The sequence below is a fragment of the Psychrobacillus sp. FSL K6-2365 genome (assembly GCF_038003165.1).
GTDB classification, from domain to species: domain Bacteria; phylum Bacillota; class Bacilli; order Bacillales_A; family Planococcaceae; genus Psychrobacillus; species Psychrobacillus psychrodurans.
Genome location: NZ_JBBOOO010000001.1, coordinates 115344 through 230686, shown reverse-complemented (window position 1 = coordinate 230686; position 115343 = coordinate 115344). Strand labels below are relative to the sequence as shown.

The following is a 115343-nucleotide window of genomic DNA, read 5'->3' as shown; positions in this document are numbered from 1 at the left end:
TCGCTGATATGAAGTCTCAACATCCCCAAGATTACTTATCGGAACAACCCGTTCATCAAACATAAATTGTAATTGTTCATTGGATTTCCCTAAATTCTTCACTCCGTATGACCCTACAGCACCAATAATGATGCCCATGAATACAAATGCAGCTATCAACTTTACTGATGTTTTTAAATTAAAAAACAATTTCACGACGAATCCCTCAATTCTCTTATTTCCCATTTCAAATTTCCATTTAAATTAGGTATTTTATGATACTGGATTTACAATTATTTAAAATTTAGAAATTAACAATTATTTACCTTCATTATCTATTCAAATTAGAATATTATTATCTTCCTATAACATATAGTACTTAATAATTATTCTATCCAGAAAAGGATTATACCATAAGACCCAATTAATTTGTTTGGTTAGCTTGATGAAGTGTGTCTTTTTCGTGAATTTTTAGCGGTATTTTATTTAATAACTACTAAAATTTTATACTTGAAAACTAAACAAAAAAATATCAATTAATGTGCATAGAACATTCACTGATACCCAACTTCCATATTTATAATTGTAAAAAGCACGCAAAAAAACAGTGACGGCGATCTAACTCCTTCACTGTTTTTTATGTTCGTTATTCCTCATTCAAGCCGATACAACGTTCGCACTCGTAAAGGGATGATTCTACTTGCTCATTAATAACACATCCGCATTCACGACAAACCTTTGTGTTTAGTTCTTGAGTAGTTGTTTTCACGCAAATCACCTCCTACAATAGTTTCGTTATTTAACTAATTTTTTCATAGCCTGGTAATGTTAGAAATTCGATAAATTCATCTTCTCTTATTAACAATAGGAATAGCTCCACTGCCTCTGTGTACCTACCGTTTCCGAATACTTCATTACCAAATGCGGCTTTTAGTTTTCCTAACTCCTCTGTTAACACTTGCTCTACTAAAGGTATGGTAATTTTTCGACCATCCTCCAATTCTCCTTCCGGATGTCTAATCCATTGCCATACTTGTGTGCGAGAAATTTCTGCTGTTGCAGCATCTTCCATTAAGTTATTAATCGGAGCTGCTCCGTTCCCACGTAGCCAAGATGCTATATATTGAACCCCTACGCTACAATTCATGCGAAGACCCTCTTCGGTAATGATCCCAATAGGTACCTCTAATAAATCGGCTGCCGTTATATGAACATCCTCTCTTTTACGATGTATCTGGTTTGGTGTAGGCATATGCTCTTGGAATTGCTCCAAAGCGACCGGTACAAGACCCGGATGTGCTACCCATGTTCCATCATGCCCCTCCATCGCTTCTCTTCGTTTGTCTTCACTTACTTTCGCAAAAGCTGCTGTGTTTGCTGCATCGTCCCCTTTAATCGGAATTTGTGCAGCCATTCCACCGATAGCAGATGCATTTCGTCGATGACAGGTTTGGATACATAATTGCGAATAAGCACGCATAAATGGGGATGTCATGGTCACTTGACTTCGGTCTGGCAAAATCACCTGAGACTGGTTGCGGAGTCGTTTAATATAACTAAAGATATAGTCCCAACGCCCACAGTTTAGACCTGCAGAATGATCACGAAGCTCATATAAAATTTCGTCCATTTCGAATGCAGCCATAATCGTTTCGATTAATACAGTTGCCTTAATCGTCCCGTTAGGAACTCCCAATTGTTGTTGAGAATATATGAAAATATCATTCCATAACCGTGCTTCTAAATGACTTTCTAACTTCGGCAAGTAAAAATAAGGGCCAGTTCCTTGAGAAATTGCTTCCTTTGCATTATGGAAGAAATAAATTCCAAAGTCGAAGAAGCTACCCGCGATTGCCTCACCATCAATTTGGATATTTTTCTCCAAAAGGTGGAGCCCCCTAGGTCTTACTATAAGTACAGCCGGCTGTTCTTGCAGACTATATACTTTACCGGTGTCAGGCTGTGTATAGGAGATTGTCTTGCGAACAGCATCACGCATATTTAGCTGACCTTCAATCATATTTTCCCAAGTTGGTGAAGTAGCGTCTTCAAAACAAGCCATAAATGTCTTTGCACCTGAATTTAATGCATTGATGACCATTTTACGATTAACCGGACCGGTAATTTCGACCCGACGATCCTTTAAATCCTCTGGGAGTGGAGCTATTGTCCAATCCCCTTCTCGAATCACTTTTGTTTCTGGTAAAAAGTCTAATGTTCCACCGTTATCTAGCTTTCCCTGACGAACTTGCCTTTCTTCTAGCAATTTTTTTCTTCTATTATCAAAGAGATAATGAAGGGAAGCTACAAAATCTAATGCTTCTGGCGTTAAGATTCCGTGAATCCCTTCAACCTCTTTCCCTAAAATTTCAATTCTTCTAGTCGTTATTTGTTCCATTTTTCGCTAACCTCCCATCCCCATATTTGGTTTAAGCAAATTGTGCTACTTCAGTAGATCCTTTCATCGCTGTTGTAGAAGAAGTTCCCCCTGAAACGATTTGTGAAATTTCATCAAAGTATCCAGTTCCTACTTCACGCTGATGTTTAGTAGCGGTATACCCTTTTGCCTCGTTTGCGAATTCTGCTTGTTGAAGCTTAGAGTACGCAGCCATGCCATTTGTTTTATAGTCATGCGCTAGTTCGAACATACTATGATTTAATGCGTGGAAACCGGCAAGCGTTACGAACTGGAATTTGTACCCCATTTTGCCCAGCTCTACTTGATATTTTGCAATTGTTTCTTGGTCCAGGTTTGCTTTCCAGTTGAACGATGGTGAACAGTTGTACGCTAGTAATTTGTCTGGGAATTCTGCATGAATAGCATCAGCGAATTGTTTTGCTTCCTCTAAACTTGGGTGTGACGTTTCACACCAAATCAGATCTGCATATGGTGCATACGCTAAACCACGCGCAATTGCTTGTTCTATTCCTGATTTTGTTTTGAAGAATCCCTCAGGTGTTCGGGCACCGGTTAAGAAATTTGCATCACGCGGATCAATATCACTTGTAATCATATCTGCAGCGTCTGCATCTGTACGTGCAATGAGTACAGTTGGTACACCCATTACATCTGCTGCTAGTCTAGCTGAAACTAAATTACGAATAGCATTTTGAGTAGGTAGAAGAACCTTTCCACCAAGGTGACCACATTTCTTTTCTGATGCAAGCTGATCTTCTAAATGTACACCCGCTGCTCCAGCTTCAATCATACCTTTCATTAATTCAAAAACATTTAATGGCCCTCCAAATCCGGCTTCTGCATCTGCAATAATTGGTGCGAACCAGTCAAAATCATCTTCTCTACCTTCTGCCAGATCAATCTGATCTGCACGTTGTAATGCTTGGTTAATACGCTTAACTACCGCCGGGACACTGTTAGCAGGGTATAAGCTTTGGTCTGGATACATATGACCCGAAAGGTTTGCATCTGCTGCAACTTGCCAACCACTTAAATAGATTGCTTGGAGTCCGGCTTTTACTTGCTGAACTGCCTGGTTTCCAGTTAAAGCTCCAAGTGCATTGATGAAATCTTCTTGATGAAGCGATCTCCATAAACGCTCTGAGCCTTTGCGAGCTAATGTTTGTTCAATCATTACAGATCCCCGTAATTTCACTACATCCTCTGCGGAATATGGACGTTCAATCCCTATCCAACGACTTTCTTCTTTCCATTGTTTCTGAAGTTCTTCTACCTGTTGTTTTCTTTTGGACATTTCCAAACACCCCTTAATAGTTTGTCGAGGAACATTATTTAAAAATACGACTTTTTCACTGTATCATAACAGTTCCTTTTCTTGTAATCTAATATATAACACGATGACTATTATTGTATTGGTTTTTGGATGAAATATCCTTTAATAAGGATGAATGAAGAATTGGAAAGACGAATGTTAAATATATGATTTCGGGGGTGTACTAGTGAATTTTAGAAAGGAACAATTAAAACAGTACAGTTTAATAATGGAGGAATGGATACCGAAAGGGGCATCTATTGCTATAGCAGCATGGGATCGGTATATATACTATCTTGCAGGGGGACATGATCTTCATTTGAAAGAGGGACAAAAAATCCAGACTAATAGTTTAGCGGATTTGGTACTAAAAAAAGGATGTAGAACAGAAGCTGTACTAGAGGATGCATTATTCCAGGTTCCTTATTACGGAATCGGTTATCCAATTGAGATTAATGGAGAGAAGGCTGCATTAGTTGTTTTCCTCCCCCTTCATCATGCTGTACCCATTACTTCTCCGTATAAGTATTTAACTGGGAAGCAAGAGGATGAGTGGAAGCCTATACCAATTGAGAAAGTGTCCCATATAGAAAGTCTTCAAAAAAAGACATGGTTCTATGCCAATAAAGAACCATATAAAACAAGTATCACTTTGAAAGACTTGCAGCCACGTCTACCAGATAGCTTTTTACGAATTCACCGCTCTTATATAGTAAATATTTTATTTATTGACCGAATTGTACGCGATTTTTCTTCCAATTTATTAATACAGTTGCAGGATGGGACCGAATTGCCTGTAAGTCAGTCTCATATGACGGAAGTTCGAGGAACGTTGGGATTTTAAACACGGAGATAGATGTATGCCCTTTTAATACAAAAACACTTAATCACTTACCTGAATCAATTTCATAAAGAATATTATATAGTTAAATCCGAACAACGCTGATTTCCGCTCTAGGCGGATGCTTTCCGCGGGCACGGCTTCAATCTCCTCGTCACTACGAAAACATATGCTCCTGCGGGGCTTTCAGCTCGCGCTGTTCCCGCTGGAGTCGCAGCCTGCCACTCCAATCAACGGAATCGCTTTTCAAAAAAAAAATAAAAACGAATAATATATTACGATATTAAGTAAACACTCATATTTTAATATGAAACAAGTAATTATGAAATTGACTTACCTAAATTTATTTAACAGTATTTTCTAGTTATGCTATAGTTTTATAAAAGGAGGAGAGCATTTTATGAATACTTTTATTGCACTGATACCCTTACTTATTTTCTTGGCTTTTTGGATTTTTATTATTTGGTTTGTTATTACACTTGTTAAATCTAGCAATGAACGCACTATGCTTTTAAAAGAGATTTCTAGAAAGTTAGACGGTTTACAGAATAACAACAAGATTGGTTAAGCAAGATATATTGTAAGGAGGGCATGACTCACGTCACACCCTCCTTTTTGCATTATACAGATTTTAGTTATATCGATAATGAATTTTAATCTAGTAATGTTTTATTTTTATATTTGATAGGATTTTATAACATTAAACGTATTAGTAAGCAGGTACCGAATATAGAAAAAAGGAGGAACTGAATTGAGGGTTACGGAACAAAACGTTGTACAACAAATAAAATATAAAAATGAAGATAGTATCTCTTACGTACTTCAATCATATGGTGGGCTGCTTAACACGATTATCCGTAAATATCTGCAAGGAAATCAACAAGATATAGAGGAATGTTTAGCAGATGTATTAGTTTCGATTTGGTTCCATATTAATTCATTTGATTCTACAAAAAATGAATTTAAACAGTGGATTGCAGCTATAGCAAAATATCGCGCAATTGACTATGTACGTAGATCCGAAAAATCAAAGCAATATATAAGTAAATTTGAATTGGAAGAAGCATCTAGTCAATCTATTTCAAAACAATCTGAGTTTGATATTACGTACTTGTTCAATAAATTAAATAGTACCGAACGTTCTATTTTTGAAAAGTATTATGTTGAAGGCGTGTCATCTAAAGAAATTGCTAACGAGTTTCAAGCAAAGGAATCCTGGGTGCACAATAAACTCTCCCGGGGAAGAAAAAAATTAAAAACAATTTTACAGAAGGGCGAGGTGTAAGGTGAATGTCTATTTATAAAGATTTGAATGACATTAAGTTAGATATAAGTGAATTTCAAGAAACTCAGTTGTCTCATCTGGAGCAAAAACGTATCTTAAAGGGTTTTAAAAATAAAATAGTGCCAATTAGACAAAAGAGACGCTGGTTATTAGCAAGTGTATCGGTTGTAGCATTAGCTTTACTCAGCTTGTCACTGGCAATAGATAAAGGAACAATTGCTAGTATGCCATTTGTTGGTGGAGTAGTTGAAAAATATAACTATCCAAACATTGAAAACCTAGATTTTTCATCGTATAAAACAGCAATTGGGGAAACAGCAGAAAATGAACTTGGAAAACTCACCTTAAATGAAGTTATGTTAGATGACCAACAAGTAGTTTTAAGTTCAACATTTGAACCAGCTGATGATGTAAAGTTTGATTACCAAACACATATTAGACCTGTAGTAAAAGTGAATGGACAAGATTACACGATAACAACAGGTAGTCAATCCATCGAATTAAACGATTCAATGTTTACTATTTATAACGATATTGATTTAAACCAAGCAATTGAAACAGAAGATATTCATATACAACTTAGTTACGAAACTCTGGGTCGAAGTATGGAAGATTCTATAAGAATAGAACAACCATGGACGTTCAATGTACAAGTATCACAAGCAAATTTGCTTGCAGAGAAAAAAGTGTTTGAAATGAAAAAGCCAATCACATTAAATAATGGAGAACAGGTTACAATAGAAAGGGTTGTTTCCACTCCTATTTCCACAACTATTTATTATGATTTATCGCTGGCTTCTAGTGAAAATATTTATTTTACCATTCAATCTGAGGATGGCGTAGAACAAAGGTTTTCAACAGGTTTTACTAGCTTAGATCAGCAATCCTTTGGACGATTTAATGGCCTCACATTGACAGAAAATAGTTATTATCTAATTGCTCATGACTCCAATCATAATCCGCTAAGTGAACGAATCCCTATAAATTAATAATAAGAATAAACGAGCAAAATTAATGCCCATACCTTTAAGTTCAAAACCTCATTTCCGGAAGGGCTCTGGACAGACTTTCCGTTATACTATTACCGAGTTAATTTTTAGTGATATTGGTTGTGACATCCGTGACAACCAATATCACTTTTCTTAGGTAATCTTATGGCATTTGTCTGTCTCCCACCTATCACTCTTAGAAACAGGTTAATTCTTTTTTGGATAACTAGGGAAAAGATGCTTTCTTATTCATTAGGGGATGACAGTCACGAACATTTTACCTTCTTATAGCGCTTACGTGACTACCTTACCAGATTTACTCCCTAACGTTAAAATAACGATACTCCCGAGTAATAAACCAATCCCTACCCAAGACGTTGTACTAAGAACTTCACCCACCACAACAACCCCCAGTAAAGCGGCAGTTGTCGGTTCCGCCAGGGACAAAGTTAACGCTGAGGAAGCTGGGATTTTGCGAAGCCCCCAACCGTATAATACATAAGCAATACTAGTGGTAGCTATTCCTAAATAAAAAATGATTCCTACGTTTCCAGCATCCCGCAACCAACTTACGTCAAGTATAAAATAGAAAGGTGTTAACAATAGGGCACTAAGCGAGAAGGTCATCGCAACAACCGATATGGCATCTTCTTTTTGCAGCAAAGATTTGCTATTCATTGTATACAATGCAAAAATAAGACCAGCGACCAATGAATACAAAACCCCTATTGGATTAATGCTCACTTCACCTTTTGTAATAAATAAAAACAAACATCCAGTAATCGCTAAACCAGTTGATATTCCCCAAACTTTTGTAGGACGCATCTTTAAAAATATCCACTCAATCAATCCTGAAAATACCGGAGCACTTCCGATAGCAACCACACTCGCTATAGCTACTCCTGTTAAACGAACTGATGAAAAGAATAAGAGCTGAAACAATGAAATACAAATAGCGGCGTATAATGTTTGTTTCCAAGGCCATGAACGGAATTTAATTTTTTTTAATAGAATCATAATGATTAGAAGGAATAATCCTCCCGTTGCGGAACGTCCAGCACTAATTATAAATGGGTGTGCATTGTCTGGTAAAAATGTTTGTGCAGTTCCTGTTGTCCCCCATAGAATAGCACCTAATAGTACGAATATGTATGGTAATACGGTCAAGTTTTCCCCCACCTTCCCACATTTTCTAACTTCCAATATAGCACATATTGAGTTACTGCCAATCGTATCTTATACTAATACGATAGGAGGCATTTTACATGTATATGACAGTAGAAGAAACTGCGAATTATTTATCAATGCCTATTGATCAAGTAAAACGATATATTTCAGAAAAGAAGATTCGTGCTATTTTTGATGGTGAAGAGTATTACGTAAATAGCGCCCAATTTGAAACCCACTTACAGCAGATTGAGGATTTGAAGCGACAAATCGACGAATGGCGAAATACTCCTATTCCAGATGATATTGATGTAAAGGACGAAGATTAATACAAAGGAAAAGGACGTTCTCCGAATGAGGAGAATGTCCTTTTGTATTAATTGGGCATCCATACTTCTGTTGATTTCCGCTCCAGGCGGACGCTTTCCGTGGGCACAGCTTCAATCTCCTCGTCACTGCGAAAACATATGCTCCTGCGGTTACTCGTCGCAAAGACGTTGGCCAAACAAAGTTTGACCAATGTCTTTCCTGCGGGGCTTTCAGCTCGTGCACCTGTCGCTTCGCTATCGGTGCAGAAAACATTTGCTATTCCCACTGGAGTCACCTCCTTGCGCTCCAATTAACAAAGTCCACTTTAAATAAACCGATAATATCACATAAATATTCGTATTTTCTATGGTAATAAATAATTATGAAATTGACTCTGGTACCACTAAAATTAAACTTAGATCGTAATGAAAAAACCTGCTCTTTTACCGATTATCTCCGCGTAATCCTCTACCATTACACTTGCCGTTGGATACATTCCTGCTCCTGGACCGACTAATGTTAATGTTCCAATATAGTTTGTATCTAAAGCCACCGCGTTGTTTACTCCTTCAATCGAGTACAAAGGATGATCTGGTCCTACGAGCTGAGGTCCTACGGAAGCGTATAGTTCTCCATTTTCGTCTTGCTCTATTTCTGCCACGTGACGGTATCGTAGTCCCTGTTCTTTCGCTTTACGGACGTCCTCTAATGAGATTTCGTCTATACCTACTACTCGAACATCATTCCAATTGGGCTGTTTTTTAAATGCAAGTGCACTTAGAATCATCAGTTTACGGAATGCATCTTGCCCGGACACATCGTTAAATGGATCTGCTTCTGCATAGCCAAGGTCCTGCGCTTCTTTTAATGAATCATCAAATTGACATTCATCTTGTCTCATTTGTGTCAGGATGTAATTTGAAGTGCCGTTTAAGATACCTTGAATTCTTTTTACTGAGTTAACTTGTAGTAAATTTTTCAATGTCTTAATAACTGGAACTCCGCCTGCTGTTGTTGCCTCATATCCGATAAATACTCCACGAGACTTTGCACGCTCATGCAATGGGATACTATACTTGGAAAACATCACTTTATTAGCTGTTACAACGTGACACCCTTTATCAATTGCTCTACATAGATAGTTATATGCAGGTTCCTCATTTACGATTGCCTCGAAGACTACTTGAAGACCAGGAATATTGATAATATCCTCAAAGTTATCAGTAACTAGGACACCGGGTGTAGCTATTCTCTCTTTTCCAACATTGTTTACGAGAACCGCACTAATTTCTAAATCTAAGCCTAAAGACTTTTTAAGATCTTCTCTTTTTTCATTTACAATGTGGTAAATCCCTTGCCCCACTGTTCCGAAACCTAGGATTGCTGCTTTTATCGTCGCCATGCTATCTCCTCCAAATGAATCCGCACAATTGAGTTCCAATTTGCTTTTATTAGTAAAATTTATTCGCAGTTATATTAGAAGAACTATTTTACACATTGTAGCCTATTTTCACTCAATTATCAATAAAATTCTACCTAGAGAGGACATTTGTTTTTTCTAGGAGTACCTTTTCGAGTGCAGTCTGTAAATCTTCGACTGCCTCTAGCCCTACAGACAAGCGGATTAAGTCTTCTGAAACTCCCGATTTCACTAAGTCCTCTGGAGTTAACTGCTGATGTGTTGTAGATGCTGGGTGGATTATTAGTGATTTGGCATCGCCAACGTTAGCTACATGCGACCAAATTTCTATATTATCGATAATATTGCGTCCTGCTTCTTTACCACCTTTAACCCCAAAAGTTAGGATAGAGCCAAAACCATTCTGTAAGTATTTTTTAGCAAGCTCATGTGAAGGATGACTTTCTAAGCCTAAGTAATTAACCCAAGTCACTTCTTCGTTGTTTTCTAAGTACTCCGCAATTTTCTGCGCATTTTCATTGTGCTTTGGTACACGTAAATGAAGTGTTTCTAATCCTTGTAGAAAGGAGAAAGCGGCTTCAGGACTTAGTGTTGGACCAAAATCACGAAGCAATTGAACACGTAATTTCACTGCAAACGCTACACTCGGAACATCTATTCCGTATCTTAAACCATGGTAGGTTACATCCGGCTGTGTGAATCCAGGGAATTTATCAGAGTTCCAATTGAAATTTCCTCCATCTATGACAACCCCACCGATAGTTGTTCCATGACCGCCAATCCATTTAGTTGCCGAGTGAATCACTACATGTGCACCATGCTTAATCGGATTCGATCCATAGGGAGTAGCAAAAGTACTATCTACCAACAATGGAACTCCTACTTCGTTAGCAATAGCTGCAACGTTTTCAACATCTAATACATTTAAGCTAGGGTTTCCAATGATTTCTGCAAAAAACGCTTTTGTCTTATCCGTAACTGCTGCTCGGAAATTTTCTGGATTAGTTGAATCTACAAACTTCACTGTAATTCCATATCTCGGCAATGTATGAGCGAATAAATTAAATGTACCACCATACAAATTTTCGGCAGCAATAATTTCATCTCCCGCTCCTGCAATATTTAAAATAGAAAATGCAATAGCTGCCATTCCAGAAGAAAGTGCAACTGCTGCTGTCCCTCCTTCTAATAATGCAATTCGTTGTTCAAAAACATCCACCGTTGGATTCGTAATACGAGAATAGATATTACCAGTTTCCGCAAGAGCAAATAGGTTTTGCGCATGTTCTGTATTTTTGAAAACGAATGATGTAGTCTTGTGAATAGGTACTGCTCGTGAGCCTGTCACTGGATCTGGTTGTTGGCCACCATGTAAAAGTAGTGTTTCTTTTTGAAGATTTGTCATTTGAATTCCTCCTAAAATGTAGTTTAGATGGACGCTTATGGAGGCGAAGGAGGATTAGAACAAACAAAAAACCCTCTTCAATTAAGAAGAGGGTGCAAATTCGCATGTTCCTCCTCTTATCTTCCAAATTCGTATTAGAATTTGTAGGATTTAGCACCTTTCCAAGTTAAGAACTTGTTGGTTGCCGGGCATCGTAGGGCCTATTCCCTCCGCCACTCTTGATAAGAGTATTTAGATTTAGTTTTCCATCTTGTTACACAGTATAGATTTCTATCAAACTATTTGTCAACACTTTTTCGAAAAGTTAAAAAATATTTTGTTTACCCCCTTTAAAAGCTCCTCTTTGCATAAATATTACAAATATTCTAAAGTATTCTTTATTTTCTATTTGTGACGAAATTTCTAGTCTTTTATAGTCTAATAAGTATATACTATACGGGAGTATAACGAACTATAAACTATATCTATCGATAGTAAATATTGACCAAGAAGGGTGAAAAAATGAAGAATATACAACAGCTTTTCCAAAGTGAAGATGGTAATGGAAAACAGAGAGAACAGCTATTAGGCTACGTAGAAACAATATTAACATCCATGGATGCTTTGAAAGATCCAAATAAAACGATGCTTGGACCGATACAAGAACGTTCCGCAAACTTTTATAAAGAGTTAATGGAAGATTACGAAGTACCGCTAAATAGCAAAGGAATGGACGAAGTAGTTGGAGAATTGACTGATTTAATGAAAGGTCATCCATATCATACACGAAACTTCGTAACAAATGTACTGCCAATGGCAAGTATTCCCGGCGTCCTTGGACTATTAACTAACTCATTATTAAATGGTAATAACTTATGGGATGTTTACGGACCAGCTGCAGCTGAATGTGAAGTAAAAGTGGTCTCCATGATGTCGAAGCTAGTTGGATATGATTTTACTGAAAGCTTTGGTTACACAACTTGGGGCGGACAAGGCGCTGTGTTCAGTGGCTTGCGTATGGCAATAGCAAAACAGTTCCCTAACGCAAAAGAAGAAGGCGTTCCAAATAATTTATACTGTTTTGCATCTGAAAATGCACATTATAGTTTATTGAAGTCTGTAGAGGCTGTTGGTATTGGAAGCAATCATCTAGTTCGTGTCAAAGCTGGGGCGGATCATTCTATGGATATGGAAGATCTGGAAATGCGATTAACGGAAGTTATTGAAAAAGGCGGCATTCCTGTGTATATAGTTGCAACTACTGGTGCAACAGATAACTTTGCTATTGACGATGTAAAAGCGATTAAAGAAATGGCCACAGCTTTCGAAGGTAAATATAATTTGAAACCTATCCATATTCATGCCGATTCTGCACTTGGTGGATTTTATGCATTCTTTAATGATTATGATTTTGAAAATAACCCTCTACATTTTGAACAAGAAGTGCTAGTAAGTCTTCAACATATTCGTGAACGAATGCAGTATATATCATTGGCTGATAGTTTATGTTTTGATTTCCAAAAGCTTGGACAAACCCCTTACTTAACGAGTCTGTTTTTAGTGAAGGAAGGTAAATATCTAGGTTTATTGGACTTAGAAGATTTTGATACGCCGTATGTTGGAAATAGAGGGTATGGATCGTATCACACTGGTTATACGTTAGAATGCTCACGTATGGGTAGTTCGATTGCCATTTATGCTGCATTGTTGGCGTTTGGTAAGACGGGATACCAACAGCTCCTAGCAAATTATGTTCGTGTGAATTTAGCATTCCAGGAGCAATTAGCTATAAAGATTCCTTCATTATATGTGGTAAATGAATCGAATATCGGACCTATTACTGCTTATCGCTATTATGAAAAAGGATTGAATTGGAGAGATGAACAAGCAGGCCGTTATTCACTGGCACAAGTAAAAGAAATCAACGCTTTAAATTCATCGCTATTTGAAGTGTTAGGGAAACATCGTGATGATGTCTTTTTCGGTGATACAACTCGTGTATGCACTGTAGCAGTTTGTGATTCAGATGAACTGGTTCCTGTTGCAGCAGCGAAATTCTTTTCTATTTCACCGTATACCGAAGCGGAGCACATCTCAGCAATGGTAGATTCCCTTCATCATTCCATCACTACATTGGAGGCTGTAAAAGATGAAGTTATTTACTAAACTAAAGAGTTCTATGTTATATAAATATATTCTAAGTTTTATAGTACCGATCGCGCTATTCTCTATCATTTTTAGTTTAATATTGTTCATCTTCTCTAAAGCAATTATAGACGATTACGTTATCGACCAATTCGAAACTACACTACAATTAGTATCTGATGATGTTTTTGACGATCTAGATTCTGATCTAGTTGTAAGTGCTGATAGTGATAATGACGAACAATACAGTACATTACTAGACAAATTAAATGAAGCAAAAGCGAACCACGATGTGGAAAATGTGTATGTTCTTTCACGTTCAAATGGAACTGAACATATTGTTGCATTGAGTGATACGGATGACCGTAATGCCTCTTATACATTTGATGAAAAAATGAATGAAGCTATTGACAAAGGGGAAGTCAAAATTAGTGACATCTATACAGATGAGTATGGGACCCACAAATCTATTTTCATTCCCTTCAAGAATACAGATATAATTCTAGGATTAGATATGGATGCATCATTCATTACTTTACTAGAAAGCCAAATTATTAGGTTATCCATATCGATTACATTGATCTTTATTGTATTAGGTACGATAATTGCTTATTTCGTAAGTAAACGCATTATAAATCCTATTAAAGCTGTTACCGACTTTGTAGAAGAAGTAGCGAAAGGGAATCTAACAGTAGAGCATTTGCATATTAAAGGCAATGATGAGATTGCTCAGCTCTCTCATGGTATTAATAATATGACTGGGGATTTACGTTCCTTAATTACTCATATTGGCGAAAATGCTGAGCAAGTAGCAGCAACGTCGGAGGAGTTATCAGCGAGTTCTGAAGAAACAAGCGCGTCAATTCAGCAAATCACTTCCTCCATGCAAGAAGTTTCCGTTGGTTCAGAAAAACAAACAGCGGCTATAGAAGAAGTGGAGAAAAATGTTTCTACTATTTCTGAAGCTATGAGTAAAGTGGCATTAGAAGTTAATAGCGTGTCTGGCAAGGCTTTAAACGCATCTGAAATTGCCTCAAAAGGTAATGATACCATCCACATTGCCGTTCAAAAAATGGACACCACATCCGATGCTATTAATGCTACTTCAGATGTTGTAAAACGTTTAAGCGATTATACGCAAGAAATTGGGGATATTGTTTCATTAATTACAGAAATAACTGATCAAACAAACTTACTTGCATTAAATGCTTCAATTGAAGCAGCACGTGCAGGAGAGCATGGTAAAGGATTCGCAGTTGTTGCAGAAGAAGTACGAAAATTGGCAGATCAATCGCGTGAAGCTGCCAATAGTATTAGTACTCGTATTGATACGATTAAATCAGAATCTTCTCATGCGGTTAAATCGATGGCAATAAGCTATGATAATTTAAGAGATAGCGTTACTACATTTGATGAGGCGGGCAATGCCTTTAAAGATATCTATACAGCTGTGAGCGAGTTAACCAAACAAATGAATGATGTTAACAGCGTCGTTGAAGGTATGAACAAGGGTGTACTTAACATTGCTGGTTCCATGGAACAAGTAAGTGCTATATCTATTCAAGCATCTGGGAATATCCAGAATGTAGCGGCAGCATCTGAAGAACAAGCAGCGAGTATGGAAGAGATTACAAATTCCTCTAATAACTTGGCTGGTATGTCGGAACAATTACGTAACGCTGTTCATAGATTTGATATTTAATGTTAAGAGAGTCTCAATTCCATGTAAATGGTATTGAGGCTTTTTTATTTTCCGATTTAATTTGTTTTAAAACCCAGCACTATAAAATACGTGTATAGTCCCCTTTAAGAATGCCGTATATTTCTAAATCTATTATTCCTTTACCAGACCATATAAAAGCTTGTCTTAATAATCCTTCTTTCATAAAACCGTTTTTTAAGAGGACTTTCTTTGATACCTCGTTTGCAGGCATAACCTCAGCTTGAATTCTGTTTACATTAACTTCTTCAAATAAAAACTTTACTACCATCCCAACCGATTCAGTTGCAATTCCCTTCCCCCAATTATCCTCTGCCAAAAAGTATCCAATAGAGACCGTGTTCACTTTTTGGTTAAAATCCATAGCTTCTATAATTCCCACCAATTTATCACTTTGATGTTCCTGAAAGATTCCCCACTTCACTCTACTTTTTTTGTGATAATCTCTATCAAAATGCCCAATCATCTTCCTTACCGTTTGTACATTATGCTTTGGAATGATTCCACAATACTCAAATACATTTTCGTTATCGTAAATTTTATATACTTCCTCTAAGTGCACATCATCTATTTTTTTTAATACTAGATTAGCAGATTCCAATACTGGGAAATCTCCAAAAACTATTTCTACATTCATATTTTTCTCTCCTTAAGTTACGCCAAATAGACAGTCATTTTCTTTTCATTTGTTTTTTTATAATTTTGGAAGCCCATATTAATTAGACCATAATGTTATTCACTTGGCTGAATTCCCATTAAGTCTTTTTTCTTATAAAAAAATAGCTGATAGGACTTCCTTAGTATCCATACCGACGAAAGCTAAAAATTAGATACGGTAATTTTAATACGTTTTTCATAATCGATAGTTTCAATTTTAAAAGACTCTATTAAAGGACAAGATTGATTAATCATTCAATACGGAGAATGCGGTACTCATATAACTCTAGGTATTTATGTTAAAATAAATGTGAGATTTTAGGAGCATTCACTTAAACTAATGGTCCAGTTTAGTTGAATAAGAAGGTATTTTTGCGATTGTGTTGAATAAGTAAATTATTATATGGGAATTCAAGTAAATCAACATCTCTGATATTAGCGACATACTATACGAAAAACCCCTTTATAAGGAGAAAGCATATGACAACACTTGCAATTTTGGAGCTATTCATAATCCAATTGATATTACCGACAGTGTTTATTATTTCATTATGGAAAGGAAACTTTCCTAGTAAATTGAACTGGTTGACACTGGTAGTGTTTACAGTTCTATTTACAACCTGGCAATTTTTTTATCGTCATGGGATTGGTTCAGTTATTATCTAAGATTCATAATGATGTTCTTTTTGTTACTGTCGACTTATAGTTCATGGAAAAAAGTACGTTCACTTCCATTTCGCATCAAATTCAACCGTAGCCAAAAGATGTCACTGAGTTTCAACGTGCTTCTTTTACTTGTTTTCGGTGCTTATAATATTTTGACATTCAGTGGTTTTACAACTAAAGATGATGCCGTTGAACTCGACTTTCCGCTGAAAAACGGGACTTATTATGTTGGTCAGGGTGGAAATCATGTGCTAATTAACTATCATAATGCTTATGCCAGTCAGCAATATGCCATAGACGTTGTTAAGTTGAATAAATTCGGGATACGAGCAGCCGGTATTTACCCAGAAGAACTTGATAATTTTTTCATATATGGAGAACAATTATATAGTCCGTGTACCGGTATAGTTCTCGAAGTCCGAAATGATTTACCAGATTTGACACCTCCCGATGCTGATTCTGAAAATGCAGAAGGAAATTTCCTCAACTTACTCTGTGAGGATGAAGATGTAAATGTCTATATCGCACATATGCAAAAAGGAACTGTTGTTGCAAAAGAAGGAGTAAGAATACAGAAAGGACAGCCAATTGGGTTAGTCGGCAATTCAGGAAATACATCCGAACCACATTTACACATCCATGTTGAAAAAAACGGGGTAGGTGTGCCAATCCATTTCAATGGAAGATTTCTAATAAGAAACAGCTTGGTGTGGTAAGCGGAGGTATTTAAGTTTTAGTCTTATACAACGACCGGGTTCTTTACTTCAAAAAGGAGTAAAGATATTATTTTAATTCAGCCTCTACCTTTAACATAGCCTGAACAAAATACATAGAACACTTCCACTTTAAAATTCTGAAACTTCTTATCTTTTCATTCGTTTAATATATTGAAGTTAGTGGGAGGTGAAAAATGGTTGTTTCAATGATTAGTATCCTCGTTATTAGTTATCTGATTGGATCCATTCATGGTTCTAAATTAGCACAATATCTAAGTGGTGTGAATATTAAAAAAGAAGGTTTAAAGAACTCGGGCGCATCAAATGCAGCTATTGTTTTGGGTGCAAAATATGGTGTTTTAGTTGCAATTATTGATATTTTAAAAGGAGTTATAGTCGTAATCGGGACGCGTTTCTTGGTGTTAAAGTACACAGATTTTACCTTAGTTGAGCAGGACATACTGCTATATAGTGTAGGTGCCGCGGTAATACTCGGGCATAACTTTCCTATTTACACTAAATTTAAAGGTGGAAAAGGCACTGCCACCCTTATCGGAGTGCTCTTAGCTCTTAGCTGGCCACTTGGCTTAATCGGACTTATATTATTGATAGGAACTACATTTTTAACGGATTACTTATTAATAGGTGTTTTTGTTTTTTACTTTGTCTTTATCGGTGCATCTATTTGGTTTGCAGAGGGAATTGGACCAATGGCTATTGCCGGATTTCTATTTTTGATGGCAGTTGTTTTACATATCGAGAATTTTCGTCGCTTAATGCGAAAGGAAGAGATGAAAATTTCCACCTTTTTAAGTAAGAAGAAACCGTCTGTATGAAATGAGGATAATTATGAAGAAAAAAATGAGGTGGATAGTGCTTGTCCCATTAGTCGTTGTTGCTTCTAGTGGAATTGGTATCTGGTTACTGACAAGTAAATGGTTAGAGGATGGTCTAGAACCAAAAGCAGACGGTACAAATGATTATGCTATTGTTCTTGGTGCCAAAGTGAAAAAAGGTAATATCCCTTCTCTCGCCTTACAGTATAGATTGGATGCCGCTCTTATCTATGCCAAAGAGTATCCACATGTAAAATTAGTTCTTTCAGGAGGGCGAGGTCCCGATGAAGATATTGAAGAGGCTGTTGTTATGAAAGATTTTCTATTGGAAAATGGAATTGATGAAGACAGGCTCCTCTTAGAAGATAAAGCGACTTCTACGTATGAAAATCTTTTGCTTTCTCAAGAAATGTTACCAAGTGATATTAATTCCGTTACACTTATTACAAGCGACTACCATTTGCACCGTGCCAAAATACTAGCAAATAAGCTAGGTTGGGATTCGGATGTAGTAGCTGCTAAAACTCCAAAAGTTGTCGAACTCAAGGTTCGTACACGAGAACGTGCAGCATTGTTAAAGGCATATATATTCGGAAAATAATCATATTAATAAGACGGGTGTAGGAAAGTAACGCCTCTACTTTCCTTTCACCCATCTTATAAGTTATTTCATAGAATTACGTATTCGATTGGGAATCATTACTACCTCTGCTTGTAATTCTACTGCTGGATAAGACTTATCTATGCATTCTTCCCAATAGGCAAGGTGTTTTATATGAATCCAATGCTTTGACTCTTCAACAGCTTGTCCACCTTTTCCTTGTACAGAATACCAATAAAGATATTCATGCTCGTTTATAAACTCTCTAAAAATTGTTTCTATATACATTTTTTCACCTTCAAGAGTAACTAATACTTCCTCCATGTGTTCATTCAAAAAAGCTAACCATTCATTTACTTTGTCTGTTTTACCTTCATTCACTCTAAACCTTGTGCATTCAATATTCATGGTTAAACCATCCAGTCTTCGTTAGCTTGTTAACACGAATGGTACCCCTCTTCCCCATAGGGCTGCAGCTTTTGCAACCATTTCTCCAGTAACTTTTGTAATTCTTTCTTTTCATCCGTGTATTGATTTTCTGATTTCTTTAAAACTTCCACTTGCTCAATGGTGAAATTATCTTTGCCATATTCAAACCATTCTTTTTGTAGCTCTTTATTTGTATGTGTCCCGCTTTCTAGCGTAAATCTAGTTCCGTTCAATGTCTTAAAATTAGGTGTTGATGACACAAATTTTTTACCGTTTTGTTTATTTGTGATGACGTAAATCCCTCCTTCTATCTTTATTTCTTTATATTCTTGTTTTAGCTCTTTCTTACGATCCATTTGTATTCCATCCTTCTTAGTTTATTTTTTTACCCAATATTCGCTACCATCATCTTTCCTATCTAAAAACCCATATTCTATTAAGTAACGTCTTAATGTTACGTAGTCTTCGTATGCTTTCTTTAAGACATGATTTATTTCTTTTTCTGTGTATGTTTTTTCTTTTTCAAATCTTTGTATAAGAACCCTCAAAGTTGCTAGTTTTTGCTTTTCTTTCTTCGGGAATTTCATAAGAGGGCCATCAATTCCATTAGGAAAAAATTTCGCTTCTACATCTTCCTGTTCTTCTTGGGTAATGTTATAGCGATCGTCCACCATCGTTGCTGTTTTATGAAGAGGCAAAAATGCGGGAGCGTGATCGTCTTTTTCCTTTAACAATTCCATCATTGCAAGAAATACTTTTGCTTGTCGCTCTTTTTCTTTTAGCACAAAACGATGATTACGAATCGTCGATGAGCTTCCAATATCCAATTCTTTCTGTACTTCTGCATCACTTCTGCCCTCATAAAATAGACGTAATAAGCTATTTTGATGATCAGTTAACCCAGTCAGCTTTTTGTTTAATCCTATTAAATAATGAAAAACAGATTCATGCTCCGCTTCAATATGGAATTTCATGAATTTTTCTGCTTCATATAACATATTATTCTTTGGATAAATAAATCCTTTTTCTACTTTATTTCCACATAAAAGACACACATACATGTCTTCCTTTTCGATATAACCCTTCTTTAACTGTTCTGAAGATGCATTCCATAATAATTCCGATAACTCCATATACAAACACAACCATTCTTTGTTTACTAATTTACAAACATTATATAATAACGTTTATTTTTTATCAACCTGTAAAAATGTGGTTGCAATTTATCTGAAAATAATAAACAATATGAATAAGGCGTTTCGTAAAGCGAAACGATAGAGAGGGGAATTTAAATGGTCACATTCAAGGACTACGAATACAAACGTCCAAATTTAGAACAAGATAAGGCTACATTTCAAGAGTTATTAACAAAGTTTAAGGAAGCCACAACAGTTGAAGAACAAAATACTGCGATAGAGAATATCAATTCATTTCGCAATGATTACTCTACACATGCAAATTTAGTTTATATTCGTGCATCTATCGATACTAATGATGAATTCTATCAAAAAGAGCGTGATTATTTTGATGAGACCAACCCAGAAATAGAAGAGATGGTTACGGAATATTACAAGGAGTTAGTTGCATCACCGTTCCGAAATGAACTGGAAGCGAAATGGGGCAATCAGCTTTTTGACTTGGCGGATTATCAAATCAAGGCATTTTCTCCGGAAATCATTTCTCTTATGCAAAAAGAAAATAAGCTTTCTTCCGACTACTCAAAGCTCGTTGCTTCTGCACAGGTAGAATTTAATGGTGAGACATTAACACTTGCACAGCTAGGACCGTATGCAGAATCAACGGATCGTGATACTCGTAAGAAGGCTAAGGAAACTAGTAGTGGATTTTTCCATGAAAATGAAGCGAAATTTGATGACCTTTATGATCAACTGGTAAAAGTACGTCATGAAATAGCTACGACACTTGGATACAAGAACTTTGTAGAGCTCGGTTATATTCGTATGAACCGAATCGATTACAATGCGGAAATGGTTAAAAAGTTCCGTGACCAGGTGCGTGATTTTATTGTACCTGTTGCGACTAAGCTTTATGAACGCCAGGCAAAACGTATTGGGGTAGACAGTCTGAAATATTACGATGAACCTTTTAACTTCCTCAGTGGGAACGCTACGCCACAAGGTTCTCCTGAATGGATTGTGGAAAATGGAAAGAAAATGTATGAGGAGTTATCTCCTGAAACCGCTGAATTCTTCCAATTTATGATTGACCGCGATCTTATGGATTTAGTTGCGAAAAAAGGGAAAGAGGCTGGTGGTTATTGTACATTTATCGATAATTACGAATCTCCTTATATATTCTCTAATTTCAATGGAACTTCCGGAGATATTGATGTACTAACACATGAAGCGGGTCATGCTTTCCAAGTGTACACAAGTCGCAACATAGGGATCCCAGAATATGTATGGCCAACATTTGAGTCCTGTGAGATTCATTCGATGAGTATGGAATTCTTTACATGGCCTTGGATGGAGTTATTCTTTAAGGATCAAACCGACAAATATAAGTTTGCCCATTTAAGTAGCGGACTTCTCTTCCTCCCATATGGAGTTGCAGTTGACGAATACCAGCATGTTGTATATGAAAATCCGGAGATGACTCCTACTGAACGCAAGGCTGCTTGGAAGAAAATTGAGGAGATTTATTTACCTCACCTCGATTATGACGGAAATAGTTATTATGAGTCTGGCGGGTTCTGGCAACGTCAAGGACATATTTATGCTAGTCCGTTCTATTATATCGACTACACACTTGCTCAAATTTGTGCATTTCAATTTTGGAAACGCTCAAGAGAGGATCACGAAGCTGCTTGGAAAGATTATTTACATCTTTGTCAGCTTGGTGGCTCGAAATCTTTCACTAAACTAGTAGGTGAAGCTAATTTGATCTCACCATTTGAGGATGGTTGTGTAGAATCAGTTATTGGTTCGATTGAGGAATATTTAAATAGTGTGGATGACTCTGTACTATAGTTAGTTGAAAGGAGTTGAAGCATTGAATCCAGCTGGATTTTGGATTAGGCTTGGTGCCAATCTTTTGGATGGCATTATTATGAGCCTGCCGCTTGCCATTATTAGTTACCTTATTCTTGGAGAAAGTGATACGTGGTTTACTACTTTAGGAACGTATTTATATTTCATATTACTCCCTGTATTTTGGGTAGGATATACTGTAGGAAAGAAAATTCTTGGTATCCGCATCGTGAATTTAGATGAGACCGATGTCAGTTTTTGGACAATGATTAAACGACAGTTAATTGCTAATATTTTTTACATTTTAACCTTAGGAATTGGTGTTATTGTAAGTGCATTTATGGTGGGGATTCGCGAGGATAAACGAGCAATTCATGATTTTATAGCGGGTACTTATGTAACTTTCCATCCTCCATGGCAAAAATGAATTTTAAAACAAGCATTCAGCAGATGCTGTTCTTTTTCACATTGAGTTGCAGAATTTATTATTAGTAAAAACATATCCGCTTCTTACTCCAAAATGGAATAAGAAGCGGATATGTTATTTTGTTTATTAATATTTAAATTGCGAGATTACATCTTTTAGTTCCTGAGCCATGGAAGAAAGCGATTGAGCAGATGCTGAAATCTCTTCCATTGAAGCTAGTTGTTCCTCTGCAGAGGCTGCTACTTCTTCTGAAGTTGCTGCATTTCCTTGTGCAAGGATAGCTATATCATTGGCGATATGAGAAGTTTCCTGGACAGATGCAGATACCTGTTGTGCTGTTGCAGAAACGTCTTCCATTTGTGGTGTAATTTCTTTCATACTTTGCATAATTAGAGTGAACTTTTTAATAGCATCATTGGATACTTCAACACCTGCTTGAACATCTTCTGTCACACGTGCCATGATTTGGACAGAACTCTCCGTATCTTCCTGAATACCTAAAATAATTTCATGGATATCTTTAGCTGATTGTTGAGATTGTTCGGCAAGCTTTCTAACCTCATCTGCCACAACAGCAAATCCTTTTCCATATTCGCCAGCTCTTGCAGCTTCGATTGCTGCATTTAGAGCTAGAAGGTTCGTTTGGTCAGCAATTTCGGTAATAACATTTAATATAGAACGTACTTCTTGTGAACGGACGGATAATGAGTTGATCTTTGTATTAGATTCAATTACGGATGTATGGATAGAACTCATTTGATTGACCGTATTTGTAATTGCCTGACCACCCATCTCCGCCTGTGTTATTGCTTCATAAGAGAGTTCAGAAACTTTTGAAGCATGATTTGCAATTCTATCGATACCTATGGTGATTTCAGCTAGGGACTGAGCGTTTGAGTCAACACTATTCGTTTGTTTTTCTGCATTTTGAGAAACTTCTTGGATGGAAGTTGATACCATCTCTGTGGTGTCACTAGTTTGTTGCGCATTTGCCGACAATTCCTCAGAAGAAGAAGCCACTATTTCAGCGGTTTGTTCAACTTTATCAATGAGTGACCGAAGACTTTCCAGCATTGTGTTGAAAGCATCGCCTAAATGTCCAATTTCATCCTTGGAATTTACGATAATATTTTCAGTTAAGTCACCTTGACTAATCGTTAAAGCTTTTTCTCTTAACTTAACAATTGGTTTTATCACAGATTTTATTATAAAGTAAACAGCTATTATCCCAATAATAATAGACAGAAGTATTACTAAACCAGTTTTATGCAATATTGGTGCAGTAGCTTCATTGATCTCCGAATAAATTACATTACCACCAATTTTCCATCCGGTCATCTCATTAGTTACGTAGCTCATTACTTTATTGTCGTCGTTTAATACATATTCAAAATTTCCTTTTTCATGTTTATACATATTATTATAAAAACTTCCTGCCTCACTTCCTATTTCAGCTGTAGGATGTGAGATGAACTTTTTCTTGGCATCTAATAGAAGTGCGTATCCTTTATCGCCAATCTGTACCTGATTCGTAAGTTCTTGTATATAAGTTAGTTTTATATCAATGGCTACTACTCCCGACCCATCTTGAGTAGTTTTTGAAACAGTTACTACCATGTTATTTGTAGTTGCCGAAATATAAGGATCTGATATTACAACTTTTCCTTCTTGGGTCATTGCGTTTTTATACCAATCTCTATTTTTAGGATCATAATCTGATGACATTTTGGTATTCGGCTCTTGGATAAATAGTCCTGTCTCAGTACCTAAATAAATAAGTTCAACTTCTGGATGTAACTGCATATATTGACCAAATTGTGTGCTTAACTCTGGGTTGCTATCGAAATTATATTGAGTGCTAGATACTTTTTGGGAAAAAGTATCTACATCATGTAATTTTGATTGAATCATATTGTTAATAGAGATATTTAATAAATTTAAGTTTTCCTCTATTCCATCTAATATTTCATTTACAACTGATTCTTTTGCGGTGGAATAAGAAAGATATCCTATAAAAATTCCTGGAATCATTAAAACTAACAAAAAAGAAACAAACAGTTTTACTTTTAAATTTCTGAACGCTTGGAAGATTTTTTTCATATAGCTTGCCTCTCAATTCACTTTAATAAGCACAATATCCTATTATTAAATAAGAAAATGTACACTAGGTATTACTTTACTACTTATTAAGGCAAGATAGTTTGACAACTTTGTGTACAATACTTGAAATAATAATAATGTTATTATTATTTTTCATTAAAAGCTGTAGTAAATAAAACTTTAACCATTAGCAATAGTATTATTGGTGAAAATAGACCTAATGATGATTCTTCAAAATTTTGATTGTTCATGTGAGGGAATGAAAGGAATTGCATTAGCAGGAGCTAATCAAGTGCTCGAGGAAACGGGTATTAATTAGAACACGTTTGCAAGAACTAGTAGAGGTATTAAGAACAAGAACGCCTAGATTTCTTGTTCTTTTTTCTAAATATTATCTTCATCTTCCCGTAGTAACATTTAAAGTTTCAACTAGATGTAGATTCATAACATCTACCGATTCTTCAAAGTCATTTCTATACCATTCAATAATTAATCCTATGATTGCATTTGTCATAAAGGAATATACGAATTTTTTAGATTCATCATATTTCCCTATTTTACTATCCTCCATGAAGTTTGAACGAATCGCATCAAAAAACATATAATAGTATGTTGTCGATACATTATCTGATAAAATGATTCGATAAAAATCTTCATACTTTTTGACATGATGAAAAATACGAACTGTTTTTGGATCTAAATTTTTAAAAGCTGAAGTTTTTAATTGGAGTGCAGAAATATATTTGTATGGTTCTTTATAGGATTCTTCTAAATCCACGATTACCTCTTCAAAAAATTCCTTAAAAACATCGCCAACTTCTTCATAGTGAAAGTAAAAAGTCCCTCTATTTATACTAGCTTCTCTACACAACTCTGACACTTTGATATCCGTAAGACGTTTATCTTTCAGTAAATGAGTTAAAGCCTGATAGATAGCTTTCTTTGTCTTCACGACTCTTAAATCTTTTGCTCTCAATAATATCTCCCCTTATCGAACACATACATCAAAACATGTTTAATATTGTACAACTATTGTGAAAACTGTTGATTGAATGCGTTTCCATTTTAAATTATACTGTTATTGTACAACTGTATAATAACATATGAGGAGGAAATAATAATGAGATTACAAGACAAAGTAGCTATCGTTACAGGCGCAGCTTCTGGGATGGGAAAAGCAATCGCTGAAGCTTATGCAAAACAAGGTGCAAAGGTCGTTGTTTCCGACTACAATTTGGAAGGTGCAGAAACTGTAGTAGCAGCTATTAAAGCATCAGGTGGCGAGGCAATTGCTAACCGCACAAACGTAGCAGAACTTGCTGACTTAGAAAACTTATTCGCTGAAACAAAAACAGCATTCGGTAAATTAGATATTTTAGTAAACAATGCAGGTATTATGGATGGAATGGAGCCTGTTGGTGAAATTTCAGATGAAAAATGGGATCGTTTATTCGCAGTAAATACTACTGGTGTTATGCGTGCAATGCGTATCGCAACTAATATCTTCTTAGAACAAGGCCACGGAGTTTTCGTTAATAACATCTCTGCAGGTGGTTTACGTGGAGCTCGTGCTGGTGCAGCGTACACCGCTTCTAAACATGCAGTTACAGGTTTAACTAAAAATACAGCTTATATGTATGCAAACTCAGGAATTCGTTGTAACGGAATTGCTCCAGGTGGCGTAATGACAAATATTCAAGCTTCTATGACTAGCCTTTCTGAATTTGGTATGGGTCGCCAGCAAACTGGTAGCGGGACAATGCCACGTGTTGGTCAACCTGAAGAAATTGCACAACTTGCAGTATTCTTAGGTTCCGACGAGTCAAGTTTTGTTAATGGACAAATTATTGCTGCTGATGCTGGTTGGACTGCTTACTAATACTTCTTAAAAAGCAAGACAGAATTATATAAATATGAACTTAAATAAACCAGTTACCGATATTCAATCGGTGACTGATTTTTCTTAACAGATAAGAAAGTATATAAAAATGCGGCATGATTACTAGGTTTACAGAACTTTCGAATAACACTACTGATTTCCGGTTCAGGTGGGGTACAAAGGCTAAAAGCGCCACCTCGTGTGGCAACGCCTTCGTCACCAACATCCTGTTGGCCTCCGCGGGGTGAGAGATGAACCATCACCGCCCCTACGGGTACGTTGAGTTACAATTTAATTGTTTTTTCGCTTCTTTTATGATGTTTGTAATTAGAGATTCCCTTGTAATTTCCTCTACATTATCACCATATCGATAGTCGTCAATCATTTCGCTAATCTCATACCATACATTTAATTCTTCGCTAACAAATTCTTCACGAACTACCTGATAAATTTCATATGCATAGTTAATTGCATTAGATTCATTATCTATTATTTGTTTTAGCAAATACCAGAAGTAATACTTAGAACACTCAACCTGTGAAGGTTCTTCCATACCTAATTCTCTTACTGCCCTATGAAAATAATCTTCTACCTCAAAAATATTTAGAGTTTCACTTAGGGAAGAAAGTATATTTAGGGATGTAGATGTATTACTATTTTCTAACATTTTGATAGCCCAATTAACATAATCAACAGGTTCTACTTTTTTTTCGAATATTTTATAATACAACATTTTAGTTTCCATCACTTACTCCTCTTATTTCTCTCTTCTTATTGAACTAACCTTCGGAGTTAGTACAATAAGAAAAAGCTTTACTCCTTCTTGAAGTAAAGCACACCGTTAGCTTAATAAGAAAGTGTATCACTACTTATTCATTAAGATAAGTATCCCAATCATAATCATCTATTTTGTAAAACAAATAATTGTCATTTCTCTCATATGCACACAAAGGTGGTTCTTCAATAAAAGTTAAAATAGAATCATCTATATTTAAAATTACTCCTATGGAAATATATTGTAGGTTATCAGGATTATTTAGAAATTCATCATCTTCATAACCACTTAATACAGACCACCCAGAGTCTTGTTCATCTTTTGGATTCTCTCTTAGCATAAAGTTAAATTCTTTTCTTTTAAGAACATCATTGCTAACTATTATCTTGGCGTCAAAATAGTAATCCCATTCAGAAGAAGTAGGGTCATCATATTCGGTGTCACAGATATGTTCTGTTTGAAACGTGATTTCTTGACCATATTTTAAATTTTTTATATTTAATGGTTCATTCGTAAGTGTCCCCTTGAGATTATTCCCTTCGATACAGGTAATTTCAACCCACATTCTCTCGCCTGCATCTCCATCGTTCTCTTTTTCTACAAATCTTAACTTAACAATATCCCCTATATTTAACATATCTATTACTTGTTTGCTTGGAACATAAAAAGTATAAGGAAATTCTTTATTTCTTTCAAAAACATTATCTAAATACCAAGACATTTTTATTCCTCCTTGAACTTTTGCACGCTAACTTGTTCAACTAGTCGAGTAGAAGAGAACCTCTCTACCTCACGGTAGATTGTGTTCCTCCCCCCTCACAGAACCGTGCTTGCGCTATTTACGCACACGGCTCTTCCTAGTCACCATTCACAAAATGTAGCTAATCTCTTTTCTTAAGTTGTATATATTCACCTTAATTCTTGGTGAAAGTAACGGATATTTATGAAGAAAGAGATTGAATTTATCCCAGGTAAAGGATTTTCTTTGACTTCTTCTGTTGAGCCATCTAAACAGTAAATATTGGATTTTGTCTTTAAAGCGGTGAACACTTGGAGTGTTATCCGTGATGCAATAGTAGTTGTAATAACCTATAAGAGAGCGTTTAAATCTATCCATAATCATATGAATATCAGTATTTCGGTTATTCTTTATCCATTCCTTCGATTCCTTTAGTTTACCTTGTAGCTTTTTCCTGCTTGATTTCCGTTTCACACGAAAGTATCCAGATTTACTCTTTCCACAATAGTGTGTAAAACCTAGGAAATCAAAGGTGTCAGGTTTTCCATTTCCCTTTAGTTTTGCATCTTTCTCCGCAAATCTCCCGAAGGGAATTATTTTGGTTTTATCCTCCGCTATTTCTAAATTAAACTTCTGTAATCTCAGCTTCAATGATTGAAAGAACTCCTGAGCTTCGCTCTTATATTGGAAGCAACAAACAAAATCATCTGCATAACGAACTATGTATGCTTCTCCTTTACACTGTTTTCTAACTTCCTTATCAAACCACAGGTCCAGGACATAATGGAGGTACAGATTGGCAAGGACCGGAGATATGACTCCACCTTGCGGTGTGCCTTTATCTGTCTTGTATTTCTTTCCTTCCTCCATGTATCCACCTTTAAGAAACCTACCAATTATTCTTAGTAAGTTAGGGTCAGCAATTCGCAGTTTTAAGAACTTCATCATCCATATGTGGTCAACGTTGTCAAAGAACCCTTTAATATCTACATCTACTATATAATTTACTGATTTCTTTTCAATATAATGATTTAATATTTTCAAAGCATCGTGGCAGTTACGATTTGGGCGAAACCCAAAAGAGCAGTCTAGAAAATCATTTTCATAGATGGCATTTAGTATTTTGGTAATGCCTTTCTGTACAATCTTATCTTCGTGTTCCGGTATCACCAATGGTCTTTTCTTGTTGGAGTTTAGCTTAGGGATATACATTCTCCTTACGGGAACAGGATGATAACTTTTACTTTTAAGCCTACTTACTAAATCCTCTATATTTTCCTCTAGTGTTTCACTGTATTGCTCTTTAGTTGTGCCATTAATCCCCGTTGCCTTCTTATTAGGTAATTCAAGATGACATTGAACTAGAGATTCCTTATTTAGTAAATGTACAATAGATGTAAATTTCATTTTCGGATCAGATTTTGCTAATTCTGCTATCCTTAATAGTTTTGTTTCCATTTAGTATTCCTACCTCCGCGTGTAGTAAATGTGTCCCTAGTAAGGGTGATAACTTGGTAGCAGCCTTTCCTCCATCAGCATTACCCAACTTCATTGGTACTACGCTGCTATCCGACTCCCTAAACGGCATTTGGTTTCCTTGCTTATTATCACTTGTACACCATACTCTTCAATTAAGAAGAGACCGGTAGGGTCTCCCGAGTTGCCGTATCATATCCATGTGTGACGTGCCAAGGTCTCTGACCCCAGAGAGGTTTTATCCTTCTTGCCTTTACCGAAGAATAAAATGTAGTTTTCTGCCGCAGGTAAGGCATCAACCCTCTCGATTTACTAACATTATGGGGCTCAATCCCTTCAACCATTTGGCTTTCGGCCCGCCACCTAACTGTCTACGCTTAAAGGCTACTGTTACCATTAGCCCTCCAAGACTCGCTACGAGTGAATGGCTAGTTCTTTCTCGACGGGAATCCCACCCGCTATATGATACGACCTAGGCTCGGCCGCACACCTGCTGCGTTAGTTCAATAAGAAAAAAGGCTTTACCCCTTCTTGAAGTAAAGCACCCGTTAGCCATCCATGAAGCGCAAAATCAGCGCTTCACCACAGAGAATGAAAATGTGAAAATCGGGTATAGGATACTACGGCTGGCGAAGAAGGTCGATGAACTATGGTGCCATAGAGCCCATCCGTTAGTCTGACTCCAACGACCACGGTGCATCACAGACTGTCGCACTCTATACGAGTAGCACTCATGGGAGATTAATCCTACTCTGGTTATTGCACCAGCCTCCAATACTATTTGCCGTGCCGTAGAAAGGATGATTACAATGGAAGTAATCATTGAACGTGCTTGTGGAATGGATGTCCATAAGGATTCCATTACTGCTTGTATTATTACCCCAAAAGGAAAGGAGATTCAAACGTTTTCCACTAAAACTGTATTTCTATTACAGTTAATTGACTGGATTAAGGAGCATGATTGTACTCACGTAGCAATGGAAAGTACAGGTGTATTTTGGAAGCCTATTGTTAACTTGCTAGAAGCCGAGAGCATTGAGTTTTTAGTAGTGAACGCTCAACATATGAAAGCAGTACCAGGTCGTAAGACCGATGTAAAAGATGCAGAATGGATTGCCAAACTTCTTCGTCACGGTCTACTTAAAGCAAGTTTTATTCCAGACCGAAATCAGCGGGAATTAAGAGAGTTAGTTCGATACCGTCGAAGTATTATTGAAGAGCGTGCGAGACAACATAATCGGATTCAAAAGGTTTTAGAAGGAGCGAATATCAAACTCGGTTCCGTTGTCTCCGACATCATGGGTGTTTCGTCTCTTGATATGCTCCGTGCTATCGCCGATGGCGAAAATGATCCTGAGAAATTAGCTAGCTTTGCCCGCCGATCAATGAAGAAGAAAAAGAGTGAACTGGAGCTAGCTCTTCGAGGGTATATCAATCCACATCAACGTCTCATGTTAAAAACCATTCTGGTCCATATAGAATTTCTAACTGAGCAGATTGAGCTATTAAACGAAGAGGTTGCTACTAGGTTATCCTCCCATCAAGAAGATATAGAACGATTGGATTCCATTCCTGGCATCGCCACTCGAATGGCCGAACAAATCTTAGCCGAAGTCGGTACAGATGTGGAGAAGCAATTTCCCAGTTCGGCGCACTTATGTTCCTGGGCAGGATTAGTACCTGGGCATAATGAAAGTGCGGGCAAGAGGAAATCAACCAACATGAAAAAAGGAAACAAGTACTTGAAATCGGCATTAATTGAAGCAGCTCATTCTGTTAGAGGATCCAAAACCTACTTGGGAGCCCTGTATAGGCGTACTGCATCAAGAAAGGGTAAAAAGCGTGCAGGGATATCAGTCGCTCATGCCATTTTAAGAATCAGCTATTATCTCCTAACACGCAAAGAAATGTACCTAGACTTAGGGGAAGATTACTTTGACAAACAAAAAGAACAATCGATTGTACGATATTCTGTTCGAAGACTTGAAAACTTAGGTTACAACGTTACAATCACTGAACCAAATGCCTCCTAGTCCAACCCATAATTTAATTCTCATTTAGGCGCTGCACTTTTTTAAAAAATTATTGAGCTGCGTCCGATTTCGTATTGCCTTTTTCTATAAATCGAAGATTTTAATTTTCATGGGAGTTGAACAAGGGGTGCCAATATTGTTTAGCCAATATATTGACTAATTTACTAATTTCCTTTTGGCATTCAATACTTTAATTTCATAAGAGTCAATATTAGATACAGAATTTAGTTCCTTAGAATGTAGGATTTCATTCACTGTCTCTTCAATTTCCATTGCTAACTATGTGCATCTTTATCTGAACCTTATATTGAAGTTTGAATGGTAATGGATTTTTGATACTCAGTATTTATATTTCCGAATACGTGTTTATATCTATGTCAACAATGGATTTAATTACATTTTTTGCAATGGAATCAATATCCTTTTTTACTGAATTAAAATATTCTTTATTCTCTTTAACTTTTACCTTCATTCTATTTCCGAGTTCGAACTTACTGTAAATTCCAAATTCCCATATTTATCATAATTTTTTTCAGTTACCGTATTCAATGTAGAAAATTGTAATTCTCGTTCTTTAGTAGATAAAGGTTCTGGTTCATCCTTATTCAACAGGCTAAATGATGCTATTCCCACTATAAGTATCCCATTAATAATCAATATCCTTTTTAACATATAATCCCTCCTGTTAAGAAGGTAAGGGTGTGCCTCTGCATCTTATTAATTTAGTTTCGTATATTTTAAACTTAAAAAGCTAACAATGGAATTAATATGGAATTTTACCGTTCTTCCAAAAATGCTTTTTTACATATAGAAGTGAGGAATGTACATGTTTTGGAAAAAACAATCAAATGAAAATAAGCCTGTTTCTCAATCAAACGCAGAATCAGAAATATCAATAGAGACTCTAAAAAAAGCCCTCGTTCAAATGGATGATGCGGAATTTGTGGAAATCAACATTTCTGAAAATCAAAATGTTGATCTTATCTACGTAAGAACTCTGATTGACCAAGAAAGATTAAATGAAAGCATTCTAAAACCTTTATCTAACTGTTCCAAACAATCCATTCAGGAATGCATTGTTCACTCAACAATAAATTCCATTTCCACTTTTAATGAGGCAAAAAAGCAGCTGTTTAAAGGATCTGTCTTGTTATTTGACTCTTCGTCAAACCTTTGGTTCGCTATCCCTTTAGAAAATCCACTTGGACGTGCAATTGAACCATCCGATACTGAAACCATCCTTTTAGGAGCAAAAGACAGCTTTAGTGAACAGCTAGAACAAAATATTACGCTCATTCGTAGACGTCTTCCAACACATGAACTGAAAACAGAGAAGTTCACCGTTGGTTCTTTAAGTGAGACAAATGTGGTCTTATTGTACATAGAAGGGCTGACCAATCCAGAATTTGTTTCAACCGCCAAAAAGAAGATTTCGGAAATTAATTATGATCTCTTCTTTGAATCTTCTCAAGTAGCTGCATTCATGGAGGAAAATCCAGACAGTATTTTTCCTCAGTTTCAGCAAACTGACCGACCTGATGTTGTTGCTTATTCTCTGGGGTTAGGAAAAATTACGATTTTGGTAGATAATACACCTTTTGCTCTAGTTGCCCCAATTACTATTTTTCATTTGTTCCAATCACCAGAGGATTATATTAATCGATGGGTAGTTGCCAGTTTTTTGCGCACCATGCGATATGTAAGTTTTATTCTATCTATCACATTGATCCCATTCTATGTGGCACTAACAACTCATCACTATCAAATGATTCCTTTACAAACACTTTTCGTCTTGGTGGAGTCAAGGAGCAAGCTTCCGTTCACACCTTTTTGGGAAGCGTTTATCATGTTGATTTTTATTGAAATTATAAAAGAAGCAAGTTTAAGGATGCCAACAAAGACTGGTCAAACGCTTGGGGTTATTGGGGGCATTGTAATTGGTCAAGCAGCAGTTGAGGCTGGTTTGGCAAGTAAGGTGTTAATTGTTATGGTAGGGATTTCAACTATCGGATCCTTTCTTGTTCCTAATTACCTTGTGACAAAGGCGAATTCAATGATTCAACTCATTCTTCTTGTATTTTCTTCGTTTCTTGGGATAGTAGGGATTGTTCTGGCAATGATTATCATTTTAGCACACCTTAATGGCTTGTCTTCACTCAAGCAGCCATATTTATCCCCTGTTACCCCTTTCTATGGAAAAGATTGGCTAGACCTATTCATTCGAGGTCCTTTAGTCAAAATGAAAGAGCGTCCAGCACATCTTAAACCACTGAAGAAGAAGAGATATCAAACTAGGAGATGAACTGATGGAAGCTCTTCAATTATTTAATAAGAATGAAACCTATAACGGGTTCTATGTCATGTTGATGGTAAATCGCCTCCAAATGCTTTACTTTTTTTTGATTATGCCAAGATTTTTAATCCATCCATATATGATTTGGGTGATTATAGTGGTCGGCATATTGTCTCAACTAAACATTCTTCTTTTATCCAAATGGTTTTTAACCCGGTTTTCTAGCGAGGGTTACAACGGATTTGTCCAATTATTCGGGAAAAAACTTGTACGTCTCCTCTCATTCATCGGTTTATTCTTTATCCTGCTAAAACTTTTCGTGATTATGTTAGGATTCTCGGAAATGATACAAATATTTATGTTTCCAGCTACAGATTCAAATTGGCTTATCTTTTTTATACTGTTGTCTTGTTTGTATGTAGCATGGAAGGGTGTTGAAAAAACTATACGTTTTGTTGTAATTTCATTTTTGTGTACATTTTGGATGTTCTTATTCTTTGCCTATTTCTTCTTTCCTCCAATAGCTCAACTCAGTGATTTGTATCCGATTATTCCAATGGAATTAAGTGAGGATTCCTGGAAAGGAATATTATTAATATTATCTTCATTTTCAGGGCCTGAATTTCTGGTATTTTTGGGCCCGTGGTTTAAAACAAATAATAAAACATTTCGTTATTTGTCTTATGGGAATGCTCTAACCGTTACAGAGTATGTATCCTTATATATGGCGTCCTTATTCTATTTCGGTTCCAATTATTTAAGCAAAAGTCCATTTCCAATTGTCACTATGGCCCGTTATTTTCAAAACCCAGTAATTGAACGTATTGATATGGTCATGCTTTCTTTGGAATTATTTAACATCGTTTTTGCAGGTTCAATTTTTCTTCTGTTGTTTTATGGAGCATCTAAAATAGCTAATGGGAAAGTGGATAAACCATCAAGTCGAGTAGGCTTTTTATTCAGTGTATTCATTATTTTAATTGGAATGATTCTTGTGAATGAATGGATTTGGAAGGCTGATGAAAAGCAGGTTATTTTACTTAATCTTCAGATTTTAGCAGGAAGCTTAAGTTATTTAATGGTTCCAATTATTATTATCGTAGCGATGAAGATAAAGGGGGTTAATAAACATGCGACTACGAAAGAAAATGGCTAAAAGTTTTTCAATTATATTTATTGCATTATGGTTAACTGGATGTGCCCCTTTTGCTGAAAACAACATTATTGAAGAGCTTGCTCCAGTCACATTTTTATCACTTAGTAAAGGGGAAGAAGGTAAAATAAAAATCAGTACGATATTGCCTCCTCTAAGCAAAGAAAAAAAGAGTGTAATGACGCAAGAAGTAAGCTTAATGAAGGAGGGATTAATGGATTTTAATTTAAACTTCTACCAGGAAATGAAATCTGGGCAAATGCGAATGCTGATAATTAATGAAGACCTCGGAAAAGAGGGGATTATGTCCGTTATTAATGTGTTATTAAATGATCCGGATATTTCTTTGAGAATTTATTTAGTTATTGTAAAAGGAAATTTTGAAAAATACTTGGAAAATCAATTGGAGAAACAAGAAAATCTTGATTACTCCTTTTACCGAATGCTGAAGCATTATGAGGAAAAAAATCAGGGCGATATTAGTATTGTTAATCTACATGAATTTAAAAATTTGTTATATACTCCTTATTCAGATCCTTTCTTACCTGTATTCAAAATAGAAAGTGACGCAATCAGCTATGAAGGTACAGCCCTGTTTCAAAATGATAAGCTAGTTGAAATAATAACAAATTTTGATGATCGCATCTTCCAGCTGTTAAACAACGGTCACTACTTATCTGTTTTGCCGATCCCAGAATTAAAAGTTGTTCTAGGTCATGTTAGATCTAAAACGAAAGTGGATATTAATAAAAGCTTGTCTACAATGACCTATACCGTGAATATAGACTCAAGAATTGAAGAATACCGGGGAGAAAAGCAAATATTTGAACCAAAGGATTTAGAAGACTTGAAAAAAGAAATCCAATCCAATCTTGAAAAACAAACACAAGAACTAGTAAAAAAGATGCAAGAATTGACTGTAGATCCATTACAGCTAGGCATTCATACATTAAAACCATTTTCAAAATCAATGGATGAAAAAAAATGGATTGAACTATTCATGAAGATGGATATTAAGATTGATTATCAGCTTAATATTGAGCCTTTGACGGATTCAAACGCAAAAAGTTAATTATAATAAAAGAAAAAAGCGCACTCACTTGAGTGGTTCAGTCTTTTTAAAAAACTACAGATTGCTTATTAGAGAATAAAAAAGCGATTTAAATCCCACCTTAAAACCAAATAGAAAATACTATAAATGAAAAATCATTCTCGGTAAAGATTTGAGAAGGACCTTCAACAATAAGATTCCCTTTTACTGCACGTATTTTAAATTCGGCAGAGTTACAAGAAATGACGATCAAATAAGTCACGTCAAATACCTATGTATACATCATAGCTGCTAGATGTCCTGTCGAGCAAGCGAAGCGCAGTAGGAAAGAAGAACAATTTATAATCTAGGAAAAGAGCAATATGTGACAACTATCTTGACAAACACCAAGTTATTGTTTCACTATCTCGATTATTTCCGTATAAGTTACAGTGGCATAATTACTTAGTCGCTCACTTAATTCCTCGCCAAGATTTCTATATTCACTATTGCTTTTTCAGAAAGATTGCAAAATTTCTCTTCCAAACTTTCATAATGAGGTTCTTCACTTTTACTATTTTCTACCGCTAAAAATAATCTCCATATTTACTCGATATAATTTTTTTCTATTTCTGCGTATTCATGAGCTTCAACTTTTTCAAGCATTATCGTCAATCTATTTAAGTAGGTTTGAATATCACAAAAATAATTAAACAAAATTAAGAAATCGTTCCTTTTCTCGTCGTCCGTCGGAAAAATGTATTCTCCATAGGCTGATAAAACAGCATTCCCAATGTCATCGTTAGTTTACAATTCACTACGATTTACTTTAATTTTAATAACTAATTATTCTCCCCTAATTCTGATTTTTAAATTGAAGAAGCAATATCAAAAACTACATACATTTCAGGAATTTCTTAACGTACCACAACAACAACTTCCCGTAGCATAGTGATTTTTCAATAGTTGAGTCGTTGGTTTCTCGAAGAATTAGCTAATCCCTTATTCAACTAAACTGCTTCGTTAGTTTAAGTGTAACATTTCACATTGTATATAAAAATAGACCATCATTTTTGATGGTCTATGGTCATGTTTAACTAAAGCACCCGTTACTTTAAGATTAACATTTCACAAACTTTGATATTTTTAATAATTGTAGATAAAAAACCTACAACATTCCCCAGAATAAATTGGTTTGTGCCGTAAGGAAGAAAATAATTAACCCTATGGAAAGCACTTTGATTATTTGTTTTCGAGACTGATATAGAACAAAAATTGTGGCAATCCAGAGTAGAAACTCCAATATATTTCGGATATCAAAATACCAAAACCCAAATGCGAAAGCCTGTCTTGAAATAATCACAAATATTATAGATGAAATAGAAATAGAAATTATACCTTTCCCTTTTGCATACCAACATATAAGAGCAAAAAGAGGAGAAATACAAGTCATTATAATCCAAATCATCATATAAGATTTAGGAAAAAAACCAGCTACCAGAACTGTGTATAGATAATAGCTACCTACCATACCTATGAAAAACAATAAAACATTTAAAGCAGATTGAACAGGCGATTTACTACACACAGATATCATTACCGCAAGGAAAATCCAAATCCCTATACGAGAAAAAAAGTTACTTAAATCAAACATTTCGAGAAGATAGGGTAAATAATTACTTGGGGTTGTGTCAAGTGCCTTCGAAACAACGCCTAAAATAACCCCTGCGATAAATATTAAAACCGAATATAAAAACTTCTTGGATAGCGATATTCTCGTTGGTCTACGAATCTCATTTAAAAAGTCTACCATATATTCCCTCCCGAAACATTGTTTCTCGGATTTTTACATTAGGTGAATACAATACATATTGTAACTTCTTGTTGAACTAAACTGCCCCGTTAGCCATCCATGAAGCGCAAAATCAGCGCTTCACCACAGAGAATGAAAATGTGAAAATCGGGTATAGGATACTACGGCTGGCGAAGAAGGTCGATCAACTATGGTGCCATTGAGCCCATCCGTTAGTCTGACTCCGACGACCACGGTGCATCACAGACTGTCGCACTCTATACGAGTAGCACTCATGGGAGATTAATCCTACTCTGGTTATTGCACCAGCCTGCCTTTATTCTTACAAGAATGGAGTTGATTCTTGATTTACCTTGCAACTTAATATAACTCCACTCTAAAGGCTCAGCCTTTTTTTAAAAAAGCTATTTCTGAGTCTCTTTTGTTATGCAATTTTGTTGATTTTGAACATTTTTTAATTTTCATGGGAGTTGAATAAGTATCTTTTTTTCTATTGCACATTTTGTTAGAAATGTGACGCTTTAAACCTCTCTTAGTCCTTCATCATCACCAATGATTTCGAGTACAGGTTGCTTCAAAGCCTCCTGTATCCCAATTAAAGCATCTTCTAAATCTACTAGTGATTCTTGTCTTAGAATGTTTTCATCCCATACCCAACCACTAGGTTTATTATCTTTGTAGTAAACCTCGCAAATATCAAATATAACTTCTTCTTCACTTACTTTCTTTTTTACAACTCTGTAATTCCAAAGCATTAATAACCACCCTTTCTGTTACACATTTTGTGTCGAATGCGACATAAAAAGAATGGAGTTTCATATCCCTTCTTCAACTAAACTGCCGTTAGTTTAAGTGTAACATTTCACAATGGATTTCTGAGATCTACTTCATGTTTTGGATAAAAAAACAGACCATCGAAATGATGGTTTTGTTTAACTTAAGCACCCGTTAGCCATCCATGAAGCGCAAAATCAGCGCTTCACCACAGAGAATGAAAATGTGAAAATCGGGTATAGGATACTACGGCTGGCGAAGAAGGTCGATCAACTATGGTGCCATTGAGCCCATCCGTTAGTCTGACTCCGACGACCACGGTGCATCACAGACTGTCGCACTCTATACGAGTAGCACTCATGGGAGATTAATCCTACTCTGGTTATTGCACCAGCCTGCCTTTATTCTTACAAGAATGGAGTTGATTCTTGATTTACCTTGCAACTTAATATAACTCCACTCTAAAGGCTCAGCCTTTTTTTAAAAAAGCTATTTCTGAGTCTCTTTTGTTATGCAATTTTGTTGATTTTGAACATTTTTTAATTTTCATGGGAGTTGACGAGTTTTATTATAATTCCGCATAAAACAGCTACTCCTACAAATGTGAATAGGTAAAGAAAAGGAGAATGAGAATTAACCTTACTAAAAACCACTTCACTTTGAAGTGTCTCTACATTATCCCAAGCACTTTCAAAATCTGGTTTATAATTTCTTGTTTTTATATAACCGACTAACATCATACCGAAAAAATAGACTACATGAATTACAATTGAACTAATAAATGCTTGAAGGAACAACATCATTTAGACACCACCTTTACAACCCCTTATCACCATAATAACCTATATGTCTTGTTCAACTAAACTGCCGCGTTAGTTTAAGTGTAAACCTTCACAAACTTTTTCTCATTTTAACATAAATATCCAGTTAAAGTGAATTTACTATTAACAGATATAGGGTAGGTGTCACCATACCATTTCACTATAAATCAACCTTTACCTTTAACATTGTCTAAAACATAAAACACGTATTTCGGTGGTTTTATACCCAATTATCCGATTATATAAAGTGGATCTAGTTGATTGGAGCGTAGAGCGGCGACTCCAGTGGGAACAGCACGAGCTGAAGACCCTGGACTGAGCAGCGCGAGGGAAGCGGCTGAAGCCGTGCCCACGGAAAGCATCCGCTCGCAGCGGAAATCAACGGCATATCTACATTATTAATTTTAAGGAACGGGCGTCTTTTACCCGGTTTTTCTTTAATTTGAAATTTGACCTGTATTTTAATCATATAAATTTGTAGAATGTGGAGGAAGTTTCACCTCCAGTAACGAATCATAAGAAAAGGGGAGTGTTTGTTTTTATGTGGAGTAAAATTATTGGGTTATTAATAGGAGTTATGGGAATCATTTATATTTTCTTCATACCAGGTGACCCTGTTTCAACGAAGATTCTTTTTAAGCTTATTCCGATGCTGCTTATTATTTTGTTTGCGTTTCTTCAACCCGTCGGAGAATCTAGAAAATATAAGACCCTTATTTTAATCGGTCTTACGGTATGTATGCTTGCTGACGGATTAATATATTGGTTTATAGTCGGACTTATCACATTTTTAATCGGTCATATTTGGTATATCTTTGCATTTAAACAAATTAAACAAACGTCTATTCCGAAATGGGCTATTGTATTACTCCTAGCATATGGGTTCGTAATGGTTATTTGGCTTGCAGGAACTCTTTTGTCACAAGGAGATACAATATTGGCATTTGCAGTCATTATTTATATTGCTGTTATTTTGATGATGGGATGGAATGCTTTTCAAACTGCCAATAAGTTCGCAATTATCGGTGCTATTTTATTTATATTTTCGGATTCTACACTCGCTATCAATAAATTCATAGTAGATGTCCCTTTCTCTGATGCTCTTATTATGATCTCCTATTACGGAGCGCAATTCATGTTTGCTCTTAGTATTCATTATTCCGTATCTCGAAAGAATCTGTTAAAATAAGAAGTAGCTTTTCAAATCGAAAGGAGATTTAATCTCATGAAAGAAACTTTAATCGAGCGTTTAGTACGCTACGCAAAAATAGATACACAATCAGATGCTTCAAGTAAAAACTGCCCATCTACTGAAGGTCAATGGGATTTACTTCATGAGCTTCAAAAAGAATTAGCAAATGTAGGATTAGAGGAAATTACATTAGACGAGAATGGGTATCTTTTCGCAACCTTACCTGCTAATACAGACAAAGATATACCAACTATTGGTTTCTTAGCTCATGTTGATACAGCTACAGATTACACAGGAAAAAATGTTAAGCCCCAGAGAATCGACAGTTATGACGGACAAGATATCACCCTAAATGAACAGACAATCATGACAGTTCAAGACTTCCCTGAATTAAAAAATTATGCTGGTCACACACTTTTAACTACAGACGGAACTACGCTTCTTGGTGCAGACGATAAAGCCGGAATTGCTATCATCATGACCGCAATGGAATATTTCATCCAACATCCAGAAGTAAAACACGGGAAAATTCGTGTTGCGTTCACACCTGACGAAGAAATCGGACGTGGTCCACATAAATTTGATGTGGAAAAATTTGGAGCAAAATTCGCTTATACAATGGATGGTGGCCCTTTAGGAGAATTACAATTTGAAAGCTTTAACGCAGCTGGTGCCAAGGTTATAACGAATGGTAAAAGTGTTCACCCAGGTTCTGCAAAGGACAAAATGGTGAACTCCATTACTATGGCTACAAAATTCCAATCTCATATGCCAATAGATGCTGTTCCTGAAAAAACGGACGGTTATGAAGGTTTTATACATTTGATGAATTTTACTGGAGACACGGAAAAAACAGAGCTTAGTTATATCATTCGGGATCATAATCGTGAAAAGTTCGAAGCAAAAAAACAATTGTTCATAGACACAGCAGAGAAGATTAAAGCAGAGTATGGCGAAAATGCTATAACTGTGGAACTAAACGATCAATATTACAATATGGGTGAAAAAATCACACCTGTAATGGAAATTGTAAATGTAGCAAAAGATGTGATGATTGCACTAGATATCGAACCACTTATTATTCCAGTCCGTGGTGGAACAGATGGCTCTCAGCTTTCCTATATGGGAATGCCTACACCTAACGTATTTACAGGTGGAGAAAACTATCATGGAAAATACGAGTTCATCTCTGTAGATGTCATGGAAAAATCAACCGAGGTAGTAAAAGGGATTATTCAATCGTTTGAAAAACAAGCTTAAGTTGGTGTGAATATGCGTGAAATATTACTAGGAGTTTTAGCTTCTTTGTTTTTTGCTGTTACCTTTATACTTAATCGTTCTATGGAAATATCGGGAGGGAGCTGGATTTGGAGCTCCTCCCTTCGATACTTTTTCATGTTGCCCTTTTTATTCTTCATTGTTTATTATCGAAAAGGTTTATCTACTACTTTCAAAGAAATAAAATCTGCTCCAGCCGCTTGGTTACTATGGAGCTTTGTAGGTTTTGTATTATTTTACGCACCACTCACTTTTGCAGCAGCATATGGACCTGGTTGGTTAATATCTGGTATGTGGCAATTCACGATTGTCGCAGGGGTTCTACTTGCACCATTATTTTTGATGAAAGTAGAAAACAGAGTCATTAAACAAAAAATCCCAGTCGTCTCACTATTTATTTCTCTCCTCATTTTAATAGGTATCATCCTTATACAAATTCCAAATACCGAATCAGTAAATTTGCAAATGTTTATTTTAGGGATTTTACCTGTACTGATTGCAGCATTCGCCTACCCTTTGGGTAATCGTAAAATGATGGGACATTTAAATGGACGTTTAGATACATTTCAGCGCGTTTTAGGAATGACTTTAGCGTCTATGCCAGCTTGGATTTTACTGGCGATTTACGCTGTATTCACTGTAGGCTTACCATCTTCAGGTCAAGTATTTCAATCCTTTATTGTAGCTATTAGCTCGGGAGTTATAGCTACTATATTGTTCTTCATGGCAACCGATCGGGTTCGAGATCATCAAGGTAAATTAGCAGCCGTAGAAGCAACACAGTCAACTGAAATCATTTTCGTTATTATTGGTGAAATGTTCTTATTGCATGTGCCTCTACCAACACCAATTGCTCTTATAGGACTCGGAATTATTATTTTAGGTATGTTCTTGCATAGTTACTACACGAAAATATTAAATGCAAAAGCTCTAACTGTACAAACAAAAACAGGGCAATAGAAAAGATAAAGTGGAGTGCCGTGAAAATTAGCGACACTCCATTTTAAATTAACCCTTTAACACCGGCTGATAAAGTAGAGACACTCCCGAAGAAATTGCTGCTTCACTTACTGCTGCAGCCACTACTTGAACCACTCTCTCATCTAAAGCTCTTGGAATGATGTAGTCATCTCTAAGTTCGTTTTCATCAACTAGCGATGCAATTGCCTCGACAGCAGCTAACTTCATACGCTCATTAATATCCGTTGCTCTTACATCTAGTGCTCCTCTGAATATCCCTGGAAAAGCCAACACATTATTTACTTGGTTTGGATAATCAGAGCGCCCAGTAGCTATCACTCTAACTCCCCATTCTTTTGCAAGTTCATATGAAACTTCCGGAGTAGGATTGGCAAGAGCGAAAATAATGGAGTCGTTATTCATTGATTGAACTAGATCTTTTGTAAGTAGATTAGCTACGGATACACCGATAAATATATCCGATTTATCCATCGCATCTTTTAGCGAACCAGTTAAACCAAGTGGATTTGTTAAATTTGCAATCGATTGTTTAACAGGATTCATGCCTCGTTCTCGACCTTCATAAATAATTCCTGTTGAATCACACATAATAATATTAGTATATCCTAACTGAAGAAGCACTTTTAGAATTGCCATTCCCGCAGCACCAGCTCCATTAATCACAACTTTAACATTATTATTTGTTTTATTTACTAGTTTCATCGCATTTTTAAGCCCAGCACCTACGACAATCGCTGTCCCGTGTTGATCATCATGAAATACAGGTATATCTAGCTCCATGCGAAGTCGATCTTCTATTTCAAAACAACGTGGAGCCGAGATGTCTTCTAAGTTTATAGCACCAAAAGTTGGACTAAGTGCTTTTACGATCTGGACTATTTCATCTACATTTTTTGTGTCCAAACAAATCGGAAACGCATCAACCCCAGCAAACCTTTTTAATAATATTGCTTTTCCTTCCATGACAGGTAAAGCAGCTCCTGGCCCAATATCACCGAGTCCTAATACGGCAGTACCATCAGTTACTACAGCAACTAAATTCCCTTTTGCAGTATAATCGTAAATAGTGGATGGATTGTTATGAATTTCAATACACGGTTCTGCAACACCTGGTGAGTAGGCCAAACTTAAATCCTCCATGCTATCCATTGGAACTTTAAAGACAACCTCCATCTTTCCCTTACTTTCACGATGCAATCGTAGCGCTCTTGATTTCAAATCCATCTTCACACCATCCCTTTCATATTTTCCCCTTTGATAAGGATTATTAAAGTTTCCACTCAACAATCTTTATATTCTGAAAATTATAGATATTCTTAAACTGGATGTCAATGGTTAATACTTAGTGAATATCTTCACAAATAAATTCCTATGATTATATTTTATTGGAAAATAAAGTTTAATTTTTAGATGAGAATCAATAATCAAATTCATAAAAAATATTATATTGTTAAATCCAAACAACGCTAATTTTTGCTATCGGCGGGCACGGCTTCAATCTCCTCGTAACTACGAAAACATATGCTCCTGCGGTTACTCGTCGCAAAGACATTGGTCAAACAAATCTTTCCTGCGAGCTTTCAGCAAGGGCTGTTCCCGCTGGAGTCGCCGCCTGCCACTCCAATCCACGGGATCATTGCGATATTAAGTAAACATTGCATTTTTAAATGAAACAAGTAATTATGAAATTTACTCATGTAAATTTTAAGTAAAAATTTGCACAAAAAAATCGGCAACCACTTTTTGGCTACCGACATAGTAATGCACTATCTCAACTTTGAGGGGGTTAAGGTGTGCCTTGCATCAGCTACAATTTGGAGAAAAGTCGCTGTTTAGAATTTCTCAATTAGGAGAAACTTTCTATATGGTAATGATAATCATTTTCAATTAAAAAGTCAACTATTTGTATAAAAAAATGTATACTACATGTATGACAATTTTATCGAATGACCAAATCCAACAACTAAATAACTACAGTGTTTATACTCAGGCTAATGGAACAACGCTTTTTCACGGTAATAACGTTGCTAACGCGCTCCCTACTATTAAGCTAATTTCTTCTGCACCTAATGAAACGGTTGCAGCTTCTTACTTTATGAGAAGAGTTGGCATGTTCATCTCCATGCAGTTTTACATGATGACTATGTATGATGAAATTTGGGATGGCCCGTTAGAACAGCTTCAGTTTTTTGGTACGACTGAATATGGAAATAAAACAATTAGTACATTTATTCCTCTAGAATACTTCCGAGATGTACAAGAAAATCGTGGAGTGGATATTCAGCTTATTTGGGAACTACAATGTTCTCCTATTATTGAACAGCTTCGTTCAGCATGCAGTATTTCTCCTCTTACTCTTTGGGAAAATGTTTTTGGATACTTGCTATGGCATTACTATATGTTTTTTGAAAATCCAGTGTTAGAAGAAAAAGCGAGACATGACTGGTATCTGTTAAAGGATTCATCAATTTGGAAGGCGTTTTCTTCAAAAGAATATTTACAATTTTATTTAAAAGACCAAAATCCTTCAGAGCTCATAAATACAACAGTCAGAACCACTTGTTGCTTTTCAAAGGATATACCTGGATTACAAAAATGTGGTTTTTGCCCACAAATTAAATAATTATATTAAACAAATTATGCATGTTTGCTCACTCTTTGGACATACCTAAGAAGAGTTCAATAAAAAGGAGTGAGGAAGATTGGGAAACAATATAGATGAACGTGTCGAAGCTAAACTTGAAAGTATTGGTCAAGAAGAAAAAGAAGAAATTCTAAAAAACTTTTCTAGCTTTAAATCGTACTTATCTGGAAAAGTTGCAGCTGGCGAAAAAATGGGACTTAGTGATGAAACCTTAGCTAAAGCTACTGAAAAAGTAGCTGGTTATTTAGCTAACCATGAAGAACCGCGTAATCGAGAAGAACATGTTCTTCAACAATTATGGAAAAGTGGAGACAAAGAACAGCAACAAGCTCTTAGCCATATGCTTTTAAACATGGTTAAAAATGGATAATATTCGCAAGGATGCAACTGGAAGGTTCCTCGACAATCCCGATGGTGTTCGCACCACCAAGGAAAGTTTGTTTGATATGCATGAGGACATGCAAACGGTAGATGCCCTACCTGTGGAGGATATAAATATTGAGTTTCTAGATGAAAAAGACCACAACCACACAAAAAATCGTTCTCTCAGTTCAGAACGATACCCCAAATAAAAAAACGCTTGCTCCATCCACGCAGGAGCAAGTTTTTTTATGCGACGAGCTTTGCGCAGGAGCAAGTCTTTTATGCGACGAGCTTCTGTGTTCTAACCTTATATAAGTTTTGCTGCTACCAGTCTTGTGCGAATTATAATGCCTATTAGTGCAGCAACAATTGCTTTTGCTAGGTCAGGAAGGACAAATGGTAGCATTCCACCTTTGAAAGCGGCACCCCAAGGAAGTTCAGCAGCTACCTTTAGCCAAATTGAGCCAAGTACTAATATGATAAATACAGCTAATATATTTGCAATAATTGCTTGTATCTTTGAATACTGAAATGTATCTAAATACCAACCGACAAATAGAGCAGCTGGAATTATAGCTACAAGGTATCCTCCTGTTGGTCCAAGTATAATACCAAATCCACCCTTCATTCCAGCAAATACCGGAATTCCAATTCCCCCCATTAATACATACACAGTTACAGCCAGTGTGCCATACTTCGCTCCTAATATGGTTGCCGTTAGCATCACCGCTATCGTCATTAATGTAAATGGTACTGGTGGTATATTAATCATAATTTGTGCAGCAACCGCTATGATTGCAGCAAATAATGCGGCTACAATCATCATTTTTAAACGTTTATTTCTCATAAGTATTCCACCTCATTAATATAAGTTAACTTATTAATATTTAAAGTTAACTCATTTATATTTTAATTAGTAATGTAACGCTCGTCAATATAAATATTGGAGATCCTATAACTGGCATTAAAAATGCATCACACTTCCCATGGGAGTGTGATGCATTCATTATTACCATCTACTACTAGCATTATCTATTGTTTCTAATCTCACTGTTCCTTTCTGCAAAGGTGGTGGACAAGCTTTATTGTACTCCATTATTTTCTCATTCACTTTTGTCACTCTAAATTGTAAACCTTCTTTTTCACCAACTGTAAATTTTCGGGCAATCTCAGCCAATTCATCTTTTATCTCATGCTGCAGTTTTAACCAGTGTGGTTTAAAGCCTGCATCCTTAGCAATCTTTTGAAAGTGCTGAAAAATATCACCAGAGAAGTACTCTTCTGATATCGGCTTACCTGCTCCCTTTAAATTATCCATACCACCTGTTTTGGTATACTCCTTTAAAATATCTCCTATCAAATCACTACTTGGCTTATTGAAGCTGTCATTATCCATAGTGCACCTCTTTCATGAATGATTGGTTCCATTTGGGAATGCGCTTGTAAATTATCCTATACGAAAGTGACTGTTGTATATTTGAGCCATCATGCTTTTCCATGATTAATATGTGCTGCTTTTTCTATTAATACTTTTACAAACTGTTCTTGATTGTCGGGAGAAATTATTACACTCCCCATTAACGAGTGTTTATAATGGATTTCCAGTGCATCCTTGGAAGACAGTATACGATATCCAACTAATATATTGGATGATTTATTTACCTTTGTCATATCCATATACTTTATCTTACTCCGAAAAGGACCACCTTTGACATACAAATAATCATCGTAAAATGTGTAATGGATATCTACGAAAATCCAAAGAAGCATACCAGCAATTACTACAAATAAAGCAATCATTATCCAAATTGCAGGGTATTCAGGGTGCTTTGTAAAAAACAGCTCATATACTACTGGCCATAACGTTGCAACCGCAATAATTATGAGAGTAATTACTAGCAAAATAATAAATGTCCAGTCCCTTTTTGAACGGAACGTCATAACTGTTCCCCCTTATACCGATTTCGTAGCTGCACTCTTTATGACTTCCCGATGCGCATAAATATTTTTTAAAATTACTTTAATCACTGCATAAGTAGGAATAGCTAGTATAATTCCCCATAATCCAGCGATATTCCCTGCTGCCAAAATAACTGTAATAACCGTTAGCGGATGAATATCTAATGATTTCCCCATAACGTTTGGCGTGATAAAATTACTTTCAATTTGCTGTGCTACTAACATTATTATTGCTACATAAATTGCCAGCTTTGGCTCTTGGAAAAGTGCAATTATGATTGCTGGAACAACCGAAATATACGGACCTAAAAAAGGGATGACATTCATCACCATTCCAAATATAGCTAGTAATAAAGCATATTCTAAACCAATAACAAAATACCCAATCAACAACATTAGTCCAACTAAGAAACTAACAAATAATTGACCCTGAATATACGAACGGAGCGTATCATCGATATCCCCTAATGTCTTCCGTATCCAAGTCTTTTTCTCCCCTTTAACAAAGCTAGAAACAAACGGCGCAAACTTTTCATGGTCTTTTAACATATACACCAGGAAAAACGGTACTAATACAAGCAGGAAAATGCCTTGGAATACATTTTGAATAAATTTAAAAAGTAAAGAACCAGCTGAAACAGCTATATCATTAATCTTGCCTGTAGCATCATTTACTGTGTCTTGTAACGTTTCTGGTAAAAGATTCTTTTGAGAAAGTAAATCTTTTGTAAAATGCTCGACGTCTTTTACAATTACCGGAGTGTTTTTAACTAATTTATTCACTTGCTCCGTTAGCGGAGGACCGATTAACGCATAAAATAGCCACCCAATTAGACCAATCACAACAAACACGGAAATAATGCTTGCCCACCTTGGAAATTTGACTGACTCCAGCAAATTTAGGAGCGGACGTGATAGATAAAAAAGTACACCACCTATAAGTAAAGGTAAAAAAATCGTTTGTCCAATTATCAAAAGTGGTGAAAAAATACCTTTGACTTCCATGAACATACGAATAATAACTAATGTCAGTAGTATAGCTACTCCTGTTTGAAACCATAGTTTCTTTGTCATGTGATGCTCACATCCTCTATTATTAATAACTACTACATGGTACGGTTTTAGCGGCTTAAAGTTTCATTTATTACATATCGTACCATTATTAAGGTACACTTTTAAATAAATTGTTATCGGAAGGATGATTTAATATGGAGTACTATAAGCAAATCAGAAAATACGTTGGCCATCAGCCCCTTATATTACCAGGCTCGAATGTACTTATATTGAATGCGGAAGGGAAAGTACTACTGCAAGAACGGGAACCAGGCATTTATGGTCTACCTGGCGGATTAATGGAACTAGGCGAAAGTTTCGAGGATACAGCTATACGTGAAGTACTTGAGGAAACTGGACTACATATAGGAGCACTTCAGCTTTGCAATGTATATTCTGGTCCAGACTATTATATTGAAAATCCAAACGGAGATAAGTTCTACTCAGTTTCTGCAGTTTACAAAACATCTGAATACAGCGGGGATATTTTAGCAGATGAAATTGAATCTCTTAGCCTTCAATTCTTCCCTCCTACTCAATTGCCTGATGGTATTATGGTTAGTTATCGCACGTTTATTGAGGATGCTTTGCTTTAATCTTTACTGTTCCTTAAATTTATCCTTTTAGAAAGCGGATATCCCTTTTTGAATTTTACTTGCTCTCATTTATCGTTTATTTGTGTTCAACAGAAGATTACTTGCGGTAGTAAAGAAGTTACTTGCTCTATGTCTCTATTTACTTGCGGTCGATTACATTTTACTTGCTAAATGGAGAATTTTACCGTTTTTTCAGTTTACACCTCAGATTGTAACCTCGAATATTTATTAGGTATCATATCAAACAAGTAAACGGAGAGAGGCTATCCTATGTAGGATAGCCTCTTTTCTATTTATTGGCGATATGAACTTTCAGCAGTTTACCTTTGACTGTTGTATTTCTCATCTTTTTCAATACAAGTGGACCTTTGCCATTTAATATCTCAACATAAGATACGGTGTCTTGAATAGTGATAATTCCTATATCGTCTGCGGAGACTCCTTCGATTTTAGCAATAGTTCCAACAAAATCTACCGCCCGGATTTTCTTTTTCTTTCCACCATTGAAATACAGTTTTGTTATATTCATATTTAGTTGCTCACCCTTAGATTTTTTAACCTCGGGTTGCTCCTGCATTTTCTCATCGAATGAAGCACGGCTTTTTACAACATCTTCTTTAGTAGGCTCTGATTCTGCAGTAATTTCAAAACCAATAAATGTCTCAATTTCTCTTACAAACTTATCCTCAAATGGAGTTGCCAGCATAATCGATTTACCACTTCGCCCAGCTCGCCCTGTTCTACCTGTACGATGTACATAGCTTTCTTGCTCCAATGGTACATCATAATGAATAACATGTGTAATATCATCAATATCAATCCCACGAGCTGCAACATCAGTCGCAATTAAGTAACGAAACTCTCCTTTACGGAAATCATCCATCACCTCGAAGCGATCTTCCTGCATCATGCCACCATGTATTTTGTCCGCAGTATAACCTTTTTCATCTAATACATCCACAAGCTGCTCTACGCGCTCCTTGGTACGACAGAAGATAATACAACTGTCCGGGTTCTCGACAATTGTTAGCTTTTCAAGTAACGAAAGCTTTAGCTCCTCTACTACAACATACTTCACATGCTCTATATTTGGAGCATTTTCTTCAGATGCATCAATTTCAATGGATACTGCTTGTTTCATATACTTACTGCTTAATTTTTTTATTTGTTCGGAAAGAGTTGCCGAAAATAACATGGTCGTACGCGTTTTCGGAAGTAATTTAATAATAGACTCCACTTGTTCTAAAAAGCCCATATTTAGCATCTCATCTGCTTCATCAATAACAAGATACTCTATTTTAGATACATCTAGTGTCCCTTTTTCTATATGGTCTAATACTCTACCGGGCGTTCCTACAATGATATGCGTCTTTTGCTTTAGAGCTAACTTTTGTCTAGCGAAAGGTGATTTCCCGTATAAGGCAAGTCCTTTTATACGTTTGTAGCGTCCGATATTTGTAATATCCTCTTGAACTTGAACTGCCAATTCTCGTGTAGGCGTTAATACTAGCGCCTGTGGTTTGTTTTCTTCCCAATCTACAAGCTCACATAATGGTGTAGCAAAAGAAGCTGTTTTCCCACTGCCTGTTTTAGATTTTACTAAAACATCCTGTTTTTTTAAAACAACAGGTATTACTTTTTGTTGCACTTCTGTCGGCTCTGTATAACCTAATTGTTCTATGGCACGCAAAATCTTCTCTTCTAACTTAAACTCTTTAAAATGCACTATGCATAATCTCCTCTTACAAACTAATTTTAGTCACAACTATATCCGAATCTTCAAATGCTTTTAAGGCATGTTTTTCTAATGGTTTCATATGCAAAATGTTCCCGGTCGTAACAGTATGCTCCGCACCATCCACTGTAAACTGTACTTTCCCTTTTCTTACAACAATCAAAACATTTGCGTTGGCATGATGTTCTTTCACTTTTTCCCCAGCTCGTAATTGAATATTCATCAAGTCAAAATCTTCTGTTTTAAGAACGCTTGTTATTTGCTTCTCTGTATCGTCCAATACATAAGGTGTTTCGACTAAATTCATCTTATATTACTCCCCTTCATACTAGGTCAAAAATTCTCTTTATACCTTATCATATACGTAGTTTCTCCATTATATCGAAAATATTCGACAAGATGCCCTTGTATTCGAGTATTTAAAATCTATTTTTCAGAATTTCAACCTAATCTATGGTATAATTAAACTATCGCTAATCGCGTAATAAAACTAGAAAAGAGGCAGACACATGAGTTTCCAACGACAACCTAAGGAAGTTTCACCCTTTGTGGCAGCTAGGAAAATTGATGAGAAGATCTCTTTCACTCGTAATGATCACGAAGTACAAGGTACTATTTTTAAAATTTTAGAGCAATCGGTAATTGTTGAAATTTCTACCGAAGATGCTAAAAAGATTAATGTTCCTTCGAATCTTACAGTAGTGTCTCATAAAAACTACACGGTAATATAATTGTGAATTTCCTCGAGAAAAGCTTGTCCATATTTTTCTCGTTTATTTTCGCCTATTCCGTGAATTTCTAACAATTGTTCTTCGGTTTGCGGACGCTCTGCACACATATGCTGTAGAGTCTTATCTGAAAAAATAACAAATGGTGGTACACCTGCTTCGTCCGCAATTTTTTTCCGAAGTATCCTTAGTTTTTCAAACAATGGATCATTATTAGCAATTTGCTTTGTTACAGCTACGCCTTTGCGCTCCACTAATCTATTCCCCAGTAGTACTTCTTTTCCTGCATCTGATACATAAATGGTTGGTAAGCTTCCATGATCCACCGAAAGTAATCCTTCCGCAATCATAAACTCCATTAACCCTGACACTTCTTTTAATGATTTACCCTTTAATATGCCATATGTTGATAATTTCGTAAAACCAAAATCGACCACTTTTTTGTTTTGAGAACCAGTCAATACTTGCGCAGTAATTGTCTTGCCAAATCTTTGTCCCATTCGAACAACACATGAAAGAACCATTTGTACTTCCTTTGTTACGTTTTGGACTTCTCTTGAATCTGTACAGTTTCCACAACGACCACATTTTGTAGCATTTTGCTCTCCAAAATAAGTAACAACAAACTGCTGCAGGCAATTTTCGGTATGGCAATAATCTACCATGCCCTGTAGTTTTTCTAATTCCTGAGGAATCCGTTCACGATCCAATGCTTGGTCTATTAAAAATCGCTGCGTTTGAACGTCTTGTGATGCATACAAAACGATACATTCACTTGGTAGTCCATCTCGACCTGCTCTTCCAGCTTCCTGATAGTAGCTTTCCATATTTTTCGGCAATTGATAGTGAATCACATAACGGACATTGGATTTATCGATCCCCATACCAAATGCATTGGTTGCAACCATTACTTGTGCTTCATCTGTTAGAAAACGTTCTTGTTCTTTGTTTCGAAATGCTTCTGGAAGACCTGCATGATATTTAGCAGTCTGGATACCCGCCTTATTTAGCAAATCATATAAAAGGTCTACAGCTTTTCTTGTTGCTGCGTAAATAATTCCAACTTCGTTCGTATTTTTTTTAATAAATTCTTTTAAAAACTTATTTTTATCCTGTCCTAATACGACTGAAAATGCCAGGTTTGATCTTGCAAACCCAGTAATAACTGTATTATCCTCTTGGATTTGTAGTAATCGACATATATCATCACGCACAGCTGGAGTTGCGGTTGCAGTTAGGGCAAGTACCGTTGGTTGCTCTTTAAATACTTCCTTTAATCGATGAATAGCACGATAACTTGGCCGAAAATCATGGCCCCATTGTGAAATACAATGTGCCTCGTCCACTGCTATTAATGGGACCTTAACTTTTTTTAATTGATTTAAAAAAGTAGGCGATTCTAAACGCTCTGGGGCTATATAAAGTAAACGATATTGACCATTTTGTACTTCTTCCATCGTTTCTCTTACTTCTTCTGCAGTTAGCGTACTGTTTATGAAGGTTGCAGGAATACCAGCTTGAATTAGAGTATCTACCTGGTCTTTCATAAGGGAAATCAATGGAGAGATAACAATCGTAGTGCCTTCTAACATCAACGCCGGGATTTGGTAACAAAGAGACTTCCCTCCCCCAGTCGGCATAACACATAAACTAGAGTTCTCATCTAATACATAGTTTATAACAGTTTCTTGACCCTCTCGAAAAGAATCATATCCAAAATAAGTTTGTAATAATTGACGTGCTTTATCTAACACTTAGGTCACTCCTTTAATTAGAAACCCTCTACTTTCTTCTACTGTTTTTCTTCAGTGTCTTATTTACTGTGTTATTAGTTGGTTTAGGGTCGACTTTATCCACATCCGCTCCTAGTAGAAAATAACCGATCACAGAAGATACGATAGCCGCTCCTGCAGTAATAAGTAATTTATTTATAAATGTTACTTCTGAATATTCCTCTTGGTTTAGAATAATGGTTGCCAATACTGCCACAACTACCATAATCGGCAGGATTATTTTTGACTTTTTCATAGCAAACTTCCTTCCTCTGCACATGTATAGTATATTGTACCATAAGACTATCAAGGGTTTTTACCCATACGTATGAGATACTATATAAAAAAAACATATAAGGATGAATACATGATGCGAAATGAATTAGATATCAAAGTAACTGAAACACTTGCTCAAGATTTACAAAAAGGCGTTCCAATTTTAATGAAAGATGGCTTCCACGAAAAAGATTCTCTTGAGGAAGGAAGTATTTTAAAGCTGCAAAACCCGTCTGGTAAATTTATCGGAAAAGGGTATGTCGGTAAACAAAATAAAGGCATCGGTTGGCTGTTAACGAAAAATGAAAACGAAAAAATTGATAAATCATTTTTCCAAAAGAAAATTGAGACGGCAATTCAACATCGTAACGATTTCTACACTAGTACCGATACAACAGCCTTTCGCGTATTTAACGGTGAAGGAGACGGTATCGGTGGTTTAATCATTGACTATTTTGATGGATTCTATTTAATCAGCTGGTATAGTGAAGGAATTTTTTCCTTTAAAGATATAATTTTAGAGGCATTAGAAACTTCAGTTTCTTATAGAGGGGTTTATGAAAAGAAACGATTTGATACAAAAGGACAATACGTAGAAGACGATGATTTTGTTAAAGGCGAACGCGGAGAATTCCCACTCATCGTTAAAGAAAATGGGCAAAAATTTGCAATTTACTTAAATGACGGGGCGATGGTCGGGGTGTTTTTAGACCAACGTGATGTTCGTAAAACAATTCGAGATAACTATTCAAAAGGAAAAACAGTATTGAATACATTTTCATATACTGGTGCTTTTTCTGTATTTGCTGCAGCTGGTGGTGCTACGAAAACAACCAGTGTGGATTTAGCCAAACGAAGCTTAAGTAAAACAGCCGAGCAATTTGAAGTAAATGGAATCGATATCGAAGAGCAAGACATAATCGTGATGGATGTATTTGATTACTTTAAATATGCGAAACGTAAGGAACTATCCTTCGATATGGTCATTCTCGACCCACCTAGCTTTGCCCGTTCTAAAAAATATACTTTTAGTTCTGCCAAAGACTACACAAAATTACTTTTGGATGCCATTAATATTACAGAAAAAAACGGTGTTATTGTAGCATCTACTAATAATGCAACCTTTGGGATGAAAAAGTTCAAAACGTTTGTGGAAAAAGCTTTCAAGGAAAGCAATCGAAATTACACAATCGAGGAAGAGTTTTCACTTCCAAACGATTTTAAAACTTCTCCTCTCTTTAAAGAAGGTAATTATTTGAAGGTTTTATTTATACGTGCAAAATAAATGAGTAATAATATTTAAAAAACAAAGGAGGACGCACTTGCGCCCTTCTTTGTTTATATCATACTTTTCACTACTTTAGACATCATTGATCCATCTGCTTTACCAACAAGTAATGGTTTAGCAATTTTCATTGCCTCTCCCATGTTCATGCCTTTTGTAACTCCAGCTTCTGTTAAGACTGACACAATTTCATCTTCATTTAATTGTGTTGGTAAGAAGCTAGCAAGTAGTTTTAGTTTTGCATTTTCTTTTTCTATTAAATCCTCACGATTGGCTTCTTTTGCACCTTCTAAAGCTTGATTTGTTTGTTTTACTTCCCTATTTACGATGGCAATTTCTTCTTCTGGTGTAAGGGCAGACCCTTTTTCTTTTTCCGCATTATCAAGTGCAGATTTTAGTATGGTTAATACTCCTTTAGCTAGCACGTCTTTCTCTTTCATGGCGCTTTTTATTTGGTCAAAAACTATCGTTTTCAACATAATTTATACTTCCTCTCTTTTATATTTACTTATTTATTAATGGTATAGATAATAAAACGTTTAGTCTAGAATCTTTTCTCGGTCTTGCTTCTCGGATACCCTAGTCCACCAAAAATAAGCAGACGACTACAATAATTGAAGAAAAGCTCAAGTGGACGAAGAAAACTTCAGAACACAAGAGCTTTTTAGAAAAGTTATATTAACTTATCTCGCATTAACGGGCAGATTGGATCAAAATTATGTATTATGCTTCATCCGGCGTGAAAGTTCTGGATGCTAACTCAGAATCTAGCATAAACATAGCATTGGAATCACTTTCAATACGTTTAATTTTGTTAATCAGCGTATCAAATGATGCCTCTTCCTCTACTTGCTCATCAATGAACCATTTTAAGAATGCCATCGTTGCATGTTCACGTTCATCTAATGCAATATCAGAGAGATGATAAATACGACGTGTCACTTCTTTTTCATGTTTTAAGGAAGTTTCAAAAACATCTAAAGTCGAAGTAAATTCATTGCGCGGCTCGGCAAATCCATCAATTGTAGCTCGGTAGCCTAAATCACTTAAAAAGTTATAAAACTTCATAGCATGGAAACGTTCTTCTTCTGCCTGAACTAAAAAGAAATTAGCAAATCCATCGTATGCTTCAGCGGTACAATAAGCGGCAGCAGCAAGGTACGTATGTGCAGAATAAAATTCAAAGTTCATTTGATCGTTTAATGCTTCATGTAAATTTTTAGACAACATTGTAAAACTCCTCTCATATTAGCAAGATTGAATTGCACTTTAAGTATACAACTTTATCCATTTTAAAAACAAACAATAAGTGATAATGATTATCAATTAAACAAAGCATTAAGAGGAGTTTCTTCTTTCACTTGGAGTTTTAAGTATACTTTTAAACTTCTGCTTGTACTTCCTCGACAGTTTGCTCTACTTCTGATCGGGTCATTTTTTCCTTCCCGTTCTTTAGTGCTTTCAATGTTTTGTGAGCAAGTGCAAGAGGTAATTTACAGAATAACAATATACTCTTCCGATTAATACTTTTGATGTATTCATCGGCTTGCGCTAAATTGCCTGCTGCGTACTCGAACATATCCGACCTTGTCCATCCTTCTGGGAAGAATTGTACACCTCGCTGACTATCTTCGTCTTTATTTCGCAATATATTTACTGCTTGAAGTCCACGGCCGTATGCAATTGCCAATTCACGGTCCGTTTCAATATCTGCATTCCATTTCCACAAATCCGAAAGCATCACTCCAACAAGACCAGCTACGTAATAGGTATACTCATCGAGATCTTCTTTTGTCTTCACTTGCCAATTTTTACCTACCCATTTAGCCATTCCTTCTGCCATTTCACTAGTATAGGTTTTTACAGTTTCTAATAAGTCAGTAGGACAAATTTCCAGCCAATCTCCTAACCTAAGGGACACAGGAGGAAGTATGTCTTGATAGTCCTCTACCAGTTTCGCATACGCCTGCTTATCAAAATCTGCTAACAAGAGCTTACTTGTGGATAGCAGTATTTCTTGTTTATCTTTTGGATCTAATGATTCATGATCTTCAATCTCGTCTATTGCTCGCATGCATAAATAAGCAGAGGCAACCGCTTTTTTTAGTTTGGGTTCTAAAAAGGTGATTGGGATATAAAAAGTTCTACTTGTTTTCTTTAGCATGTCCATCGCTTCTTTTTGTAACGTTGCTACATCATGCACGATTAGTCCCCCGTTTCAATCAATTACGCCTCGGCGTAATTGCGTCCAGAAATTGAATTGAGCTTTGGCCTGCTTGGTGCAGGTTAGGTAGCCGTTGTCGCATGGAAGCGACCCACATGGGCTAACACCCTTCAAAATCTATGACATCCGCCGGAGGCTTAACTTGAATTCTGCTGATTCAAGTTAAATCTTATACACTCTATTGTATAGGATTTTAACAAAAAGATAAAATGACTACCGTTTATGCGTAAGACAACTATAAAAGGTACAGCTATGTTGTTATTTTGCTGTTTCCTTAAATACTGTTTTTTGCTCCTTCCAAAATAACGAAATTACAAAACTAATTGCGAGTATAAACATTGCCAATACATATGGATAATCAATATGAACGTCAAATAAAATCCCTGCAATACTTGGCCCGATGATATTTCCTATACTCGTAAACGTAGAATTTAGTCCTCCAACAAAGCCCTGCTCATTTCCAGCTATTTTAGATAAATACGTGGTCAGCGCAGGTCTCATTAAGTCGAACAACAAGAAAATCACAAAGGTCACGAGTAATATAGACCAGTAAGCTGAGACCTTAATCATCGCAAAAATGAAGATCGTTGATACACCTATACAAATTTGTATCAACCTAATTTCCCCAATTTTTCCTACAAGGCGATCAAAGGTAAGGACTTGGAATATTATTCCTAGAATACCACTTACAGTAATGATTAACGCAATATCCTTTGGCGTAAATCCATATTTATGATCTACAAATAGTGAATAAACTGTTTCAAAAGCAGCTAATCCAAAGCTAGATACTAAAATGATAATCATTGGAATCAAATAAATTGGTTCCAATACTTTCCGAAAACGTGGTTTAGCTACTCCTTCTTTTTCTTCCCGCGCTCTTTCAGGCTCCTTCAAAATAACAAGCGAAAATACTCCTCCTATTAATCCTAGAACCGCAGCAACAAAGAAAGGAAGTCTAGTTCCATATTCGGCTAAAAAGCCCCCAATTCCTGGTCCGATTATAAACCCAGCACTTATTGCTGCTGCAACATAGCCCATCGCTTTTGGTCGATCTCTTAAAGAGGTAACATCTGCAACAAAAGCCGTCACAGCTGGCATAATGAATGCCGCACTAATACCTCCCAATATTCTAGAAATATATAATACCTTCACATCTTGGCCAAGACCGAAGAGCATTTCCGACACTCCAAATATGAACATACCAATTACAATAATTTTTTTTCGACCAATTGAATCTACCCATTTACCTGCAATTGGAGAAATTAACAATTGTGCGAATGCGAATGCCGCTACTAAATAACCCATTGTAGAACCTTCTAAGCTCATTTCTCGCATTAATGTAGGCATTACAGGAATAATTAGTCCCATTCCTAAAAATACAATAAATAAATTTACTAATACAAAATAAATCACCTTATTTAAACCACTTCTTTGTGCAACCATCTTCAAACTCCTTATAATTCTGATTCAGCTTATTAAGTCAATTACATAATGTCCACTTTAAGTAAACGGATAATTAAATATGATTTCATATAAATATTCGAATTTTATTTTAAAATAAGTAATTATGAATTTGTCTCTAATAATAAAAATAAACCCTATAGTAACTATAGGGTCAAGTAGTTTGAATTGGTATTTTAAGTTCCACTAAGAATTCATCCTCTTTGGAAGCTGTATAATTTATGGGCATCCATATATCATATACAATCGGGTTTACGACTATTTGGTGTTTTTCTATATAGTCGATTAACTTCTGATAGCATACTTCATATTCATCGTTCTCTAAAACAAAAGAAATGCTAAGATACTCTCCAGCTGGTAACGTGCTAATTTCTACATCTTCGTATTTTTCTTTAAAATCCTTGTCTGTCACAATATATGCAAATAGATAATCATAGTTGATATCATATAAGAATTCATACCTCTGCAAAGGAAATGCTCCACCATATAACGTATCAAATATACTACCTTCATCCTCTAACACCTTACTTATACGCCCAAATTCTCTATTTGGGATATCATCCACTTTCATATTATCGGTTTTTATCTTCACTATTTTTTGAGCTGGTTCTTTCTTAATTGATACGGTCATCATATTCGGATCCAATGCAAAAGCTTGTATTTGCTCTTTTTTCCTTTGCAGTACCTGCTTCGTCTTCTTAAGCCGTTGAAATTGTTCTTCAATTCTTTTCTCTTGGTTCTCAAGATATACAACTAGCTCTTCTGGCTTTAATGTTAAGGCAGATTGAACTTCCTCTAATGATAACCCAAGATACTTTAATGATTTTATAATATCCAAATAGTATAATTGTGTATTTCGGTAGTATCTATATTGATTACTTGGATTTATCTCAATAGGTTTGAACAAATTTATCCGGTCATAGTATCGTAAAGTTTGAACGGATATATTACTTAGCTTTGCAACTTCACCTATCGTCAAATAATGAATTTTCAAGTAATCTCCCCGTTTCTTCTCAAGAAATTTTGTGTCTTTTATATTTTCATTATATAGGTCACCCAATACAACCTCTAGTATCAACGGCGTAATCCAATAATATTTGAGTAAAGTGAATTGATTACTAAATAGATAGAAGGATACATATCTTTAGTAGATTGATCAAATGAAGGGTTCGAGATGTATAGATAAAATAACCGAGAGAAAAATGCTGTTTTTTTGCTGTACACAAAATTGATTTCCATTCCAGGGAGCTTTCCACGGGCGTGGCCTGAGCCTGTACTCTCAGGCGTCACGCTATTCCCGTAGGAGTCGCCCCTCCATTCCAATCAATTTTATTAAATATCCATTATTTGGTAAAGGTTTCTCCTTATTCAATAAAATTTCTACTTCTGTCCCAGCCTCTTAACGATACTATACAAAATAGTAGTATTCTTAATTCAACTTGGATTACAAATAATTGAATCACTCTTTAAAACCCGACCAATTTCATCTAAGTAATACCTATTGTTCACCGGAAATTTATTTTTTTCCTCAAAAAATCTACCCCTAAATTACGGGATAGATTTTTTAAATTGTACTCTATTCAATTCCTTGAATTATTACCTCTTTTACCGGCAAGAAAAGTTCTCCTGTATTTAAGAAAGTCACTTGTACTTTATCTCCTTCTTGCATATAAACTGCAAGAGGAGCAACTTCTGAAGATACGATATAGCTTTGTTTGTTATCCAACAGGAACGACACTTGTGTAAAGTCACCTACACGTTCCTTAAAGACACGTACAACTGTACCGGCTATCGATTTCTCTTCAGCATTGGAGCTACCGTCTACGGAGCTTCCTCCACGTTGAATCGCTGTTTTATATAGTTTTAACGCTTCGTTTGGCGTATTGCCATAGACAGAGATCTCTGGATTTGCAGCTGATACTATAAAGTAATTTTGCAGGAATCCATTAGAGTCTAATACTGGCGTTAACCAGCTTGCTTCCCCGTAAAAATTGTACAACACCGGCATTTCGCCAGACCATTTTTTCTCGATAAATTTCTTTTCAATAATTTGCAGTGCTCCTTGAGAGTCCATATAAGAATCCTCTAGGTTTCCTGTGTAGAAAGTAGCTTCACCAGTTCGACCGTCTGTTAAAGAGTAACCTAGCATCGAATCTACTCCCTCTTTCGGACTCGTAAAGTCAGTAAAGTAATACATTTGTCCATCTTCACCAAATATTGGACTTACATTCGCTTCGGTTCCTTCATCTGACGGTAATCTCACATCTTTTTTACCAAATAGACTGTTGATGAATCCATGAACGTACTTACCAAAATAGCTATTTTGCAAGCTAACTGTTTCAGGAGATACTGCCCCATCTATAAACGTTGGTACGTCTGCTATTTCATAGGAATCTGTCTGACCTGTAGCTGGATCGACTGCCACGATTCCTTTTACTTCAAATCCATTACGTGCAGAGATGAAGCTACCGTAAGATCTGATGTAATATGGTTTTCCATCCTCGTCAATTTCTAACTGTGGATCTCCATAGAAAATTTTAGTTGGATGCTTCATACGCATATGTCTTTCTAAGTTTTTATGGAAATAAGAGGATGGTGTATAACTCATTTCAGCCTCTACAAATTTTGGATTATCCGAGGAGTCGGTTGCACTCATTGTAAAATACCCCGGTGTAACGTCTCCATTCCACCACTTGAAAAGTCCTGAAAATTCTACTGGAGCAATGTATACATACTCATCTTTTACTTTTTGAATTTGTAAGCTTCCTAATTCATAATAACTCGTATTTGGAACTTGCCCAAAAGCTTTTTTCATTTTATTGCGTGCAAACTTTGGCGGTACACTAGCTGGTGTCTTCGTTTCGTCAAATGCTTCAATTTCTACCTCTTGTTGCATTTCCGCCACTTTGTATTTTTCGTCTGCATTCCAAAAAGACGCTGTTAACATGAAGATAGTCAATACCAAACTTCCTAAAAACAGAATACCTTTTGCTTTTTGTTCTTTACCTTTTGCAAGCACCATCCCTGCTAATGTTGCAATAACTAGTAATGGCCATAACGCTGTCCAATTACGATCTAAGTTCGTTACATAATATATAATCGCAAGTACGATAAAAGTTAAAACCGATAGACCAATGATGGAAGTTACCATGTCTTTTCTTTTAGCTGTCAACGGGACTACTAACAATGCGGTAAGTATCGCTGCAACTGCCGAAATAATAAATACGCTGGTCATTTTCTCAAACCCTCTCTTTTTTTCTGTCTAGTTATACTACGGATGAGAAGGAAAATGGTTTCATAAATACAACATGAAAACGATAGCATTTTATACTTCAAGCAAAAATAACTAACTAAGCATTTGCTATGACCTTACAATCTTTTTCTTTTACTTTAAAACCTTTTTTCCATGATACAACTACGAAGAACAAAGAAAGTAATAAAATTGCACTTAATACAATGAAACAATAAATGATGAGCTCTGAAGATACCATTTCAGTAAAGAGAGCAAGTAAAAGGATCCTGATTAAAAGACCTAATGTACGAAACAAACTATCGACCCTCCCTATTATATTATTAGGAATAGAGTCCATTAAGAAAGAGTTTCTAGCAACTCTAGTACTGCTGTTACCTATTGCCAAAAATAACATAAGTGATAGATATACAGGTAAATCTACGAACACGATTAATGATATAGCAATCGTATAAACGAATACTCCCAAGATAATCGTTTTCTCATTTCCTAATTTACTTGATAATGTTGGTACGAAGATCCCTGCAATTATTGCTCCTATTGCATAAATCATCCCTTCAAGCCCATACACACTCGCATCTGCTTCAAGTACATCCACTAGATAGACTGGGAATAAGTAATTCGTTAACATAACCCCGATAAAAGGCATGAAAGAAAACAATAAAAAAAGAAATACGGAAGGGCGTGCTAACATGTACCTAAGCCCTTCACTTGCTTGTGATTTAACTACTTTTCCTGTCTTTTCAATGGTTAATCTCACATACGGTAACTTCATGTAAAAATAGATGGCAGCGCCGTAAGATAACGTATCTAATAATAAAATGTAGTGTAAATCCCATTTTAATAATAAGATACTAGCTAATGCGCCCGCAATCATACTAGAAAGCTGTCCCTGTACTTCCATCGTTCCATTTAGTGATTTATATTGATTCTTCGTAAATAATTCTTGATTTAATGCAAACATAGTCGGATAAAAAATGGTGTAGTATAAACTACCAATCATATAGATAATCATATAATGCCAAATTTCATATGATAGGCCAAGAAATCCTATGAGGGAAAATATAAACAATAGTGTAAAGCATATGATTTCACTTGTTATTAATAATTTTTTTCGAGATACTCTATCAACCAAATTCCCTACGAATGGGGTAAGGATAAAACTCAAAATGGTCATACCAATTGTTATATATCCAAATACTTTATTGCCATTATCACTTGATACAAGCATCCATGGAATCGCAATCATCGTTATCCCCGAACCAATAGAGGAAGCAATATTAGCGAAAATAATGAGGCGGAATCGGGAGTCTTTGTATAGATTTTTCATTTGTAACACTCCTTAACTTTATCTTATTATTTCACTATAATTGAAAATTCAGCAATTTAGTTCAGTCATTGGTCTTAAGTCTTTCTCATACATTTGACGGAAGAAAAGAACAAAAGCGCAAGCGTCTAAGTAAGCCCTGACAACGTTCTTCTGCGACGAGCTTTGCGCAGGAGTCTGGACGGATAATCACTTGTAAGTAGTTATCCACCTGTAATAGATTTATAATTCCTAAACACTAAAAAACACTCAGTGAATTTAATCACCAAGTGTTTTCATTTAGATGTATGTTCCTTTTCCTTCATAGGTTACATACCAGTTATTATCTTTTTGTAAAATTGCTGTCCCAATCCAACCATCTGCAATTAGTTGCTGTTGTTTTTCAATCGCATCCATAGGAACTTCTATAAACGTTTCTTCGTTATTACGATCTACATGAATTTTTTTATAAAATACATATCGTAGCATGTCTCCGTATTTTTTCTTTAATGCACCTATTACCATTCCTTGGCTTAGTTTGTCCTTTAAGCTTGCAATGTTAAATGGTGCAACTGTTGCACATACATGTGTATACGGTGAAGCGTCTAGTAGTTCCATGACAATAACCCCGAGTTTCTTTTGCAATCCAAATCCACGGTAATTAGGATGAACATTTGTTATTTCTTGATAAACGACCTTCTCGAGTTGATCTTTTGAAAGACCAATATCATATCCTAAATGTTGATCATCAATTGGTGGTAATGCCAATGCACGGAAGGCGATTAGTTCATTGTCTATAAATGCTCCAATCATTAAGTTACAAGCTATCGAATCCTCATATTCTCCTATTGTTAATGGAGATAAGAAATTATCATTTTCCATTGCTCCAAGGACCACATGCTGCAAGCGTAAAATGCTATCCAGATGTTCTTGCGTCAATTGACGAACAATATATTCTTTCACACCAAGTTTACCTTTCCATTCTTTCACGTAAACACTTCCTCTTATTTTGTTACTTTTGTAGAGAACTCAGTTAACTCTTGTAGAGTTTCTTCATCAATATCAATCCCTAGTCCAGGACGTTCATTTAATTGTATAAATGGAACGTCATAATGTAAATTTCCAACGTCTTTAGAGAATTTTAGAGGACCTGTTAACTCTACACTCGTAAACACTTTTTTAGAAAATGCTACTTGAAATCCTGCTGAAGACCCAATAGAGGACTCCACCATGGAACCGATTTGACACTCGATGCCTGCCATCTCTGCCATATGAGCTAGCTTCATCGCTGGATATATCCCACCACACTTCATCAGTTTAATATTTACTTTATGTGCTGCTTGTTTCTCGATCAACTCGCGCATATCACGTAAGTTTCGCAAGCCTTCGTCCATCATAAGAGGGGTACTTGTCTTAGCTTTTACTTCTACCATACCATTAAAGTCATCCGCGATTACCGGTTGCTCTAGCCAGTCTAATCCCTCTTTTTCCAACTGCCGCATAGCCACAATAGTAGTAGCGCTATTTTTCCATCCTTGATTTACATCTACACGAATAGCGATTTCTTCTCCGACTTTTGCGCGCACTGCTTGAATACGTTTTACATCAACTTGCACGTCTGTCCCGACCTTCATTTTAAAGGAGGAATACCCTTCTTTCATCCTTCTTTCTGCTTCTTCTGCCATGTCAGCTGGCTTTCCTATACTTAATACATGAGTGACAGGGAACTTTTCATGATAGCGTCCACCTAATAATTGGTACACAGGAACACCAAGTTTTTTCCCTGCCAAATCATAACAAGCAATATCTATCGCTGCTTTTGCTGCAGGTGCCTGGTAAACCGCTTTATTCATTTTCTCATGTAAACTCTCAAACTCCATAGGATTTTCTCCAATAATAGCTGGAGCTAGCGTTTCTTTCAATAATGCATATGTACTTTCCCAAGTCTCACCTGTCACATGCTCATCTGCAACAGCTTCCCCATAACCTACTAAACCCTCATCCGTTGTTATTTTTACAATAATAGATGGCATATCATCATAAGTGTGATAACTTATGATAAAAGGATCTACTAATGGTAAACGGATTGCATAAATATCAATTTCTTTAATTTTCATTTGAATTTCCTACTTTCTTTACATATTAGATTAAGTTCGTTATAGTTGTCGTTAAATAGTCGTTAAAAATTAAAAAAAGAGGTGACCAAATGTTAACACGCATTGCAGTTCTAGGATCGGCCACTTTCATCGAACGCTTAAGAAGTATTGAACATGAACTTCCATCCACTCGATTGGATTATTATACATACAATATACCTTCTGATGCAAAGGATATAGTACCAACGATAAAACCTTGTGATGCAGTATTTTTTTCCGGTTCATTTCCATTTACCTATGCAAAAGACTCAATCGCAAAATTACCTATTCCAACTTTTTATCTGAAACAAGATGAAAACGCTATCATGACTACTCTACTTTCACTTAGTTTTACTAACCCTACCGCCGTAAATAAGCTATCCATTGATCTAGTCCATCCAGAGGGTGTAAAAAATGTTTTGGAGGATATCGGGTTAACCGATCAAACACCATTTTTAATGAAAATTGATACCTCTTTCGATCTGGAAGAAATAGTTGCATTCCATACAGGTTTACAAAAGAACGGCACCACTTTGCTAGCGATTACTAGTATTCATGCAGTGTATCAAAGATTGCGAGACAATGGTCTATCTGTCATTCGAATGATTGATCCGAAAAGTTCCATTATTAAAGCAATAGAGGATACAAAATCCCTTGCCCTTCTATTTAAAAGTCAGTCTGCTAAAATTGCAGTTGGTTATATCCAAACAAATAAAGAGCTTTCCATATCAGAAGAAAAAGTTAAACAAATTGCAGCCTCTATTCAAGCAAATACCGTAAAAGAAGCCGACAATTTATATACCTTATTTTCAACTCAAGGTGATGTGCAGGAAGCTTTAAACAATAACTCGATTACTTCTTGGATGAACTCCTCTCCCACAGTTAAAATTGCATTTGGCTATGGAAAAACAGTTTTGGAAGCTACTCAAAATGCAAGGGATGCCTTATCTTATGCAACTGATAATACAGCATACCTATTAACCGATTCTAAGGAATTGCTTGGGCCATATCCATATAGTAATAAGCAAGTGCGTTTAAAAAATGTTGAACCACAGTTTGTGCAAATTGCGAAAGAGACTACATTAAGTCCAGCGAACTTATCTAAGGTCATACAGTTTAGTCGTTCTAGAAAGTCCACAGAGTTTACTGCATATGACTTAGAAGTCTATTTACAAGTTAGTAGACGTACAACTGAACGAATACTAAAAAAACTAGCAGATCATGGATATGCACAAATCATAGGGGAAGAAATGACCTATCAGCAAGGTCGTCCACGCGCTATTTATGAGCTGAACTTTCCAACTTATAATTAGAAGATTCATCTCAATATAGTAACAACATCACTTTTTTTAATAGGACTTATAACAAAAGGGAGTTCCATATGAACTCCCTTTTGTTTTCCAGGCTTGCACATTTCCTTTTTATGCTTCTACAGTTTCTTTATTTAATATCGCTAGTTTTTCAGCCTCAGAGATTTTTTGAATCGTGAAGCCTGTCATTGCATAGATAATTGATATAATTGGTACTATAAAGTTTAATACGGCAAATAATGCATACTCTGCTACTCCTACACCTAATGTCGCTAATATAAATACTCCACACGTATTCCAAGGAATAAAGACCGAAGTAAGTGTACCTCCATCTTCTAAAGCACGAGAGAGATTTTTAGAATGTAGTCCCATTTTTGTATATGTTTTTGAGAACATTCGAGCTGGCACAACGATAGAAATGTATTGCTCTGAGCAAGAGGCATTTGTTGCAATACACGCAACAATTGTTGAAGCAATAAGTGATCCTGCTGTTTTAGCAAACTTTAAAATTTGATCCATAATGGATTGCAGCATTCCAGAGTATTCCAATATACCACCAAATGTCATGGCAACAATCGTCATGGAGACCGTATACATCATCGAATCTAATCCACCACGATTAAATAATTCATCAACCATTGCATTTCCAGTATCGATAACATATCCACTTTGCAAAGCTCCAACTGCCTCTGCAACGCTTCCACCTTGGATGAGTATTTGAGATAAGAAGCCAAATAAAATTCCAACAATCAATGCTGGTATAGCTGGAACTTTAAGTGCTACTAAGACAATTACTGCTAGAGGTATTAACAATAACCATGGAGAAATGACAAAGCTTTGATCTAACATTGATATTGTTTGGTTGATACCCTCTTGGTCAATATTACTTGATTTATATCTGTTTCCTAGGAAACCATATACACCAAGAGCTATTAGAATTCCTGGTATCGTCGTAAATAACATATGTTTAATATGTACAAAAAGATCTGTTCCTGTTAGTCCGGCTGCAAGGTTTGTTGTATCGGATAATGGGGACATCTTATCTCCAAAGTATGCTCCTGAAATTACGGCTCCAGCGATCATTCCAGCTGGAATTCCCATGCTAAGTCCAATACCCATTCCCGCAACACCGATTGTCCCCATAGTTGACCAAGAACTACCGATTGCAAGTGCAACAATTGCACAAATAATACAAATAGCCACTAAGAAGAAAGCAGGAGTAATAATTTTTAGGCCATAATAGATCATCGTTGCGACAACTCCGCCACCTATCCATGCACCAATGATTAGTCCTACTAAAATAATTATGACTACTGCTGGTAATGCTAGTTTTATACCTTTATACATCATTTCTTCAATTTCAGACCATTTAAATCCATGTTTCCATGCAACAATCGCTGCAACTGTTGTTCCAACAATCAATGGAATATGCGGCCCCTGTTCTAAATATATAATTGTAATAACCATAGTAATAACCATGAGTAGTAGCGGCATAATCGCCCATATTAAAGACATCTCTTTTTTAGTAACCGCTTTCTTTTCCTGCAAAATATTTCCTCCTTACAACTATAGAGACAATTCTAAATTGACGTTTAATAGTCGTTAATAAAGTAATATTAAATGGAAATCAGATGCTAGTCAATACTATTTTGAAACATTTGTAAGCGTTTTCGATATAACTTTAGCCCCCAAAATTAATGCATCTCTGTTAAAAGTCATATTTGGATGATGCAATCCCGGTGACAAGTCAGCTCCGATACCAATCATTGCTGCCTTCACTTCAGGATGTCTAATTGTATAAAAATGAAAATCATCGCTTCCCGAAGTAATTACTTCATCTGCAAGGTTTTCCATACCTACGGTTTCAATTATTGCTGCTTTAGAAATTGCCGCCGCTTCCTTCGATACTTCAGCACCTGGTGTAATATCTTGAAATTCCCACTCGATTTCTATATCAAATAATTGTTGAATGATATTTAAATCTTTGTCAATGCGATCTTTCAACTGTGATAATATGCTATTCTTTGCTGCTCTTACATCAATTGAAAATGTTGCAATACCAGGAATAATATTAGCATTCTCTCCACCTGCTTGAATTTTTGTTAGCTTTGCAGAGTATGATTCGGATGGAGAAAAATACATATTTTTCAGTGCTTGTTGAATGGCCATTACTACGTCAATCGCATTGTTTCCTTGATGTGGTCTAGCTCCATGAGCATCGATACCTTTTATTTTGCCCTCTACAAATAAAGCCGCTCCATGATGTATAGCTGGTGCTACTTTGCCGAAAGGAAGTTCCTCAATCGGTCGTAAATGCACGCCAAAAAGATGTGTCACGTCATCGAGTGCCCCACGGTCTATCATGGAATTCGCTCCGTTACCTTTTTCTTCTGCTGGCTGAAAGATAAAGCGAATTCGTTTGTTTAATTTTTCATCCTTTAATAGCAATAACGCTCCTAGCACCATAGAGATATTGGCATCATGTCCACAGGAATGATTGGCACGGAACTCTCCATCTACTTCTTGCCAAAGAGCATCAATATCTGCACGTACAGCTATTACTTCTGATCCTTCTCCGATTTCTGCTAGTAATCCAGTTACATCATCAAATCTTCGATAGGAAATACTTAAACCATCCAATATTTCCGCAAGCTTATTTGTAGTTTCATATTCCTTCCAGCTAACTTCAGGATACTGATGAAAGTGGTTAAACCACTGTAAAATTTGATTTTCTACTTGCACTTCACTTACACTCCCTTTTTACGCGGTAATTTATCCTATGATTTCACAAACTCGTCCTATTTGTCCATCTGTTAATCGTACTTTTATGCCATGTGGATGAAATGACGAATTCGTTAATAAGTCCTTCACAATTCCTTTTGTTTTCTCCCCTGATCGTTGATCTTTTTTTAATATTATATATACTTCTAATCCAGGTTTTACATCTTTTCTATTTTGACCATTCATTTAGCTTCACCTCTTTTTGTATCGTACCACTTTCATGGTTTGGTTTCAGTATTTTGCTTCATAAATTATAACTGTAGAATATGTTTGGTCCAACAAAGGAACAGGAATAATAATAGGAAGGATATTCGTGGAGAAAGAGGCGATAAGATTGGAAATATACACAATTGGACATTCTAGCCACACACAAAAATTTTTCGGAAGCATGCTAAAAAAGAATAACATCGAGCTTTTGGCGGATGTAAGGGCATTTCCAGGTAGTAGAAAATGGCCGCAATTTTCAAAGGATGATTTTCCAAAATGGCTTATAAGAGAAGACATTTCATATGAACACCTCTCCAAACTAGGAGGTAGACGTAGAAAGTCTAAAAAAATTAGTGAAGAAGTGAACGCAGGGTGGAACAACCAATCATTTCATAATTATGCGGATTATACTTTGACGGAAGAGTTTCAAATAGGTATAAATGAACTTTTGGAAAAAGCAGCAAATAAAAGAACTGCCTATTGTTGTTCGGAGCGTCATCCTTCCCGTTGTCATCGTTTGCTTATCAGCAACTTTCTCGTAGCAAACGGGCATGTCGTGAAACATATTATTGACGTAAATGAAAATGAAATTGAAATTGTAAATCACGAAGTTGGGATGTGGGGAGCTCCTGCACAAGTTAATGAAGATGGAATTGTAACATACCCTTTTTGTTAATCTACCAAATTAATAGACAAGAGATATGAATAAAAAGCAACAAAAATAGGGCTATCCTAGAAGTGATTTAATACCACTTATGAGATAGCCCCATGATTAACTTTTCACTTCTTTTTCAATGTCAGCAAGTGCCGTTGCGCTTACGTCCACACGTTTTAAGAAGAATGATAATACTAATGCAACACATGTTACAACAGCGGCAACGATGAATGATAGTTGAACACCATGTAATAAGCTTTGTGCCTGTATTTGTTTCATTACTTCTTCTGTCATGGATGCAGGGTCCATTGATGCAGCTAACTCCTTACCACGAGTAGCCGCAGCACTAGTCATAATCGTAACAAAAATAGCTGTACCGATTGAACCGATCACTTGTTGCGCTGTATTGTTAACAGCTGTACCATGTGGGTTTAAACGTGTAGGTAATTGGTTTAAACCATTTGTCATAATCGGCATCATAACCATCGACATACCAAACATGCGTATTGTGTAAATACCAATAATGTAAGCATAGGATGATTCAAGATCTAAACCTGCAAGCATGAATGTTGAAATAGCGGTAATACCTAAACCAATAACCGCTAAAATTCGGGGTCCAAATTTATCGAATAATTTCCCTGTGATTGGCGACATAACTCCCATAATAATAGCACCAGGTAACATCATTAATCCAGATTCTAAAGGGTCAATACCTCGCACGTCTTGTACATAGGCAGGCGTTAAAATCATCCCAGAGAATAATGCCGCGGCATTTACCATTGAAATAACAGAACCAAGTGCGAACATTGGATATTTATAAACTCGCAAGTCCAATAATGGTTCCTCTAATTTGAATTGGCGTGTAATGAATAAAAACAATGCAACAGCACCAACAATAATTGTTGTCAAAACAACTGTGTCTCCCCAACCATTTGAACTAGCCATTGAACATCCATATAAAATACCACCAAAACCAATTACAGATAACACAATTGAGAAGTAATCAAGAGATACTTTACGTGTATCCATCACATTTTCAAGTTTCCAAAACGCTAGAATTATGGAAAGAATCGCAAAGGGTAAAATCATCTCAAACAGTACGCGCCAATCGTAGTATTGTACGATATATCCTGACAATGTAGGCCCAATTGCTGGAGCTGTAATCATAACTAAACCGAAAACACCCATAGCTGCACCACGTTTTTCACGTGGGAAGCTAACTAACATAACATTCATTAACAATGGTCCCATAACTGCCGAACCGGCTGCTTGTACCATACGCCCCGCTAAGAGGAATCCAAAGTTTGGTGCTAGAGCAGCCATTGCTGTACCAATTGTAAATAAAATCATTGATACAATAAATAATGTTCGGTTTTTAAAGCGTGTAATTAAAAATGCTGAAACAGGTATTAACACACCACTTACTAGCATGTAACCTGTGGCTAACCATTGTACCGTTGAATAGTCTTTACCAAAATCATCACGGATTGATGGTAATGCTACGTTTAATAATGAGTTATTTAAGAAAGAAACAAAGGCACCAAAAAATAAAATTGCCAGCATTAAATACGGTGGTTTCTTCTCTATCGTTGAAGTATTCATTTGTAATTTCTCCTTATTTTATATACTCCTTTTTTTATTCACTTGAAAGATTTTATACCAGCGGTCCAATTTTGTCTATAAAAAAGTCTCTCCAGTACAAATAGAGGGTTTTGAACAAAAATATGTTGTATAATGACCGTAACAAGTTAAAGAAGGAGTCATTATGAATAAACGTAAAAAAGCAGTGGTCGACCATGCAATCTCTTTATTTGTAGAGCAAGGAATCGCTAATACATCGATACAAGATATTTTAGAAAGGGCAAGTATCTCTAAGGGAACCTTTTATAATTATTTTTCATCTAAAAATGATTGTGTAGAAGCAATTTTAGAACAGGCACGCTACGATGCTACATTAATGCGGAGCGGGCAAATGTTAGGTAAGGATGCAAAGGATCTGGATGTATTAGTAGAACAAATTACAGTTTTATTACTAATTAACCAGTCTAGAGGATTAGATATGATTTATGAAGAAATCTTACATTCAGGCGACAAAGAGTTAAAGAAATTAGTACTAAAATCAAGAGTACTTGAGCTACAGTGGTTAGGCCAGCGTTTTATCGAAGTATTTGGGGAAGAACTACGAAGTCATTCATTTGAAGCAGCAGTCATTTATTACGGGATTTTACAGCACTTAACATTCACAGGTCGATTAATGAATCAGCAGGATTTTAAGTTTGAAATTGTTATAAAAAACGCATTACGTTATATAGAAAAAATTGTGGAGATGCTCATGCATGAACAGACGAGCGTTTTAAATACAGATGACTTACATAAATTCATAAGTTCATTTGTAGCTATTGAATTGACTCGTAAGGAAGTCGTTGAACAATTAGAACAGTTTAAAAAAAGTAACGATTTCACCAAAAATCAGCAGGAGATTATGGAAGCCGTTACACAGGAGCTTGAGCATCAGCCAATACGAAATATTGTACTAGAATCATTATTACGAACAATGACCAATGAATTTAGCGATAGCGAAATGATACAAATAGTAAAAGAACTTACTAGTGGGCTTTGGTATTTAATGAAGCAACAGAAATTATAAAGTAATGTTCTTAAATATGTTTTCATTATTTATGCCCATGTTCTGAAAAAATTAGAAGTAAATACAGGTGATTTATTTCTGGTAAATTTAGCACATTGGGCCATTACTAGAGCTATTTCTTTTTTATGAAGAGACCACAAACTCCTGGACAGCTTATCTATGTACGCTCTAAGTATTGTTAAGGATGTTTATCAATAGTTAGAAACTTCAAATTTGTATCAATGATGACCGATATAAAAAATTAAAACTCGAAACATAGCAATTAACCATCCCTTAATTAAATGGTAAGTATACCGGATGATTTTGCGGAAAAACTATTATATTGATTCTAGTGAAGGGTGGCGGTGATGGTTCATTCCCCCCCGTGCAGAATGCGGACACCTATTCAACTAACTAAAGCTCATTATCATAAAAAGAACTTTTTTACACTTTTCCTTCTTTTAACCATGTCCCAATTTAGTTGATTAAAGAAAGTAGCTGTTTCCAATTTAGTTTACTTTTCCCATTAAAATAGAGGGTTGTGACTGTTGTCATAACCCTCTTGTTATATTGTCGATTATTTACTTGGTTGAGATTTAGTAATCATATCTGAAATCTCTTCCCTTATTGGCGATTTCATATGCTAGGCGGATAGAGGACACTGCTAAATCCGCATAGGTTACTTCTTTTGTTGGATTAAACTGGTTTTTTTCTGCCTTTACTAATCCAAGTGAGTGCGCCAAAACCACGTATCCTGTGTTTTCCACTTTCACTTTTTTGCTGTCTGTAAATTCATTTTTAAAAATATTGTTTTGTTTTGCTGCTTGCTCAAGACCTAGTGCCCGAATATACCATACTGCTAGTTCTTCTTTCGTAATAGGACTATTTAAATCAAAGATCTTCTGGTCAGTTTTCAAAATCCCCGCTTCCACTGCACGCTCAATTGCTTGATAGGAGGCATGTTTAGGGTCAACGTTTGTATAGGATTGCTTTATACTCTCTGAATCTCTATGAATGCTTGTCTCATAAATATACGTTAAGGAATTCATCATAATCTTAATTGCTTCCCCTCTAGACACTGTTGCATCCCCGTTAAAGGTTTTTGGATCATTAACAGTTAATACCTTTGCCTTAATCAAATAGTTCAGCTCTTCAGCTGCAGTTGGATGAGAAACCTCAGGGGTCACTTCCATATTGTACTGGTTAATCCAATTGCCCGAATCGGCTTCTAACACATTAAAGGCAGTTTCATTAAATGTTGGAGAGTATATTAAATTATAATGTTTATTTTCTTTCTTTTGATTTTCTTTCCAATAGCTCATTTTTATATTTAACGCTTTATTCAAAATATCCTCAGCTTCTTTTGAAGAGATTACCCCCTCTAAAGACGGCCACTCCTCAATCTGTGGTCTAACTACATTTAAATTGTCTAAAGAACCTTCTTTATGAATATTTACACTAATTTGATCTCCCATAACCATAACTCCATTAACTATTCGAGGGAAGGTTATATAGTAATTGCCCATTGTTTCATCGTAATAACCTTCCTCTAAAGGCATAGCGTATTCATGAAGGTATGAAGGTACCAATTCCTTTAAATACTTAACTGCTTGAGCAATCGCCTCTTCTTTAGAAATTGTGACCTCCTCTTTAGTCTCATCCATTTCGACCAATAAACCATTTTGGGTATTATGATACTGGAGCAGCTCACCTGTTTTCTTATCAAATTCTAATGTAGACCCACTTCCACTATTACCGTAATTATACATATAGTGAACACTAAATATATCTTGGCCATTACTGTTTTTTACTTCTTCAACGGATTGAATGCTTAACTTAACTTTGTTTGATTTTACTTGTAATAACTTTTCTGCAGATTTCTTTGCCTCTTCCTTTGTTATCCCATTATGTTTGGCTGGCAATGCAGTTTCTGTAACCTTTACATATTTCTTTTTATTTGGTTGTTCTACTACAAATTCTTTACCGTTAAACCACTCACCTGTAATAGCATTTATGCTTAGAACATCAGGCACATAAACCAGCTTCACATCATTTTCACCAGTTTCATAGTTAGTGTTAACTTGATATTGAAGTTTCGCAGTTAGATTTCCTTTAACTTTTTCTAATGCTTCTTTTCGGTCATTTACTTTTTTTACATCTTCAAAAGTAGGAGATTTAGTTATATGTGAACCAGAGAAGCCTACAATTTCCCCGTTTCCGAGAACGGTTACGCTTACATTTTGGTCAGCGATTTCAACATCATCCTTCATACGATTAAAAGAAAAGGAATAACTTATGGGCCTAGTTAAAATTTGCTTTGAATAATTATAGTAATCATTATAATCCTCACCTAGTTTATAATTGCCATCTTTGAGGAATTTCTTAACAAAATCGGTTGCAACTTTTTTTGCTTCCTCTTTAGAGAACTTAGCTGGAAACAACGCGTCTGGAGTGCTAACAGGGTCGTAGTTAAAGGATTCTATCTCGAAATCTTCTCCATAAAATCCTATGCTTCCATGAATATCCTTCCCATTTTGCAGCTTATTAAAAAATAAATGATACCTTGTTGTCTCATCCTCAGGATACGTATTAGAACTCATATGAAAATCACTAGCATTCACAAAGTCGAAAATCCCAGGAAAAGTAGAACGAAACTTTTTAAGCAAGTCCTCCTTAGTAACAATCTCTCCTGTAGAAGCCACCTGCGCTACAAGTTGCTCTTCTACTGTACTTACTGCACTAGTAGCCGATGAAAACATACTAATTGATAAAACTGATGCTGTTAATATAATTCCTATCTTCTTCAAATCAAATTGCCCCCTTTTACGGTAATAATTATATTGTAAAGCAAATTCTGGAAATTTGGAAATGATATTTTTTAATTATTATAACTATTCTTTGAATTTAGAGACCATACTTAATGAAGTATGGTCTGCATATATTAGTGGTGTTTAACTATTTCATCTTGTTCAACTTGCCTTTACTTTTATTAGATAAGCATTTGAGAACGCTAGGCTCGTTCTTCAACAACATTACATAAAATTATTGTACAGTCTCTGTTTTTGGAAAATGCTCCGGGTACATGCTATACTAATGAAGGATTTATACGAAAAAGGAGTGTTTTTAAATGACAAAAAAAGGTTATTTCTTAATGGATTCTGGAGAAAAAATTGAATTTGATTTATTCCCTAATGAGGCACCAAACACAGTAGCAAACTTCGAAGAGTTAGCAAACAGTGGATTTTATAACGGAGTAGTTTTCCATCGCGTAATTCCTGGTTTCGTAAGCCAAGGTGGAGACCCAACTGGTACAGGTATGGGTGGAAGCGGAAAAACAATTAAATGTGAAACTGAAGGAAACCCACACAAACACCAAGCAGGAAGTCTTTCTATGGCGCATGCTGGTAAAGATACAGGTTCTAGCCAATTTTTCATCGTTCACGAGCCACAGCCACATTTAAACGGTGTTCATACTGTTTTTGGACAAGTTACAAGTGGTCTTGAAGTAGCAAAAGCTATGAAAAATGGCGCTAAAATGGAAAAAGTAGAAGTTTTCGACGCTGAATAGAAAAGCGGCAGACTCCGCATTGTAGCGAAAAGAGCTGGAAGACTTGGAGTAAAAGGCACTTTTTGCCTTTTTCCAAGTCTGAAGCGGACGAGCTACTGGTGTCTAGAGCTAGACAGTATTAAAAAAAATATCTTTTTTTAAAAAGCAGCTACCCAATAACTTGAGTAGCTGCTTAAGCTTGACGACAAAAATATTTTTATAAACTGCTATGAGTAATAATAAATATCTTTAAAGAGGTTGCTTTATCTAAATAAAAGTATATATAGTAGAAACCTTTAAGGAGTTGTTTATAAGGCAAGGACCACCACGAAGACTCCTGTGGGAACAGCTTGAGCAGAAGACCCCGCAGGAACGCAGTGACGAGGAGGCTGAAGCCAAGCCCACGGAAAGCGAAGTGGTGGTCCTTGCCGATTTTAGTATACAACTCTATGCACCAAAAATTGAGTTTGTCTACAGTCTGAAGCAGCTACCCAATAACTTGGGTAGCTGCTTTTCTTATAATACAATCGATATTCCAACTATAAGAATTAGAGGTACTAGTAAGACAATCCAACTGATAGGATGAGCAAAATTTAACGTCCAACCTACACCAAATCTCTTTTCTACCATAATACTTGGATCATTTTTGTTCATGTAAAATAATCCACCCTTCCAGTATTGGTCGTCGTCAATAGCAATTTTGTTTTCTATGGTTACACTATTTCTTTCAGCTTTTAGTCGTGATCCGCTTTGCCCTACTTTTAGAGCATAAATACCAACAACCGCAAATGTTAATACTAAAAAGCTCAGAGGTAGGGTCCACATGATTATCGGTGATGATATTTCTGGATGAATTGTTTGTAAGTGAAAGTAACCCATCATAAGCGTTATACCAATTGTGATAAAGAGCGCTAATAAACTTGTATATTTTCGAAACGCGAGTTGCTGTGCAAGGGAAGATTTTTTATTGGTCGGATTAATTCGAGCACCTGAAAATTTCATACCTTCACTCACTGAAAGGAACAAAACCTGCATAACTAGTAAAATTAGTGGCAGTGCAATTACACTAAAATATGTTTTTTTGCTAAATGCATCTGCTTCCCCAGTAGGTCCCCAATGAGTAGGAATCATCTCTGGCATTTGATCATATTTCATAAATGTATAAATGATTAACCCTACGGTAACTATCATAGGAATGATAAAGATTACACGAGGTATTAGTTTGAGCTTTTCTTGAAACTTTACATCGACTACTCTCACTTCGCTTTTACCACTTAACCACCTTTGCGTTTCTTTCCTTTTTTTAACCCCAAGGTGCATCATAAAATAATAACCAATGCTCACGAATAACGTTGTAAACTGAACACTTACGCCTGCTAGAGCCAGTGTTTCCTCTGTTGGTTTTTGTGTCGTTCCCCACCACAGATAGCTTATCAATACGATCAAACCAAATGTTAACACAAACGTAGTGTATTTACTTTTCAGCTTCATCACTACCGGATCTTTTACGTGGCTATCCGGTACATACACTCCAAATGCTTCTGTTGGCTTTAAAAACTTTGGTGTAAATGCTTGTAAAACTGTGATAAAAAATAGGATGAATCCAAACAAAACAATAGTCATTCGTTCCCCTCCTCAATATTTTGCACAAGCTTACGTACCATAACCACTAGTTCTTCTTCCGAGAGCTTTAGGACTAACCCCTCTGTTACAAATGGTCGTAGTTGTGCTTCTAATTTATGCTTTTCTTCCTCTGAAGCCTTCGGAATACCATTCGGCTGAATTATTACTCCCGATTTTGCCACTATTTGTATAAACTCTTTTTCCTCTAGATAGTGATAAGCCTTATTTACTGTATGCATATTCATTCCTAAATCGCTCGCAAATGCTCTTACAGATGGTAGCGAGTCACCTGGTTTTAATTCACCTCGTACCATACCCTCCATAAGTTGGTGGGCTAGCTGCAAATAGATGGGGACATCAGAATCAGATTTTATTTCAATAAACATGAAGTCACCCTCCTTAGTTTTTGTTCTATATATAGCATAACACATTTGTTCTATGTATAGTAGAGCAAAATTAAAAAATCCTACTTTTAAATATAAGTAGGATCAGAATATACTTCGTCCCGCATTAACTAGCAGGATTATTAAAATCGCCTCGACTTGTATGTCGTGAGACTCTAACTACAAGGCTTGTAGTTTTATTTCCCAAGAAATTGCTTTCCTTTTTCATAATAAACCTTCATTTCCTGAGAAGGAACCATTCCTCCTCCTGTTGCCCACACAATATGTGTTGCATTTTGTATGGAAACTCCTAGTTTCTTAAGTTGAATTGGTCCTGTCATACCTGCCAATGCAGATGGCTCTAATAGAATATTCTCTGTGTCTGCCAATAAGGCAAGTAGCTCATACATGGTTTGATCACTTATAGTAATACTTCCGCTAATTAGCTGCTCAAGATTTTTACCTACAAATCCAGATGGTCGCCCTACCGCTAATCCGTCCGCATCCGTTTTGTTATCTAGCCCAATATCAGCCACTGATATTTTTTCATGTAGCCCCGTCATTAACCCAAGTAGCATGCAAGGCGAGTTCGTAGGCTCCGCAAAAAAACAATGCACATGATCTCCGAATAAAAGCTTTAGTCCAAATGCAACTCCACCTGGTCCACCACCAACTCCGCAAGGTAAGTATACAAACAATGGGTGTTCGGCGTCGACAATGGTTTGCATTTGTTCCAGTTGAGTTTTCAATCTACTTGCTGCAACGGCATACCCGACAAATAAGTCAACAGAATTTTCGTCGTCGATAAAAAAGCAAGACGAATCCTTGTCCGCTTGTTTTCTGCCTTCCTTTACCGCAATACTATAATCAAAATCGTACTCTACGACTGTTACGCCTTTTGCACGGAGCATATCTTTTTTCCATTGCTTCGCATCACTAGACATATGCACAGTCACTTGAAACCCAAACTTAGCACTGATTATCCCGATGCTAAGTCCTAAATTTCCAGTCGACCCTACTGCAATTGAATAGTTAGAAAAAAATTGTGTGAATTTTTCTGTTGCGAGTAGTGCATAATCATCTGTTATTTTCAATAAATCCTCTTGTATAGCAATTTGCTCTGCAATTTTAAGTACCTCATAGATACCACCACGAGCCTTTATAGATCCTGATATCGGTAAGGCATTATCACATTTTAATAATAATTCTCCATCAAAATCTGTGTGAAAGAATTCCTTTAAGCTGGATTCCATAGTTGGAATTTTTACAAGCGGTGACTCAATAATCCCTTTTGCTTTTGCAGTCTCTGGAAAAGCAATACGCAAATAAGATGCAAAACGATCTAAACGATCGCTTGCATCTTGTACCATTTCAGCAGTAATAAATACGTTTTTCAACGCATCCTCTGAATTTATTTTGTTTGGATTGAACCATATTATTTCTTCCTTGTTTTGCATATTGGAGATTAAGGGAAATCTCCCTTCTAATTGCTGTTTATCCATTAATATAACCCTTTCTACTCTAAGCTCATCACATGAGTGACATCTGGCGAACGCTCGTCAAACAAAAATCCATTTGCACGATAAAATGAATCTGCTTTTGCGGATTCTGTTTTAGTCGTTATTTCTTTAAAGTGTCCTTTGGCATTTTCAGAAACAACCTTTAAGAGTTCACTTCCTACACCTTTCCTACGGTATTCCGGTAAAGTATAAAATCGGTATAGTCGAGCAGAGTTGTCAGCTTCACTAGCGTTATTTCGAAACAAACCGCCAATCGCCACTAGCTCATCTTCATCCCATGCTCCATAGATTGCCTCTCCCTGTTCACTGAAGCGATGCGTTCCGTCCTCATATTCTGATGCTAACCTTGATACGAAACGATACCCTTCTTTTTCACTTTCTTGAATTAGTTTGGATACGTTGACTGCATTCAAATCTGAAATATTTTTCACTTCGATTGACATATACGTTCCTCCATTCTATTTTTGAAAAATGAACTCTTTGTTACTTTCTATACAGGGTGGCGAATCCCCTCTATACGTTTAATATATTTCAATCACCCATTTATTATACTGTGACGTCTTTGTTACAAATAATTAATAGAATAACTAAACTAACTAAGTTTAACCACTTATTGTTTTAACGAGACTACACTTCATTATAAAGAGTTAACCCCGTTGAAATTCAGCCAAAAAATAAGCCCATGCTAAAAATTAGCATGGGCGGAACTTATTTTATAGCAGCTAGTCTAGCTTCTACTTCTTCTTCTGATAATTTATGTTCTACGATGTAGCGGTTGCGTGGATGTTCACGGCATTCATCGGAACAGCTTCGTAAATACTTATGTTCGTTTTCTTCTGAGCAAAGAATTTTATCATTACAATCAGGGTTTGCGCAGTTAACATAACGCTCACATGGCTCTCCTGTGAAATGGTCCTTTCCAACAACGACATGCTCTACTTGGTTGATTGGCACAGCTATACGCTCATCAAATACGTACATTTGACCATCCCAAAGCTGGCCGCGCACTTCTGGATCTTTGGCGTAAGTTGCGATTCCGCCGTGTAGTTGACCCACACCTTCAAAACCTTCTCTAACTAACCAACCCGAGAATTTTTCACAACGTATCCCACCAGTACAATAGGTAAGTACTTTTTTACCTTCGAACATTTCTTTGTTCTCTAGCATCCAGTCTGGCAGGTCACGGAAGTTGCGAATTTCTGGACGGATTGCTCCGCGGAAGTGACCTAGGTCAAATTCATAATCATTACGAGCATCAATAACAACCGTATCTTCTGCTTGCATTTGTTCAAAGAACTCTTTTGGAGAAAGGTATTGTCCTGTTATTTCATTTGGATTAATATCATCAGCTAATCCTAAATGCACAATCTCTTTCTTAGGACGAACATGCATTTTCTTGAAGGCATGTCCTTCTGTTTCATCTATTTTATACACCATGTCGGCAAAGCGTTCATCTGCCTTCATCATGTTCATGTATGCGTCAGTTTGTTCTATCGTTCCTGAGCAAGTTCCGTTTATTCCTTCGTCTGATACTAAAATACGCCCTTTTAACCCAAGTTCCTTACATGCAGCAAGATGTTCTTGTGCAAATGTTACTGGATCTTCAATCGGGACATATTTATAGTAAAGTAATACTCTGTATGCATTTGTTTCCATTTTTTACTCCACCTTTTCTAATTTTGTCCACCGTCTAATATACCAAAAAACACGTCTAATGTTAAATAGATTGTTTCTTTTAAAATATACCAGTTTTAAAAACAATTCAGTTTTTTCAAAACTGCTCCCTTACAGTGGATTCGCAACTCTCAATCTATAGTTCAGGTAGCACGCCCGGAGCACAAAGAAAGTCAGTATCCGTCTCTCGGACACTGACTTTTTAACTTGCACTCTTAAAGCAGATAAAATCCAATTCCCATGATCAAATATGCCGCGAAAAGAGTTAATCCTTCAAACCAATTCGATTCCCCATCATTTGAAAGGTTAATGACAAGAAGTGCTGCGGTAACCATCGCCACAAGTTCAGGCCATGTGAAAACGAGCGACATCGGTTCAGGCATAAACAAAGAGACAATTACTAATATCGGCGCTACGAACATGGCAACCTGCAGTGTTGAACCTACTGCAATTTCCACAGATACATCCATTTTGTTTTTAACGGCCATCGTAATGGCTGAAACATGTTCAGCCGCATTACCAACAATCGCTACAATAATGACACCGATAAACAACTCTGTCCATCCAAACTTTTCACCGAGCATTTCAAATGTATGTACTAGTTGTTCAGATACAAAAGCAACTACTACTGTGGCTAACAGTAGTATTAAAATGGACTTACCTTTCGTCCATTCCGGTACTTCTGTTTCCTTTTCAGGTTGGTCAGAGGAAGCGAATACGCCTCGATGCGTAACGAGTTTGAAAAATAGTCCGGCTAGATACAGTGTAATTAATATAATGGCAATTCCAATGCTCAAATACAATGTTTTTTGCGGATTCATACTCATTGAAAATACTTCAGGAATTACAAACGCGATGATCACAGCAAAAATAAGCAAACCTGCATTATATCTGGAATCATGAACACTAAATTTTTGACGTTTAAACTTGATGCCTCCTGCAAAAAATGAAAGTCCAAGTACAAGCAGTAAATTACCGAGAACCGATCCAGTCAGTGAAGCTAGAACGATTCCAACCATTCCAGCCTTCAATGTAAATATAGAAATAATAAGTTCAACTGCGTTTCCAAAGGTAGCATTTAACAATCCGCCAATCCTTGGTCCGCTTACATTCGCCAGGCTTTCCGTTGCCCTCCCTATATACCCTGAGAGCCCAATAATACTTGTGCAGCAAAGAAAGAACATAACCATATCTGACCAATTGAAAAAGGCACCCACTAGAACTAAGGGTACACCCACAAAAACAAGAACTGCAAAGAGTTTATCCAAAAAATCACCTCTTCATTAAAACGACCCTCTCCTGAGTCTCTACTCTATCTTTCCCTTTTCTAATAAATAAGAAACACTACTTCCAATTATTCATTATGAAAAAAATTAAATGCTCTTCCACCGCAACCTTCATAATATGTGTAGTGAATGGAAAAGAGCGATATATAATGAAAGGTACCCGGTACTAATACAATTCAGAATTGTTTTAGTACCGAGTACCTTAATGTGTGTTCTTGTCTATTTTGTTTTATTAGCAATTTCTATTGCACGATTGGTTCCTTCTGCTGCTGTATCTAGTACTTCTTGTGGGTCCATTCCCTGATATAGATTTTCTAATGCCGTTACAATTTGTTGACGGGATTCAGGGAATACAGATATTAAAGCACCTTGTGTTGCGATAGAAGGCTCAGTACTTTGCAATTGATCTACAGTTACTTTTAACTGTGGTGTAACCTCCCATGCATCTTTGACGATTTGTTCGTCGTATGCAGATGGGTTGATCGCAAAGTAACCTGTTTCTAAATGCCATTTTGCTTGAACTTCAGGAGTAGTTAAGTATTTCATAAATTCCCATGCTGCCTCTTGCTCTGCCTCCGCAATTCCTTTAGACATCCATAGTGATGCTCCACCTATAACAACGCCATTACGCTTTACTTCATCTGCGTATGGGATATATGCTGCACCTACTTCAAATGGAGCGTTATCAATAATACCTTTTATACCCGCAGAGGAATCCATATACATTGCAACTTTTCCAGATTGGAATGCTGCACGGATATCATCCCAGTTTGTTCCGAAGTTTCCGAAAGTCCCTGCTTTGTTCATAGTATCTAGGAACCTAAATACATTAAGTCCTTCTGGTCCATTGAAAGTAGCTTTTGTTGCATCTCCTGCACGACCATTTTCTTCATCTACATATAGTCCACCTTGCGTTGCCACTAACTCTTCAAAAAACCATCCGTATGTTAGCATGGAGAAGCCCTTCATATCATCTGTTTTCAATTTTGCAGCTGCATCAATAACCTCCGAAAATGTTTCTGGGGCTTTTTCTGGATCAAGTCCTGCTGCTTTAAATGCATCTTTGTTATATAGCATTACTGGTGTGGATGAGTTAAACGGCATAGAGTATAACTGATCATCTACTGTGTAGTAATTTAAAATATTTTCTTCAAGTTGAGAAATGTCGTATTTATCTTTATCAATAAATTTCTGAATCGGCTCTACAAAGCCACTATCAATCATATATTTTGTTCCAACTTCAAACACCTGCGTTATGGCAGGGGCATCTTTTGTACCTCCAACACTACGAAGCTTTGTTAATGATTCTTCATATGACCCTTGGAATTCTGCCTGCACTTCATATTTATCTTGAGATGTATTAAAGTCTGCAACAATTGCATCTAAGGAAACTTGACCTGCTCCAGACATTGCATGCCAAAAAGAAATGACAGTTTTGCCTTCTTCATTGGTTACTACTTCTTTTTCGGTTTCCGCCTCATTACCGTCCGTTTCAGACGAACTACTCTCACTGTTTGTACATGCTACTAAAGCAAAAAGACTAAGTAATAATAAAGCTAATAATGCAAATTTTGATGAGTTCTTCATATTTAAAGTACACCTCTTTTTTAGTTTTGAACAACCGTTATTTTAGAGCTCCTTGCGTTAACCCTTTTTGTAATTGCTTTTGACCTAAAAATAATAATAGTAGTGTTGGTATGATAACTACAATTACCCCCGCCATAACCACCCCCCATTCTGTAGCTACTTCTTGCGATTGAAGTTGCTTCAAACCAATTTGGACGGTTCGAACGGAATTATTAGTAGTCACTAGAAGTGGCCATAAATACATATTCCATGTCGTCAAAAACCCATAAGCACCTAATGTAACAAGACTTGTCTTAGAAACAGGCAAAACTACGCGAAAGAAAAATCCAAACTTACTTAGTCCTGCTATTTGTGAAGCCTCATGGAGCTCTTTTGGAATAGTTTTAAAATGCTGTCTCAGTAAAAAAGTACCAAATGCCAAAGCAAAAAACGGTAATGTCATTCCTTGATAAGTATTAATCCAGTCTAGTTTTTGAATGGTGAAGAAGTTAGGAATCATTGTAGCTTCCCATGGAATCATCATCGTTGATATAAATAAGAAAAAGATAAAATCTCTACCCTTAAACGGGATAAATACAAATGCATATGCAGCCAAACTACAAACGACTAACTGACCAAGCATTACACCGAGTGAAACGACAAAACTATTTATCAAATAATTAAATAAAGGAAGCCGCTCAAATACCTTTACATAATTATCTAGACTAAAGGTAGAAGGCAGTAACTTACCGGATAAAATCTCACCGCCAGTCATGAAACTTATCATAAATGCATAAATGATAGGAAAAAACAGGATTAATGAAGTAACAATTAATAAGAAGTAAAGAACTAGCTTTTTCCATAATCTCATTGGTAATGCACCTTCTTTTCCCCAAGCTTAAATTGTAAAATCGTAACGATTAAAATGCATATAAACAAGAACACAGCTTGGGCACTAGCGGTTCCGAATTGATAATTGATAAATGCTTCTTTATATATAGAATATACGATTAAATTGGTAGACTGAGATGGACCACCTTTAGTTAAGATATCGATCTGTCCAAACGTTTGAAATGCATTAATAAGTGAAATCGTAATGATGAAAAACAAAGTTGGAGAGAGCATCGGAATAGTAATCCTCTTTAGCCGATACCAATAACTAGCACCATCAATACGAGCACTTTCATATAAATGCTCATCTATATTTTGCAATCCCCCAAGTATTATCAAGAAGGAAAACCCTGTATTTAGCCATATAGTTGAGAGTGACACTGAAAATAATGCCCAAGTCGGATCTATAAGCCATTCAATTTGTGGCAGATTAAAGATATTTAATAATTTATTGAACATACCAACACTCGGATGAAACAAGAATAGCCAAACTACAGAGGACGCTGCAACCGATATTCCCATTGTCGAAGCGTAGATAGTCCTGAAAATACCAATTCCTCTCAGTTTTTCATTTGCGAGTAACGCTAAAATGAGTGCAATAATAATCCCAGTCGGAACTGTATATAAAACGAATAAGAATGTTGCTTTAATACTGTTAAGGAAGGCATCCGATTCCAGTAAATAAGTATAGTTTTCTAAACCTACGAAAATTGCGGCTTCTCCTGCTTGGTCTGTTAAAAAGAAACTTAAGTAGATGGTCCGAAACATCGGATAAAAAACAAATACAGAAAATAATATAATGGAAGGCAATAAATACAATAATGCGATTCGAGCATTAGAGGAACGTTTCCAATAGCTTATCTTTTTAGGTTTAGATACGACCATCATACAAATACCTCTTTACCAAAAACATGGTTTTCGACATTTGATGGAGTTTTCATAATTTCCTTTGTCTCACTATTGAAGAAACAGAAGGATTCATAATTCATCATTAAAGGAATTTTATCTCCTATTTCTATTTGCCACTGTCCACTCCACTTAACTTGCCAGGATTCCTCATTTAGTAAAAAAGTAAAAATCGTTTCATTCCCTAAAATTTCCACGTTTGAAACTTCCACCACGAATTTGTCTTTTTCCTCAGTCTCTTTGGTTGCTGCTTTTATATGTTCTGGTCTTATCCCTACAATTACTCGCTCGGTTAGAAAGTGTGCATCTACTGTTGGAACTGGAATTAGAATCGAATCATTTAACCTAATCGTACTCGTCAGGTTGTCCCCAACCCCGCTTGCTAGATTCATAGGGGGTGAACCGATAAATGTAGCTACGAAAGGATTAGCTGGGTTGTTATAAATGTCGATAGGCTTTCCTATTTGCTGGATAGATCCTTCATGAAGAATCATTATTCGGTCTCCCATAGTCATTGCTTCGATTTGATCATGTGTCACATAAATCATAGTAATACCTAAGCGTCTTTGAATTTGTCTTATTTCGGAACGCATATGCGCTCGGAGCTTTGCATCTAAATTAGATAATGGTTCATCCATTAAACAAATAGGTGCTTCGTTAACTATAGCTCGAGCTAACGCCACCCTTTGACGCTGTCCACCTGATAATTCTCTAGGTTTTCGCTTTAAATATTCCGTTAAACCAAGCATTGCTGCCACTTCACTTGTACGTTTAGCTCGCTCTTTTTTATCGATTTTTTTTACATGTAAACCGAATTGAATATTTTCTTCAACCGATAGGTGAGGGTATAACGCATAATTTTGAAACACCATGGATAAATCTCGTTTACTTGGAGGCAAATCATTTACTTCTGTATCACCAATTTTAAGTGTCCCACCTGTTATATCTTCTAGTCCTGCAATCATTCGAAGCATGGTACTTTTTCCACAACCAGAAGGACCGACTAGAACAAAAAATTCCCCCGGTTCAATAGTTACGTTAATATTAGAAATAACATTAGATTGCTTATCATACGATTTGGAGATATCAATTAGTTCGACCCTTTTCAAAGACATTTCATCCTCTCTACCATTCATCATATAAGTTTATAGTGACGCCATAGCTAATAAAGGTGGTAAAATTCCAGTAGCTTCATTTTACAAGACATACCATCAATGTATATAGAAATAACCAATTTTTACATAATATTTACATTTTTACTAAACCTTATAAAATCTTTACAAGAATGGAGTCTCTCATGCGGTTAATATTTTTTATACTAGTAATTTTATGTTTAGTTGCAGGCTGTGATGACCAGGAAAGTAATATACAGCCTCTTTCCAATGAAAAGTTTTTAATTATCGCGCACCGCGGGGCTTCTGCTATTGCGCCTGAACATACCATTGTTGCTTACGAAATTGCTCATCAGGCTGATGTCGACTATATTGAAATAGATTTACAAATGACTAAGGATGGAGTCCTTGTTGCCATGCACGATGAAAAAGTGGATCGTACAACGGATGGAACAGGATTTGTAAAGGAGTATACATTGGAGGAATTAGAACAGTTAAATGCAGGGAAATGGTTTAATGAAGCATTTCCAGGGTTAGCTAATAGAGAGTTTGAACAAGAAGGAGTGCCTACTTTAGAGGAAATCTTTCTCCATTTCGGAGATGATGTAAACTACTATATCGAATTGAAGTCTCCAAGTATCTACGAGGGAATGGAAGAAAAGCTATTTACTTTATTAAGAAAATATAATTTAATTCGAGATACAGGGGACTTACCAAAAGTAATTGTGGAGTCGTTTAATGAAGATAGCTTAACAAAGTTTCATGCACTAGAACCGCAGCTTCCTCTGATTCAACTATTTAGTTTCAAAGAGAAAGCTGCTTTATCCCATTCTGATTATAAACGATTACAAACTTATGCTAGTGGAATTGGGGTCAATATAAAATCGGTTGATCAAGACTTTATCCATGATGCACAATTAAATGGATTTAAGGTTCATCTTTTTTCTATTAAAAATGAAATAGAAATGAAAAATGCATTCCATCTTGATGCAAATGGGGTTTTCACAGATACCCCCACCCTAGGCGATATTCTATTGCAAGAAGAAAGTTAGTTTCCAACTTGTAGGGCATGTTCGCATAGTTTACGGAAGCTTGCTTCAAATTTTTCGTTGTCTTCTTTTTGGCGTTTTTTTGGCCCCTTCAAACGACCACCAGCCTGTCTAATTTTCTTGGATATATGGCGACTATCTAGAAGCTGGTCAATGTTTTCAGGGGTATACCATCGTCCGTTTTGATCGATAGCAAACCCTTGTTTGGCTAAAACCATCGCAGCTAGACCATAATCTTGCGTCACTACTATGTCACCCTTGTTTACTCTATTCACTAAAACAAAATCTACTGCATCTGCTCCTTTAGATACCATTACTGTATCTGCACCTTCTCTTTGCATATAATGCGCGGTATCACATAGTAATGTTACGTTCATTTTAAACTTTTTCGCCACATGAATAGTCAAATCCACTACTGGACATCCATCTGCATCGACCAAAATACTTACCATCTTACGCACCTCTTTTTAACTTCCTTGCATTCCATTGTATTATACCCAATCGTTTAAAGTACAATGTATTGAGAAAAGCACTTCTAAAGTTTTAAGTCAGCAATCTTACTTTAATAAAAACATTTGTTTATACTTTCTTATCTTTTGAAAAAAACGTCCAAGATTCTGGACGTTTTACTTTTCATATGCTCCTAATAGTTCTACCGCTTTTTCTGTCATCGATGTATCTACCGCCTTATCAAAGTCTACATCCCCACTTATTGCTCCATTTTCTTTGTATGCATTATATTGCTTTAATACATCATCTAAAAACATTTTACCATCTGGGTCTAATCCAGTAACATAAACTTTCTCCCAGAGTTCAGAATCTTTTAGCGAAGTATGCTGCTTCATAATATCTATAATCTCGGTTTTATTTTCACCTTTGATAAAGGCATCATTGTAGTCTCGAACACCTTTTAAATAGGCAGCCATAAATCGAAGAGATACATCCTGTTCATCGCTCATAAACTGTGGAGACCCTAAAACCATTGCAATTTGAGACTCTGGCGCATAATCAGTCGCATCTCCAAAGCGCTGATGAAAACCATTTTCAATTCCCTGAGCTATCAAAGGCTCAATCTGTAACGCCGCATCAATAGATCCGTTTTCAATTGCACCCAACATACTTCCGAAATCGGCAAGTAATATAAGCTCCACGTCCTCAGATGTTAGTCCAGCGTGCTTTAGCATTTCCAAATAGATATATTCATCAATCGAGTTTTTAGAGGATATTGCAATTTTTTTGCCTTTAAAATCTTCGTATTCTTTTATTTCATCTACCATATGATTACCAATAACAAATGAGAAATAGGATTTCCCTGGAACATTATGCCCTTTGTCTGCGATAATCTTCACGTCAATTCCTTGTGCAATGGCATTAAAGAACGATGCAGTTGATACCCCTCCTGCGATATCTACATCCCCAGACGCAAGGGCTGGTAACATTTCATCACTATTCGAGAATACTGCAAACTCTACATCTATATTGTAATCCTCAAAGTATCCTTTTTCTTTTGCAATATAAAACCCTGCTCCAGAAGCGGATCCATCCTCTGCAATAATTACCTTCACTTTTTCATCCAGCGGTGCAAGGTCTCCTGAAGGATTGTCTTTACTAACTTCATCGTCCACTCCAGTTGTACCTTCCTTGTCTTTGGAACTACATGCACCTAGTAGAAGTACAACTGATGCTATAATTATAAACCACCATTTTTTCACATATGTCCTCCTTACTTTCTTGACTTTTGCACTTCCTGTTGCAAGTGATTCCAGATTGCTATAAACTGCTCCGCCATTTCTAAATTCGCACGAACTTGTTCCATTGTGCGTGGTCTAGGAAGAGGAACTTTTATTTGATCTACTATTTCTCCTGGTTGAGAGCTCATTAGCACTATGCGGTCACTTAATAGCAAAGCCTCATCAATACTATGCGTTATAAATATCACCGTTTTTTTCGTTTCGGACCAAATAGAAAGTAGTTCCTCCTGTAATATAAATTTGTTCTGTTCATCCAGTGCAGCAAATGGTTCATCCATTAGTAGTATTTCCGGGTCATTTGCAAATGCCCGCGCAATGCTTATTCGTTGTTTCATACCACCAGAGAGTTCTTTTGGGTATAGCTTCGAAAATTTGGAGAGACCGACTTTTTTCAAGTAATAATTGGTTTGCTTTCGAACAAACTCTTTTGGCAAATGACGCATATTAAGTCCGAACGCAACATTTTCTTCTACTGTTAACCAAGGAATAACTCCCTTTTCTTGAAAAACCATCGATTGTAGCGGCCGAAAATCTGTATCGGATTCTATAGAAAATGTACCCGAACTTGGCTGCTCTAGCCCTGCTAGTATTCGTAGTAAAGTTGTTTTCCCACAACCACTCGGGCCAACTATACAGACAAACTCACCTTCTTCTACACTTAACGTAATATTTTGTATAGCTGTTACACTATTATTTTTCTTGTAAAATACTTTCGTTAGGTCATTAATAGAAATCTTCGCTGATTGGTCCATCTATTCACCTCCACGGGACAATTTTTCTTTGTACCCCACGTAAGAAAAGAGAAAACAAAAATCCAAAAAAAGAAATGAGTATTAATCCTACAAACATCTCTTTCAACATAAATGCTTTATAAGAAGTCCAGATTAAATATCCGATACCTGATGTAGCTCCCATCATCTCCGCTGCAACAATCGTAAGAAGTGCAATCGCCTGACCCATTTGAATGCCTTCTAACATAACCGGCAGTGCTCCTGGAAATGCAATTCTGATAAAGAAATCACTTGGACTTGCTCCATAATTTTTGGCCACATCTAAATGAACTTTTTCAATATTCAACACACCAGCGACAGTATTAATAACCACTGGGAAAAATACACTACCAGCAATGGTAACAACTTTTGAAAAATCCCCAATACCAAAAAGGATGATTATGATTGGAAGTAACGCTAAAGTCGGAATGGGCATAAATGCCATGACAATCGGCGAGATAAAATGACGGATCGGAGCATACAACCCCATGAGTAGTCCAATGATTATTCCTGGTATTACCCCCAATAAAAATCCAGCAGCTATTCTATATAAAGAGACGGAAATATGTGTCCATAGCATGCCACTTGTCATTAACTCAAAAAATGTAGAAACAATTGCTGATGGCGGTGGAAAGAACCGTATATCAAGTACACCTGTGCGTGAACAAATTTCCCACAGCAATAGAATAAAAATAGGTGAAATAATAGTAAGTAATTGCTTTCCGCGTTCTTTTACCTGTCTCTTCTTCCATTCCTGTTGTTCCATTTCGTAGGGATTGTATAGTTTGCCCTCTTTTTCTTCGTGCATTTTTCACCACCTCTTCTAAAAATAATATGACGAAAGAGGAATTTGTGTGAAAGACAGCCCATTTTTAAATTGACTTAAAATGTATCGTTTGGTAACTTTAAAGCAAAAGGAGGAATAATATGACAGATATACAGTTAAGATCGAGTCGCGAAATTCCATATTTTATTTTATCTATTATATTCAGTGTACTCATTTACTTTTTAGCAATCGCTTCAATAATCGGAATAGCTATTTTACTAGCACTTATTTTATTTAGTATTTATGCACTTTACATGTCGTTGGGTTATATCCGTGCAAATGGAATTCGCATTAGTGAAAAGCAATTTCCGGATGTATATGAAAGAATTGTACATATTTCTCAGGAAATGGGTTTAAAAAAGGTGCCAGATGTATTCGTGGTTCACTCAGAAGGGGCATTCAATGCTTTTGCAACCCGTTTTTTAGGAAAACATATGGTAGTTCTCTATTCAGAAGTTTTTGAGCTTGCTAGAGAGCAAGGGAATGCTGAACTCGATTTCATCATTGCTCATGAACTTACACATATAAAACGTAATCACGTTTTAAAAAACACGTTTATCTTGCCAGCACGTTTAGTGCCTTTTCTATCGCAAGCATATAGTCGTTCCTGTGAGTATACTTGTGACCGACATGCAGCATTCTTTATACGTGATGGGGCTGCTGCAAAACGTGGACTAACCATATTGAGTATTGGGAAACAGCTATATAAAGAGGTTAATGAGGATGCTTACTTAGAACAAATCAATACCGAATCGAATGTATTTATATGGTTGAGTGAAGTACTGTCATCTCACCCGACTACTCCAAAAAGGGTCCAAGCAGTTGGTCATTTCATGCAAGTAGAGGGCACTCCACTTTATTATCCTAATACTTCAAAAATCGCACTTGGTGTTGGTGCATTACTAGGTATTTTCATCATTGGATATATAGGAGTCATAGCAGTTATGGTAACTGGTGCAGTAAAGTATGAAAATTTCTTTACAGGTGGCTTGTTGCAAGAAGAAGCGTTATCATCTGAGGCTTCCACTACAGAAAATTCCACACTAGAGAGCACTGCACCTTTAACAGAGGAATCACTTAATTTGACTCCACTTATGGATGCAGTTCTAGCTGATGATGAAGAAGCAATTCGTGAGCTTGTGGCTAATGGAGTCAACTTAGAGGAAAGAGATGCAGAAGATACAACTGCTTTACACCATGCTGTTTATTCTGATAATAATGCAATTGCTGAGTTATTATTGATCTCTGGTGCTAACCCAAACACAGAAGATCAATACACTAATGCGTTAACAGCTTCGTTTTATTATGAGAATTACGACATGGCAGCACTACTACATAAATATGGTGCTAATCCTGCTGCCCTTGATCCAGAAGGATATTCAGGCAACAACATAATGGGAGTCAATAGTGATGATGAATTTCTTGATTCACTAAGTGAATTCACTAGTGCTCCATAATTGTAGGCACCAAATTAAAGAGTAATATTATGATATAAACTCATGCCTAAGTAAAAAGCAGGCTCCCGACGATACGTTTCGGGAGTCTGCTCTATTTATATATTGAATCAATTCATAAAAAGATAATTAGTAATAAACTCTGTTGATTTATGCTCCAAAGTACTTTCATGTCGCTACCTAGCGCTTCTGTTAAAAAGTAGGATGTTCATATCGGTTATAGATTTGTAATAACATTTGACTTTAAAAACGCTATTAATATATATACGAAGACAAAAGCATATTTTTAAGAAGTAATTTTAGGTGAGTTGTTCATACTAAACTTGCATATAGATATCATTCACCTCGTAGACTTCCACACAGTTTCTACCTTTATGTTTTGCAGCATATAAAGCCTGATCGGCTTGTCGAATAAGTTGTTGGACAGAATATCTATCCTCTCCCGCTGACATTTGAACATAGGATACCCCAAAACTTGAAGTTACAAGAATTTCTCTTTCATTAAAGGTCGTAAAACTTTCTTCTATCGCTTGTCGAATTCTATTCGCTCTAGATGTAGCCTCCATTAGAGTGGTTTCTGGCATGCATATTATGAATTCTTCCCCTCCGTAACGCCCCATAAAGTCTGTTACTCGTAATTCTTCCTTAGTAATGCTTGTAATATGGGTCAATACTATATCCCCTGCCTCATGACCAAATGTGTCATTTACCCTTTTAAAATGATCGATGTCAAACAATATAATGGATAAAACCCCACCGTCGGCCATTAAGTCATCAAATATCATTTCAGATTTTCTCATAAAGAACGTGCGATTATACAACTGTGTTAAGCCATCTAAACTTGCTAATTGCTTTAACTTTTCTTCCATTCGCACTTTTTCAGTAACATCGACAAAGGTAACAATTTTGCCCACATGTAATCCACTTTTATTCTCAACTTTGGAAAAATTAATCCGGAAGTGTGTAACCCCTGATTCTAGAGAACTTGTGTAATCGCACTCCTGCTCCTCTTCTAACATTTCTGCAAGTAAGGGATTTTGAATGAGAACTTCGTCAACTGGTTTACCGATATGGTTCGAGCTCATAGTAGGGATAACATTTAATGCGGCTTTATTGTAGTCAACTATCACCCGATTTTGATTTAACACAATCACGCCTTCCTTCAAACTTTCAAATACACTTTCCCTAGCAATCGGTGCCACATTGAACATCTGTAAGGATAAAAGGGCCACACCGTGGAACATAAAAGTGACACTTAATGAAACTGGCCCAAGATCAATGCCATTGCTCCAATCCTTTAGATAAAAGTAATTTGCTATGATTGGAGTGAGCAAGCCTGCTACCATCAATAGAATTTGCATACGAAATATAAATAAAGATTTTCGAAATTCCCTTAGCAATATCAGAACGGACATTGTTAAACATACAAACAGGAAAATGGCATGAACATAAAACCATGGACCCCACTCTAAATCTAGTAGTGGCAAAGGCCCATTCTTATCCACCTTTATCGTTCTGTAATAAAAATGATGAAGTTCATTTGTTTGCACCATAAATATTGTAGTGAGGGGAATGACAAAAAGAGCGTAATTCCACGTCTTTATTTTATGCCCTACATACTCCATACACATGAATAGGACAAATATTGGTATAAGTGGCATGACTAGATACTCGATACCAAGCCAAAACTTCATTTGTTTTAAGGATGTACTTGCTAATTCAAAGGCATAAGCCAAGGTGAAGATTGATGATAATAATGTAACTACAATGTACGACTTTGCACCAGGAGCATCTTTAGCTTTTACTCGTATGTACAAGCTAAGAAATAAACTTATTGTGCCCGCCAATATAACTATCAGAATGTATGACAAGTATATTTCTCCGTTCCCAATTATTTCTTTTTGTAATACTTATTATATAGTAGATTATTGTCTTATGACTAGATAACTCCGCAGCGTTGATGGCTACTCACTCCCTGATATCACCAGTTTTAAAGTTTTACGAATTAAATGTTCTTGGCACATTTAAATTTACTTCTATAGGATTAATTAATACTTGCTACTTGCGCCTTCTTACGTAGTGAAACCACATTATTAGGATTCGTTGCCCACTTTGTCATTAAATCTAACTGTCTCTTTTTCAAATCTTCCAATGGTTCCTCTAGCATTTCCACCCTTTTAAACTTTTCTAGAAAAACTGAGGAATCTTTTATCTTTTTATATCCCCCGAATCCTTGGTCGTCATTTAGTAGCCAGACCACTCGTTGAATTTTAGCAAACAAAATTCCTCCAGTACACATAGGACAAGGTTCTAATGTGCTATAAAGCGTGAACTTTTTGTTGTTAATTTTAGTATCAAACATTGTGGACCCTGTATTTCGAATTGCTTCTATTTCAGCATGCGCCGTAATATCTTGGCTAGTATGCACTCTATTTCTACCTTTACCAATTACGTTGAAATCCTCATCTACGATAACCGCGCCTACCGGATACGTATTCTCCTGAAGTGCTTTCTCCGCCTCTTCCAATGCCAACTCTAAGAAGACTCTATCCTGATCCATTTGAATATCTCCTCTATTTGAATCTATTTCATAAAGAAAATTATATAGTTAAATCCGAACAACGCTGATTTCCGCTCTAGGCGGACGCTTTCCGCGGGCACGGCTTCAATCTCCTCGTCACTACGTTCCTACGGGGCTTTCAGCTCGCGCTGTTCCCGCTGGAGTCGCCGCCTGACACTCCAATCAGCGGGATCGCTATTAAAAAAAGAATATTATATTACGATATTAAATAAACATTCGTATTTTTAAATGAAACAAGTAATTATGAAATTGACTCATTTAAAAACAAATTTTGTTCGACTATAGCCTTCTTTTTGTTTCTCAACTTCTAAAATGGCAGGAATAGCTGCTTTTAGCTCTGCCACATGGGAGATGACACCAATCATACGACCAGACTTTTGTAAGTCGATCAATGTATCAATTGCTTTGTTTAGAGACTCTTCATCGAGAGATCCGAAGCCTTCATCAATGAACATTGTCTCGATACGTATATTCCCTTGGAAGCTTTGGATGACATCTGCCATTCCCAGTGCAAGACATAATGAGGCATTAAACTTTTCTCCGCCTGACAGTGTTTTTACGTCTCGTTTTTGACCCGTATATGCATCGTATACATCTAACCCCAGACCACTTTGTTTCCCATGCGTTTCTTGTCTGTCACTTCGTAGCAATTGGAATTGACCACTCGACATATGTTTTAATCGTTCGTTTGCAGCTTGGACAATTTGCTCCAAATACTCAATTTGCACATATCGTTCAAATGATATTTTCAGCTGATTATGTCCTCTCAATATGTCATAAAGGTCCATAATTCGATGAACTTGTTCCTCTAATAGTGTAATCCTTTCACTAGTTGAGGTAATCTTTTCTTCTATTTCTCTTCCTGCTTTTTCGTATTCCTTTGTACTATTACATTCTGCTAAAGCTTTCTCATATACTTCTTTTAACTGATGCAACTCTTCCTCGAGAGGTCCCAGATCCACTTTTGTTTTGTTTTCAAGTTGGACTTTTCCTTCTCTTACTTGTTCCGTTACTGTATGAAGCTGTTGTCTATACTCATTACATTGAATTTTCAAGAATGACCGATCCGATTCAGGTAGCTTCGCCGACATATATGCTTCCACAGTTTCAAAGGATGCTTTGTTTAAGGCTTTATGGAACTGCTCTTGAGCTTTTTCTCGTTTTAGTTCAGTTTCTTGTAAAGACACTTTTGAATGCTCAAGTACCAACTGGGCTTTTGTATTTAATTCTTGGGCAATTTTCATCTTATTTTGTGCTTCTTCCCACGCTTGCTCGAAGAGATCTTTTTGTTTCTTCGCCTGAGTAATTTCTATTTTTAAATGCTGTAGGGTTGGTATATGGCTAGGTATTGTATCTAACTTTGATGCATACACAGCTTTTGCTTGCTTCGCTTGGCTACACTTCTCTCTGTATAATGTATCGACATCTAGCTTTTCCTGTTCTAGCTTTTCAACTTTGGCTAAAGCATCTTTATAAGATTGTTTCAATGAAGACAATGTTTCTTTTTCTAGACGAAGTTGTTGAACTTCTCTTTGCATATCTAGTAGATCCGTTTCTACCTGCTCCACTAATCCAGCATCTACTTCATATTCCTCTAACTGAACGAGTACTTTTTGTATTTGCGCTTCCGCTGTCTCTTTTTTTGCTTTATAGGTTAATAGTGTAGATTCTTCCTTATTAAGTGTTGCCTTCGCTAAGCGAAGCTCACTTTCTTCTACCTTACGCTCTCCTGTAGCAACATGTGAATCTATATGATTCTTACTTCCACATACTGGACAGGGTTCTCCCATTACTAGCTTAGATGCTAGTATACTTGCCTGACTTCCTATCCATTTTTGTTCAATGACATCATATGTTTCTTTACATTGCTCGAACTTGTTTTGCTGTTTTATTTCCTCCGTAATAAGTATATTTAGTTGCTGATCAACCACCTTATATTCTTGCAGCTTACTGTGCTGTGTTTGTAGCAAAGCAAGCTGTTGTCCTTTGTTGTCTAAAGATTCAACACGTTCTTCTAACATCTCTATTTGATGCTTTTGTTGCTTACTAGCTTCTTTTTGACCTTGAAGACTTGCAGTGATTATCTCAAGCTGTTGTTCCAACTGTTCGTTATTTTTTTCTAAACTTAAAAGCTCAGTTTTTTTAATCTCTAAATCTTCAAATATAGGTAATAATCCGCTTAAGTGAATAACTGTCTCTATATTTTTTTCACGAATTTCCTTATTTTTAGATTCTTTTATAAAGACAGCTTCTACTTGCTGCAATTTGTCTTCTGCAGCAACCTTTTCTATTTTCGATTTCTCAAATAAATTCTGTTTCCCTTTTACATCTAGCTCAAGCTCATTAAAATAACTTTCGACGGGCTCTATATTGCTTGCAAGGTCAGCAAAATCTAATTGTTGCTGTTTCTGTATGAATTCTTCTTTACGTGCCTCCAGGTCTGCTAGCTGCTGCACCTTTGCTTCTAACTCATTGAAGCGGTCATTTACCATCTTAGATTCATGGTAAGACTTTTGTTTGTTTATATGTTTTTCATACGCTTCTTCACACTTACGTTCGTCTAGTGTGATTTTCTCTTCATAAAAGTTAGTCTCTTCTTTTAATGCTTCCACTAATTGAAAAATATTAAAGTTATCTTCTTCTATTATTTGAAAAAGATTTGACTCTCGCTTTGGAAATGAAGCAATAATTTTTTCCGTGAAATTTTCCTGCGTTAATTGTTCTGTTTTAAGTTCCGCCTCTGCAACTACCTTTTTCTCTTTTAGCTTTTCATGAATCATTTTGTATGGTTCTGTTTTAAAAATCTTGCGTAATATTGCTTCTTTGTTTTCTGTCGTAGAGGTTAATAGTTTTCTAAATTCGCCCTGGGGTAACATGACAATCTGACTGAACTGATCTAAAGTCAATCCAATGGTTTCTTCTACCTTTTTATTAATCTCCGATACAATCTGTCGTTCTACAGCTGGTATTTCTCTTGTTCCTTGTATCTCAAAAAATTCGTATCTTTCACCTGTTGCACTTTTATTGCCTTTTTTCACATGAGGTAGCTGTCGCAAAATACGGTAACGTCGATTATGAATCTCAAAGATCAACTCAACAGAAGTATGTGTATCGTCTGTTGCGAAATCGCTTCGCATCATTTTCGTATCGCGGCGATCCTCTCCGCTTCCGGCACCGTAAAGCGCGAAACAAATCCCATCAAATATAGTCGTTTTTCCAGCCCCAGTTGCTCCAGAAATAACAAAAAGCTGATTTTCATTTAGCTCTGTAAAATCAATCGTTTCGGTAAGTTTGTATGGTCCAAAGGCACTCATTTTCAGTTGAATTGGTTTCAATTAATTTTTCCTCCTTCCCGCTCTTCCTGTGCTAATAGAGTTAATACTTCTTTAAAAATTTGTTCAGTTTCTTCAGACGCTTCTTTTCCACTGACCTCGGTGTAAAACGAACGAAATAATGTGAATTCATCCTTTTTCGTCCTTCCAACTTCTTGTTCTTTTGACAAACCCATTAATTGGAAAACTTTTCGTTCCACATGCATGGCGTTAGGATAGACTGTTCGTATTTGCTCCATCGGAGATAGAATTGGAGTATCGTCTAATAGTTTTACAAACACATAGTCTTCACTAACTGTTTGTTTTAAAATATCCTGCAGGAATCCCTCTACTGTCCGCATATCTCGAGTAGGTTCAAGTAGTCGTTTTTCCACAGTCGTTTTTCCTTTTCCATCTATCTCCACGATCAAAAAGCCTTTTTTATGGTGTTCCTCCGAAATTGAATATTTCAACGGGGAACCCGAATATCGAATTGTTTCATTTAATACGTAGTGAGCTTGGTGTAAATGTCCTAGAGCTGTGTAATGAAAAGGTTCGAATAGATTTGCATCTACATATTCTGCTCCACCTATAGCTAAAGGTCGTTCAGAATCACTTGTATTTTCCTCTTCTTGACCATGAGGAGTCACGAATGCATGTCCTATAAACACATGCCTTTTCGTTTTGTCCATTGTCTCTTCTATTGATTCTATTATTTTTTTCATGGCCTGGTTATGTGTAATAATTGTCTCTTCTTCCAATAGGTATCGAACTTGCGAAGGATCTGCGTATGGTACAAGGTGGAAATGCACTTCTCCGTATGTATCATTTAAAATGATAGTCTGCATATTTCGACTTAATTGACCCACAATATGTAAGCCTGTTTCTTTCATGAGCTTACTACCAAAGTTTAAGCGACCAGGACTATCATGATTTCCTGCAATCGTTAATAAGGGGGTTTTACGTTTTAACACAATCTCTGCAAACATTTCATCTAGTAGATGCACTGCTTCCGTTGGGGGAACAGCTCGATCGTATAAATCCCCCGCAATAATTACTGCATCTGGTTTTTCTATATCAATTGCTTCAAGAAATTGTTGTAATACAATGCGTTGATCGTTGGTCATATATACACCTTGCACTAATTTACCAAGATGCCAATCTGCTGTATGGAAAAATTTCAAAGATATACACTCCTTTTTTAAATAGGTTTATTTCATCATTCTAAATTAATAGTAAATTGTGGGTATTGCAAAATATTTAATGCACCTTAAATCTTACCGTGTTATGATAACAATCGGGAGGAGGATGTTAACATGTCTACAGAAACTTATCAACTCGCGGCCATTATTATTTATATGATCGCTATGTTAGCAATTGGCTGGTACTCTTACAAAAAGACTGCCAATTTAACGGATTACATGCTCGGCGGACGCTCACTAGGTCCTGCTGTTACTGCACTTAGTGCGGGAGCTGCAGATATGTCTGGTTGGTTACTAATGGGTTTACCTGGTGCAATTTACTTATCAGGTATGGGTGAAGCTTGGATTGCAATAGGCCTTACAATAGGTGCCTATCTTAACTGGCTTTATGTAGCACCAAGACTTCGTGTATATACAGAAGTATCAAGCAATTCTATTACAATTCCTAGTTATTTAGAAAGTCGTTTAAAGCAATCATCTCGTTTATTACGTGTAGCATCTGGTTTAATTATTTTACTATTTTTCACGTTTTATGTATCCTCTGGAATGGTAGCAGGAGGAGTTTTCTTTGAAAGCTCATTCGGTTTAGACTATCATACAGGACTTTTAGTTGTATCTGCAGTAGTTGTAGCTTATACATTATTTGGAGGATTCCTTGCTGTTAGTTATACAGATTTCCTTCAAGGGCTGCTTATGTTCCTTGCATTAATATGTGTACCAATCTTTGGTGTATTTATGACTGGTGGAATTGGTGAAACAGTGGAATCTATTAAAGCTGTGAACCCAACTCATTTAAGTTTAATCGCTGGTACTACAGCTGCTGGCATTATTTCCTCTATAGCTTGGGGACTTGGTTACTTTGGTCAACCACATATTATCGTTCGCTTTATGGCTATTAGTTCTGTTAAAGAAACTAAACAAGCTCGTAGAATCGGTATTGGTTGGATGATTTTAAGTCTTGTAGGTGCAATTTCAACAGCTCTAGTAGGGGTTGCGTATTACCAACAAAATCCGGATTTAGAACTATCAAGTCCTGAAGCAATATTCATCGCACTAGGACAAGTAGTTTTCCATCCATTTATAGCTGGTTTAGTATTAGCTGCAGTTTTAGCTGCTATTATGAGTACAATTTCTTCTCAGTTAATCGTTACTTCTTCCGCATTAATAGAAGATTTATACAAAGCAATTATTAAAACAGATGCATCTGACAGAACGTACGTCAACTATGGTCGTATCGCTGTATTAGTTGTTTCCATTGCAGCTGCAATTCTTGCTTGGGAACAAAATGAAACAATCTTAGGTCTTGTAGCATTTGCATGGGCAGGCTTTGGTGCAGCATTTGGTCCAGTTATCTTACTAACACTTTACTGGAGAAAAATTACTTCAGCTGGTGCATTAGCAAGTATGGTCGTAGGTGCTGTAGTTGTTGTAGTCTGGGGAACAAATGATGCACTTTCTGGAGCATTATATGAAATCGTCCCTGGTTTTGTACTTGCATTAATCGTTGCAGTTGTAGTCAGCTTAATGACATACAAGCCGAATGCGGAGATTGAAAAAGAATTTGATGAAACATTACGTTTGTTGAAGTCGAGTAAAGAATAAGTTAATCAACATCAAAAGCCAGTAATAGTGCGAATTTGTAAAAGTCACCAACACAATGTAGTTCAATGAATACTTAGTGTTTGGTATTCAAATGGTATTCAATAACTGGGCAAGGGTAATTATTTTATATGTATGCAGCATCTCTATTTTAGAGGTGCTGTTTTTTATATTGATGTTTAAATTTTACTATCCACAGATAGCCACTTATCAATAGCATCTAAATCAAAAATCAGTACTCGACTACTAACACGAATATAAGGAATTTCATTTGTTCTAATTAATTTATCAACTGTGGATCTACTCATTGGACAATTGATTGATTGAAGATATTCTAGTAAAGCTCCTACAGTTCGGATTCTTCTCATGGATTACACCCCCGTTAATATAAGTAGTACTATGATAAAACCGCCTGTCAACGTAGTTTATTTTTGATTACCACTCGTCCATTATTTCTTGCATTACCTTTAAGCTCGGTTCATAGAACCAAAATCGTTTTCCTTTTTCTTTGCGACGTTCTAATAATTTCATTCGAGAATCATGTAGAAATTCTTGTTCATGAAATGTTCTGCTCATACAAGTTCTTTTAGCTATTTCTATAATGTCCCAAGTGAATAAAGTTTGTCGCAAAGATTCATCTAATTTTTCATTAATGTAGTTTCGAATTTCATCTTGCTCCACATTAACTTCTATATTTATCAATTTTCATCACCTCCTATACTAATAATTCTAGTTTGTGTAATATTTTTCCTCTTGGAAATGTTGGACGTTTACCAGCTTTCAATTGAGCGATAGACAATCCCTTGGTAAATTGCAAATGAGGATAGTCTCTAAAACTTGTCCAATCTCCACCCCACTCAAATCCCATAGATTTAGCGATAGCTCCTACCCGTTTCCATTTATCATTGACCGTCCACAATGATTGATTACCGTCGTCACTAACTAAAAAATAATCGATAGCTAGACCATAATTGTGAACGGACGTACCAGGTTTAGCTTTTGATACGATAGATCCACTAGAACCATATTTTTTATTGTTCCAAGTATACGAAGGTCTACCTTGACCATAGATATAGGCTTGTTCCTCATTTGAACGGAATCCAGATGATATTTGAACTAATATACCCTCGTTATAACATCGAGTGAGTAACTCTACAGTGTATTCTTTTAAAGAAGGATGAACATCTCCTAAACGTTTAACAGAACGATCTACAAGAATTTTTTAATGATACAGTCATATTATTTCACCTCTTTAGGTTTGTCATATCGCATTACCTGTTGAGAATCCGAATGACTTCGAGTCGTCGGATCTGTAACAGCATTATATCCTGCATAAATCATAGTCCCCAGTAAAACTGGATTTGAATATGCTTGCACAAATAAATCACCTAATGTCGCCCAAGTAGTAATGTCGGCAAGACTTAAACCTGTGTAAATTAATACTGGCGACAGTATTGCAGACACTAATTGAAATAAAAATACAGGGTTCTTAAAACGTACTTTCCAGTTGATTTTCATTGTGTTTCCTCCTTAGTGTCTGTTTCTTTCTTTAGTATTTCACTTTGTAAAATTTCATTTTCCTTAAGCAATGTGAGTTTATCCAAACGAGCCAATTCAGGATGGCGATCAATACTTATTTCTTTTCCAGTAGGCGCCTTATGAAGTTTTTCTAAAGCATTATAAAGGATTGGTGGAATAGGTAACCCGATTTGTGCGGTATTCTCCAATATCGATATGCATTCATTGACAATGAAAAAACTTGTCACTCCAAGAATTACAAGCCCCTTGCTGTCTTGTCCTGCAGACAAAGCTACATATTCTACAGCTCCAGCCATACCTATAAGGACGAATATGGCTACTTTTTTTATAACACCAGACATTCCCACCATACTGTTCCAACTCTCAGTCATAAAAGACCTCATGACACCTGTTACCATATCTAATAACATTAGAAAAACGAGTACCACAATGGCCTCGTTTACGATTTGTAGCATATACATACCGAAGCTTGCAATTAATGCTCCAATAGATTTAAATCCAGTTATCTGCAAACGTGTCACCCGCTTTCTCTCCTTCCATCATCCTCAGTCCCCCTTCAGATTATGGATAAATAAATAAAAGAGCACCCAATTGGATGCCCTTCAGTGTTGATTATTTTTTAACCATAGATAATATTTTATCTAAAACCTCTATTTTGAATGAAGCATGAGGAACTATTTGTGCTATTTCTCCTTTATATGGGTCACTATGGTTATATGCTGAAACTGTCACTCCACTATTATGCCTCAAGTAATTCATATCCACTTGATCATTTTCAAGTTCGGTGCAAATAGTACGATAAACTACATTTCTTTGCTCAACACTATCAAAACTGTATGATAAGTGTTTGCTCTGTTCACCATCTGCATATTCAATGTTAATCTGATACTCTACTCTCATAGCAGTCACTCCCCTTTTATTCACAATTCGACAAAAGAGGAAGGGAATCCTGCCTAGATATTTAACAATCGTTACGACACATAATGTTCCTAATGCTTAGTAACAATAGCTTTGCCTCAGTGAGACATTTACCGTTGACACTTACCCTCAAGCTGATTATCATTTTTAGGTCCAATGTAAAGCATTATTTACAACTCGAAGTCAAAGAAAAAAAAGAGGGTAGCTATTGCTACTCTCTTTAGTCAGATTACCCTATATTTTCAATACTCATTACTTTAACAAAATGCAAGAAAGTTATTCTAAGCTTGAAGCATATTTTTTTAATGCTTCTTCTCTAATAGAATCTTGTTGAGCCATTCTTGACAATACTTCTTTTGCATAATCAGATTTTGCTTTTTGTAAAGAATTCTTTAAAACGCTAGTTTCATCTTGTAAAGGAACTTTCCCATAATTAACACCCGTCACTAGATAATATGGATCTGTTTCCGATTGTCTTAAAAACAATAAATATTCATTATCTGTTTTCATCAATTCATATCCAGCAATATTATAAGTTACATCCTCTTTTTCATTATATGCTTCATTTTCCAGAATTGTAATTTCTGTTCCTGGGGTAACCGAATTTCCACTTATAACTTTCTCAATTGAAAAATTAGACAGAGTATAAGCTATATCAATTCGACCTTCTTGACTATATTTAATTGTCGGCTCTTCTTGCTTAACCTTTTTACCAATAACAATAATATCTGTTTGACTTTCAACAGTATTTAAATCAGGAAATTCATCCATTTTTGCATCTAAGATTAAGTTCCCATCAAATAAATGATCTGCCATACCATTATCAAATTGTTCATCACTATTAGCCGATTTTTCCTCCTTGTTATCAAAAATTAAAAATCCAACTAAAAAAACACATAACACCCCTGTTATAGCAAGTATTTTTTTCACAATCATGCACCACCTTTTCTATATTTATATACATAATCAATATTTAGCATTAATTCCTGCTTTATCGTCAGATAATGGAGCTGCTATATTATTAAATCCAAATTCTCTCATTACTGCATTGGCATCATTTACAGTTTGAGTATGACGCAAACCAATTGCATGACCAACTTCATGAACTACCGTTTCATTTCTGACAGCAGGAGAAGCATTTTTAAATAATCTATAATAACGAATATCACTTTCACGACTAGTATTATAATAACAAACTCCATAGGTTCCATTGTCCGTATCAACAAATCCTTGATAAATATTTACGGTACCACTGCCAGTATATTCTGAAAGAAATACTTTACCACCCGTATAAGTCCATTTTTCAGCATTCTTAAGATGAGGCAAATAAGCATTAGCTGAAGATAAATTCGTATATTGAGGGTTATAGCCAACGTTTTGATTATTAAGCACGTATGCTTTTGAATTTGTAGGATAAGTTATTATCATTGCTAATACTAAACAACAAAAAAACAGCAAACTTTTTTTCATGTAATCATCCTCCTATCTTTCCAATTTATGTATCTACTTAAAATGTAACCTCATAACCATATTGAGCAAAAGCAGATGGAGCTCCTAAGGAAAACAGTAGTACTGATATTAGTAGTAAACTTGAGAACTTTTTTTCATCGATTAGTTTTCTCCTGTATACTTTTTTGGTCGGCCAACCACCTAAATCATAACACTGTAAACTATCACAATCTATTAAATCAAGTTGTGAAAGTTACTAATAAAAACTATCTTTAAAAGGCATTTTACTTAAACAACTTTCATTTAAAACATGAAATAATAAAGAAGTAAATAAATTTTGAATTGAAGGGATAAAGTGTAAAGAATTTCTCCCCCCAATACTGCTGTCACAAAAATAACGCTAGCTTATGCTGAGTTTTATGTTACGAAGACATAAATAGAGCACCCAAATGGATGCTCCTACTTTTGTTTATTTAATTTTCTTACTCTCTTGGGTAACGACTAATGTCAGTATTAATACGACGCACATTGCAAGTATGTTTATGATAAGATAAATTTTATTCACCAGCAAAAACAAATCTATTTGTGCTATCAAAAAAGTTATTAAGCTCGTAAAAGCAATCACAATGGTAGCTTCTGTGAGTTTGCTTTGTAGTTTTTTATCTTGCGCATAACCAATAGATAATGCGCCAACACCAACAGAGATAGCAACATTTAACTGCGCTAAGGATACTAAGACACCTTTCAATTCTTCTTCAGGAATTGAAAATGCTACATAGATTCCTAACGCCACCATTACCACAACAAGGAATATAAAAATAAATTTGTTTTCTCTCATAAAAAAACTTCCTCTCCGTATTCTATGATATATACGGCAAGAGAATAGAAAAGTTTCATAATTCGACAATAAAAATAACGCTAGCTTTAAGCTGCGTTTTCATCTGCATCTAATAAAGTTTGTACGTCTGATTTCCAACGTGTTGGTACATTTTCAATCGTCCATTGTGGAGGATTTGCAGTTATGAGATTGTAGTAAATTTTAGCCATTATACTTCACCTCCTGTTACTAACATTGCTAATTCAGCTATGGCAACTTGGGTCTCCATCTTATCCTGCTCTGCAGACATGCCTAATTCTGCGACAGCTATCATTAATTCATTCAATTGATCTTCTATGGGGTTAGTTGGAGGTAATGCGTAGTCCGCTAATATTTTGTTAATATGATTTTGCGCCGATTCTTCCATTGTTGCTCCCGGATAAGGAATATTATTTGCCGGTTGTTCAATCCAAGGGACTCCATTATTAAATATAACGTACCCCACTTCTTTATGAGGAATTATCACCAGACGAAAAAACCATGCTGATATTTAATTTATTAAGTATTAGAGCAGTTAGAGAAAGTAAAAAAAATAACTAAGCACTCTCCCTTAATTGCCCTTGCCCGGACATATAAGGAGAGAAACAAAATGACTACTATAAAAAAATACACAAAAAAAGACGGATCTACCGCCTTCATGTTTAATGTCTATCTTGGTACAGATCCTCTTACTGGTAAACCTAAACGTACAACAAGACGTGGATTTTCTTCTATGAAAGAAGCGAAATTAACCCTAGCTAGGCTAGAACTAGATATTGAGGCAAATGGCTTTAAATCGAATGAAAAGATGACTTTTATAGAGGTCTATGAATTGTGGTTAGAGAACTATAGGCATACTGTGAAACTTTCGACCGTTAATACGACAGTAAATATGTTTAAAGTGGCCATACTTCCTAAGTTCGGTTCTCTTTCTATTGAAAAGATTAATACGACTTACTGTCAAAAGGTCATTAATGGATGGTCCAAGCATTATGTTAATTTCAGAACGTATTCGAGTTATGTAAAAATGGTGTTGGATCACGCAACTGTTCTAAAAATCATAGATGATAATCCAATGCGAAAAATTATCAAGCCTAAACCAGTAACAAAAGTGGACAAGGAAGAACAATTGGAGAATTTTTACGATAAGCAACAATTAGAACATTTCTTGAATACCATTAAAAAAAATGAAAACATGAAAGTATATGTTCTATTTAGATTGCTTGCTTTCACTGGAGGAAGAAAAGGTGAGGTACTAGCTTTAACGTGGGATGATATTGATTTCAAAGAAAAGACAATTCGCTTTAATAAAACACTTGCAGCAACTGAAGATTCATTAAAATACCTTCAGACTCCTAAAACTGCTCAGTCTAAACGTGTTATAAGTGTGGATGACAAAACGTTAGCAACACTTGATAAGTGGCGGAAAATGCAAACTAAATTACTTTTGACGTATGGAATTAATACATCCTTTAATCCTAATCAACCTGTTTTAACTTCCACAGATAAAAGATCTACAAACGGTTATCACGTGACCACATATCCCAACCAACAACTAAAAACTTTGATAAAGAAATATGAATTTCCGCACATTACTATCCATGGATTTAGACATACTCATGCTTCTCTTCTATTTGAAGCTGGAGCAAGTATAAAAGATGTGCAAGATCGCATTGGCCATACTGATATAAAAACGACCATGAATGTGTATACGCATGTTACTCAAAAGATGAAAGATAACACTGCTGAGAAGTTCGCTAAATACATCAATTTTTGATATTTGGTATTCAAATTGGTATTCAGTCCATTGTGGAATCTTCAATAAACATTACTGAAATTGAGTTATATCAAGGGTTTTGAATGTTATTATCACACTTGAAAAATTCTATTCGATGAAACATTACGTTTGTTGAAAAAAGATCGTTAATATGTTTATTTAAAAGCTGGCCGAACCTTTGGTCAGCTTTTTTGGCTCGAAAATTGAATAAGAAAGAATATCTAAAAAGACAATAGCCAGTTACTAAAGTAATATAACCTATATGTCCTATATGACACTTGTCATACTTATGACTTGACGTTTATGCCTACTACTAATTTTCGATTTTCCTTATTATTAAGATAATAATTCTTAATAGGAGGAATACAATGAGCAGAGAAAAAACGCTTGAATTACGTAAAAATGTAAAGCCTTTTGAAAACTCGGAGTTAAAAAAGAGTATTGTCCAACTAATTAACACTATTCCACCATTTTTAATTCTATGGTTTTTAGCATATATAAGTTTAGATGTATCTGTTTGGCTAACCGTTGCTTTATCTGTTATCGCTGCTGGGTTTGTCGTTCGTATTTTTATCATCTTTCATGATTGTACACATGGATCTTTCTTTAAAAATAAAAAAGCCAATGATATTACTGGAACTATCACAGGAATCATTACGCTCTTCGCTTATGAAAAATGGAAACGTGAGCATAATATCCACCATGCTACTAGTGGAAATTTAGATAAACGTGGAGTCGGCGATATTTGGATGATGACTGTTGAAGAATATATTGAAGCATCTCCAATGAAGCGACTTTCGTATCGACTATATAGAAATCCTATCGTTATGTTCGGTTTAGGACCGGCGTTACTTTTCTTAGTTAGCAATCGTATTAACCGTAAAGGTGCTCGTGGCAAAGAACGTAACAATACGTATCTCATTAATATTTCAGTAATTGTTATTTATGCATTAATGATTTGGTTAATCGGATGGCAGGCATTTGCGATCATTCAAGGAACTATACTCTTCGTTGCTGGTTCATTAGGAATTTGGTTATTTTATGTTCAGCATCAATTTGAGGATTCTTATTTCGAAGATGAGTCCGAGTGGGATTATGTAAAAGCTGCTATAGAGGGAAGTTCTTATTATAAGTTACCTAGGATTTTACAATGGGTAACTGGAAATATTGGATTCCACCATGTGCACCATCTAAGTCCACGTGTTCCTAACTATAACTTAGAAAAAGCTCATGATTCTACCCCTCCTTTACACAAAGCTACTACAATTAACCTACGTAAGAGTTTGGAGTCTATCCATTTCCGACTATTCGATGAAGACAATAAGAGTTTTGTGAACTTTAAACAGATAAAACACTTATTAAATAATTCTAATCGAGCTGTAAAGTTAGATTCAAAAAACTCAACCTTTGAAAGTAAGTAAAATTCTGCAAAAACCATTCCCAGAATTACCTAGGAATGGTTTTTGCATTATAATGGAGAAAAGTTTAACTAGAAGAGGTGAGATAATTGCCCAAATGGTATCAAATATTTCCCAAATATCCTTGGTTAAGTATTTATGCTTGGATTGTTTTTTGTATCTTTCCATTCTTTTTTATATTTAGATCTACGGGTCCAGTAGAGATTGTTATAGGGTTAGCACTGACGTTATTATTTTTTATTTCCTACCGCCTATCTTTTTCTACTAAAGGCTGGTTATTATATTTTTTCGTTGCTTTAGAAATCTCCATCAGTGTTTGGATGACTTATTTATATGGTTACATATACTTCTCCATTTTCTTATCCTTTTTCATTGGGAATATAAAAAGACGATTGAGCTTCTTTGTTATTTATAGTATTCATTTAGTAGCAACTATTGCGGCCGTTATTATAGGTTTTTTCATCCAAACCGACTTATTTCTCTCTCATCTACCGTTTCTTATAGTTTGTTTAATCGGAGTTATTCTGTTGCCCTTTAATACATATACACGAAATCAGCGTGAAGCACTGGAAGGTCAATTAGAAGAAGCGCAAATCAAAATTTCTCAGTATACTATAGTTGAGGAAAGAGAGCGAATTGCACGAGATTTGCATGACACACTTGGACAAAAGCTCTCCCTTATCGGGCTGAAAAGTGATTTGGCCAGCCGATTGATTGAAAAAAACCCTGAAGCTGCTAAAACTGAAATATTGGATATAAACCAGACGGCACGTTCAGTCTTAAAAGAAGTTCGAGAACTCGTAACAAATATGCGTGGAACAAAACTGGAAGAGGAACTATTCCGGATCAATCAAATCCTAAATGCCGCGCAAATAAAGTGCACCGTTACTGGCTCATCTAAATTAGTGAATACACCTCTACTAGTAGAAAATGTTCTCAGTATGTGTTTAAAAGAAGCAGTAAATAATGTAGTAAAGCATAGTGGCGCTACTTCCTGCTCAATATCCATTAAACAATCGGCGAAGGAAACATTGCTAAAGGTATATGACAATGGTAAAGGATTAGAAGAGAAAAAAAGTCTGTCAAAGGGACATGGTCTTATAGGTATTAAAGAACGACTAGAATTTGTGAATGGAACATTAGACATTCATTCAAAAAACGGTACTACATTGAATATACGTGTTCCTAACGTTATACAACAACCCAGTCAGGAGGAATAATAGACATGATACGAATTGTCATTGCAGAAGATCAGCGAATGGTACTAGGTGCTCTTGGATCGCTACTCGATCTAGAAGAGGATATGAAAGTTGTTGGAAAAGCAAATAATGGTGAAGAAGTATTGAAACTAATTGAACAATTACAACCAGACGTTTGTATTATGGATATTGAGATGCCTATCAAAACTGGATTGGATGCAGCAGAGGAACTAAAAGAAAGTGATTGTAAAGTGATTATCTTAACCACATTCGCAAGGTCTGGTTATTTTGAACGTGCACGTAAAGCGGGCGTTAATGGATACTTATTGAAGGATAGTCCAAGTGAAGAGCTAGCAAATTCTATTCGTGTAATCATGGATGGTCGTCGAATATATGCTCCTGAGCTTGTTGACATGGCTTACGAAGAGGAAAATCCACTTACAGACCGCGAAAGTCAGGTGCTGGGGTTAATCGCAAATGGAAAAAACACTAAAGAAATTGCAAGTGAGCTGTTTATCACAACTGGTACTGTCCGCAACTATATCTCCGTCATTTTAGATAAACTAGACGTTGGAAATCGAATAGAAGCTATTTCTAGATTTAAAGAAAAAGGATGGTTTAAATAATAATGGTACAAGCTTAAAGCAAATTGCTTTGAGCTTTTTTTATTTTGGACTAAACTTTTTGCCAACTCGCAGGGTATATATAGTGAAAGGAGTGAAAAAGCGTACATGAATGATGACATCTTAGAAGGAATTAGAAATGGCAGTCGTGATGCTTTTAAACAGTTCTATGATACGTATGAAAATTACGCGATTCGAACAGCAAAAGCAATTACTAGAAATGATGAACATGCAAAGGATGCCGTGCAAGAAACTTTTATAAGAGTATACCGCAATATATCTTCCTATAATTCCAGTTTATCATTTGATGCATGGTTTTATCGCATTTTAGTAAATGAGTGTTATCGTATCATAAATAAAGAGAAAAAGACCCCCTCAGTGGATACTTCTACAATGGAAGATAATGAACTACTGACTGAGCATTCGAAAGAGAATCTGTCGGACTTGTATAGCGTGATTCAAAATATGGCTGACTTATATCGTATTCCTATATTACTGAAATATATAAAAGGCTTTTCGGAAAAAGAAATTGCTGCTATTTTAAATTTGAATCATAATACTGTGAAATCCAGGCTATTTAATGGGAGAAACTTGTTAAAGACTCAATTAGAGATGATAGAAATGGAGGGAAGCCAATAATGGATCAATTTGATAAGCGAGTAAAAAAAGAGATCTTTGATCATACGGAGGAAACTTCTTCTACATTAAAGGATGAAATTTGGAACCATATAGATCAAGAGCTTTTCCAATCGAAAAGCAGAAGGGATAAAAAAGTGAAAAAGAAATCGAAGGTAATTCCAATTGTTATTGCTGCAGCTGCTGGTGTAATGATTTTGTTTAGCACACAAACGGAATCAGGCAGTGCTTTTATTAAACAAATTAAAGATATATTCGTTCCAGAAAAAGAGATTATTCAAAGTATTGAAGGAAGCGAAGAAGAAACAGATGTAAACCTGCAGGAAGGAAAAGATTCCGAGTACATTATTTATATCGATGAAGAGCGTTATAAGCTTGTGAAAGGCGAAGAATCTGATGTTATCACAACAAAAGAACCACTAGAAGAAAGGTATCCAGAAGTATCAATGGAAATAAAACAATATAAGGACGTTTCCCCTGAGACAATGATATCTGCTCTAAAAACAGAGCTTGCTTCAGAATATACTAAAGTGACGGCAGAATCTGTTACAGAACCATTAGATAGCTTTAAATTACACGGCATTAGCGGATCGGAATGGGATAGCCCTGTTACAAACGTATATGTTATTGATAATTTAAATGGCGGGAGCTTTATCATTACGGAGAAATACTTTTTAGAGGCAGCAGAAGGCCATGGTGCAAGATTCTACGCTATGCTGCAAGAGTTTGAAATAATAGAGTAAGTTTAGATTTCCTCTTCCAGGGTAAATAAAAAGTAGAGTTAATAAATTTGGAGGAGGAATATACATGAGTGGATTATCCGACAAAGTAAAAGGTGCAGTGAACAAAACTAAAGGAGAAGCAAAAGACCAATTTGGTAATGCAACCGACGATCATAAATTGCAAGCAGAGGGTAAAATAGATAAATTAAAAGGTGAAGTTCAAAAAGAAGTTGGAGAAATAAAAGATCGCCACGACCGTAAAAAAGATTATTGATAAAAGCAGGACCGCTGACAATATACTCTATTCAGCGGTCTTTTTATTTACAAGCTTTTTAAGGTTACCACAACGATTTCTGGTGAGTTGAATATTCTTACAGGAATAGCACTATTCCCTAGTCCTCTACTTACAATCATACGTGTAGTATTTTCGCTGTACATTCCCGCTGTATAGCTCGGGAATAGACCCTGTCCTGGTGCAACTAGCCCTCCTAGACCTGGAAGTCGAAACTGTCCTCCATGTGCATGTCCAGAAAAAACAACATCCATTTTGTAATCAACGTAATCTTGAAAGGTCTCTGGCCGATGGGATAGCACGAGAGTGAATAAATCACTCTCCTCAAATTGACTTAAAGCCTCATTCACTAGAATCCCATTAAGAGGATCTTCAATACCAATGATACGAATATCTTCCCCTTTATGCTCAATTATTTGTTCCTCATTAGAAAGTACATTTACCCCTAGTTCAGTTAATGAATTCTTTATATTCTCGATATCATTAGTAGCGATTTCATGATTTCCCGTCACATAATAGATGGGAGCAAGATCCACAATCTGTCTTACCAATTCTAAACTTTGGTCTAAGTTATATCGGTTACTATCTATAAGGTCTCCAGTTATAAAAATAAGCTCCGGGTCTGTTTTTTTTACTTTCTTTACTAGTTTTTCCTGATTATCTCCGAAAGTTGCATCATGTAAGTCAGAAATTTGCAGTATCTTTACTCCATCGAAACTAGTAGGAACTCTATCCGACTCTACGCTAATTTCAGTAGTCTGAATCCAACTATTACTTATGTACAGTAGAATGATAACCGCTACGATAAACATTAAAAATTTCTTCATTTATTTTCTCCTAATATTGTGGACTCATGATTCCTACTCGGTAGCCAATATGTTCATTCTTCAATAGCTCATTTACAGTGAATAAAGCGGTATCTCCTGTTGTGGTTTGTATCGCTTCTGTTGGCAGCTTATCTCTCAGTACAATATATTCTTCTGTTGCTGCTCCAGATGGTAAATATGTCGGACAAACAATTGTCCAATCTAGTGAACTAGCTTTTAATGATTCAAACACTTTATGGTGTTCTTTCGCAGCTGTTGTAGATTTACGCTTAGATTCAGGTGATTGATATCTTAGAAAACCTGGTTCTTCTCTACTATCCAATATTCCTGCAGTACCAATTGTAATAATTCGCTTTAGTTGCCGCTTATGCATAATAGAAATTATATGTGTGATGGAATCTGTTAAGACACTTGTTTTATCGGTGCCGAGTGCACTTATAACTGCATCCACTCCTGCAAGGGTTTCTATTATATCCTCAATATTTCTTGCATCGCCTTGTAGGACGGTTAAACCATCCTGAGGTTGCACTCTTTCAGGATTTCTTACTAATGCGGTAACTTTTATATTTTTTTCTAATAATAACGTGAGAATAGCATTTCCCACACGTCCGGTTGCTCCAAAGAGTGCAACTTTCATCTATGCCATCTCCTTTTTAATGTTTCTTTCTTACTCCAGATGCCATCCTCTCGAGACGCTTCAGACAAACTGATAAGGCACAGGGCACCTTCCGCTTTTCTTAGTATAACATCAAAAAGAGCATTCCTTCTTATACGAAGGAACACTCTTTTATGTCGAACTATGTTATTTCCCAGGAAATAATTAATAATTATTGAAAGATAAAATAAATGCCAATACTGCTCCATAAAAAATAATCATAAGTCCGATACCAATTGCCATCCAAATAAGTGACGCTCGTGCATAATTACGTCTTGGATCAGGATTCCCAAATCCCCAGATGAACAGCATAACAAGATTGACGATTGGTATGATTAGTATAAGCATTGTTATTAACCAATCTCCAACGGACATGTCTTTACTAG

General features: G+C 36.1%; 117 protein-coding genes and 1 riboswitch (2 of these 118 cut by a window edge). Of the genes, 41 read left to right on the top strand and 76 right to left on the bottom strand.

Annotation, left to right across the window (positions count from 1 at the left end):
* The 4 genes from MKY29_RS01165 to aceA all read right to left on the bottom strand — a co-directional run.
* Positions 1-225: the 5' end (the start) of a methyl-accepting chemotaxis protein gene (locus MKY29_RS01165; RefSeq protein WP_340878748.1), read on the bottom strand. The gene continues 1521 nt to the left of window position 1, outside the view; 225 of the gene's 1746 nt are visible here — the first part of the coding sequence; it begins with the start codon at positions 223-225; the stop codon falls past the left edge of the window.
* A 400-nt stretch (positions 226-625) separates the two neighbouring features.
* Entirely contained in the window at positions 626-748 is a 123-nt protein-coding gene (gene yhfH, locus MKY29_RS01160) for a protein YhfH (RefSeq protein ID WP_139219695.1), read from the bottom strand.
* A gap of 30 nt (positions 749-778) precedes the next feature.
* The gene (aceB, locus tag MKY29_RS01155; protein WP_340878747.1) at positions 779-2377 is read right to left on the bottom strand and encodes a malate synthase A; all 1599 of its coding nucleotides are present in this window, start codon (positions 2375-2377) and stop codon (positions 779-781) included.
* A 31-nt stretch (positions 2378-2408) separates the two neighbouring features.
* Positions 2409-3692 (bottom strand): isocitrate lyase, encoded by a 1284-nt coding sequence (gene aceA, locus MKY29_RS01150; protein ID WP_340878746.1) that lies wholly within the window; start codon positions 3690-3692, stop codon positions 2409-2411.
* 205 nt (positions 3693-3897) lie between these two features.
* Here aceA and MKY29_RS01145 point away from each other — a divergent pair, with 205 nt between their 5' ends.
* From MKY29_RS01145 to MKY29_RS01130, 4 genes are all read left to right on the top strand, one after another.
* A complete protein-coding gene (locus MKY29_RS01145) occupies positions 3898-4554 on the top strand; it encodes a LytR/AlgR family response regulator transcription factor (RefSeq protein WP_269922793.1) in 657 nt (218 codons plus the stop codon).
* A gap of 397 nt (positions 4555-4951) precedes the next feature.
* Positions 4952-5119 (top strand): hypothetical protein, encoded by a 168-nt coding sequence (locus MKY29_RS01140; RefSeq protein WP_269922792.1) that lies wholly within the window; start codon positions 4952-4954, stop codon positions 5117-5119.
* A 183-nt stretch (positions 5120-5302) separates the two neighbouring features.
* A complete protein-coding gene (locus MKY29_RS01135; RefSeq protein ID WP_090569967.1) occupies positions 5303-5836 on the top strand; it encodes a sigma-70 family RNA polymerase sigma factor in 534 nt (177 codons plus the stop codon).
* A 5-nt stretch (positions 5837-5841) separates the two neighbouring features.
* Positions 5842-6825 carry a DUF4179 domain-containing protein gene (locus MKY29_RS01130; protein WP_340878745.1) on the top strand — a complete coding sequence of 328 codons (984 nt, stop codon included), beginning with the start codon at positions 5842-5844 and terminating at the stop codon, positions 6823-6825.
* Between the two features lie 294 nt (positions 6826-7119).
* Here the strand turns inward: MKY29_RS01130 and MKY29_RS01125 are convergent, their stop codons facing one another.
* Positions 7120-7992 (bottom strand): DMT family transporter, encoded by an 873-nt coding sequence (locus tag MKY29_RS01125; RefSeq protein WP_340878744.1) that lies wholly within the window; start codon positions 7990-7992, stop codon positions 7120-7122.
* A 98-nt stretch (positions 7993-8090) separates the two neighbouring features.
* Here MKY29_RS01125 and MKY29_RS01120 point away from each other — a divergent pair, with 98 nt between their 5' ends.
* A complete protein-coding gene (locus tag MKY29_RS01120) occupies positions 8091-8321 on the top strand; it encodes an excisionase family DNA-binding protein (protein WP_090569977.1) in 231 nt (76 codons plus the stop codon).
* 47 nt (positions 8322-8368) lie between these two features.
* Here the strand turns inward: MKY29_RS01120 and MKY29_RS01115 are convergent, their stop codons facing one another.
* From MKY29_RS01115 to MKY29_RS01105, 3 genes are all read right to left on the bottom strand, one after another.
* A complete protein-coding gene (locus MKY29_RS01115) occupies positions 8369-8587 on the bottom strand; it encodes a hypothetical protein (RefSeq protein ID WP_340878743.1) in 219 nt (72 codons plus the stop codon).
* A gap of 129 nt (positions 8588-8716) precedes the next feature.
* Entirely contained in the window at positions 8717-9703 is a 987-nt protein-coding gene (locus MKY29_RS01110; protein ID WP_093495337.1) for a homoserine dehydrogenase, read from the bottom strand.
* A gap of 130 nt (positions 9704-9833) precedes the next feature.
* Entirely contained in the window at positions 9834-11126 is a 1293-nt protein-coding gene (locus MKY29_RS01105; protein ID WP_340878742.1) for an O-acetylhomoserine aminocarboxypropyltransferase/cysteine synthase family protein, read from the bottom strand.
* A 113-nt stretch (positions 11127-11239) separates the two neighbouring features.
* A riboswitch (SAM riboswitch) is annotated at positions 11240-11354 on the bottom strand.
* A gap of 273 nt (positions 11355-11627) precedes the next feature.
* On the opposite strand from MKY29_RS01105, the gene MKY29_RS01100 reads away from it, so the two are divergent.
* Positions 11628-13271 (top strand): pyridoxal phosphate-dependent decarboxylase family protein, encoded by a 1644-nt coding sequence (locus MKY29_RS01100; protein ID WP_340878741.1) that lies wholly within the window; start codon positions 11628-11630, stop codon positions 13269-13271.
* Positions 13255-14952: a methyl-accepting chemotaxis protein gene (locus MKY29_RS01095; protein WP_340878740.1), complete on the top strand. Its 1698-nt coding sequence runs from the start codon at positions 13255-13257 to the stop codon at positions 14950-14952. The genes MKY29_RS01100 and MKY29_RS01095 overlap by 17 nt, the downstream gene beginning before the upstream one ends.
* A gap of 79 nt (positions 14953-15031) precedes the next feature.
* Here MKY29_RS01095 and MKY29_RS01090 read toward each other — a convergent pair whose 3' ends face one another.
* Positions 15032-15607, bottom strand: a complete 576-nt coding sequence (locus tag MKY29_RS01090) for a GNAT family N-acetyltransferase (protein WP_340878739.1) — start codon at positions 15605-15607, stop codon at positions 15032-15034.
* A gap of 500 nt (positions 15608-16107) precedes the next feature.
* Between MKY29_RS01090 and MKY29_RS01085 the strand changes: the two genes are divergently transcribed.
* The 4 genes from MKY29_RS01085 (at position 16108) to MKY29_RS01070 (ending at position 18446) form a co-directional block, all read left to right on the top strand.
* On the top strand, positions 16108-16293 hold the full coding sequence (locus tag MKY29_RS01085; protein WP_241600514.1) for a hypothetical protein: 186 nt from the start codon (positions 16108-16110) through the stop codon (positions 16291-16293).
* A gap of 98 nt (positions 16294-16391) precedes the next feature.
* Positions 16392-17009, top strand: a complete 618-nt coding sequence (locus MKY29_RS01080; RefSeq protein ID WP_340878738.1) for a M23 family metallopeptidase — start codon at positions 16392-16394, stop codon at positions 17007-17009.
* 194 nt (positions 17010-17203) lie between these two features.
* Positions 17204-17845 (top strand): glycerol-3-phosphate acyltransferase, encoded by a 642-nt coding sequence (locus tag MKY29_RS01075; protein WP_093495342.1) that lies wholly within the window; start codon positions 17204-17206, stop codon positions 17843-17845.
* Between the two features lie 13 nt (positions 17846-17858).
* Entirely contained in the window at positions 17859-18446 is a 588-nt protein-coding gene (locus MKY29_RS01070) for a YdcF family protein (RefSeq protein ID WP_241600509.1), read from the top strand.
* Between the two features lie 63 nt (positions 18447-18509).
* Here MKY29_RS01070 and MKY29_RS01065 read toward each other — a convergent pair whose 3' ends face one another.
* Genes MKY29_RS01065 through MKY29_RS01055 form a run of 3 tightly spaced genes read right to left on the bottom strand, consistent with a single transcriptional unit; the run spans position 18510 to position 20008 of the window.
* Complete coding sequence (locus tag MKY29_RS01065) at positions 18510-18854, bottom strand: DUF6176 family protein (RefSeq protein WP_241600507.1); 345 nt, start codon at positions 18852-18854, stop codon at positions 18510-18512.
* Positions 18855-18883: 29 nt separating this feature from the next.
* Positions 18884-19231, bottom strand: coding sequence for a GIY-YIG nuclease family protein (locus tag MKY29_RS01060; RefSeq protein ID WP_241600506.1), 348 nt, complete (start codon positions 19229-19231; stop codon positions 18884-18886).
* A 21-nt stretch (positions 19232-19252) separates the two neighbouring features.
* Positions 19253-20008, bottom strand: coding sequence for a DUF2087 domain-containing protein (locus MKY29_RS01055; RefSeq protein ID WP_241600504.1), 756 nt, complete (start codon positions 20006-20008; stop codon positions 19253-19255).
* Between the two features lie 159 nt (positions 20009-20167).
* Here MKY29_RS01055 and MKY29_RS01050 point away from each other — a divergent pair, with 159 nt between their 5' ends.
* The gene (locus MKY29_RS01050) at positions 20168-21865 is read left to right on the top strand and encodes a M3 family oligoendopeptidase (RefSeq protein ID WP_241600502.1); all 1698 of its coding nucleotides are present in this window, start codon (positions 20168-20170) and stop codon (positions 21863-21865) included.
* Between the two features lie 22 nt (positions 21866-21887).
* Positions 21888-22292, top strand: a complete 405-nt coding sequence (locus MKY29_RS01045) for an RDD family protein (RefSeq protein WP_269922782.1) — start codon at positions 21888-21890, stop codon at positions 22290-22292.
* A 126-nt stretch (positions 22293-22418) separates the two neighbouring features.
* On the opposite strand, the gene MKY29_RS01040 is transcribed toward MKY29_RS01045, so the two are convergent.
* On the bottom strand, positions 22419-24392 hold the full coding sequence (locus MKY29_RS01040; protein ID WP_340878737.1) for a methyl-accepting chemotaxis protein: 1974 nt from the start codon (positions 24390-24392) through the stop codon (positions 22419-22421).
* A 397-nt stretch (positions 24393-24789) separates the two neighbouring features.
* Positions 24790-25368, bottom strand: coding sequence for a TetR/AcrR family transcriptional regulator (locus MKY29_RS01035; RefSeq protein ID WP_090570025.1), 579 nt, complete (start codon positions 25366-25368; stop codon positions 24790-24792).
* Between the two features lie 144 nt (positions 25369-25512).
* Here MKY29_RS01035 and MKY29_RS01030 point away from each other — a divergent pair, with 144 nt between their 5' ends.
* Complete coding sequence (locus MKY29_RS01030; protein WP_093495350.1) at positions 25513-26271, top strand: SDR family oxidoreductase; 759 nt, start codon at positions 25513-25515, stop codon at positions 26269-26271.
* Between the two features lie 268 nt (positions 26272-26539).
* On the opposite strand, the gene MKY29_RS01025 is transcribed toward MKY29_RS01030, so the two are convergent.
* From MKY29_RS01025 to ltrA, 3 genes are all read right to left on the bottom strand, one after another.
* A complete protein-coding gene (locus MKY29_RS01025; RefSeq protein WP_241600497.1) occupies positions 26540-27016 on the bottom strand; it encodes a hypothetical protein in 477 nt (158 codons plus the stop codon).
* A gap of 124 nt (positions 27017-27140) precedes the next feature.
* A complete protein-coding gene (locus tag MKY29_RS01020; protein ID WP_241600495.1) occupies positions 27141-27767 on the bottom strand; it encodes an immunity protein Imm33 domain-containing protein in 627 nt (208 codons plus the stop codon).
* A gap of 147 nt (positions 27768-27914) precedes the next feature.
* A complete protein-coding gene (gene ltrA, locus MKY29_RS01015) occupies positions 27915-29243 on the bottom strand; it encodes a group II intron reverse transcriptase/maturase (RefSeq protein WP_340878736.1) in 1329 nt (442 codons plus the stop codon).
* A gap of 827 nt (positions 29244-30070) precedes the next feature.
* Here ltrA and MKY29_RS01010 point away from each other — a divergent pair.
* Positions 30071-31294 carry an IS110 family transposase gene (locus MKY29_RS01010; RefSeq protein WP_340878735.1) on the top strand — a complete coding sequence of 408 codons (1224 nt, stop codon included), beginning with the start codon at positions 30071-30073 and terminating at the stop codon, positions 31292-31294.
* Positions 31295-31762: 468 nt separating this feature from the next.
* Here the strand turns inward: MKY29_RS01010 and MKY29_RS01005 are convergent, their stop codons facing one another.
* The gene (locus tag MKY29_RS01005; RefSeq protein ID WP_241600669.1) at positions 31763-31966 is read right to left on the bottom strand and encodes a hypothetical protein; all 204 of its coding nucleotides are present in this window, start codon (positions 31964-31966) and stop codon (positions 31763-31765) included.
* Positions 31967-32120: 154 nt separating this feature from the next.
* Here MKY29_RS01005 and MKY29_RS01000 point away from each other — a divergent pair, with 154 nt between their 5' ends.
* The 3 genes from MKY29_RS01000 to MKY29_RS00990 are packed head-to-tail and all read left to right on the top strand — an operon-like array spanning position 32121 to position 35812.
* The gene (locus MKY29_RS01000; protein ID WP_241600668.1) at positions 32121-33596 is read left to right on the top strand and encodes a spore germination protein; all 1476 of its coding nucleotides are present in this window, start codon (positions 32121-32123) and stop codon (positions 33594-33596) included.
* A 4-nt stretch (positions 33597-33600) separates the two neighbouring features.
* On the top strand, positions 33601-34743 hold the full coding sequence (locus tag MKY29_RS00995) for a GerAB/ArcD/ProY family transporter (protein ID WP_241600667.1): 1143 nt from the start codon (positions 33601-33603) through the stop codon (positions 34741-34743).
* Positions 34718-35812, top strand: coding sequence for a Ger(x)C family spore germination protein (locus MKY29_RS00990; RefSeq protein WP_340878734.1), 1095 nt, complete (start codon positions 34718-34720; stop codon positions 35810-35812). The genes MKY29_RS00995 and MKY29_RS00990 overlap by 26 nt, the downstream gene beginning before the upstream one ends.
* Before the next feature lie 1126 nt (positions 35813-36938).
* On the opposite strand, the gene MKY29_RS00985 is transcribed toward MKY29_RS00990, so the two are convergent.
* The 3 genes from MKY29_RS00985 to MKY29_RS00975 form a co-directional block, all read right to left on the bottom strand.
* Complete coding sequence (locus MKY29_RS00985) at positions 36939-37583, bottom strand: DUF6518 family protein (protein ID WP_340878733.1); 645 nt, start codon at positions 37581-37583, stop codon at positions 36939-36941.
* A 521-nt stretch (positions 37584-38104) separates the two neighbouring features.
* Positions 38105-38338 carry a hypothetical protein gene (locus tag MKY29_RS00980; protein WP_340878732.1) on the bottom strand — a complete coding sequence of 78 codons (234 nt, stop codon included), beginning with the start codon at positions 38336-38338 and terminating at the stop codon, positions 38105-38107.
* 558 nt (positions 38339-38896) lie between these two features.
* Positions 38897-39160 (bottom strand): hypothetical protein, encoded by a 264-nt coding sequence (locus tag MKY29_RS00975; RefSeq protein ID WP_269923045.1) that lies wholly within the window; start codon positions 39158-39160, stop codon positions 38897-38899.
* A gap of 559 nt (positions 39161-39719) precedes the next feature.
* Here MKY29_RS00975 and MKY29_RS00970 point away from each other — a divergent pair.
* From MKY29_RS00970 to MKY29_RS00960, 3 genes are read left to right on the top strand one after another with little or no spacing between them, the layout of a single operon-like run.
* Complete coding sequence (locus tag MKY29_RS00970; RefSeq protein ID WP_241600399.1) at positions 39720-40367, top strand: lysoplasmalogenase; 648 nt, start codon at positions 39720-39722, stop codon at positions 40365-40367.
* Positions 40368-40403: 36 nt separating this feature from the next.
* Positions 40404-41630, top strand: coding sequence for a peptidase T (gene pepT, locus MKY29_RS00965; protein ID WP_241600397.1), 1227 nt, complete (start codon positions 40404-40406; stop codon positions 41628-41630).
* A gap of 12 nt (positions 41631-41642) precedes the next feature.
* Positions 41643-42608 carry a DMT family transporter gene (locus MKY29_RS00960; protein ID WP_241600396.1) on the top strand — a complete coding sequence of 322 codons (966 nt, stop codon included), beginning with the start codon at positions 41643-41645 and terminating at the stop codon, positions 42606-42608.
* A 48-nt stretch (positions 42609-42656) separates the two neighbouring features.
* Here MKY29_RS00960 and MKY29_RS00955 read toward each other — a convergent pair whose 3' ends face one another.
* Positions 42657-43853 carry an NAD(P)-dependent malic enzyme gene (locus tag MKY29_RS00955; protein WP_269923046.1) on the bottom strand — a complete coding sequence of 399 codons (1197 nt, stop codon included), beginning with the start codon at positions 43851-43853 and terminating at the stop codon, positions 42657-42659.
* A 706-nt stretch (positions 43854-44559) separates the two neighbouring features.
* Between MKY29_RS00955 and MKY29_RS00950 the strand changes: the two genes are divergently transcribed.
* From MKY29_RS00950 to MKY29_RS00940, 3 genes are all read left to right on the top strand, one after another.
* Entirely contained in the window at positions 44560-45252 is a 693-nt protein-coding gene (locus MKY29_RS00950; RefSeq protein ID WP_340878731.1) for a hypothetical protein, read from the top strand.
* 79 nt (positions 45253-45331) lie between these two features.
* Positions 45332-45643 carry a DUF3243 domain-containing protein gene (locus tag MKY29_RS00945; RefSeq protein WP_090570057.1) on the top strand — a complete coding sequence of 104 codons (312 nt, stop codon included), beginning with the start codon at positions 45332-45334 and terminating at the stop codon, positions 45641-45643.
* Complete coding sequence (locus MKY29_RS00940; RefSeq protein ID WP_340878730.1) at positions 45636-45845, top strand: hypothetical protein; 210 nt, start codon at positions 45636-45638, stop codon at positions 45843-45845. Before MKY29_RS00945 ends, MKY29_RS00940 begins: the two co-directional genes overlap by 8 nt.
* A gap of 98 nt (positions 45846-45943) precedes the next feature.
* On the opposite strand, the gene MKY29_RS00935 is transcribed toward MKY29_RS00940, so the two are convergent.
* The 4 genes from MKY29_RS00935 to MKY29_RS00920 all read right to left on the bottom strand — a co-directional run bounded on the left by MKY29_RS00935 (position 45944) and on the right by MKY29_RS00920 (position 48669).
* Positions 45944-46483, bottom strand: coding sequence for a biotin transporter BioY (locus tag MKY29_RS00935; protein WP_340878729.1), 540 nt, complete (start codon positions 46481-46483; stop codon positions 45944-45946).
* A gap of 162 nt (positions 46484-46645) precedes the next feature.
* Positions 46646-47032 (bottom strand): DnaJ family domain-containing protein, encoded by a 387-nt coding sequence (locus MKY29_RS00930; RefSeq protein ID WP_090570066.1) that lies wholly within the window; start codon positions 47030-47032, stop codon positions 46646-46648.
* A gap of 89 nt (positions 47033-47121) precedes the next feature.
* A complete protein-coding gene (locus tag MKY29_RS00925) occupies positions 47122-47577 on the bottom strand; it encodes a PH domain-containing protein (protein WP_340878728.1) in 456 nt (151 codons plus the stop codon).
* A 12-nt stretch (positions 47578-47589) separates the two neighbouring features.
* Positions 47590-48669 carry an AI-2E family transporter gene (locus tag MKY29_RS00920; protein ID WP_340878727.1) on the bottom strand — a complete coding sequence of 360 codons (1080 nt, stop codon included), beginning with the start codon at positions 48667-48669 and terminating at the stop codon, positions 47590-47592.
* 134 nt (positions 48670-48803) lie between these two features.
* Here MKY29_RS00920 and MKY29_RS00915 point away from each other — a divergent pair, with 134 nt between their 5' ends.
* Positions 48804-49244 carry an NUDIX hydrolase gene (locus tag MKY29_RS00915; protein WP_340878726.1) on the top strand — a complete coding sequence of 147 codons (441 nt, stop codon included), beginning with the start codon at positions 48804-48806 and terminating at the stop codon, positions 49242-49244.
* A gap of 289 nt (positions 49245-49533) precedes the next feature.
* On the opposite strand, the gene MKY29_RS00910 is transcribed toward MKY29_RS00915, so the two are convergent.
* A complete protein-coding gene (locus MKY29_RS00910; protein WP_340880782.1) occupies positions 49534-50973 on the bottom strand; it encodes a DEAD/DEAH box helicase in 1440 nt (479 codons plus the stop codon).
* 13 nt (positions 50974-50986) lie between these two features.
* Entirely contained in the window at positions 50987-51286 is a 300-nt protein-coding gene (locus tag MKY29_RS00905) for a cupin domain-containing protein (protein ID WP_340878725.1), read from the bottom strand.
* Positions 51287-51488: 202 nt separating this feature from the next.
* On the opposite strand from MKY29_RS00905, the gene MKY29_RS00900 reads away from it, so the two are divergent.
* Positions 51489-51710 (top strand): DUF2187 family protein, encoded by a 222-nt coding sequence (locus MKY29_RS00900; RefSeq protein ID WP_090570704.1) that lies wholly within the window; start codon positions 51489-51491, stop codon positions 51708-51710.
* Here the strand turns inward: MKY29_RS00900 and recQ are convergent.
* Positions 51695-53461 carry a DNA helicase RecQ gene (gene recQ / locus MKY29_RS00895; protein ID WP_340878724.1) on the bottom strand — a complete coding sequence of 589 codons (1767 nt, stop codon included), beginning with the start codon at positions 53459-53461 and terminating at the stop codon, positions 51695-51697. The genes MKY29_RS00900 and recQ overlap by 16 nt on opposite strands.
* A gap of 28 nt (positions 53462-53489) precedes the next feature.
* The gene (locus tag MKY29_RS00890) at positions 53490-53735 is read right to left on the bottom strand and encodes a hypothetical protein (RefSeq protein WP_090570698.1); all 246 of its coding nucleotides are present in this window, start codon (positions 53733-53735) and stop codon (positions 53490-53492) included.
* 114 nt (positions 53736-53849) lie between these two features.
* Between MKY29_RS00890 and MKY29_RS00885 the strand changes: the two genes are divergently transcribed.
* The gene (locus MKY29_RS00885; protein ID WP_340878723.1) at positions 53850-55040 is read left to right on the top strand and encodes a class I SAM-dependent rRNA methyltransferase; all 1191 of its coding nucleotides are present in this window, start codon (positions 53850-53852) and stop codon (positions 55038-55040) included.
* A gap of 53 nt (positions 55041-55093) precedes the next feature.
* Here MKY29_RS00885 and MKY29_RS00880 read toward each other — a convergent pair whose 3' ends face one another.
* The 9 genes from MKY29_RS00880 to MKY29_RS00840 form a co-directional block, all read right to left on the bottom strand.
* Positions 55094-55519, bottom strand: a complete 426-nt coding sequence (locus tag MKY29_RS00880; RefSeq protein ID WP_340878722.1) for a GatB/YqeY domain-containing protein — start codon at positions 55517-55519, stop codon at positions 55094-55096.
* A gap of 244 nt (positions 55520-55763) precedes the next feature.
* Positions 55764-56270: a ferritin gene (locus MKY29_RS00875; protein WP_090570689.1), complete on the bottom strand. Its 507-nt coding sequence runs from the start codon at positions 56268-56270 to the stop codon at positions 55764-55766.
* Positions 56271-56421: 151 nt separating this feature from the next.
* Positions 56422-57243 (bottom strand): squalene/phytoene synthase family protein, encoded by an 822-nt coding sequence (locus MKY29_RS00870; RefSeq protein WP_090570687.1) that lies wholly within the window; start codon positions 57241-57243, stop codon positions 56422-56424.
* A 279-nt stretch (positions 57244-57522) separates the two neighbouring features.
* Entirely contained in the window at positions 57523-58707 is a 1185-nt protein-coding gene (locus MKY29_RS00865) for an MFS transporter (RefSeq protein ID WP_090570685.1), read from the bottom strand.
* A 172-nt stretch (positions 58708-58879) separates the two neighbouring features.
* Complete coding sequence (locus tag MKY29_RS00860) at positions 58880-59719, bottom strand: MerR family transcriptional regulator (RefSeq protein ID WP_340878721.1); 840 nt, start codon at positions 59717-59719, stop codon at positions 58880-58882.
* 582 nt (positions 59720-60301) lie between these two features.
* Positions 60302-61960 (bottom strand): hypothetical protein, encoded by a 1659-nt coding sequence (locus MKY29_RS00855; protein WP_241600387.1) that lies wholly within the window; start codon positions 61958-61960, stop codon positions 60302-60304.
* A gap of 115 nt (positions 61961-62075) precedes the next feature.
* Positions 62076-63305 (bottom strand): MFS transporter, encoded by a 1230-nt coding sequence (locus tag MKY29_RS00850; protein ID WP_340878720.1) that lies wholly within the window; start codon positions 63303-63305, stop codon positions 62076-62078.
* A gap of 276 nt (positions 63306-63581) precedes the next feature.
* The gene (locus MKY29_RS00845; protein ID WP_340878719.1) at positions 63582-64271 is read right to left on the bottom strand and encodes a GNAT family N-acetyltransferase; all 690 of its coding nucleotides are present in this window, start codon (positions 64269-64271) and stop codon (positions 63582-63584) included.
* Between the two features lie 14 nt (positions 64272-64285).
* Positions 64286-65398 carry a mandelate racemase/muconate lactonizing enzyme family protein gene (locus MKY29_RS00840; protein WP_340878718.1) on the bottom strand — a complete coding sequence of 371 codons (1113 nt, stop codon included), beginning with the start codon at positions 65396-65398 and terminating at the stop codon, positions 64286-64288.
* Positions 65399-65487: 89 nt separating this feature from the next.
* Between MKY29_RS00840 and MKY29_RS00835 the strand changes: the two genes are divergently transcribed.
* Positions 65488-66729: a hypothetical protein gene (locus tag MKY29_RS00835; protein WP_090570666.1), complete on the top strand. Its 1242-nt coding sequence runs from the start codon at positions 65488-65490 to the stop codon at positions 66727-66729.
* Positions 66730-66837: 108 nt separating this feature from the next.
* Here the strand turns inward: MKY29_RS00835 and nhaC are convergent, their stop codons facing one another.
* From nhaC to MKY29_RS00820, 3 genes are all read right to left on the bottom strand, one after another.
* On the bottom strand, positions 66838-68241 hold the full coding sequence (nhaC, locus tag MKY29_RS00830) for a Na+/H+ antiporter NhaC (protein WP_241600410.1): 1404 nt from the start codon (positions 68239-68241) through the stop codon (positions 66838-66840).
* Positions 68242-68370: 129 nt separating this feature from the next.
* Positions 68371-69468, bottom strand: a complete 1098-nt coding sequence (locus MKY29_RS00825) for an amidohydrolase (RefSeq protein ID WP_241600380.1) — start codon at positions 69466-69468, stop codon at positions 68371-68373.
* Positions 69469-69498: 30 nt separating this feature from the next.
* A complete protein-coding gene (locus MKY29_RS00820) occupies positions 69499-69693 on the bottom strand; it encodes a YwbE family protein (RefSeq protein WP_090570660.1) in 195 nt (64 codons plus the stop codon).
* 148 nt (positions 69694-69841) lie between these two features.
* Between MKY29_RS00820 and MKY29_RS00815 the strand changes: the two genes are divergently transcribed.
* A complete protein-coding gene (locus tag MKY29_RS00815; protein WP_241600378.1) occupies positions 69842-70390 on the top strand; it encodes a DUF488 domain-containing protein in 549 nt (182 codons plus the stop codon).
* Positions 70391-70486: 96 nt separating this feature from the next.
* Here MKY29_RS00815 and MKY29_RS00810 read toward each other — a convergent pair whose 3' ends face one another.
* The gene (locus MKY29_RS00810) at positions 70487-71971 is read right to left on the bottom strand and encodes a DHA2 family efflux MFS transporter permease subunit (RefSeq protein ID WP_241600376.1); all 1485 of its coding nucleotides are present in this window, start codon (positions 71969-71971) and stop codon (positions 70487-70489) included.
* A gap of 163 nt (positions 71972-72134) precedes the next feature.
* Between MKY29_RS00810 and MKY29_RS00805 the strand changes: the two genes are divergently transcribed.
* Positions 72135-73016, top strand: coding sequence for a TetR/AcrR family transcriptional regulator (locus MKY29_RS00805; protein ID WP_241600375.1), 882 nt, complete (start codon positions 72135-72137; stop codon positions 73014-73016).
* A 575-nt stretch (positions 73017-73591) separates the two neighbouring features.
* On the opposite strand, the gene MKY29_RS00800 is transcribed toward MKY29_RS00805, so the two are convergent.
* Positions 73592-75802, bottom strand: a complete 2211-nt coding sequence (locus MKY29_RS00800) for a YcdB/YcdC domain-containing protein (RefSeq protein WP_340878717.1) — start codon at positions 75800-75802, stop codon at positions 73592-73594.
* 320 nt (positions 75803-76122) lie between these two features.
* On the opposite strand from MKY29_RS00800, the gene MKY29_RS00795 reads away from it, so the two are divergent.
* Positions 76123-76563, top strand: coding sequence for a peptidylprolyl isomerase (locus MKY29_RS00795; protein ID WP_090570652.1), 441 nt, complete (start codon positions 76123-76125; stop codon positions 76561-76563).
* A 495-nt stretch (positions 76564-77058) separates the two neighbouring features.
* Here the strand turns inward: MKY29_RS00795 and MKY29_RS00790 are convergent, their stop codons facing one another.
* The 10 genes from MKY29_RS00790 to MKY29_RS00745 form a co-directional block, all read right to left on the bottom strand.
* Positions 77059-78165, bottom strand: coding sequence for a DUF1648 domain-containing protein (locus MKY29_RS00790; protein ID WP_340878716.1), 1107 nt, complete (start codon positions 78163-78165; stop codon positions 77059-77061).
* The gene (locus tag MKY29_RS00785) at positions 78162-78551 is read right to left on the bottom strand and encodes a GntR family transcriptional regulator (RefSeq protein WP_090570646.1); all 390 of its coding nucleotides are present in this window, start codon (positions 78549-78551) and stop codon (positions 78162-78164) included. The genes MKY29_RS00790 and MKY29_RS00785 overlap by 4 nt, the downstream gene beginning before the upstream one ends.
* Positions 78552-78745: 194 nt before the next feature.
* Complete coding sequence (locus tag MKY29_RS00780; protein ID WP_340878715.1) at positions 78746-80050, bottom strand: D-serine ammonia-lyase; 1305 nt, start codon at positions 80048-80050, stop codon at positions 78746-78748.
* A gap of 14 nt (positions 80051-80064) precedes the next feature.
* Complete coding sequence (locus MKY29_RS00775; protein ID WP_093495394.1) at positions 80065-80511, bottom strand: GNAT family N-acetyltransferase; 447 nt, start codon at positions 80509-80511, stop codon at positions 80065-80067.
* A 265-nt stretch (positions 80512-80776) separates the two neighbouring features.
* Positions 80777-81724 (bottom strand): oxygen-dependent tRNA uridine(34) hydroxylase TrhO, encoded by a 948-nt coding sequence (gene trhO / locus MKY29_RS00770; protein ID WP_090570639.1) that lies wholly within the window; start codon positions 81722-81724, stop codon positions 80777-80779.
* A 233-nt stretch (positions 81725-81957) separates the two neighbouring features.
* The gene (gene cax / locus MKY29_RS00765) at positions 81958-83010 is read right to left on the bottom strand and encodes a calcium/proton exchanger (protein ID WP_340878714.1); all 1053 of its coding nucleotides are present in this window, start codon (positions 83008-83010) and stop codon (positions 81958-81960) included.
* Between the two features lie 237 nt (positions 83011-83247).
* A complete protein-coding gene (locus MKY29_RS00760) occupies positions 83248-84615 on the bottom strand; it encodes an ABC transporter substrate-binding protein (protein ID WP_093495397.1) in 1368 nt (455 codons plus the stop codon).
* A gap of 37 nt (positions 84616-84652) precedes the next feature.
* Positions 84653-85465, bottom strand: a complete 813-nt coding sequence (locus MKY29_RS00755; RefSeq protein WP_090570631.1) for a carbohydrate ABC transporter permease — start codon at positions 85463-85465, stop codon at positions 84653-84655.
* Positions 85462-86373: a carbohydrate ABC transporter permease gene (locus MKY29_RS00750; protein WP_420877847.1), complete on the bottom strand. Its 912-nt coding sequence runs from the start codon at positions 86371-86373 to the stop codon at positions 85462-85464. Before MKY29_RS00750 ends, MKY29_RS00755 begins: the two co-directional genes overlap by 4 nt.
* Positions 86370-87500, bottom strand: coding sequence for an ABC transporter ATP-binding protein (locus MKY29_RS00745; RefSeq protein ID WP_241600406.1), 1131 nt, complete (start codon positions 87498-87500; stop codon positions 86370-86372). The genes MKY29_RS00750 and MKY29_RS00745 overlap by 4 nt, the downstream gene beginning before the upstream one ends.
* 188 nt (positions 87501-87688) lie before the next feature.
* On the opposite strand from MKY29_RS00745, the gene MKY29_RS00740 reads away from it, so the two are divergent.
* On the top strand, positions 87689-88555 hold the full coding sequence (locus MKY29_RS00740) for a glycerophosphodiester phosphodiesterase family protein (protein WP_090570622.1): 867 nt from the start codon (positions 87689-87691) through the stop codon (positions 88553-88555).
* Here MKY29_RS00740 and MKY29_RS00735 read toward each other — a convergent pair.
* The 4 genes from MKY29_RS00735 to MKY29_RS00720 all read right to left on the bottom strand — a co-directional run bounded on the left by MKY29_RS00735 (position 88552) and on the right by MKY29_RS00720 (position 91881).
* A complete protein-coding gene (locus MKY29_RS00735; protein WP_090570619.1) occupies positions 88552-89004 on the bottom strand; it encodes a YaiI/YqxD family protein in 453 nt (150 codons plus the stop codon). The genes MKY29_RS00740 and MKY29_RS00735 overlap by 4 nt on opposite strands.
* A gap of 174 nt (positions 89005-89178) precedes the next feature.
* The gene (locus tag MKY29_RS00730) at positions 89179-90264 is read right to left on the bottom strand and encodes an ABC transporter substrate-binding protein (protein ID WP_090570616.1); all 1086 of its coding nucleotides are present in this window, start codon (positions 90262-90264) and stop codon (positions 89179-89181) included.
* An 11-nt stretch (positions 90265-90275) separates the two neighbouring features.
* On the bottom strand, positions 90276-91055 hold the full coding sequence (locus MKY29_RS00725; RefSeq protein WP_090570613.1) for an ABC transporter ATP-binding protein: 780 nt from the start codon (positions 91053-91055) through the stop codon (positions 90276-90278).
* 4 nt (positions 91056-91059) lie between these two features.
* The gene (locus MKY29_RS00720; protein ID WP_090570610.1) at positions 91060-91881 is read right to left on the bottom strand and encodes an ABC transporter permease; all 822 of its coding nucleotides are present in this window, start codon (positions 91879-91881) and stop codon (positions 91060-91062) included.
* Between the two features lie 119 nt (positions 91882-92000).
* Between MKY29_RS00720 and MKY29_RS00715 the strand changes: the two genes are divergently transcribed.
* On the top strand, positions 92001-93356 hold the full coding sequence (locus MKY29_RS00715) for a M48 family metallopeptidase (RefSeq protein WP_340878713.1): 1356 nt from the start codon (positions 92001-92003) through the stop codon (positions 93354-93356).
* Between the two features lie 314 nt (positions 93357-93670).
* On the opposite strand, the gene MKY29_RS00710 is transcribed toward MKY29_RS00715, so the two are convergent.
* The 4 genes from MKY29_RS00710 to MKY29_RS00695 form a co-directional block, all read right to left on the bottom strand.
* Positions 93671-95224: a histidine kinase N-terminal 7TM domain-containing diguanylate cyclase gene (locus tag MKY29_RS00710; protein ID WP_340878712.1), complete on the bottom strand. Its 1554-nt coding sequence runs from the start codon at positions 95222-95224 to the stop codon at positions 93671-93673.
* Between the two features lie 173 nt (positions 95225-95397).
* Positions 95398-95919, bottom strand: coding sequence for a nucleoside deaminase (locus tag MKY29_RS00705; RefSeq protein ID WP_340880779.1), 522 nt, complete (start codon positions 95917-95919; stop codon positions 95398-95400).
* Positions 95920-96188: 269 nt separating this feature from the next.
* Positions 96189-99269 (bottom strand): SMC family ATPase, encoded by a 3081-nt coding sequence (locus tag MKY29_RS00700; RefSeq protein WP_340878711.1) that lies wholly within the window; start codon positions 99267-99269, stop codon positions 96189-96191.
* A complete protein-coding gene (locus tag MKY29_RS00695; RefSeq protein WP_241600368.1) occupies positions 99266-100429 on the bottom strand; it encodes an exonuclease SbcCD subunit D in 1164 nt (387 codons plus the stop codon). Before MKY29_RS00695 ends, MKY29_RS00700 begins: the two co-directional genes overlap by 4 nt.
* 132 nt (positions 100430-100561) lie before the next feature.
* Here MKY29_RS00695 and putP point away from each other — a divergent pair, with 132 nt between their 5' ends.
* Positions 100562-102049 (top strand): sodium/proline symporter PutP, encoded by a 1488-nt coding sequence (gene putP, locus MKY29_RS00690; RefSeq protein WP_340878710.1) that lies wholly within the window; start codon positions 100562-100564, stop codon positions 102047-102049.
* 176 nt (positions 102050-102225) lie between these two features.
* On the opposite strand, the gene MKY29_RS00685 is transcribed toward putP, so the two are convergent.
* From MKY29_RS00685 to MKY29_RS00635, 11 genes are all read right to left on the bottom strand, one after another.
* On the bottom strand, positions 102226-102414 hold the full coding sequence (locus MKY29_RS00685) for a helix-turn-helix transcriptional regulator (protein ID WP_340878709.1): 189 nt from the start codon (positions 102412-102414) through the stop codon (positions 102226-102228).
* Positions 102415-102481: 67 nt separating this feature from the next.
* On the bottom strand, positions 102482-102748 hold the full coding sequence (locus MKY29_RS00680; RefSeq protein WP_340878708.1) for a hypothetical protein: 267 nt from the start codon (positions 102746-102748) through the stop codon (positions 102482-102484).
* Between the two features lie 13 nt (positions 102749-102761).
* Complete coding sequence (locus MKY29_RS00675; RefSeq protein WP_340880778.1) at positions 102762-103265, bottom strand: M15 family metallopeptidase; 504 nt, start codon at positions 103263-103265, stop codon at positions 102762-102764.
* Between the two features lie 20 nt (positions 103266-103285).
* Complete coding sequence (locus MKY29_RS00670) at positions 103286-103564, bottom strand: phage holin (protein WP_340878707.1); 279 nt, start codon at positions 103562-103564, stop codon at positions 103286-103288.
* A complete protein-coding gene (locus tag MKY29_RS00665) occupies positions 103561-104106 on the bottom strand; it encodes a phage holin family protein (RefSeq protein ID WP_340878706.1) in 546 nt (181 codons plus the stop codon). Before MKY29_RS00665 ends, MKY29_RS00670 begins: the two co-directional genes overlap by 4 nt.
* A 91-nt stretch (positions 104107-104197) precedes the next feature.
* Positions 104198-104485 carry a hypothetical protein gene (locus MKY29_RS00660; protein WP_340878705.1) on the bottom strand — a complete coding sequence of 96 codons (288 nt, stop codon included), beginning with the start codon at positions 104483-104485 and terminating at the stop codon, positions 104198-104200.
* A 294-nt stretch (positions 104486-104779) separates the two neighbouring features.
* Positions 104780-105433: a hypothetical protein gene (locus MKY29_RS00655; RefSeq protein WP_340878704.1), complete on the bottom strand. Its 654-nt coding sequence runs from the start codon at positions 105431-105433 to the stop codon at positions 104780-104782.
* A gap of 36 nt (positions 105434-105469) precedes the next feature.
* Complete coding sequence (locus tag MKY29_RS00650; protein ID WP_340878703.1) at positions 105470-105973, bottom strand: zinc-dependent metalloprotease family protein; 504 nt, start codon at positions 105971-105973, stop codon at positions 105470-105472.
* 448 nt (positions 105974-106421) lie between these two features.
* A complete protein-coding gene (locus MKY29_RS00645; protein ID WP_340878702.1) occupies positions 106422-106790 on the bottom strand; it encodes a hypothetical protein in 369 nt (122 codons plus the stop codon).
* Between the two features lie 86 nt (positions 106791-106876).
* Positions 106877-106999 carry a CD1375 family protein gene (locus MKY29_RS00640; protein WP_340878701.1) on the bottom strand — a complete coding sequence of 41 codons (123 nt, stop codon included), beginning with the start codon at positions 106997-106999 and terminating at the stop codon, positions 106877-106879.
* Complete coding sequence (locus MKY29_RS00635; protein WP_340878700.1) at positions 106999-107274, bottom strand: hypothetical protein; 276 nt, start codon at positions 107272-107274, stop codon at positions 106999-107001. Before MKY29_RS00635 ends, MKY29_RS00640 begins: the two co-directional genes overlap by 1 nt.
* Positions 107275-107418: 144 nt before the next feature.
* Between MKY29_RS00635 and MKY29_RS00630 the strand changes: the two genes are divergently transcribed.
* The 7 genes from MKY29_RS00630 to MKY29_RS00600 all read left to right on the top strand — a co-directional run bounded on the left by MKY29_RS00630 (position 107419) and on the right by MKY29_RS00600 (position 113457).
* Entirely contained in the window at positions 107419-108585 is a 1167-nt protein-coding gene (locus tag MKY29_RS00630) for a tyrosine-type recombinase/integrase (protein WP_340878699.1), read from the top strand.
* Positions 108586-108953: 368 nt separating this feature from the next.
* Positions 108954-110006: a fatty acid desaturase gene (locus MKY29_RS00625; RefSeq protein WP_093495406.1), complete on the top strand. Its 1053-nt coding sequence runs from the start codon at positions 108954-108956 to the stop codon at positions 110004-110006.
* 86 nt (positions 110007-110092) lie between these two features.
* A complete protein-coding gene (locus MKY29_RS00620) occupies positions 110093-111223 on the top strand; it encodes a sensor histidine kinase (protein WP_093495407.1) in 1131 nt (376 codons plus the stop codon).
* Positions 111224-111228: 5 nt separating this feature from the next.
* Positions 111229-111828 (top strand): response regulator transcription factor, encoded by a 600-nt coding sequence (locus MKY29_RS00615; RefSeq protein ID WP_090570579.1) that lies wholly within the window; start codon positions 111229-111231, stop codon positions 111826-111828.
* Positions 111829-111933: 105 nt separating this feature from the next.
* Complete coding sequence (locus MKY29_RS00610) at positions 111934-112464, top strand: RNA polymerase sigma factor (protein ID WP_340878698.1); 531 nt, start codon at positions 111934-111936, stop codon at positions 112462-112464.
* Positions 112464-113204, top strand: a complete 741-nt coding sequence (locus MKY29_RS00605; protein ID WP_241600365.1) for a hypothetical protein — start codon at positions 112464-112466, stop codon at positions 113202-113204. The genes MKY29_RS00610 and MKY29_RS00605 overlap by 1 nt, the downstream gene beginning before the upstream one ends.
* 64 nt (positions 113205-113268) lie before the next feature.
* Positions 113269-113457, top strand: coding sequence for a CsbD family protein (locus MKY29_RS00600; RefSeq protein ID WP_241600363.1), 189 nt, complete (start codon positions 113269-113271; stop codon positions 113455-113457).
* A 47-nt stretch (positions 113458-113504) separates the two neighbouring features.
* On the opposite strand, the gene MKY29_RS00595 is transcribed toward MKY29_RS00600, so the two are convergent.
* From MKY29_RS00595 to MKY29_RS00585, 3 genes are all read right to left on the bottom strand, one after another.
* Positions 113505-114302, bottom strand: coding sequence for a metallophosphoesterase (locus MKY29_RS00595; RefSeq protein ID WP_340878697.1), 798 nt, complete (start codon positions 114300-114302; stop codon positions 113505-113507).
* Positions 114303-114312: 10 nt separating this feature from the next.
* Complete coding sequence (locus MKY29_RS00590) at positions 114313-114939, bottom strand: NAD(P)-dependent oxidoreductase (protein WP_241600362.1); 627 nt, start codon at positions 114937-114939, stop codon at positions 114313-114315.
* A 183-nt stretch (positions 114940-115122) separates the two neighbouring features.
* On the bottom strand, positions 115123-115343 hold the 3' portion of the coding sequence (locus MKY29_RS00585; RefSeq protein ID WP_241600360.1) for a hypothetical protein. The gene runs 52 nt beyond the window's last position; the window shows 221 of its 273 coding nt (coding positions 53-273); the start codon falls outside the window, past its right edge; its stop codon occupies positions 115123-115125.

Excerpts from the sequence above, each read along its gene's own strand:
- aceB (WP_340878747.1), bottom strand. The coding sequence starts at position 2,377 with ATGGAACAAATAACGACTAGAAGAATTGAAATTTTAGGGAAAGAGGTT.
- aceA (WP_340878746.1), bottom strand. The coding sequence starts at position 3,692 with ATGTCCAAAAGAAAACAACAGGTAGAAGAACTTCAGAAACAATGGAAA.
- MKY29_RS01140 (WP_269922792.1), top strand. The coding sequence starts at position 4,952 with ATGAATACTTTTATTGCACTGATACCCTTACTTATTTTCTTGGCTTTT.
- MKY29_RS01130 (WP_340878745.1), top strand. The coding sequence starts at position 5,842 with ATGTCTATTTATAAAGATTTGAATGACATTAAGTTAGATATAAGTGAA.
- MKY29_RS01120 (WP_090569977.1), top strand. The coding sequence starts at position 8,091 with ATGTATATGACAGTAGAAGAAACTGCGAATTATTTATCAATGCCTATT.
- MKY29_RS01110 (WP_093495337.1), bottom strand. The coding sequence starts at position 9,703 with ATGGCGACGATAAAAGCAGCAATCCTAGGTTTCGGAACAGTGGGGCAA.
- MKY29_RS01105 (WP_340878742.1), bottom strand. The coding sequence starts at position 11,126 with ATGACAAATCTTCAAAAAGAAACACTACTTTTACATGGTGGCCAACAA.
- MKY29_RS01100 (WP_340878741.1), top strand. The coding sequence starts at position 11,628 with ATGAAGAATATACAACAGCTTTTCCAAAGTGAAGATGGTAATGGAAAA.
- MKY29_RS01095 (WP_340878740.1), top strand. The coding sequence starts at position 13,255 with ATGAAGTTATTTACTAAACTAAAGAGTTCTATGTTATATAAATATATT.
- MKY29_RS01090 (WP_340878739.1), bottom strand. The coding sequence starts at position 15,607 with ATGAATGTAGAAATAGTTTTTGGAGATTTCCCAGTATTGGAATCTGCT.
- MKY29_RS01085 (WP_241600514.1), top strand. The coding sequence starts at position 16,108 with ATGACAACACTTGCAATTTTGGAGCTATTCATAATCCAATTGATATTA.
- MKY29_RS01080 (WP_340878738.1), top strand. The coding sequence starts at position 16,392 with ATGTCACTGAGTTTCAACGTGCTTCTTTTACTTGTTTTCGGTGCTTAT.
- MKY29_RS01075 (WP_093495342.1), top strand. The coding sequence starts at position 17,204 with ATGGTTGTTTCAATGATTAGTATCCTCGTTATTAGTTATCTGATTGGA.
- MKY29_RS01070 (WP_241600509.1), top strand. The coding sequence starts at position 17,859 with ATGAAGAAAAAAATGAGGTGGATAGTGCTTGTCCCATTAGTCGTTGTT.
- MKY29_RS01065 (WP_241600507.1), bottom strand. The coding sequence starts at position 18,854 with ATGAATATTGAATGCACAAGGTTTAGAGTGAATGAAGGTAAAACAGAC.
- MKY29_RS01060 (WP_241600506.1), bottom strand. The coding sequence starts at position 19,231 with ATGGATCGTAAGAAAGAGCTAAAACAAGAATATAAAGAAATAAAGATA.
- MKY29_RS01055 (WP_241600504.1), bottom strand. The coding sequence starts at position 20,008 with ATGGAGTTATCGGAATTATTATGGAATGCATCTTCAGAACAGTTAAAG.
- MKY29_RS01050 (WP_241600502.1), top strand. The coding sequence starts at position 20,168 with ATGGTCACATTCAAGGACTACGAATACAAACGTCCAAATTTAGAACAA.
- MKY29_RS01040 (WP_340878737.1), bottom strand. The coding sequence starts at position 24,392 with ATGAAAAAAATCTTCCAAGCGTTCAGAAATTTAAAAGTAAAACTGTTT.
- MKY29_RS01030 (WP_093495350.1), top strand. The coding sequence starts at position 25,513 with ATGAGATTACAAGACAAAGTAGCTATCGTTACAGGCGCAGCTTCTGGG.
- MKY29_RS01025 (WP_241600497.1), bottom strand. The coding sequence starts at position 27,016 with ATGGAAACTAAAATGTTGTATTATAAAATATTCGAAAAAAAAGTAGAA.
- MKY29_RS01020 (WP_241600495.1), bottom strand. The coding sequence starts at position 27,767 with ATGTCTTGGTATTTAGATAATGTTTTTGAAAGAAATAAAGAATTTCCT.
- ltrA (WP_340878736.1), bottom strand. The coding sequence starts at position 29,243 with ATGGAAACAAAACTATTAAGGATAGCAGAATTAGCAAAATCTGATCCG.
- MKY29_RS01010 (WP_340878735.1), top strand. The coding sequence starts at position 30,071 with ATGGAAGTAATCATTGAACGTGCTTGTGGAATGGATGTCCATAAGGAT.
- MKY29_RS01005 (WP_241600669.1), bottom strand. The coding sequence starts at position 31,966 with ATGTTAAAAAGGATATTGATTATTAATGGGATACTTATAGTGGGAATA.
- MKY29_RS01000 (WP_241600668.1), top strand. The coding sequence starts at position 32,121 with ATGTTTTGGAAAAAACAATCAAATGAAAATAAGCCTGTTTCTCAATCA.
- MKY29_RS00995 (WP_241600667.1), top strand. The coding sequence starts at position 33,601 with ATGGAAGCTCTTCAATTATTTAATAAGAATGAAACCTATAACGGGTTC.
- MKY29_RS00990 (WP_340878734.1), top strand. The coding sequence starts at position 34,718 with ATGCGACTACGAAAGAAAATGGCTAAAAGTTTTTCAATTATATTTATT.
- MKY29_RS00985 (WP_340878733.1), bottom strand. The coding sequence starts at position 37,583 with ATGGTAGACTTTTTAAATGAGATTCGTAGACCAACGAGAATATCGCTA.
- MKY29_RS00980 (WP_340878732.1), bottom strand. The coding sequence starts at position 38,338 with ATGCTTTGGAATTACAGAGTTGTAAAAAAGAAAGTAAGTGAAGAAGAA.
- MKY29_RS00975 (WP_269923045.1), bottom strand. The coding sequence starts at position 39,160 with ATGATGTTGTTCCTTCAAGCATTTATTAGTTCAATTGTAATTCATGTA.
- MKY29_RS00970 (WP_241600399.1), top strand. The coding sequence starts at position 39,720 with ATGTGGAGTAAAATTATTGGGTTATTAATAGGAGTTATGGGAATCATT.
- pepT (WP_241600397.1), top strand. The coding sequence starts at position 40,404 with ATGAAAGAAACTTTAATCGAGCGTTTAGTACGCTACGCAAAAATAGAT.
- MKY29_RS00960 (WP_241600396.1), top strand. The coding sequence starts at position 41,643 with ATGCGTGAAATATTACTAGGAGTTTTAGCTTCTTTGTTTTTTGCTGTT.
- MKY29_RS00955 (WP_269923046.1), bottom strand. The coding sequence starts at position 43,853 with ATGGATTTGAAATCAAGAGCGCTACGATTGCATCGTGAAAGTAAGGGA.
- MKY29_RS00950 (WP_340878731.1), top strand. The coding sequence starts at position 44,560 with ATGACAATTTTATCGAATGACCAAATCCAACAACTAAATAACTACAGT.
- MKY29_RS00940 (WP_340878730.1), top strand. The coding sequence starts at position 45,636 with ATGGATAATATTCGCAAGGATGCAACTGGAAGGTTCCTCGACAATCCC.
- MKY29_RS00935 (WP_340878729.1), bottom strand. The coding sequence starts at position 46,483 with ATGAGAAATAAACGTTTAAAAATGATGATTGTAGCCGCATTATTTGCT.
- MKY29_RS00930 (WP_090570066.1), bottom strand. The coding sequence starts at position 47,032 with ATGGATAATGACAGCTTCAATAAGCCAAGTAGTGATTTGATAGGAGAT.
- MKY29_RS00925 (WP_340878728.1), bottom strand. The coding sequence starts at position 47,577 with ATGACGTTCCGTTCAAAAAGGGACTGGACATTTATTATTTTGCTAGTA.
- MKY29_RS00920 (WP_340878727.1), bottom strand. The coding sequence starts at position 48,669 with ATGACAAAGAAACTATGGTTTCAAACAGGAGTAGCTATACTACTGACA.
- MKY29_RS00915 (WP_340878726.1), top strand. The coding sequence starts at position 48,804 with ATGGAGTACTATAAGCAAATCAGAAAATACGTTGGCCATCAGCCCCTT.
- MKY29_RS00905 (WP_340878725.1), bottom strand. The coding sequence starts at position 51,286 with ATGAATTTAGTCGAAACACCTTATGTATTGGACGATACAGAGAAGCAA.
- MKY29_RS00900 (WP_090570704.1), top strand. The coding sequence starts at position 51,489 with ATGAGTTTCCAACGACAACCTAAGGAAGTTTCACCCTTTGTGGCAGCT.
- MKY29_RS00890 (WP_090570698.1), bottom strand. The coding sequence starts at position 53,735 with ATGAAAAAGTCAAAAATAATCCTGCCGATTATGGTAGTTGTGGCAGTA.
- MKY29_RS00885 (WP_340878723.1), top strand. The coding sequence starts at position 53,850 with ATGCGAAATGAATTAGATATCAAAGTAACTGAAACACTTGCTCAAGAT.
- MKY29_RS00880 (WP_340878722.1), bottom strand. The coding sequence starts at position 55,519 with ATGTTGAAAACGATAGTTTTTGACCAAATAAAAAGCGCCATGAAAGAG.
- MKY29_RS00875 (WP_090570689.1), bottom strand. The coding sequence starts at position 56,270 with ATGTTGTCTAAAAATTTACATGAAGCATTAAACGATCAAATGAACTTT.
- MKY29_RS00865 (WP_090570685.1), bottom strand. The coding sequence starts at position 58,707 with ATGGTTGCACAAAGAAGTGGTTTAAATAAGGTGATTTATTTTGTATTA.
- MKY29_RS00855 (WP_241600387.1), bottom strand. The coding sequence starts at position 61,960 with ATGACCAGCGTATTTATTATTTCGGCAGTTGCAGCGATACTTACCGCA.
- MKY29_RS00850 (WP_340878720.1), bottom strand. The coding sequence starts at position 63,305 with ATGAAAAATCTATACAAAGACTCCCGATTCCGCCTCATTATTTTCGCT.
- MKY29_RS00840 (WP_340878718.1), bottom strand. The coding sequence starts at position 65,398 with ATGAAAATTAAAGAAATTGATATTTATGCAATCCGTTTACCATTAGTA.
- MKY29_RS00835 (WP_090570666.1), top strand. The coding sequence starts at position 65,488 with ATGTTAACACGCATTGCAGTTCTAGGATCGGCCACTTTCATCGAACGC.
- nhaC (WP_241600410.1), bottom strand. The coding sequence starts at position 68,241 with ATGTCTTTAATATGGGCGATTATGCCGCTACTACTCATGGTTATTACT.
- MKY29_RS00820 (WP_090570660.1), bottom strand. The coding sequence starts at position 69,693 with ATGAATGGTCAAAATAGAAAAGATGTAAAACCTGGATTAGAAGTATAT.
- MKY29_RS00810 (WP_241600376.1), bottom strand. The coding sequence starts at position 71,971 with ATGAATACTTCAACGATAGAGAAGAAACCACCGTATTTAATGCTGGCA.
- MKY29_RS00805 (WP_241600375.1), top strand. The coding sequence starts at position 72,135 with ATGAATAAACGTAAAAAAGCAGTGGTCGACCATGCAATCTCTTTATTT.
- MKY29_RS00795 (WP_090570652.1), top strand. The coding sequence starts at position 76,123 with ATGACAAAAAAAGGTTATTTCTTAATGGATTCTGGAGAAAAAATTGAA.
- MKY29_RS00790 (WP_340878716.1), bottom strand. The coding sequence starts at position 78,165 with ATGACTATTGTTTTGTTTGGATTCATCCTATTTTTTATCACAGTTTTA.
- MKY29_RS00785 (WP_090570646.1), bottom strand. The coding sequence starts at position 78,551 with ATGTTTATTGAAATAAAATCTGATTCTGATGTCCCCATCTATTTGCAG.
- MKY29_RS00780 (WP_340878715.1), bottom strand. The coding sequence starts at position 80,050 with ATGGATAAACAGCAATTAGAAGGGAGATTTCCCTTAATCTCCAATATG.
- MKY29_RS00775 (WP_093495394.1), bottom strand. The coding sequence starts at position 80,511 with ATGTCAATCGAAGTGAAAAATATTTCAGATTTGAATGCAGTCAACGTA.
- trhO (WP_090570639.1), bottom strand. The coding sequence starts at position 81,724 with ATGGAAACAAATGCATACAGAGTATTACTTTACTATAAATATGTCCCG.
- MKY29_RS00760 (WP_093495397.1), bottom strand. The coding sequence starts at position 84,615 with ATGAAGAACTCATCAAAATTTGCATTATTAGCTTTATTATTACTTAGT.
- MKY29_RS00755 (WP_090570631.1), bottom strand. The coding sequence starts at position 85,465 with ATGAGATTATGGAAAAAGCTAGTTCTTTACTTCTTATTAATTGTTACT.
- MKY29_RS00750 (WP_420877847.1), bottom strand. The coding sequence starts at position 86,373 with ATGATGGTCGTATCTAAACCTAAAAAGATAAGCTATTGGAAACGTTCC.
- MKY29_RS00740 (WP_090570622.1), top strand. The coding sequence starts at position 87,689 with ATGCGGTTAATATTTTTTATACTAGTAATTTTATGTTTAGTTGCAGGC.
- MKY29_RS00735 (WP_090570619.1), bottom strand. The coding sequence starts at position 89,004 with ATGGTAAGTATTTTGGTCGATGCAGATGGATGTCCAGTAGTGGATTTG.
- MKY29_RS00725 (WP_090570613.1), bottom strand. The coding sequence starts at position 91,055 with ATGGACCAATCAGCGAAGATTTCTATTAATGACCTAACGAAAGTATTT.
- MKY29_RS00720 (WP_090570610.1), bottom strand. The coding sequence starts at position 91,881 with ATGCACGAAGAAAAAGAGGGCAAACTATACAATCCCTACGAAATGGAA.
- MKY29_RS00715 (WP_340878713.1), top strand. The coding sequence starts at position 92,001 with ATGACAGATATACAGTTAAGATCGAGTCGCGAAATTCCATATTTTATT.
- putP (WP_340878710.1), top strand. The coding sequence starts at position 100,562 with ATGTCTACAGAAACTTATCAACTCGCGGCCATTATTATTTATATGATC.
- MKY29_RS00685 (WP_340878709.1), bottom strand. The coding sequence starts at position 102,414 with ATGAGAAGAATCCGAACTGTAGGAGCTTTACTAGAATATCTTCAATCA.
- MKY29_RS00670 (WP_340878707.1), bottom strand. The coding sequence starts at position 103,564 with ATGAAAATCAACTGGAAAGTACGTTTTAAGAACCCTGTATTTTTATTT.
- MKY29_RS00660 (WP_340878705.1), bottom strand. The coding sequence starts at position 104,485 with ATGAGAGTAGAGTATCAGATTAACATTGAATATGCAGATGGTGAACAG.
- MKY29_RS00650 (WP_340878703.1), bottom strand. The coding sequence starts at position 105,973 with ATGAAAAAAAGTTTGCTGTTTTTTTGTTGTTTAGTATTAGCAATGATA.
- MKY29_RS00645 (WP_340878702.1), bottom strand. The coding sequence starts at position 106,790 with ATGAGAGAAAACAAATTTATTTTTATATTCCTTGTTGTGGTAATGGTG.
- MKY29_RS00640 (WP_340878701.1), bottom strand. The coding sequence starts at position 106,999 with ATGGCTAAAATTTACTACAATCTCATAACTGCAAATCCTCCACAATGG.
- MKY29_RS00630 (WP_340878699.1), top strand. The coding sequence starts at position 107,419 with ATGACTACTATAAAAAAATACACAAAAAAAGACGGATCTACCGCCTTC.
- MKY29_RS00625 (WP_093495406.1), top strand. The coding sequence starts at position 108,954 with ATGAGCAGAGAAAAAACGCTTGAATTACGTAAAAATGTAAAGCCTTTT.
- MKY29_RS00615 (WP_090570579.1), top strand. The coding sequence starts at position 111,229 with ATGATACGAATTGTCATTGCAGAAGATCAGCGAATGGTACTAGGTGCT.
- MKY29_RS00610 (WP_340878698.1), top strand. The coding sequence starts at position 111,934 with ATGAATGATGACATCTTAGAAGGAATTAGAAATGGCAGTCGTGATGCT.
- MKY29_RS00605 (WP_241600365.1), top strand. The coding sequence starts at position 112,464 with ATGGATCAATTTGATAAGCGAGTAAAAAAAGAGATCTTTGATCATACG.
- MKY29_RS00600 (WP_241600363.1), top strand. The coding sequence starts at position 113,269 with ATGAGTGGATTATCCGACAAAGTAAAAGGTGCAGTGAACAAAACTAAA.
- MKY29_RS00595 (WP_340878697.1), bottom strand. The coding sequence starts at position 114,302 with ATGAAGAAATTTTTAATGTTTATCGTAGCGGTTATCATTCTACTGTAC.
- MKY29_RS00590 (WP_241600362.1), bottom strand. The coding sequence starts at position 114,939 with ATGAAAGTTGCACTCTTTGGAGCAACCGGACGTGTGGGAAATGCTATT.